General features: G+C 60.8%; 104 protein-coding genes and 1 pseudogene (2 of these 105 only partly in view). 66 read left to right on the top strand and 39 right to left on the bottom strand.

All coding sequences use genetic code 11. The features are described from left to right. From map to truA, 11 genes are all read left to right on the top strand, one after another. Positions 1-651, top strand: the 3' portion of a protein-coding gene (gene map, locus CS919_RS02640) for a type I methionyl aminopeptidase (protein WP_099297939.1). The gene continues 144 nt to the left of window position 1, outside the view; only the last 651 of its 795 coding nucleotides appear in the window; its start codon lies off the left edge, out of view; its stop codon occupies positions 649-651. Positions 652-847: 196 nt separating this feature from the next. Further along, a complete protein-coding gene (gene infA, locus CS919_RS02635; RefSeq protein ID WP_005519800.1) occupies positions 848-1,069 on the top strand; it encodes a translation initiation factor IF-1 in 222 nt (73 codons plus the stop codon). Between the two features lie 249 nt (positions 1,070-1,318). Then, complete coding sequence (gene rpsM / locus CS919_RS02630) at positions 1,319-1,687, top strand: 30S ribosomal protein S13 (RefSeq protein WP_099297938.1); 369 nt, start codon at positions 1,319-1,321, stop codon at positions 1,685-1,687. Next, positions 1,687-2,091 (top strand): 30S ribosomal protein S11, encoded by a 405-nt coding sequence (gene rpsK, locus CS919_RS02625; protein ID WP_099297937.1) that lies wholly within the window; start codon positions 1,687-1,689, stop codon positions 2,089-2,091. The genes rpsM and rpsK overlap by 1 nt, the downstream gene beginning before the upstream one ends. A gap of 29 nt (positions 2,092-2,120) precedes the next feature. Beyond that, complete coding sequence (gene rpsD / locus CS919_RS02620) at positions 2,121-2,726, top strand: 30S ribosomal protein S4 (protein WP_099297936.1); 606 nt, start codon at positions 2,121-2,123, stop codon at positions 2,724-2,726. Between the two features lie 114 nt (positions 2,727-2,840). Then, complete coding sequence (locus tag CS919_RS02615) at positions 2,841-3,854, top strand: DNA-directed RNA polymerase subunit alpha (protein ID WP_099297935.1); 1,014 nt, start codon at positions 2,841-2,843, stop codon at positions 3,852-3,854. 45 nt (positions 3,855-3,899) lie between these two features. After that, positions 3,900-4,451 (top strand): 50S ribosomal protein L17, encoded by a 552-nt coding sequence (rplQ, locus tag CS919_RS02610; RefSeq protein WP_099297934.1) that lies wholly within the window; start codon positions 3,900-3,902, stop codon positions 4,449-4,451. A gap of 146 nt (positions 4,452-4,597) precedes the next feature. Beyond that, positions 4,598-6,337 carry a circularly permuted type 2 ATP-grasp protein gene (locus tag CS919_RS02605; RefSeq protein WP_099297933.1) on the top strand — a complete coding sequence of 580 codons (1,740 nt, stop codon included), beginning with the start codon at positions 4,598-4,600 and terminating at the stop codon, positions 6,335-6,337. A gap of 149 nt (positions 6,338-6,486) precedes the next feature. Further along, the gene (locus CS919_RS02600) at positions 6,487-8,457 is read left to right on the top strand and encodes a S9 family peptidase (RefSeq protein ID WP_099297932.1); all 1,971 of its coding nucleotides are present in this window, start codon (positions 6,487-6,489) and stop codon (positions 8,455-8,457) included. Further along, the gene (locus CS919_RS02595) at positions 8,450-9,688 is read left to right on the top strand and encodes an amidohydrolase (protein WP_099297931.1); all 1,239 of its coding nucleotides are present in this window, start codon (positions 8,450-8,452) and stop codon (positions 9,686-9,688) included. Before CS919_RS02600 ends, CS919_RS02595 begins: the two co-directional genes overlap by 8 nt. Beyond that, entirely contained in the window at positions 9,685-10,560 is an 876-nt protein-coding gene (truA, locus tag CS919_RS02590; protein ID WP_099297930.1) for a tRNA pseudouridine(38-40) synthase TruA, read from the top strand. The genes CS919_RS02595 and truA overlap by 4 nt, the downstream gene beginning before the upstream one ends. On the opposite strand, the gene CS919_RS02585 is transcribed toward truA, so the two are convergent. Then, complete coding sequence (locus tag CS919_RS02585; RefSeq protein ID WP_099297929.1) at positions 10,557-11,405, bottom strand: hypothetical protein; 849 nt, start codon at positions 11,403-11,405, stop codon at positions 10,557-10,559. The two genes, truA and CS919_RS02585, sit on opposite strands and share 4 nt — an antisense overlap. A gap of 118 nt (positions 11,406-11,523) precedes the next feature. Between CS919_RS02585 and eccB the strand changes: the two genes are divergently transcribed. Beyond that, positions 11,524-12,810, top strand: coding sequence for a type VII secretion protein EccB (gene eccB / locus CS919_RS02580; protein ID WP_099297928.1), 1,287 nt, complete (start codon positions 11,524-11,526; stop codon positions 12,808-12,810). A 212-nt stretch (positions 12,811-13,022) separates the two neighbouring features. Here eccB and CS919_RS10815 read toward each other — a convergent pair. Next, positions 13,023-13,757 (bottom strand): annotated as a pseudogene (locus tag CS919_RS10815) (S8 family peptidase); the annotation flags it as partial. A 29-nt stretch (positions 13,758-13,786) separates the two neighbouring features. Beyond that, positions 13,787-14,959 carry an EsaB/YukD family protein gene (locus CS919_RS02570; RefSeq protein ID WP_099297926.1) on the bottom strand — a complete coding sequence of 391 codons (1,173 nt, stop codon included), beginning with the start codon at positions 14,957-14,959 and terminating at the stop codon, positions 13,787-13,789. A 191-nt stretch (positions 14,960-15,150) separates the two neighbouring features. On the opposite strand from CS919_RS02570, the gene CS919_RS02565 reads away from it, so the two are divergent. From CS919_RS02565 to CS919_RS02520, 10 genes are all read left to right on the top strand, one after another. Next, entirely contained in the window at positions 15,151-18,327 is a 3,177-nt protein-coding gene (locus CS919_RS02565; protein ID WP_099297925.1) for an FtsK/SpoIIIE domain-containing protein, read from the top strand. A gap of 50 nt (positions 18,328-18,377) precedes the next feature. Further along, positions 18,378-19,658: a type VII secretion-associated protein gene (locus CS919_RS02560; RefSeq protein ID WP_159460946.1), complete on the top strand. Its 1,281-nt coding sequence runs from the start codon at positions 18,378-18,380 to the stop codon at positions 19,656-19,658. Between the two features lie 209 nt (positions 19,659-19,867). After that, positions 19,868-20,155 carry a WXG100 family type VII secretion target gene (locus CS919_RS02555; RefSeq protein ID WP_099297923.1) on the top strand — a complete coding sequence of 96 codons (288 nt, stop codon included), beginning with the start codon at positions 19,868-19,870 and terminating at the stop codon, positions 20,153-20,155. A 122-nt stretch (positions 20,156-20,277) separates the two neighbouring features. Next, the gene (locus tag CS919_RS02550; protein WP_099297922.1) at positions 20,278-20,559 is read left to right on the top strand and encodes a WXG100 family type VII secretion target; all 282 of its coding nucleotides are present in this window, start codon (positions 20,278-20,280) and stop codon (positions 20,557-20,559) included. 273 nt (positions 20,560-20,832) lie between these two features. After that, positions 20,833-21,276, top strand: coding sequence for a 50S ribosomal protein L13 (gene rplM / locus CS919_RS02545; protein WP_099298039.1), 444 nt, complete (start codon positions 20,833-20,835; stop codon positions 21,274-21,276). Beyond that, entirely contained in the window at positions 21,276-21,827 is a 552-nt protein-coding gene (rpsI, locus tag CS919_RS02540; protein WP_099297921.1) for a 30S ribosomal protein S9, read from the top strand. The genes rplM and rpsI overlap by 1 nt, the downstream gene beginning before the upstream one ends. 199 nt (positions 21,828-22,026) lie before the next feature. Further along, positions 22,027-23,370: a phosphoglucosamine mutase gene (glmM, locus tag CS919_RS02535; RefSeq protein WP_099297920.1), complete on the top strand. Its 1,344-nt coding sequence runs from the start codon at positions 22,027-22,029 to the stop codon at positions 23,368-23,370. A 156-nt stretch (positions 23,371-23,526) separates the two neighbouring features. Continuing rightward, positions 23,527-23,829: a hypothetical protein gene (locus tag CS919_RS02530; protein WP_143341741.1), complete on the top strand. Its 303-nt coding sequence runs from the start codon at positions 23,527-23,529 to the stop codon at positions 23,827-23,829. Positions 23,830-23,831: 2 nt separating this feature from the next. Further along, positions 23,832-25,433: a hypothetical protein gene (locus CS919_RS02525; RefSeq protein WP_143341740.1), complete on the top strand. Its 1,602-nt coding sequence runs from the start codon at positions 23,832-23,834 to the stop codon at positions 25,431-25,433. Continuing rightward, positions 25,427-25,717 (top strand): hypothetical protein, encoded by a 291-nt coding sequence (locus tag CS919_RS02520; protein WP_099297917.1) that lies wholly within the window; start codon positions 25,427-25,429, stop codon positions 25,715-25,717. The genes CS919_RS02525 and CS919_RS02520 overlap by 7 nt, the downstream gene beginning before the upstream one ends. Positions 25,718-25,793: 76 nt before the next feature. On the opposite strand, the gene CS919_RS02515 is transcribed toward CS919_RS02520, so the two are convergent. Continuing rightward, a complete protein-coding gene (locus CS919_RS02515; RefSeq protein WP_234990764.1) occupies positions 25,794-26,690 on the bottom strand; it encodes a dienelactone hydrolase family protein in 897 nt (298 codons plus the stop codon). 129 nt (positions 26,691-26,819) lie between these two features. Here CS919_RS02515 and glmS point away from each other — a divergent pair, with 129 nt between their 5' ends. Both glmS and alr read left to right on the top strand, forming a co-directional pair. Beyond that, positions 26,820-28,682: a glutamine--fructose-6-phosphate transaminase (isomerizing) gene (glmS, locus tag CS919_RS02510; RefSeq protein WP_099297916.1), complete on the top strand. Its 1,863-nt coding sequence runs from the start codon at positions 26,820-26,822 to the stop codon at positions 28,680-28,682. A gap of 13 nt (positions 28,683-28,695) precedes the next feature. Continuing rightward, positions 28,696-30,366, top strand: a complete 1,671-nt coding sequence (gene alr, locus CS919_RS02505) for an alanine racemase (protein ID WP_234990784.1) — start codon at positions 28,696-28,698, stop codon at positions 30,364-30,366. A 24-nt stretch (positions 30,367-30,390) separates the two neighbouring features. Here alr and CS919_RS02500 read toward each other — a convergent pair whose 3' ends face one another. After that, positions 30,391-32,034 (bottom strand): glycerol-3-phosphate dehydrogenase/oxidase, encoded by a 1,644-nt coding sequence (locus tag CS919_RS02500; protein WP_099297914.1) that lies wholly within the window; start codon positions 32,032-32,034, stop codon positions 30,391-30,393. 58 nt (positions 32,035-32,092) lie between these two features. Between CS919_RS02500 and CS919_RS02495 the strand changes: the two genes are divergently transcribed. Continuing rightward, positions 32,093-33,724: an FAD-binding oxidoreductase gene (locus CS919_RS02495; RefSeq protein ID WP_234990762.1), complete on the top strand. Its 1,632-nt coding sequence runs from the start codon at positions 32,093-32,095 to the stop codon at positions 33,722-33,724. Positions 33,725-33,819: 95 nt separating this feature from the next. Continuing rightward, the gene (locus CS919_RS02490) at positions 33,820-34,818 is read left to right on the top strand and encodes a diacylglycerol kinase (protein WP_099297913.1); all 999 of its coding nucleotides are present in this window, start codon (positions 33,820-33,822) and stop codon (positions 34,816-34,818) included. A gap of 29 nt (positions 34,819-34,847) precedes the next feature. Here CS919_RS02490 and CS919_RS02485 read toward each other — a convergent pair whose 3' ends face one another. Further along, positions 34,848-35,153: a hypothetical protein gene (locus tag CS919_RS02485; protein WP_099297912.1), complete on the bottom strand. Its 306-nt coding sequence runs from the start codon at positions 35,151-35,153 to the stop codon at positions 34,848-34,850. Between the two features lie 137 nt (positions 35,154-35,290). Here CS919_RS02485 and tsaD point away from each other — a divergent pair, with 137 nt between their 5' ends. Together tsaD and CS919_RS02475 are read left to right on the top strand one after the other, a co-directional pair. Continuing rightward, positions 35,291-37,888: a tRNA (adenosine(37)-N6)-threonylcarbamoyltransferase complex transferase subunit TsaD gene (gene tsaD / locus CS919_RS02480; protein WP_099297911.1), complete on the top strand. Its 2,598-nt coding sequence runs from the start codon at positions 35,291-35,293 to the stop codon at positions 37,886-37,888. A gap of 126 nt (positions 37,889-38,014) precedes the next feature. Then, a complete protein-coding gene (locus CS919_RS02475) occupies positions 38,015-38,443 on the top strand; it encodes a hypothetical protein (protein WP_099297910.1) in 429 nt (142 codons plus the stop codon). A gap of 5 nt (positions 38,444-38,448) precedes the next feature. On the opposite strand, the gene nadC is transcribed toward CS919_RS02475, so the two are convergent. Beyond that, positions 38,449-39,336, bottom strand: a complete 888-nt coding sequence (nadC, locus tag CS919_RS02470) for a carboxylating nicotinate-nucleotide diphosphorylase (protein WP_099297909.1) — start codon at positions 39,334-39,336, stop codon at positions 38,449-38,451. A gap of 35 nt (positions 39,337-39,371) precedes the next feature. Continuing rightward, positions 39,372-40,325, bottom strand: a complete 954-nt coding sequence (nadA, locus tag CS919_RS02465; protein WP_234990783.1) for a quinolinate synthase NadA — start codon at positions 40,323-40,325, stop codon at positions 39,372-39,374. Positions 40,326-40,725: 400 nt separating this feature from the next. Here nadA and groES point away from each other — a divergent pair, with 400 nt between their 5' ends. After that, positions 40,726-41,022, top strand: a complete 297-nt coding sequence (gene groES / locus CS919_RS02460) for a co-chaperone GroES (protein ID WP_099298035.1) — start codon at positions 40,726-40,728, stop codon at positions 41,020-41,022. Positions 41,023-41,035: 13 nt separating this feature from the next. After that, positions 41,036-42,649 carry a chaperonin GroEL gene (groL, locus tag CS919_RS02455; RefSeq protein WP_099297908.1) on the top strand — a complete coding sequence of 538 codons (1,614 nt, stop codon included), beginning with the start codon at positions 41,036-41,038 and terminating at the stop codon, positions 42,647-42,649. Between the two features lie 230 nt (positions 42,650-42,879). Here groL and CS919_RS02450 read toward each other — a convergent pair whose 3' ends face one another. After that, the gene (locus CS919_RS02450) at positions 42,880-43,185 is read right to left on the bottom strand and encodes a WhiB family transcriptional regulator (protein ID WP_099297907.1); all 306 of its coding nucleotides are present in this window, start codon (positions 43,183-43,185) and stop codon (positions 42,880-42,882) included. Between the two features lie 419 nt (positions 43,186-43,604). Here CS919_RS02450 and shbA point away from each other — a divergent pair, with 419 nt between their 5' ends. After that, positions 43,605-44,192, top strand: a complete 588-nt coding sequence (shbA, locus tag CS919_RS02445; RefSeq protein ID WP_099297906.1) for an RNA polymerase sigma factor ShbA — start codon at positions 43,605-43,607, stop codon at positions 44,190-44,192. A gap of 22 nt (positions 44,193-44,214) precedes the next feature. Then, positions 44,215-45,174 (top strand): hypothetical protein, encoded by a 960-nt coding sequence (locus tag CS919_RS02440; RefSeq protein WP_099297905.1) that lies wholly within the window; start codon positions 44,215-44,217, stop codon positions 45,172-45,174. Between the two features lie 95 nt (positions 45,175-45,269). Here the strand turns inward: CS919_RS02440 and CS919_RS02435 are convergent, their stop codons facing one another. After that, positions 45,270-45,659, bottom strand: a complete 390-nt coding sequence (locus CS919_RS02435; RefSeq protein ID WP_099297904.1) for a DUF5319 domain-containing protein — start codon at positions 45,657-45,659, stop codon at positions 45,270-45,272. A 223-nt stretch (positions 45,660-45,882) separates the two neighbouring features. Here CS919_RS02435 and guaB point away from each other — a divergent pair, with 223 nt between their 5' ends. The 3 genes from guaB to guaA are packed head-to-tail and all read left to right on the top strand — an operon-like array spanning position 45,883 to position 50,234. After that, on the top strand, positions 45,883-47,415 hold the full coding sequence (gene guaB, locus CS919_RS02430) for an IMP dehydrogenase (protein WP_099297903.1): 1,533 nt from the start codon (positions 45,883-45,885) through the stop codon (positions 47,413-47,415). A 30-nt stretch (positions 47,416-47,445) separates the two neighbouring features. Further along, positions 47,446-48,624: a GuaB3 family IMP dehydrogenase-related protein gene (locus CS919_RS02425; protein ID WP_099297902.1), complete on the top strand. Its 1,179-nt coding sequence runs from the start codon at positions 47,446-47,448 to the stop codon at positions 48,622-48,624. 29 nt (positions 48,625-48,653) lie between these two features. Next, positions 48,654-50,234, top strand: coding sequence for a glutamine-hydrolyzing GMP synthase (guaA, locus tag CS919_RS02420; protein ID WP_099297901.1), 1,581 nt, complete (start codon positions 48,654-48,656; stop codon positions 50,232-50,234). A gap of 149 nt (positions 50,235-50,383) precedes the next feature. Here the strand turns inward: guaA and CS919_RS02415 are convergent, their stop codons facing one another. Further along, positions 50,384-50,797 (bottom strand): hypothetical protein, encoded by a 414-nt coding sequence (locus CS919_RS02415; RefSeq protein WP_099297900.1) that lies wholly within the window; start codon positions 50,795-50,797, stop codon positions 50,384-50,386. 244 nt (positions 50,798-51,041) lie between these two features. Here CS919_RS02415 and imuA' point away from each other — a divergent pair, with 244 nt between their 5' ends. The 3 genes from imuA' to CS919_RS02400 all read left to right on the top strand — a co-directional run bounded on the left by imuA' (position 51,042) and on the right by CS919_RS02400 (position 54,525). Further along, positions 51,042-51,746 (top strand): DnaE2-dependent mutagenesis accessory factor ImuA', encoded by a 705-nt coding sequence (gene imuA' / locus CS919_RS02410; RefSeq protein ID WP_099297899.1) that lies wholly within the window; start codon positions 51,042-51,044, stop codon positions 51,744-51,746. Then, positions 51,743-53,455 carry a Y-family DNA polymerase gene (locus CS919_RS02405; RefSeq protein WP_099297898.1) on the top strand — a complete coding sequence of 571 codons (1,713 nt, stop codon included), beginning with the start codon at positions 51,743-51,745 and terminating at the stop codon, positions 53,453-53,455. Before imuA' ends, CS919_RS02405 begins: the two co-directional genes overlap by 4 nt. 62 nt (positions 53,456-53,517) lie before the next feature. Further along, a complete protein-coding gene (locus CS919_RS02400; RefSeq protein WP_099297897.1) occupies positions 53,518-54,525 on the top strand; it encodes a ferredoxin family protein in 1,008 nt (335 codons plus the stop codon). A 51-nt stretch (positions 54,526-54,576) separates the two neighbouring features. Here CS919_RS02400 and CS919_RS02395 read toward each other — a convergent pair whose 3' ends face one another. Next, on the bottom strand, positions 54,577-54,948 hold the full coding sequence (locus CS919_RS02395; RefSeq protein ID WP_200818325.1) for a VOC family protein: 372 nt from the start codon (positions 54,946-54,948) through the stop codon (positions 54,577-54,579). A gap of 78 nt (positions 54,949-55,026) precedes the next feature. Between CS919_RS02395 and CS919_RS11020 the strand changes: the two genes are divergently transcribed. Both CS919_RS11020 and CS919_RS02385 read left to right on the top strand, forming a co-directional pair. Continuing rightward, positions 55,027-55,608, top strand: a complete 582-nt coding sequence (locus tag CS919_RS11020) for a TetR/AcrR family transcriptional regulator (protein WP_099297895.1) — start codon at positions 55,027-55,029, stop codon at positions 55,606-55,608. Between the two features lie 121 nt (positions 55,609-55,729). Further along, complete coding sequence (locus tag CS919_RS02385; protein ID WP_099297893.1) at positions 55,730-55,999, top strand: hypothetical protein; 270 nt, start codon at positions 55,730-55,732, stop codon at positions 55,997-55,999. Positions 56,000-56,103: 104 nt separating this feature from the next. Here the strand turns inward: CS919_RS02385 and CS919_RS02380 are convergent, their stop codons facing one another. From CS919_RS02380 to CS919_RS02370, 3 genes are read right to left on the bottom strand one after another with little or no spacing between them, the layout of a single operon-like run. Beyond that, positions 56,104-56,793, bottom strand: coding sequence for a methionine ABC transporter permease (locus CS919_RS02380; RefSeq protein ID WP_099297891.1), 690 nt, complete (start codon positions 56,791-56,793; stop codon positions 56,104-56,106). Continuing rightward, positions 56,790-57,839: a methionine ABC transporter ATP-binding protein gene (locus CS919_RS02375; RefSeq protein ID WP_099297889.1), complete on the bottom strand. Its 1,050-nt coding sequence runs from the start codon at positions 57,837-57,839 to the stop codon at positions 56,790-56,792. The genes CS919_RS02380 and CS919_RS02375 overlap by 4 nt, the downstream gene beginning before the upstream one ends. 49 nt (positions 57,840-57,888) lie before the next feature. Next, entirely contained in the window at positions 57,889-58,755 is an 867-nt protein-coding gene (locus tag CS919_RS02370; RefSeq protein ID WP_099297887.1) for a MetQ/NlpA family ABC transporter substrate-binding protein, read from the bottom strand. A 202-nt stretch (positions 58,756-58,957) separates the two neighbouring features. Between CS919_RS02370 and CS919_RS02365 the strand changes: the two genes are divergently transcribed. Both CS919_RS02365 and CS919_RS02360 read left to right on the top strand, forming a co-directional pair. Further along, complete coding sequence (locus CS919_RS02365) at positions 58,958-62,380, top strand: error-prone DNA polymerase (protein ID WP_099297885.1); 3,423 nt, start codon at positions 58,958-58,960, stop codon at positions 62,378-62,380. 97 nt (positions 62,381-62,477) lie between these two features. After that, the gene (locus tag CS919_RS02360; RefSeq protein WP_159460945.1) at positions 62,478-63,665 is read left to right on the top strand and encodes a CE1 family esterase; all 1,188 of its coding nucleotides are present in this window, start codon (positions 62,478-62,480) and stop codon (positions 63,663-63,665) included. Here the strand turns inward: CS919_RS02360 and CS919_RS02355 are convergent. Both CS919_RS02355 and CS919_RS02350 read right to left on the bottom strand, forming a co-directional pair. Then, positions 63,658-64,857: a DUF4272 domain-containing protein gene (locus CS919_RS02355; RefSeq protein WP_099297881.1), complete on the bottom strand. Its 1,200-nt coding sequence runs from the start codon at positions 64,855-64,857 to the stop codon at positions 63,658-63,660. The two genes, CS919_RS02360 and CS919_RS02355, sit on opposite strands and share 8 nt — an antisense overlap. Positions 64,858-64,930: 73 nt before the next feature. Beyond that, positions 64,931-66,190 carry a saccharopine dehydrogenase family protein gene (locus CS919_RS02350; protein WP_099297879.1) on the bottom strand — a complete coding sequence of 420 codons (1,260 nt, stop codon included), beginning with the start codon at positions 66,188-66,190 and terminating at the stop codon, positions 64,931-64,933. Between the two features lie 66 nt (positions 66,191-66,256). On the opposite strand from CS919_RS02350, the gene CS919_RS02345 reads away from it, so the two are divergent. Genes CS919_RS02345 through CS919_RS02335 form a run of 3 tightly spaced genes read left to right on the top strand, consistent with a single transcriptional unit; the run spans position 66,257 to position 68,056 of the window. Continuing rightward, complete coding sequence (locus CS919_RS02345) at positions 66,257-66,742, top strand: tRNA (cytidine(34)-2'-O)-methyltransferase (RefSeq protein WP_234990782.1); 486 nt, start codon at positions 66,257-66,259, stop codon at positions 66,740-66,742. A 19-nt stretch (positions 66,743-66,761) separates the two neighbouring features. Further along, positions 66,762-67,613 carry a bifunctional methylenetetrahydrofolate dehydrogenase/methenyltetrahydrofolate cyclohydrolase gene (locus CS919_RS02340; RefSeq protein ID WP_099297877.1) on the top strand — a complete coding sequence of 284 codons (852 nt, stop codon included), beginning with the start codon at positions 66,762-66,764 and terminating at the stop codon, positions 67,611-67,613. Positions 67,614-67,645: 32 nt separating this feature from the next. Next, positions 67,646-68,056 carry a DUF3017 domain-containing protein gene (locus CS919_RS02335; RefSeq protein WP_099297875.1) on the top strand — a complete coding sequence of 137 codons (411 nt, stop codon included), beginning with the start codon at positions 67,646-67,648 and terminating at the stop codon, positions 68,054-68,056. Positions 68,057-68,060: 4 nt separating this feature from the next. Here CS919_RS02335 and metX read toward each other — a convergent pair whose 3' ends face one another. From metX to CS919_RS02320, 3 genes are all read right to left on the bottom strand, one after another. Further along, the gene (gene metX / locus CS919_RS02330) at positions 68,061-69,227 is read right to left on the bottom strand and encodes a homoserine O-acetyltransferase MetX (protein ID WP_099298033.1); all 1,167 of its coding nucleotides are present in this window, start codon (positions 69,225-69,227) and stop codon (positions 68,061-68,063) included. Between the two features lie 82 nt (positions 69,228-69,309). Continuing rightward, a complete protein-coding gene (locus tag CS919_RS02325) occupies positions 69,310-70,641 on the bottom strand; it encodes an O-acetylhomoserine/O-acetylserine sulfhydrylase (RefSeq protein ID WP_099297873.1) in 1,332 nt (443 codons plus the stop codon). Between the two features lie 309 nt (positions 70,642-70,950). After that, a complete protein-coding gene (locus CS919_RS02320) occupies positions 70,951-73,173 on the bottom strand; it encodes an NADP-dependent isocitrate dehydrogenase (RefSeq protein ID WP_099297871.1) in 2,223 nt (740 codons plus the stop codon). Positions 73,174-73,439: 266 nt separating this feature from the next. Here CS919_RS02320 and CS919_RS02315 point away from each other — a divergent pair, with 266 nt between their 5' ends. From CS919_RS02315 to CS919_RS02270, 10 genes are all read left to right on the top strand, one after another. Further along, a complete protein-coding gene (locus CS919_RS02315) occupies positions 73,440-74,702 on the top strand; it encodes an MFS transporter (RefSeq protein ID WP_370737741.1) in 1,263 nt (420 codons plus the stop codon). A 59-nt stretch (positions 74,703-74,761) separates the two neighbouring features. Continuing rightward, a complete protein-coding gene (locus CS919_RS02310; protein WP_099297869.1) occupies positions 74,762-75,775 on the top strand; it encodes an exodeoxyribonuclease III in 1,014 nt (337 codons plus the stop codon). 71 nt (positions 75,776-75,846) lie between these two features. After that, on the top strand, positions 75,847-76,608 hold the full coding sequence (locus tag CS919_RS02305) for a trimeric intracellular cation channel family protein (protein WP_370737743.1): 762 nt from the start codon (positions 75,847-75,849) through the stop codon (positions 76,606-76,608). An 11-nt stretch (positions 76,609-76,619) separates the two neighbouring features. Beyond that, positions 76,620-77,696 carry a tryptophan--tRNA ligase gene (gene trpS, locus CS919_RS02300; protein WP_099297865.1) on the top strand — a complete coding sequence of 359 codons (1,077 nt, stop codon included), beginning with the start codon at positions 76,620-76,622 and terminating at the stop codon, positions 77,694-77,696. Between the two features lie 170 nt (positions 77,697-77,866). Beyond that, positions 77,867-78,946, top strand: coding sequence for a YhjD/YihY/BrkB family envelope integrity protein (locus CS919_RS02295; RefSeq protein ID WP_099297863.1), 1,080 nt, complete (start codon positions 77,867-77,869; stop codon positions 78,944-78,946). Between the two features lie 117 nt (positions 78,947-79,063). Then, positions 79,064-80,446 (top strand): adenosine deaminase, encoded by a 1,383-nt coding sequence (locus CS919_RS02290; protein ID WP_099297861.1) that lies wholly within the window; start codon positions 79,064-79,066, stop codon positions 80,444-80,446. A 177-nt stretch (positions 80,447-80,623) separates the two neighbouring features. Then, positions 80,624-81,628: a substrate-binding domain-containing protein gene (locus tag CS919_RS02285; RefSeq protein ID WP_099297859.1), complete on the top strand. Its 1,005-nt coding sequence runs from the start codon at positions 80,624-80,626 to the stop codon at positions 81,626-81,628. Between the two features lie 2 nt (positions 81,629-81,630). Further along, on the top strand, positions 81,631-82,629 hold the full coding sequence (locus CS919_RS02280) for an ABC transporter permease (RefSeq protein ID WP_099297857.1): 999 nt from the start codon (positions 81,631-81,633) through the stop codon (positions 82,627-82,629). Further along, entirely contained in the window at positions 82,626-83,408 is a 783-nt protein-coding gene (locus CS919_RS02275; protein ID WP_099297855.1) for an ATP-binding cassette domain-containing protein, read from the top strand. Before CS919_RS02280 ends, CS919_RS02275 begins: the two co-directional genes overlap by 4 nt. Positions 83,409-83,522: 114 nt before the next feature. Continuing rightward, complete coding sequence (locus tag CS919_RS02270; protein WP_099297853.1) at positions 83,523-84,704, top strand: hypothetical protein; 1,182 nt, start codon at positions 83,523-83,525, stop codon at positions 84,702-84,704. Positions 84,705-84,983: 279 nt separating this feature from the next. Here the strand turns inward: CS919_RS02270 and CS919_RS02265 are convergent, their stop codons facing one another. From CS919_RS02265 to CS919_RS02255, 3 genes are all read right to left on the bottom strand, one after another. Then, positions 84,984-86,234, bottom strand: a complete 1,251-nt coding sequence (locus tag CS919_RS02265) for a SatS C-terminal domain-containing protein (protein WP_099297851.1) — start codon at positions 86,232-86,234, stop codon at positions 84,984-84,986. Positions 86,235-86,516: 282 nt separating this feature from the next. Further along, positions 86,517-87,527 carry a C40 family peptidase gene (locus CS919_RS02260; RefSeq protein WP_099297849.1) on the bottom strand — a complete coding sequence of 337 codons (1,011 nt, stop codon included), beginning with the start codon at positions 87,525-87,527 and terminating at the stop codon, positions 86,517-86,519. Positions 87,528-87,529: 2 nt separating this feature from the next. Then, positions 87,530-87,814, bottom strand: a complete 285-nt coding sequence (locus CS919_RS02255; RefSeq protein WP_143341739.1) for a hypothetical protein — start codon at positions 87,812-87,814, stop codon at positions 87,530-87,532. A 159-nt stretch (positions 87,815-87,973) separates the two neighbouring features. Here CS919_RS02255 and upp point away from each other — a divergent pair, with 159 nt between their 5' ends. Next, positions 87,974-88,621 carry a uracil phosphoribosyltransferase gene (upp, locus tag CS919_RS02250; RefSeq protein WP_099297845.1) on the top strand — a complete coding sequence of 216 codons (648 nt, stop codon included), beginning with the start codon at positions 87,974-87,976 and terminating at the stop codon, positions 88,619-88,621. 28 nt (positions 88,622-88,649) lie between these two features. Here upp and CS919_RS02245 read toward each other — a convergent pair whose 3' ends face one another. Both CS919_RS02245 and CS919_RS02240 read right to left on the bottom strand, forming a co-directional pair. Further along, on the bottom strand, positions 88,650-90,218 hold the full coding sequence (locus tag CS919_RS02245) for a phospho-sugar mutase (RefSeq protein ID WP_099297843.1): 1,569 nt from the start codon (positions 90,216-90,218) through the stop codon (positions 88,650-88,652). Then, a complete protein-coding gene (locus CS919_RS02240) occupies positions 90,215-91,030 on the bottom strand; it encodes a purine-nucleoside phosphorylase (protein WP_099297841.1) in 816 nt (271 codons plus the stop codon). The genes CS919_RS02245 and CS919_RS02240 overlap by 4 nt, the downstream gene beginning before the upstream one ends. A gap of 180 nt (positions 91,031-91,210) precedes the next feature. On the opposite strand from CS919_RS02240, the gene CS919_RS02235 reads away from it, so the two are divergent. Continuing rightward, positions 91,211-92,425 carry an amidohydrolase gene (locus CS919_RS02235; RefSeq protein ID WP_234990758.1) on the top strand — a complete coding sequence of 405 codons (1,215 nt, stop codon included), beginning with the start codon at positions 91,211-91,213 and terminating at the stop codon, positions 92,423-92,425. On the opposite strand, the gene CS919_RS02230 is transcribed toward CS919_RS02235, so the two are convergent. From CS919_RS02230 to CS919_RS02210, 5 genes are all read right to left on the bottom strand, one after another. Further along, complete coding sequence (locus tag CS919_RS02230; RefSeq protein ID WP_159460944.1) at positions 92,422-93,021, bottom strand: DUF1707 SHOCT-like domain-containing protein; 600 nt, start codon at positions 93,019-93,021, stop codon at positions 92,422-92,424. The genes CS919_RS02235 and CS919_RS02230 overlap by 4 nt on opposite strands. 10 nt (positions 93,022-93,031) lie before the next feature. Beyond that, positions 93,032-94,630 carry a glycerol kinase GlpK gene (gene glpK / locus CS919_RS02225; protein WP_099297835.1) on the bottom strand — a complete coding sequence of 533 codons (1,599 nt, stop codon included), beginning with the start codon at positions 94,628-94,630 and terminating at the stop codon, positions 93,032-93,034. Continuing rightward, complete coding sequence (locus tag CS919_RS02220) at positions 94,614-95,210, bottom strand: hypothetical protein (protein WP_099297833.1); 597 nt, start codon at positions 95,208-95,210, stop codon at positions 94,614-94,616. Before CS919_RS02220 ends, glpK begins: the two co-directional genes overlap by 17 nt. A 76-nt stretch (positions 95,211-95,286) precedes the next feature. Then, entirely contained in the window at positions 95,287-97,089 is a 1,803-nt protein-coding gene (locus tag CS919_RS02215; RefSeq protein ID WP_234990755.1) for an acetyl/propionyl/methylcrotonyl-CoA carboxylase subunit alpha, read from the bottom strand. 161 nt (positions 97,090-97,250) lie between these two features. Then, positions 97,251-98,105, bottom strand: a complete 855-nt coding sequence (locus tag CS919_RS02210; protein WP_099297829.1) for a sulfurtransferase — start codon at positions 98,103-98,105, stop codon at positions 97,251-97,253. 154 nt (positions 98,106-98,259) lie between these two features. Between CS919_RS02210 and CS919_RS02205 the strand changes: the two genes are divergently transcribed. From CS919_RS02205 to CS919_RS02195, 3 genes are all read left to right on the top strand, one after another. Next, complete coding sequence (locus CS919_RS02205; protein WP_099297827.1) at positions 98,260-99,321, top strand: Cj0069 family protein; 1,062 nt, start codon at positions 98,260-98,262, stop codon at positions 99,319-99,321. A gap of 144 nt (positions 99,322-99,465) precedes the next feature. Further along, complete coding sequence (gene prpD, locus CS919_RS02200; protein ID WP_099297825.1) at positions 99,466-100,986, top strand: 2-methylcitrate dehydratase PrpD; 1,521 nt, start codon at positions 99,466-99,468, stop codon at positions 100,984-100,986. A gap of 65 nt (positions 100,987-101,051) precedes the next feature. Continuing rightward, positions 101,052-102,206 (top strand): bifunctional 2-methylcitrate synthase/citrate synthase, encoded by a 1,155-nt coding sequence (locus CS919_RS02195; protein WP_099297823.1) that lies wholly within the window; start codon positions 101,052-101,054, stop codon positions 102,204-102,206. Here CS919_RS02195 and CS919_RS02190 read toward each other — a convergent pair. The 3 genes from CS919_RS02190 to CS919_RS02180 are packed head-to-tail and all read right to left on the bottom strand — an operon-like array spanning position 102,203 to position 104,596. Continuing rightward, complete coding sequence (locus tag CS919_RS02190; RefSeq protein WP_099297821.1) at positions 102,203-102,835, bottom strand: Maf family protein; 633 nt, start codon at positions 102,833-102,835, stop codon at positions 102,203-102,205. The genes CS919_RS02195 and CS919_RS02190 overlap by 4 nt on opposite strands. Further along, positions 102,832-103,104 carry a hypothetical protein gene (locus tag CS919_RS02185; RefSeq protein ID WP_099297819.1) on the bottom strand — a complete coding sequence of 91 codons (273 nt, stop codon included), beginning with the start codon at positions 103,102-103,104 and terminating at the stop codon, positions 102,832-102,834. Before CS919_RS02185 ends, CS919_RS02190 begins: the two co-directional genes overlap by 4 nt. A 22-nt stretch (positions 103,105-103,126) precedes the next feature. Next, positions 103,127-104,596, bottom strand: a complete 1,470-nt coding sequence (locus CS919_RS02180) for an acyl-CoA carboxylase subunit beta (protein ID WP_099297817.1) — start codon at positions 104,594-104,596, stop codon at positions 103,127-103,129. Positions 104,597-104,695: 99 nt separating this feature from the next. On the opposite strand from CS919_RS02180, the gene CS919_RS02175 reads away from it, so the two are divergent. From CS919_RS02175 to CS919_RS02155, 5 genes are all read left to right on the top strand, one after another. Continuing rightward, complete coding sequence (locus CS919_RS02175; RefSeq protein ID WP_099297815.1) at positions 104,696-105,655, top strand: biotin--[acetyl-CoA-carboxylase] ligase; 960 nt, start codon at positions 104,696-104,698, stop codon at positions 105,653-105,655. Beyond that, positions 105,648-106,187, top strand: coding sequence for a hypothetical protein (locus CS919_RS02170; protein ID WP_099297813.1), 540 nt, complete (start codon positions 105,648-105,650; stop codon positions 106,185-106,187). Before CS919_RS02175 ends, CS919_RS02170 begins: the two co-directional genes overlap by 8 nt. A gap of 99 nt (positions 106,188-106,286) precedes the next feature. Further along, positions 106,287-107,504 (top strand): 5-(carboxyamino)imidazole ribonucleotide synthase, encoded by a 1,218-nt coding sequence (locus CS919_RS02165; protein ID WP_099298031.1) that lies wholly within the window; start codon positions 106,287-106,289, stop codon positions 107,502-107,504. Between the two features lie 60 nt (positions 107,505-107,564). Next, on the top strand, positions 107,565-108,098 hold the full coding sequence (gene purE, locus CS919_RS02160; protein WP_099297811.1) for a 5-(carboxyamino)imidazole ribonucleotide mutase: 534 nt from the start codon (positions 107,565-107,567) through the stop codon (positions 108,096-108,098). Between the two features lie 38 nt (positions 108,099-108,136). Next, the gene (locus tag CS919_RS02155) at positions 108,137-109,063 is read left to right on the top strand and encodes a YdcF family protein (RefSeq protein ID WP_159460943.1); all 927 of its coding nucleotides are present in this window, start codon (positions 108,137-108,139) and stop codon (positions 109,061-109,063) included. Between the two features lie 2 nt (positions 109,064-109,065). Here the strand turns inward: CS919_RS02155 and CS919_RS02150 are convergent, their stop codons facing one another. From CS919_RS02150 to CS919_RS02125, 6 genes are all read right to left on the bottom strand, one after another. Continuing rightward, positions 109,066-110,286, bottom strand: a complete 1,221-nt coding sequence (locus CS919_RS02150; protein ID WP_099297807.1) for a dicarboxylate/amino acid:cation symporter — start codon at positions 110,284-110,286, stop codon at positions 109,066-109,068. A 111-nt stretch (positions 110,287-110,397) separates the two neighbouring features. After that, the gene (locus tag CS919_RS02145) at positions 110,398-110,640 is read right to left on the bottom strand and encodes a hypothetical protein (protein WP_099297805.1); all 243 of its coding nucleotides are present in this window, start codon (positions 110,638-110,640) and stop codon (positions 110,398-110,400) included. A gap of 27 nt (positions 110,641-110,667) precedes the next feature. Continuing rightward, on the bottom strand, positions 110,668-111,486 hold the full coding sequence (locus CS919_RS02140; RefSeq protein WP_099297803.1) for a carbohydrate ABC transporter permease: 819 nt from the start codon (positions 111,484-111,486) through the stop codon (positions 110,668-110,670). 2 nt (positions 111,487-111,488) lie between these two features. Beyond that, the gene (locus tag CS919_RS02135; protein ID WP_099297801.1) at positions 111,489-112,475 is read right to left on the bottom strand and encodes a carbohydrate ABC transporter permease; all 987 of its coding nucleotides are present in this window, start codon (positions 112,473-112,475) and stop codon (positions 111,489-111,491) included. Positions 112,476-112,709: 234 nt separating this feature from the next. Beyond that, positions 112,710-113,957 carry an ABC transporter substrate-binding protein gene (locus CS919_RS02130; protein ID WP_099297799.1) on the bottom strand — a complete coding sequence of 416 codons (1,248 nt, stop codon included), beginning with the start codon at positions 113,955-113,957 and terminating at the stop codon, positions 112,710-112,712. A 147-nt stretch (positions 113,958-114,104) separates the two neighbouring features. Then, the gene (locus tag CS919_RS02125) at positions 114,105-115,160 is read right to left on the bottom strand and encodes an ABC transporter ATP-binding protein (RefSeq protein WP_099297797.1); all 1,056 of its coding nucleotides are present in this window, start codon (positions 115,158-115,160) and stop codon (positions 114,105-114,107) included. Positions 115,161-115,221: 61 nt separating this feature from the next. On the opposite strand from CS919_RS02125, the gene CS919_RS02120 reads away from it, so the two are divergent. Continuing rightward, positions 115,222-115,343, top strand: partial view of a sensor histidine kinase gene (locus CS919_RS02120; RefSeq protein ID WP_099297795.1) — the start only. The gene runs 1,069 nt beyond the window's last position; only the first 122 of its 1,191 coding nucleotides appear in the window; its start codon is at positions 115,222-115,224; its stop codon lies beyond the right edge, outside the window.

The raw sequence follows: 115,343 nt of genomic DNA, 5'->3' as shown, positions 1-115,343 counted from the left end.
GACAAGATCGCAGAGGACGTGATCCGTAGCGCAGGTGCCGTGCCGACGTTCAAGGGCTACCAGGGGTTTCCGGGCTCTATCTGCTCGTCGGTCAATGAGATGATCGTGCACGGCATTCCCTCCGATGACGTGGTGCTCAAAGACGGCGACCTGGTCAGTGTGGATTGCGGCGCCACACTCGGGGGATGGGTGGGTGATAGCGCCTGGTCATTCGGCGTGGGGGAGTTGGCCGAGGACGTGCGCTTGCTCAACGAGGCCACGGAGTGGGTCCTGATGGAAGGTCTGAAGGCGATGGTCCCCGGTAACCGACTCACGGATGTGTCCTGGGCATTGGAAAAGGCCACGTATGAGGCGGAGAAGAAGTTTGGCGTCGATCTATACATCGTCGATGGATACGGCGGGCACGGCATCGGGCACACCATGCACGAGGATCCGTTCTTGGCCAACGAGGGCAAGCCGGGGCGTGGACCGGTGATTCAGGAAGGTTCCGTGCTGGCTATCGAGCCGATGCTGACGCTGGGCACCGAGGATTCCGTGGTGCTGGAAGATGATTGGTCCGTGGTGACGGTCGATGGTTCGCACGCCGCGCACTGGGAGCACACCGTGGCGGCGACCGCTGGGGGACCGCGGATTCTCACGCCGCGCCGCTAGAGCCGCACCGGACGTGCGGGGGCCTAGGCCACAAGGTGAGCACACTTATTTGTCATGAGCAGGGAAAAGGGCGTAAAGTCTCCCTTTGTCTTGTGAGACAACGATCTTACTACGACAAACGCTCACATAAACGCGACTGAGATCGCGCAGACTGTGGCGGAAAATATACGTTTACCACCAGGTTGTTAGGAAGTTTATGGCTAAGAAGGAAGGCGCCATCGAGGTCGAGGGCCGCATTGTCGAGCCTTTGCCAAATGCGATGTTCCGCGTTGAGCTGGATAACGGGCACAAGGTGCTCGCACACATCTCCGGCAAGATGCGTCAGCACTACATCCGCATCCTCCCAGAGGATCGCGTAGTGGTTGAGCTTTCCCCATACGACCTGACCCGTGGGCGTATCGTTTACCGCTACAAGTAAACAACGTTGACCAGTTATTGCTGGCCAACGGGCTATGTGAGACTCATACTGTAAGCCTCCATACATCCATTCGGGGTCATTTCCTGCGTGCAATCGCCGTGTGCTTTTGTGCGTAAGCCAAGCCCCGATAACTACCTTTGGCCGCGGTGGCCAGAGCCCGTAAAACACTCATCGGCACCAAGTGCTGGTGGTTTTTGAACGGGACGAGTATGGAGAAAACCGCCGCAATTATCCGGAAGGAAATGCCCTATGGCACGCCTTGCTGGTGTGGACCTCCCACGCGATAAGCGCATGGAGGTTGCACTCACCTACATTTTCGGAATCGGCCCAGCCCGTTCCGCAGAGCTGCTGGAAAAGACCGGCATCTCTCCTGACCTTCGCTCCAAGGACCTCACCGACGAGCAGCTGTCCGCTCTGCGTGACGTGATTGAGAACACCTGGAAGGTGGAGGGTGACCTCCGCCGCGAGATTCAGGCCGATATCCGCCGCAAGATCGAGATTGGTTCCTACCAGGGCCTGCGCCACCGTCGTGGTTTGCCGGTTCGCGGTCAGCGCACCAAGACCAATGCCCGTACCCGTAAGGGTCCTAAGAAGACGATCGCAGGAAAGAAGAAGTAATGCCTCCTAAGACTCGTTCCGGCGCTCGCCGTACCGGCCGTCGCGTCGTCAAGAAGAACGTGGTTAATGGCCACGCCTACATCAAGTCCACCTTCAACAACACCATCGTGTCCATCACGGACCCGAAGGGCGCTGTGATTTCCTGGGCATCCTCCGGCCACGTCGGCTTCAAGGGATCCCGTAAGTCCACCCCATTCGCTGCCCAGATGGCTGCTGAGTCCGCTGCCCGCAAGGCAATGGAGCACGGCATGAAGAAGGTTGACGTTTTCGTTAAGGGCCCAGGCTCTGGCCGCGAGACCGCCATCCGTTCCCTGTCCACCGCTGGCCTCGAGGTCGGCACGATCGCAGACGTTACGCCGCAGCCACACAATGGCTGCCGCCCTCCAAAGCGTCGTCGCGTCTAAAGATCACACAGAAAGGATAGGGATAAACAATGGCTCGTTATACCGGACCCGCAACCCGTATCTCCCGTCGCCTCCGCGTCGACCTCATCGGCGGCGATAGCTCCTTCGAGCGCCGTCCGTACCCACCGGGACAGGCTGGACGCGCTCGCATCAAGGAGTCCGAGTACTTGCTGCAGCTTCAGGAGAAGCAGAAGGCTAAGTACACCTACGGCGTGCTGGAGAAGCAGTTCCGCCGTTACTACGCTGAGGCTAACCGCCAGGCTGGCAAGACCGGTGACAACCTGGTCATCATCCTAGAGTCTCGCTTGGACAACGTCGTGTACCGCGCAGGACTGGCTCGCACCCGCCGTCAGGCTCGTCAGCTGGTGTCCCACGGTCACTTCACCGTGAACGGAAAGAACATCAACGTTCCTTCTTTCAAGGTTTCTCAGTACGACATCATCGACGTGCGCGAAAAGTCTCGCTCGATGCTGTGGTTCGAAGAAGCTCAGGACCGTTTGGTTGATACTGTCGTACCGGCCTGGCTGCAGGTCGTTCCGGCAACTCTGCGCATCCTCGTGCACCAGCTGCCCGAGCGCGCTCAGATCGACGTGCCGCTGCAGGAGCAGCTCATCGTCGAGCTCTACTCCAAGTAGTAGACAACCCGGCTTTACTCCGTTGCCGTACTTTCGCTGCACACCGTGGGGTGAAAGGCGGTTCCCCCTCTACCGGCGTCAAATAGCGGTCGCCGACAAGGAGAATTTCAGACAATGCTTATCTCACAGCGCCCATCACTGACCGAGGAATACATCGATCAGTCCCGCTCCCGGTTCGTCATCGAGCCACTGGAGCCGGGCTTCGGTTACACCCTCGGCAACTCCCTGCGCCGTACCCTGCTGTCCTCCATCCCCGGAGCAGCAGTGACCTCCCTGCGTATCGACGGTGTGCTCCACGAGTTCACCACCATCCCTGGCGTGAAGGAAGATGTCTCTGACATCATCCTGAACATCAAGTCCCTGGTTCTGTCCAGCGATTCCGATGAGCCAGTCACGATGTACATCCGCAAGGAAGGCGCAGGTGCCGTCACCGGTGCCGATGTTGTTCCTCCCGCAGGAGTAGAGGTCCACAACCCGGACCTGCACATCGCTACCCTCAACGACCAGGGCAAGCTGGACATCGAGCTGATCGTAGAGCGTGGCCGTGGCTACGTTCCTGCAGCAGCCGCTTCCAGCGAGATCGGCCGCATCCCTGTGGACCAGATCTACTCCCCAGTGTTGAAGGTCAGCTACAAGGTCGAGGCAACCCGTGTGGAACAGCGCACGGACTTCGACAAGCTGATTCTGGATGTAGAGACCAAGAACTCCATCACCGCCCGCGATGCCATGGCATCTGCAGGTAAGACTCTGGTGGAGCTCTTCGGACTGGCACAGGAGCTGAACTACGAGGCTGAGGGCATCGAGATCGGTCCATCCCCACAGGAGACCGAGCACATCGCTGCCTATAACATGCCTATCGAGGACCTGAACTTCTCCGTTCGTTCTTACAACTGCCTCAAGCGTGAGGAAATCCACACTGTTGGTGAGCTGGCCACCCGCACGGAGTCCGATCTGCTGGACATCCGCAACTTTGGTCAGAAGTCCATCAACGAAGTGAAGATCAAGCTCGCCGGCCTTGGCCTGGGCTTGAAGGATGCCCCAGAGGGCTTCGATGTCACTGAGATCGAAGGCTACGACGCTGCAACGGGCGATTTCGTAGACACCGAGGGCGAAGACATCGCGGAGTAAGTCGCTTTTCGAAGCGCTCACTAAACACCCACACGAGGAGAACTAATGCCTACCCCAAAGAAGGGCGCCCGTTTCGGAGGTTCTGCTTCTCACCAGAAGAAGATCCTGTCCAACTTGGCAGCACAGCTGTTCGAGCACGGCGCCATCAAGACCACGGATGCAAAGGCTAAGCTGCTGCGTCCATACGCTGAGAAGCTGATCACCAAGGCTAAGCGCGGCACCCTGGCTGACCGTCGCAACGTCTTGAAGCTCATCCCGAACAAGGAAGTTGTTGCTTACCTGTTCAACGAGCTGGCTCCAAAGTTCGAAGGCCGTGACGGCGGATACACCCGCATCATCAAGCTGGAGAACCGCAAGGGCGACAACGCTCCAATCTCTCAGATTTCCCTGGTCACCGAGCCACTGGTTTCTACCGAGGCTGAGCGCGCAAACCGCGCCGCTGCTTCCAAGAAGGCAGACAAGGCTGAGGCCGCACAGGCTGAAGAGACCAAGGCTGAGGAGGCTCCTGAGGTTGAGGCTGACACCGCAACCGACGAGGCCGCTGAGGCTGAAGCAGTAGAGGCTGACAAGGCTGAGGACGCTGCTGAGGAGAAGTAAGCACTAGCTGCTGAAACTTCCTGCACACAAGCGGGGCATGACCTTTCGAGGTGGTGCCCCGCTTGTTTTGTTTTTGTTGGTCGAATCTGCACGAACAATGCCAGCTTTCATGCCGGTGCAGGAACAAGTCGCTAGCCTTGAAGGTTATGTGCCCTGCAAAAGATGACACGTTTACCTCGGCTGGAACCCCTCAGGAGCAGCCCAAAGATGCTCCCAGCCCGTTGGTGACCATGGAGTTCTCCGACGAGACCCTACCCACCTACGATCCCGATGCGGATGCCACCCCTTCGGAGGACGCGCAGCTGTTTTCTGCGTATGACCCGAATTCCCCCGCGGCCAAGTTGTGGGATGAGGCCCTTTTTGCCGACGGCACCCCGCGCCCTCGTTACGCGTTCGCCATGGAAAAGTTCGCCGAAATCGGGTTGCAGGAGCTAGACGAGCGCAACGCACGCGCAGAAGACTTGGAGCGCGAAGAAGGCATCACCTTCCGCGTCACGGGTGAGAACGAGCCGCAGGTGTTCCCGATGGACTTCATTCCTCGCATCATCAACGCGGAGACGTGGACGTTCCTATCCGAAGGTCTGGAGCAGCGCGCACGGGCGCTCAATGCCTTTTTGGACGATGTGTACGGACCGAAGAAGATCGTTGAAGCTGGCGTCGTGGACGAGTTCGACCTGCAGCGCGCACCCGGGTACGAGGACTCAGGCTTTCTGCAGCCCACGGGTTCCGTCCGCGCACAAGTGTGTGGCATGGACTTGGTATGCACGGACGAAGGACGTTGGTACGTGCTGGAGGATAACCTGCGCGTGCCGTCGGGAATCACATTTTCCCACTCCATGCGAAAGATCTCCCGCGAGCTCTTTGGAGAGGTCATGGAGGGCTACGACATGCACGACCCGGAAGAGGCGTTCCCCATGATCAGGGAGACAATGCGCGCCTCCGTGCCGCAGAATGCGAAGAACCCGCAGGATCCACAGCTGGCAGTCGTGTCCATTGGTGACACTGATTCAGCGTGGTTTGAACATCAACGTATCGCGGAGATGATCGGTGCCCCGGTGTGTACGCCGGACCAGTTGGCCGTGATCGATGGTTACCTGCACTACAGAGATGCCGAGGGGCAGGAGCGGCCCCTGGATGTGGTCTATATCCGCATCACCAAGGAGCAGCTGTTTGAAGCCACAGGTTTCAATGGAGAAAAGCTTGGCCCAGGCCTAGAGCAGGCCCTCAACGGTCACCGGGTGCTTTTTGCAAATGCCTTTGGCAATGGCGTGGGTGATGACAAGGCCATCTATGCCTATGTTCCGCAGATGATTCGCTTTTACCTCGATGAAGAGCCGCTATTGGATCAGGTTCCTACGTGCCTATGTCACAAGCCGGGTGAAGTTGACGCGGTGCTTAGTCGACTTGGTGAAGTGGTAGTCAAGCCAGTGGATGGATACGGTGGAAACGGCATCACAATTGGTCCAGAGTGTTCGGACGAGGTGCTGGCGCAGCGCGCTGAAGAACTGAAGGACAACCCAGAAGGCTATATTGCTCAGGACGTGGTTCGTCTGTCTACGTTGCCCACTTATGGTGAGGACACCACAGGTAATAAGGTTATTCATCCCCGCCACGTGGATTTGCGTGCGTTCGTTCATGTGCGACCTGCGCGAAGTGAGCAGGAAGCCTCCGATCAGCCAGTGAACGCCCATAGGCTCACTGCGCACACGGTGCCTGCCGGGTTAACTCGGACGGCTGCGGCGGGGTCGTTGATCGTTAACACTTCTCGCGGTGGCGGAGGCAAAGATACGTGGATCTTGCAGAATCCGGTGGAATGGGGAGAGAACATTCCTTCGGCAGGTGCATTAGTGGATGAAGACGAAGAAGGGCCTGTGGTGATGCAGTAGTGACAAATTCGGAATCATACGAACATCCGGAAGTGCACGGGGATAGGCAACCCGAGGATGCCAAGCAAGACCGTACGTTCCGTCAATTCAGGCGCTTTGCCTCCCGCCCCTTTCGAGGATCGCCTGCACAGCAATTAGGATTTAGAGCTGTGAATTATCGGGATGTAGTCAGCGACGAAGTGCCCGTGCATGGAGAAACTTCTGCGGGTGGTGGTGATCAGCCGAACTGCTTGTGGTCCGTCGACCGCTACGTCAAGGCTCCAGCTTTGTCCCCAGATGGGCGTTTGTTGGCGTGCGTGGTGGTGGAGCAGGAACGTTACCCGCTAGCCATCCAGATTCCTCTCGACGCCAAGGGTGATCCCGTTTCTGGCCAAGAGCGCGAGGTTGTGCTTCCGATTGAAGGCGCTGTGCGCAGGGTGTTGTACTCCCCGAATGGTGAGTGGTTGGCCTGCGAAGTAGCGCCCGATGGTGGTGACCATGAGCAGATCTGGTTTGTGACCACTAACCCGGAGGATCCAAATGCCTACATGGTGGACTTGGCCGCATACGCCACCGTGGAGTTGGTCAGCTGGGAAGACGAATACGTGGCCGTGAGTGCCTATGACCGGGATGGAACGGTGGAAGGCCGCCTGTTCAACCCTGTTACCGGTGAGTCCAAGTTGGTGGATCGGCGCACGGGCGGTGCGTTGATCCATTCTCGTGACCAGTACTCCTTGTTCCGAGTGGGGTCCCGCACCAACCGTGAGTTGCTTGCAGTGAGTCCGGAGGGCGAATGGATGCCCCTGTTGCCCGTGGACAAGGGGTCCACCACAGATCAGGGCTTCGTGTTGCCCACCGAAGACGGCGGTTATTGTTACATCGTGCGTAGTGATCATTCCGCTGAACGTTTCCGCCTGCTCAAGGTCACGCCAAGCACGCACGGCTACAAAAAGGACGTGTTGTTGGAGCGTGACGATGCCGAGGTAGAGGAGTTCACAATCTCTGCGGACGGTTCTACTGCTGTAGTGCTGTGGAACGACGAAGGTTGGTGCGATCTGGAAATCGTGGACCTTGCTAATGGCAACGCTGAGGTCATAGCGATACCGGAGTTGCCTTCCCTGATCGCGACGTCCCCTTCGTTGACGGCGGATGGAAAGTTGCTGGCAGTAACTGTTTCTGGTCCTGAGTTTCCGCCCAGCGTGGTGGTTTATGACGTGGCGCGCCAAAGCTGGGTGGGCGACGAGTTCCAGGTCACTGCTGCGGCGGTGGGAGATGTAGTGAGTGAGGCTCCGCCTGAGCTACTTTCTGAACAGCCGCAGGACCAGCGTGGCCGTGCAGTGCTGTCTGTGTGGGACGAGGCGGAGATCATCCCGGAGCTACACAATTACGAAACGCGGGATGGTCTGCGACTATCAGGCTGGTTGTATCGGGCCGTGGGGCAAGAGCCCACTGAGCCTGCGCCCATGGTGGTGTATTTCCACGGCGGTCCCGAGGGGCAGTCTCGTCCGGATTACAACAATGTGTTGCGGAAGTTGGCCTCGTCCGGATATTCGGTTTTCCAGCCCAACGTGCGTGGTTCGGCAGGACGTGGGCGCTGGTTCTCCCAAGCAGACGACCGTTATGGTCGCTTTGCCGCGATCGACGACGCCGAGGACACCCTGGACTACTTGATCTCTGCTGGTCTGACTGAAGAGGGCAAGGCTGTCATCATGGGACGCTCCTACGGCGGCTACCTAGTGCATGCTTCCCTGACCAGGCACGCGGGACGCTGGGCCGGCGGCATCGCCGCCTGTGGCATGTCTGATCTGGAGACGTTCTACCGCGATACAGATCCGTGGATTGCAGCTGCTGGTCAGCCGAAGTACGGCGATCAGAATCTTGACCAGCAACTACTGCAGCAGGCATCCCCACTGCGCCAGCTGTCCAAGGTAGACGTTCCAGTGCTTTTCATTCACGGTCAGCGTGATGCCAACGTGCCTGTGTCTGAGGCATATCAGGCCATGGGTGTGTTGACGGCCCACGGTGTGCATACCGAGCTACTGCTTTTCGACGATGAAGGCCATAACTTTGAACGCCTTCCCAACCGCGCTGAGATGGCACAGCGGATACTGAAATTCTGCGAGAGGATTTTTCATGAATAACGCACCTAGTGCCAACAAAAACAATCCCATTGGAACAACTCCGGCCGACGCATGGAGCGCAGCGAAGGGATATGCGGGTGTCGATGAGCAATTAGTAGAAAGTTTGACTGGTTGGCGTCGGCACATTCACCGCAACCCCGAGCTCAGCTACAAGGAGTTTCAGACCACCGATTACATTGAATCGGAGTTGAACAAACTGGGTTTTGAGGTGCGTCGCTTCGAATTTGGGAGCGGTTTGACCTGCGATATCCCGGCGGCGGACGGCTCGAGTGAGACGGATGTGGTGGCGCTGCGAGCAGATATCGACGCGCTGCCGATGGAGGAGACGACGGGCTACGATTTCTCCTCGACCAACGAGGGAGTGTGTCACTCTTGTGGTCACGACGCCCACGCCGCCATGCTTTTGGGTGCGGCCACCTTGCTGGCAAAGACCCCTCCACCACGCCCCGTGCGCCTGATCTTCCAGCCCGCTGAGGAGACCATGCCCGGTGGTGCGGTGGACTGTGTGCAGGAAGGTGCCGTGGAGGGTGTGGATCGCATCATCGCTCTGCACTGCGATCCGCACCGCGTGGTGGGAGACGTGGGCGTGCACGCTGGTGCGATTACGTCTTCGAACGCCAAGCTAGAGGTCACGCTGCAGGCCAGCGGTGGGCATACCGCCCGCCCACACGAGACGGGGGATATTGTCTACGCCCTGTCTACGGTGGCCACGGGTGTGGCGCAGGTGGTGGATCGTCGTATCGATCCGCGCTCCGGAACGGTGCTGACATGGGGTTCCATCATGGCTGGCGCGGGCGCTCCGAACGTGATCCCCGCCAAGGGCACGCTGGCCGGTACGGTGCGCTCCGCGAGCCGCGATACGTGGGTTGAACTGCCTGAAGTGATCCCGCCTGCCATCCGTGCGATCGCTGAACCCTATGGCGTGGAAGTGGATGTGAACTACGTGCAGGGCGTGCCTCCCGTGGTCAACGACGATGCCTGCGCGGAGATCGCTGGACGTGCTGTGACCGACGTGCTGGGCGAGCAGGGCGTGGGAGAGGCCGTGCAGTCCTCCGGCGGCGAGGACTTTGGCTGGTATACCGAGGAGATTCCGGGCGTCTACCTGCGCCTGGGCGTGTGGAACGGCGAGAGCCCGGAGACGGACCTGCACCACCCCGCGTTCGCCATGGATGAGCGTGCGCTGGTGATCGGTGCTGCCGTGTTTGACCGCTTTGCCCGTTTGGATCGATGAACCAGCACGAAGTGAACGCAGCACCTGCCAATTCTGAGCACGTCCGCGTGCGCTTGGATATCTCCTACGACGGCACCGATTTCCACGGTTGGGCCTCCCAGAAGGGAGACCTGCGCACCGTGCAGGGCGTGCTGGAGGACAAGCTTTCCTTGGTCACCCGCCACCCCATCACGCTGGTGGTGGCGGGGCGCACCGATGCGGGAGTGCACGCGGACGGGCAGGTTGCGCATGCGGACATCCCCGCGGAGGCCTTCGAGCAGCGCTCCCTGGCCCGCCCCGAAGATCTGGTGCGGCGCTTGTCCCGCATGCTCCCGCCGGACATTCGCCTCTCGGCTGCTACGTCTGCGCCGGAGGGTTTCGACGCGCGTTTTTCTGCCCTTAGGCGCCACTACGTTTATCGCGTGACCACCTCTGACGCGGGTCCCCGCCCGGTTCGCTCCCGTGACACCGCGGTGTGGCGCAAATCCGTGGAGCAGGACAAAGTACAGTCGGCGGCCGATGCACTGCTGGGCCTGAACAATTTCGCCGCCTACTGCAAGGCCCGCGAGGGCGCGACCACCATCCGCGAGCTGCAAAAGTTTGAGTGGCGAGACGTGTCCACCGCGTCCGAGCCGGAGACCTACGAGGCACACGTGGTGGCCGATGCCTTCTGCTGGTCCATGGTCCGCTCGTTGGTGGGAGCCTGCCTGACGGTGGGCGAGGGGCGCCGTGCACAGAGTTTCACCGCAGACCTGCTGGAGGAAACCGAGCGCAGCTCCGCTGTGCCCGTGGCACCCGCCAATGGGCTGAACTTAGTGCAGGTGGACTACCCGGTGGACGCAGACCTAGCCGAGCGTGCAATGGCCACGCGCGCGGTGCGCACGCAGGGCTAGAGCCTCCTGCGAATAGGCACCGGCACCTGCTTGATCCCGGTGAATAGCGGCCAGAAAGTCTGCCGGTATCCGGTGTTCCGGTGCACCACTTCTCCCACGACATCACCGTTGATCACCTGCACGGAAACCACAATGTCGTAGTAGATCCCTTCCAGCTGTGGATCGCCCGCATCTGAAATCCCCAGGACTTTCACCACTCGGCATACTCCTGGATCCCACGCCGCTTCCCATGCATCGGCCACGGTGTCCTCAGAATCCACATCGACGAGGCGAAACCAGTGATGTTGTGGCAGCGCAGCCGCGTTTCCTAGCACCAGAATGGTGGAACCGGGCACAGCCTGTACGCTCACGGATTCGCCGGAAATATCCATCCCCAGTAGCCAAGGACTCGGCCCGGTCACGGTGAAGTCTGACGTCGGAACTACAAGACCTGAACCACGCCCACCTGCTACCGAACTCGGCGCGACCAGAACCCCGCACGCGGCAGCTGCGATGAGCATGGACCCGGCCAACTCCGTGGGCACACCGACCGTGCTCAGTAGCTCCGTTCCCAACAACCCCGGAATGGGCCGTTCAGATACGTGCACACGGCGCCGTTCGCCCTGGGCACCCAAGGAATCAAGAAGCAGCTCCGGTGAAAACGCGATTGGACCTGGGGGCGAAAAGAAATGAGACGGCGCCGCAGCCACATCAAACCAGGTCAACGGAGTAATGCCCTCGACCTTGGCGCGTTCCCGCAGCCACCAGGCTCCCACCCCACAGCCAACGATCAACAGCACACACAACAGCGCCAACATGATCCCCATCATCTTTTCCCCCGCATCGTGCAAACCCCCGTTTGCCATCAATCTCTGGTCACACCTTAACCTGCGAGCCCACGGTCTGCCGTGCGGGCGCAGCGCATTCCTGCGATGATCAATGAGCTAGGTGAACAGAACTTCGGGGGAAGGGGAGTGCGCAGCCATGCGTACTACGGGAATTCAGGTTTCGGGATACAGTTTTTTGTTACGTCGATTGGAGTTGGCGCTGGTCATTGGGGATCCGCGCATGGCGCACGATCCACTGCGGTCTCAACGACGCGCCGTGATGGTGGGCGTGCTGATCAGCCTCCTGTTGGCTGGTGCAGCAGTGATGATGGGGCTGTTGCGCCCGCAGCCGAATATCGACGACGCCGCGTTAGTCTCCGACGAATCCGGAACCCTCTTTGTGCGCCTCGACGATGCTTTCCATCCCGTCACCAACGTGGCCAGCGCCCGGCTGATCCTGCGGGAACCGGTGCAATTCCAGCAGAGCACTGCGGAGCAGCTGGCCAAGTTTCCGCAGGCAGATCCGGTGGGCATACCGGTGGTGCCAGGCTTGGAGCAGGCACCTTCGCGCGAGCTGTTGCTGTGTGAACCCGGAGTGGTGCTGGCCTCTACGAACGTGAGGTGGCACGAGCACGCGCTGTTGCAAGCACCCAGTGGAACCTGGCTGGTGGTGGGCAAGGATCGTTTTCTTATCGACGCCCGAGCCCCGCGTGCCTTAGGTGTCACCGGAGTTCCTGCAAGTGACCAATTAGTAGGTCAGTTGGAGCGGAAACCGGATGTGGTCTTACCCCATGGACCTTCGGGTTTGCCTGCCCCGTTTGATGTGGCGGGGCGTGTGCTGCTGGCAGACGATCGCGCGTTCATGGCCACGCGCGGTGGAGTCGCTGAGCTCACAGGACCGCAACGAGCGCTGGCAGAAGCCTTGAGTACCGTTCCTCCGATACCCGTGAACGTGGCGGATGCAGTCGATCAACCCAGTGCTGAAGTACTGCAAGGCCTGCCGAAAGAAGATGTGCAGTGGTCTGCGCCGGAGATGCTCTGCGCAGGTCAAAACGGGTTGGGAACTCCTGCTGAATTGGAAGATAGTACGGGTAACGAGAAATCGGCAGGAGCAATTGAACAAGACAGTCTTAATGAGCTGGGCCTGGTTCGCGCAGTTGATCAAGCACCTTACGAGGGGCCACGGTATGTGGCGCCGCGAGGAACGATGCCCGTTGCCACAGAACGCGGAATCCTGCTGATCAGCGACGACGGAACCCGCTACAGCGTGGGATCCCAGGAGGATCTAACTTCGCTTGGTTTTACTGATCCCACTCACGCGCCGTGGCGGGTAGTCTCCGCGCTCCCTGACGGTGGTCTGCTTTCCGAGGACAACGCTCGGGCGATCAGCACCACTATCAACACCAACGAAACCACAGCAGATAGTGCGATGGGCACGCGATAGTCCACCGGAGGTTCAGTGAGCAGCGGGCTGGACACTGAACTTGTCTCGGGCAGCCACGGTTCAGCGGATAAGCCGTGTGCGTTGACCTCAGGAGTACGGCCATCGCGTACGTCGCGAATCTCCCAAGCCTTCTCAACCGCAGCCTGCGGATTAACCACTTGTAGGGCGGAGCTCCCACGCAAGGGTGATCCACCGGCAATGGCGGTGGAGGTGAGAATATCGGAGACCGCGGTGGCGTCGAGAAAAGGAGCGATCTCCCACACCAACGCCGCAGTTCCTGTGACCACAGGGGCGGCAAACGACGTTCCGAAAAATGGGTCCGGACCACCGACCACGGTCCTCGGACCAGACTCGGTTTCGAGGACCGCGCTGACAGGACCGCCCGGTGCGAACAAGTCCGCGTGGCTACCGCTTGCGTTGTACTCGGCGGCGGTCCTGCCTAAATCCAAAGAGCTTTCCTTGTTGGAAGAATCTCTGCTATCAACTGCCCCTACGGCGAGGACTCCCGTGTAGCTGGCCGGAAACGTCGGCACTGCTTCGTCGCACTGACCTCGATTACCAATCGAGGCGACAACGAGGGTGCCACTTCCTTGAACTGCGCGAATGGCATCGCGGAGGGAGGCAACGTCCTCGCAGGCGACCATCGAAATATTGACGATTTTCGCGTGCAACTCCTCGGCTGTATAGATTGCCTGCACCAGATCCTCCACGGTGCCTTCAGCTCGATCTTCCACGGGAGAATGACGCAGGGAGTGTATGGACGCGCCGGGAGCCACTTGCTTAATCACGCTGGCCACAGCGGTTCCGTGGAGAATGCACGAGCTCCTGTCGCCGGTAGTTCCGGGAGTGGCAGCGCCGGTATCGATCACCGTTGTTTGCACACCTCGTCCCGTGGCAATCCCGCTATCTACTGTCTGGATATCAACCGGAATGCTGGGGCCATACATCGGAACGGCGCAATTCAGTGGAGAGGTCATCAGCCGATCCCTCGAATGAGCTCAAAGATCCCCGTGCTGTGCAGAGCAAGAGGTATGGCGCAGGCGAAACTGAGGCTTTCCAGCCCATCAATGATCCGCCCAGCCAGGGGTGAGCGGACGTGGATGGCCGGCAGCACGAGGAGCGCGAATACCAGGGCTCCAAAAGAGACATGGAGAGCGAGCCACACCAAAATGACAGCGGACAAGACAACCACCGCGGTGGCGTGAACCGGGCGGGCGCCGCGCGAACTCAAACCAATCGTTGCCGTGCATACGGCCAGCGCGATGATCCACACACTAGGACGCGACCCCCACGGGATGAGTTGGTAGATGCTGGCGAAAATCACCGAGCATAGAGCGATAACCACCGTGGAATGAATGGTGATCACGTTGCCACTGGAAGCGTGGACAGGTTCCTGGAAGAGGCCAGTGGCAGGTACTCTCGGCAACTTGATCTGCGCGATTCCGATGGCTATCTGTCCGGAAAAAGTTAGGGTGAGCAGTGCCAAGACAAGGGTAAGGCCGGGGAAGAAATTGATGGCCGCAAAGACTGTGACTAACAGCGTGAATACGCGTGCTGGGCCCGGACGCCAGACCATCAGGGCTGCGCACACACAAGCGCACAAGACATTGATGTGCAGGCCAAGTCCAAACCCGAGAAGAGCAGCGATGTAGGTGTAGCGCCGATCGAACAGTGAACCGGCAGCAGCACACAGTGCCGCGATGCCCGTGACGGCGAGCAAGAGCAACGCTTGGTAGTCCATTGCAGAGGCGCCAGCGGCCAGGCCTAGTTGATGCCGTCCATGATGAGCCAGCGGATGAAACAGTGGCGCAGATTGCAGGCTGAATAGTGCTGCGATGCATGCCGCGAACCACGCAGCGTGATTACTCCCAATCTTTCCCGTGAGTTGATCAACTGCCTCTGCCTCTGGTTGCGGAACCATGGCGATATCCAGAGTTAGCAGCTCTCCGGGGCGTACCCCGGCCTCGCTCAGAGAATGCTCCGGTCGGATTGCGCTGATGCTTCGAGAAAGCACCCAGTGCTCGCCCGGCTTGAGCTCGGCTTCCTGCTGCACCAAGTGCGGAATTAACTCCGCAACAGGCACGTGATCCGCCACCGCCGCATTGATGGTCGATTCCGCTCTTGGCACGGAAATACTTACTGCAAGCATGGTCCCCCCATACGAGAATTGTCTCTGCCACCCCCACGGTGTCTTGCCACACTTTAGTATGAGTGCCAGACACGCGCTGGACTCGCCGAGAGAGCACAGCCGTGGCAGACTAAAGACACTTATGCGGCTCATGGGGATGGGTTGCGTCGTGAAGAAACATCACGGGGGAACAATGGGGGAGGAACCAATTCATGCAATCGCAAGCACCACCAACGCTGCCCAAAGATAAGCAGCCATTCGTCAAGATGCTGATGCCCGTGATCATGCTGGTGGCTGTCGCGGGGATGATCGGCGCAATGGTGCTATCCGGGGCGGGGCGTTCCCCGATGACGTTCATCTTTCCGCTGATGATGCTGGGCTCGATGGCCATGATGTTTTCCCCGGGCACGAATGTGGATGAGATGCGGCGTGCGTTTCATCGTCACTTAGACGCGCTCAAAGATTCGGTGCGCCGCTCGCGGGCGGAGCAACTGGAAAAGATGGCCGAATCCCATCCCAACCCGCACGCGCTGTGGACGCACCTAGTGACGGATACGCAGGTATCTTCCGCGCCGGGGGTGGTGCGGCTGGGAACCGCGGTGCAAACTCCGGAAGATCCACTGGAGATCCCCATTTCTGCACCTCCGGAGGACTTAGAGCCGGTATGCGCGATGAGCCTGCGTGACCTCGCCTTGGCAAACGCCACCATTGAAGCGCCTGTCGCGGTGGACCTCTCCAGCTTTCACTGCGTGGTGCTGACTGGCCCTGGTGCGCAACGGTTGGCTTACGCTATGCAGGCCCAAGTCGCGGTTCAAGACGTGGATGCATTGAGCATCGAGGGCCCATATGACGAGTGGCTGCCGCACGACGGGCCGCACAAGGTGCGCTTTTGTACTGGTGCACATCCGGTGACATCCGGCGCTGTTGTGGTGGATCCCTCGCCGGAATGGGTGGAGACTGCCAAAGGTCAAGGGCTGCTTCTGCATGTGGAAGAGGAAGCAGCGGGATGCGTTATGGCGGCGTGGACGATGGACGGGTGGGCTCCGTTCGGTGTGGCGGATCAACTATCTGACGTGGAACTGGCGCAGATATGCCGGTCGCGGTCCCGCGTGACTGGATCTTCGAGCTTGTTGGAATTGCCTGGTGGAGATCTGCGTGCGCCCATCGGCTATTCCGGCGCGCCGGTGTATCTGGACATCAAGGAATCTGCGCTGGGCGGCATTGGCCCGCATGGCTTGTGTGTGGGCGCGACGGGCTCCGGAAAATCAGAGCTCCTTAAGAGCATTGTCATTAGCTTCGCTCACAACCATTCGCACCTCAATCTCAATTTCATCCTGGTGGATTTCAAGGGCGGCGCGTCCTTTCTGGGCATGGAACGGCTTCCACACACCAGCGCCGTGATCACCAACCTTGCAGACGAGGCTGGGCTGGTCGATCGCATGCAGGACTCACTGCTGGGCGAAATGCACCGGCGCCAAGAACGGCTGCGAGCAGCCAATCTGACCACCGCACGTGAGTTCAACGCACAGTTCCCCGGGCAGATGCCCTCACTGTTTATCGTGGTAGATGAGTTTTCGGAACTTCTGCACGCACGCCCGGAGTTTGCCGAGGTGTTCGCGGCGATCGGACGCCTCGGGCGCAGTCTGGGTATGCATCTCCTGTTGGCCAGCCAGCGGCTGGAAGAGGGGCGGCTGCGCGGCTTGGAATCCCATCTTTCCTATCGCATAGCGCTACGGACGTTTTCTGCTGCGGAATCTCGCGCCCTCATTGGGTCACCCGCCGCGTTTGAACTTCCTGCCACGCCCGGTGCGGCCATTTTGTATGCGCATGACGCCACCCGTTTCCAATCCGCCTATGTATCCGGCCCGGAATTGCCCCGGGATCAGCGCCTGGTTCGTCGTCTCGGAACGGAAGTGGAATCCACCAGCACCACCTTGGATTTAGTGATCGACAGGCTTGCTGCACCGACGCACAACCAAGTTTGGCTCCCACCCTTGCCGAATCGGCTGCGTGCGTGGGATGTCAACGCTGAAGGCTCACCTATGCAGGCGTTTGTCGCTTTGGAAGATCTTCCATTTGAAGGTCAGCAGATTCCCTATGCGGTGGACATGTCACGGCGCCACTGGGCAGTGGTAGGGCAACCGCGGACTGGCAAGACGAGCTTCTTGCGCGCCCTAGTGCTGGGCACAGTGCTCTCGAGTCCAGGAGTACCGATCTACATTTTCGATCCCGGCGGTTCGCTACGGGACCTCACCCGCTTGCCACAGGTATCCGCCGTTGCAGGCGCCGACCAGCTCACTCGCTTGCTGGATGAAGTGGAGCTCATGGAAGGTCCCCGGCTGCTCGTGATCGATGGCGTGGATCAACTAGGCGAGGAAGATCAGCGTGTGATCCGCTTCGCCACCACCGGGCTGGAACACGGACTGCACCTGGTGGTCACCGCTTTGCGATGGAACTTCCGCCCTGCGCTGAGGGACATGTTGACCGGCATCGTCGAATTCAAGATGACCGCATTGGACGCTCACTTTCGTGACGCACAGCGCAGTCTGCCCGATGTGGCAGGCCGAGCAGTCTCCCATCACGGCAAACACATTCAGGTCGCAGAGGTAACAGCCCAGGACATCGAGCACGGGCGAATGGTCTCTGTCCAACGCGGCGAGCCGAACCTGGCAATGCGCATCCTTCCGGATGAGCTGAATCGTCAGGACGTCGATACCCACGCGTTCGCTATGGGTGGTCCGCGACTGGACTCTGTGGTGTGGGACCACGCGGCCTTTCCACACTTCGTGGCTGTGGGACAGTCCGGCGCCGGCGTGACTACCGCTTTGCGTGCGGTGATCGATGGGTTGAATGGCCAGGTTGGCGTCGAGAAAAAGATCCTAATCACCGACGCACGGCGAGGTTTGTTGGGCCACGATGGCTACGCCGTCCCAGAGGATTTCCGAAATCAGCTGCAGGAATGGGTTCACGTTCTGCGGGAGCGGATCCCACAGGCGGATGTGACTCCGGAGCAACTGGCACGGCGTACTTGGTGGCACGGGCCGGAAGTGTTTGTGGTGGTCGATGATGCGGATGCTGACCCTGGATTGGACTGTCTGATTCCCCTTCTGCCATATGCCGCGGATATCGGCTTGCACGTGATTTTAGGGCGGAAGTCCGGTGCTTTTGCTCGCGCTAGTTACCAGCCGTTGATGCAGTCGATGCGTGATCAAACAGCGTGGTTACTGTTGAGCGCGCCTCGAGAGGATGGCTCCATTGCAGGTCAGAAATTGTGTCGACGCCAGCCTGGCCGCGCCATCTACGTTCACCGTGAGCCGTGGCTCGTGCACGTGGCCGCAACTCCGATGCCGGGTGCCAACAAGGTGGAAAGAGTTGAGGCTGCGTCGTGAATACAAGCGCTGCGATGGAGCGGGGAAAGCACCGAAAGATGGATGAAACAATGACCGTTACCACGCGTTCGGAAAAAGCTGACATGGGGATTTTGGCTAAAGCTGTGGCGCTGCAGGAATCAGGCATCTTGGTACATGCACTGACTGTCACCGATTTATCTTCTGGCTTTACAGTGAGCGGAACAGGAGCCGTGGAAGCCGATCCTTTCCAGGTGGGGGAGGGAGAACCTCGATTCCGGACGAGCGCGCTGGGGCTGGCGCGACTGGAAATGTTGCGTGAATTGGTGGTGGATGTGGTGGAACAGAGGAAAGCCAATCCGGAATATTCGCAGGTTGACGCGCCAGGTGGCCGGACTCAGTTCCCGTGGGGAGTGGGAATGCGCGAGCCAGATGTGGTGGTGGCCGGAATGCACGCGAGCACTATTGCCGAGTACCTGAGGTGCACGGGGATGCGGGCCCGCACGCTAGATGTGGATAGTGTGCTGCGCATTGCTGCGGATTTGCGGGATGCGGAACACGAATGCGTGAGGGAGACTGAATCCGCACCGGGTGCCGCAGTTCCGAAAGAGCAGGTGCGGCAGGTGGTGACCGACGAACCACTGGCGAATCAAGAGCGTGCTGGCTCTGAAAAGTCTTGCATTGAGCCGTTGAATAGGGGCGCTAGGGACAAAAATCTGCTGCGCATCGCTGTGGCTGCTGCGGCGGTTGTTTTGTGTTTGGTGGGTGTGGGAACGATCGTCGCTGTCATGCACAGTGGCGCTGGCTCATCAGTGGAGGAAGCGCAAAATTCCCAAATGATTACAGAGCCAGAAGACGCGGCGACAGGTGGCGTGACGAGTTCAGAGAGGTCAGAACCGGCTGCCGCTCCGTCGGATTCCGCTAGTGCGCAACAGCCACAGCCGTGGAGAGAGCAGCGAGTGGCCGGAGACCAGGTGGTTACGGCATCCGCGGAACGAGCACAGATTCCGGTGAAGATGGATGCACCGGGATGGACGAGATCCGGTGCTACGGCACAGCGCGAGGAATTCATGTCCTCTGATCCGGACATGAGAGTGCTGGTTTCTGCAGTACCCACCCCCTTGACCACGCAACAGGAAATGGATAACGCTGTCCTGAATCAGCTGCAAGGAATGCAGGGAATTCGGATAGCGGGGCGGGCTCCCGTGAGCTATGAGGAGGTCTATCCGGAATCCACCACGTTGTGGCACGTTCGTCTCAAGGACGGTCATCAAATTTCCGTGGGATGCCAATTCCGGGAAGTGACAGGGGATAGGCTCCGGGCTTGCGATACAGCAGTTCAGTACGCGGGGATAGACCCTGAACGTCAGTAGCATCAGATCGTGGATGTGCTTAGAAAAATCCGCTAATCGTGAACCTTTTATTCTGGTGTGGAGTCTTATTGCCTTGTGGGGGACGCGTGGGAAGCCTTTGGAGCATTAAGAAATTCTCTAGATGGCGCTCAGGTGGGAATCACGGCAAAGGTCGGCATCGGAAGTTGCCGCAGAGAACATTCAAGATTGACCTTTAGGGGAGGCACATCGTGAGTTTTAAGACAGACATTCAGACGATGAACAATGCGGCCAGCAATGTGGACCGCGTGAATGAAGACGTCCAAGGCGAGCTCCGTCGCCTGCAGGGAGTGGTGGATGACGTGGCTGCGAGTTGGAAGGGTGACGCGCAGCACTCCTTCGCTGGACTGATGCAGCGGTGGAATGACGATGCTCGTCAGCTGCGTGAAGCACTGAACAGCATCGCGGAAAACCTCCGCGCCAATGCTGCTGGTTTCGACGAGACCGAAACGGAAAACGCGTCCGCATTTAACAGCTAGTCAGCTGAAAACGGGCATTACGAGCGACCGGTGGCCGGCATAGACAACGAGAGCTATCGGGCCAAAGGTGTCCGCAGAGTTTGCACAACTTCACATTCCACACTTCTCAAGGAGACAACATCATGATTCACTACAACTTCGCCAGCATCGGCCAGGCAGCAGACGATATCAACAGCACCTCACAACGCATCAACGGAATTTTGGAAGATCTCAAGAGTGACCTGCAGCCACTGGTTGCGGAGTGGGAAGGCGAATCCGCGACGTCCTACCAAGCAGCTCAGAAGAAGTGGGATAACAGCGCGCAGGATCTCAACGTGGTCCTCGGCGAGGTTTCCCGTGCGGTTCGTGAATCCAATGACCGTATGAGCCAGATCAACACCAACGCTGCAAACAGCTGGGCATAGAACACCTGCATTAGCGATCAGCGGTGCGGTTGATCAGCGAACTGCGCCATTTTTATCCCTCAAGCGTCCTGCTTGGGGGATTTTGTCTATCCCCCCAGCATGGGTAATATTTATCAGGTTGCGAGCTCACCACACGGTGAGATCCCCTGTCCGTGGGTCACAACCGGCCGCCACGGACAGACCGTGAAATCCATCACGTATTGCCTGATCAGATACTTTTTCTCACGGGAGCAGCGCCTGGCTGGCAGTTCCAACAAGACCAAGGAGTCCCACGTGACTACTTTCCACCCAAAGAGCGGTGACATTACCCGTAAGTGGTACGTCATCGACGCCACTGATGTGGTGCTGGGCCGTCTTGCCGTTACCGCAGCTGACCTGCTGCGCGGCAAGAAGAAGCCTTCCTACGCACCAAACGTTGACTGCGGTGACAACGTCATCATCATCAACGCTGACAAGGTTCACATCTCGTCCAACAAGCGCGAGCGCGAAATGCGCTACCGCCACTCCGGCTACCCCGGTGGCCTGAAGTCCATGACCCTCGGTCGCTCCCTGGAGCTGCACCCAGAGCGCGTCGTGGAAGAAGCAATCCGCGGCATGATGCCACACAACAAGCTGTCCCGCGCTTCCATCAAGAAGCTTCGCGTCTTCGCCGGTTCGGAGCACAACCTCCAGGCTCAGAAGCCTGAGACCTACGAGATCAAGCAGGTGGCACAGTAATGGCTGATTACAACGAGAACAACGAAACCGTCGAGAACACCGACAACTTCGAAGGCGAGTACACCGCCGCTGACGCAGTCAACGAAGAGTTCGTCGCTTCCATCGGCGATGCCGTAGCAACCGAATCCGCTGAGGAAGAAGTTCAGGCTGCTCCAGTTCTGTACGAGGGAACCATCCAGACCGTCGGCCGCCGTAAGGAAGCTGTCGTTCGCGTCCGCATGGTGCAGGGCTCCGGCCAGTTCATCTGCAACGGTCGCACCCTGGAGGATTACTTCCCTAACAAGCTGCACCAGCAGCTGATCAAGGCACCACTGGTGCTGCTTGATCGCGACAGCCAGTTCGACATCGTCGCAAACCTCAAGGGCGGTGGCCCATCCGGCCAGGCCGGCGCATTCCGCCTGGCAATCGCTCGCGCTCTGAACAAGTACAACCCAGAAGAGCGTGGCGCCCTGAAGAAGGCTGGCTTCCTGACTCGCGACGCACGTGCCGTCGAGCGTAAGAAGGCCGGTCTGCACAAGGCACGTCGTGCCCCGCAGTACTCCAAGCGCTGATTCACTTATCACGCTGGATTTCCGTCAGCATGGCGTCGAAACAAAGATGCCACCGCAGTCGGAAAGGAAACCGCTTCCACACTTCACAGCTGCATTGCTGCGAAGGTGGGGGCGGTTTCGCCGTTGCTAGGCCCAACACAGTCCCCGCATTGCCCACATTGCGCAAAACCACCCACCGTGGTGGGTATGCTGTGAGGCTATGGGAAGACTGTTCGGAACCGACGGAGTGCGCGGCCTAGCTAACGATAAACTCACCGCGCCACTGGCAATGAAGCTTGGCGCGGCCGCAGCGCGCGTGCTCGTAGACCACGAGGGCAAAGGCAACCGGCGACCGACCGCCGTGGTGGGACGCGACCCTCGAGTCTCCGGCGAAATGCTCACCGCAGCGCTGGCAGCGGGTATGTCCTCGCAGGGAGTGGACGTGCTCAACGTGGGCATTCTGCCCACCCCAGCCGTGGCTTATCTCACGGACGCCTTCGGCGCGGACATGGGCGTGATGATCTCCGCCTCGCACAACCCCATGCCAGATAACGGCATCAAGTTCTTCGCAGCCGGCGGGCACAAGTTGGAAGACTACGTGGAGGACGAGATCGAGTCCTTCATGCTGGAACTGCCGGAGCAAGGCCCCACGGGCGCGGGGATCGGACGCATCATCGACGAATCCGAAGACGCGTTGGAGCGCTACCTTTCCCACCTGCATAACGCCGTGCCGACCCCATTGGACGGAATTCGCGTGGTGGTGGACTGCGCCAATGGTGCTGCATACAAGGCCGCACCTTCGGCTTACCGGAACGCGGGCGCGGAGGTCATCGCCATCCACGACCGCCCCAACGCCTTCAACATCAACGAGGGCGTGGGCTCCACGCACATCGAGGTAGTGCAGCAGGCGGTTCAGGAGCACGGCGCTGATATCGGCCTGGCTCACGATGGCGATGCGGACCGCTGCCTAGCTGTCGATTCCGAGGGCAACGTGGTGGACGGCGACCAGATCATGGCCATCCTCGCCATGGCCATGAAGGAAGATGGCGAGCTAAAGAAGAACACGCTCGTGGCCACCGTGATGTCCAACCTGGGGCTGAAGCTGGCGATGAAGGAGCAAGGCATCGTGCTGCGCGAGACCTCAGTGGGCGATCGCTACGTGCTGGCTGACCTGCGCGCTGGTGATTTCTCCTTGGGTGGCGAGCAGTCCGGCCACATCGTCATTCCTGAGCACGGCACCACCGGCGACGGTACCCTGACCGGTCTGTCTCTGATGGCGCGCATGGCATCGACCGGCAAGTCCCTCGGCGAGCTGGCCAGCGTGATGTCCGTGCTGCCGCAGACCCTGATCAACGTGCCGGTGGCGGACAAGTCCATGATCGCTGATTCTCCGCAGGTTAAGGAAGCGATTGCCGCTGCTGAGGAGGAGCTCGGCGAGACCGGCCGTGTGTTGCTGCGACCCTCCGGCACCGAGGAGTTGTTCCGCGTGATGGTGGAGGCCTCCGATTCCACGACCGCTCGCCGCATCGCCGGCCAGTTGTCCGCCGTGGTTGCGCAGGTCTAGCACTCTTTTTCTCGACGCCAAACATCGGCCCTTTCAACTCGTGACACTGCATTGCCAGTGACCAGTTGAAAGGGCCGATGAACTTTTTCTGTCTGGTGGTAGTCAGATGTGACCAAAGGTTTGGTAATCATTGGGCGGTTCAAAGGGGATGAGCTGGTGGGGAACGGAATTACTACTGATCCGACAGTGGTGCGCGAGGGCGCAGAGAAGCTGCGTGCGCAGCAAGAGCAGTGGGCGAGTGTCTTGGCGGCGCATCGTCCGCATGTACCTCTTGCCGCATTCGGCGTGGGCTTGCAGGGGGCTGGTGCGCGGCTCAAAGAGCTGGTGGATAAGGGGCACGATGTACGTGTGGCACACGCTGGAAGGTTGGCTGCAGCGGGACGCGATGCTCACCGGCTGGCGGATGTAGTGGACGCTGCCGATGCAACGAACGCTGTGGCTTTGGGAGGTGGGCGATGATGATGGCTGCACCCACAAATAGTGCTCACGTCTCGGAAAGTTTGACTCAGCTGGAGGCTGCGGGTGGTGCCACGGTGGCGTGCCGAGTGGCTGCGAGCTTCACCCACGGTTTGGATATTCCGGCTATCCGTCAGTGCCTGGGCGAAGCCTCTCGTCAGGTACTCGAGACCGATGTAACCAACGTGGTGGATGGCTTTCTCAATGGCATCGGACAGGATCGCCCGCAGCAGGCGGTGACCAAGGCGGTCCAGGAGCAATGCGGACATGAGGACCAGGTGGCCAGTAGCTGCCAAGCAGTAGAAATCGCTACTGATGGGTTGCAAAGGATTGACGACCAGTGTGCCCAGACGGTCGCCCAGATGTGCACGGCAACTGCGCGCGCAGTGGATGCAGCCAAGGCCTTCGCCGGACCGGTGCAGGGAGCGTTGCTTTCCCAGCCTCTGGTGCAGATGGCAACCGGGGTAGTGGAGCGGTTGTTGAGCTCTCGAAATATCTCGCTGGAGGGCATGCTCGATGTGTTGATTAACGATCATGCACCGGCGGCGCAATGTGGATCAGCACAGACTCCAGTCTGCGTGAGCTCTGCACCCGACCCTGCGCCAGCTCCCACGCCCGTGGATGACCGCGACTGCGGTTGCGATGGACAACAAAGCGTGGAACCAGCTGCTACGGATTGCGCGAAGCCCACACCCGTGGTGGAAGAGCCGCCGGCTGCCACACCGGAGTGTGAGGAGGGCGTCACATTAGCATCCACTCCGACCGCTGATCCCGCGCCGTGTCCGAGCACTACTTCTAGTTCAGACTTGTCCGACAGGCCACCGGTGAATTCTCATCCCGCTTCGTCGACTTCGGCGCCTGCGCCGGCCGTTGTCGATACTTCGTGCGCGGGATCGGCTCAGACTGTTGTGGCACCAGCTCAGGCCTGTGAGGTTGCGCAAAATCTCAACGCGAATGTCAATGCCAACTTCAACGCCAGCCTCAATGTGGCCGCGAGTGTGGCGGGCAGCGCCGTCGGAGAGTTCATCAGCTCAATGGACGCTGCACTGTGCCCGCCGGAGAGTCCTTCGACGGTAGAGTACCCGACCCTTGAACCGGTGAACAACTCTCAACCTGAGTGTCCTGAACAGCCAGTCTGTGATGAACCGGAACCAAAGACAGAGCCGGAACCTTGTGCCGAGCCCGTGGGCCCTGAACCCGAATGCGCGGACAACACAGAGCCTGCCATCGCAAAACGTCCAGAGGATGTCACCGGTGAAGACGTTCCTCCAGAAGGGTTCGATAAGAGTAAGCAGCCGTCCGTGCCTGAGGGTGCCGTGACGGTACCGGATCCCATTGAGCCAGACAGTGTGGACAACACTGGCCAGGCACCTGCGGTTGATGAGTCGGTAAATGATGAACCAGTCAATCAAGTAACAGAGGTTCCACAGCAAGAAGTGCAGCAGCCAGCGGAGGCAGCGCCAGAACCGGTCACACCGGAAACTGCGCCCGCATCAGAAACGTGGACTCCAGACATCTGGGTCAGCGCGGGAGTTGATGTGGACATGGAAGTGGAGTTGGCAACTAGTGCGAACGCGGTTCCTATCGCAAGGAGTGGGCAATGGTGAACCATCAGCACTATCAATCCATCCTGGATGAGTACTTCTCACAGGTCGCTGAAATGACCAAAGAATTTGAAGATGTTCTAAAAGAACAAACGGAACTATTACGCACTTTGGCGGAAAAGTCTGGACATTCTTTAGAAGAAGCCACGCCCAAACAAAGCGAGCAAGCCGAAGCTACTCCGCGTCCAAATCAGAGCACGCACAACCCCACCCCAGATATGAATTACCGGCCGCCTCATACCGGTGGTGGCTCGCACCGTATGAGACAGCCGGACATCTTCACTTAAAAGTGGCCCGAACCGGAGATGCAGTCCAGACGCTCAAAGCCCGAGATCCAACCAGGGGTGTTGCACACCCCGCGAACTAGATCAGCTTTTGCAGACCCTGCAGGCTATCCAAAGCGTCAGCGTTCTCCGGAAGGTGACGCGCCAGCTCCAGCTGGCCGGGAGCCTCGGTGTCATCGAGCTTTTCGTCGTGACTACGGAACGCCTTGTACTTGCTTTGCTCGCCAGCCAAGATGAAGCCCGTCATCAAACCACGGATTTCCTCCTGATTAGCGAATTCCGGGCCACCCTGACCCAAGAGGAACTTGCGTGCCAGCTTCTCGTGGAAACCAGTGGAGCTTGCCTTCTTCAGCTTGCGGTAGAAGACCTCACCCTTCCAGTTAGCGGCCATGCGCTCCGGACTACCAGCAGGAACATCAGCCAACGCTCCCGCAGCCAGAATCAGGCCAGGAACGTCCACATGCTTGGCAGCTTCGTAGGCGTTAGGAGAAGTGTCCGATGGGAATACAGACACCACACCAGCCAGGGGAGGAGCATCGCCGGTGCGAATCGAATCCGTGCGGTTGGCGCGATTAGTCGCAGCCAACACAGCAGTGGAAGCACCCATTCCATGGCCAGCCAAGTAGAGATTGAAAGGCTGCACGGTCACATTGCCCTGACCCAAACGCACTCCAGCCAGAATCTGCAGAGCAGTTTCCAAATCCGCAGCGAAACCACGGTGGTTAGGGACAAAGCCCTTCTCCGTATCCGGAGCTGCTACAGCGATACCCCAGCTAGCCAAGTGGCGCAGAGTCGCATGGTAGCCATCCACTCCCACGCGCCAATCGTGACCAAAGGCCACACCGGGGATGCTCTTGCCCTCTTCAGGGACATACACGCGGCCAGGGATGCCCGCGAAAGAGAGATCGCCAGTGAGCACTCGGTGCGGGCCGCGCTTGCCGAGCGAAGGAACGAGGTTTTTCAGTTTATCTGCCACGATGTATAAGCCTAACCGACGATGCAGCACGAGCGCAGAAGCATCCGAACTTTCCAGCCGACCAGCCGCCCAACCCACAAATAGACAAGTCTTCGAATTCAATAATCCACAGCGTGTATCGTTTCCCCTATGTGTGCAATTGTTGGCTACGTCGGAAATTCAGATGCGTTGCAGATCGGCCTCGATGCCCTCAAACGAATGGAATACCGAGGGTACGATTCTGCAGGAATTGCAGTCATCGAACCCGGAGAGCTGCACCTCGAGAAGAAAGAGGGCAAGCTCGATAACCTCCTGAACCGTCTCGACGAAGTCGGCAAGGATACTTTCCAGGGCTCTACCTGCATCGGCCACACGCGTTGGGCCACGCACGGCCGACCCAACGATGCCAACGCGCACCCTCATCGTTCGTTCGACGGCAAGGCAGCCATCGTCCACAACGGCATCATCGAAAACTTCGCCGCCCTCCGTGACGAAATCGAAGCAGCCGGCGTGGAAATGGAATCCGAAACGGACTCCGAGGTGGCAGCACACCTCCTCGCGCTTGCCTACAACGAGGGTCCCACCCAGGGCGACTTTGAAGCCTCCGCCCTCAGCGTGCTCTCCCGCCTGGAAGGTGCGTTCACCGTCCTGTTCACTCACGCCGACGCGCCAGATCGCATCGTCGCTGGCCGTCACTCCACCCCACTGATCGTGGGTGTGGGCGAAGGCGAAAACTTCATTAGTTCTGACGTCGCCGCCTTCATCGACCGCACCAAGAATGCTGTGGAACTGGGGCAGGACAACGCCGTCATCATCACCCCCGATTCCTACAAGATCTGCGATTTCTCAGGTAACGAGGTCGAGGGGCGTCCATTCACCATCGATTGGGATCTGGAAGCTGCGGAAAAGGGTGGCTTTGATTCCTTCATGATGAAGGAGATCTTCGAGCAGCCTGCCGCCGTGCGCGACACTCTCGCTGGTCACTTCCTTGACGGTCGCGTGGTTCTGGACGAGCAGCGTTTGTCCGATGACGAGCTGCGCCAGGTGGGAAAGGTCTTCGTGGTGGCCTGTGGCTCCGCCTACCACTCCGGACTGCTGGCCAAGTACGCCATCGAGCACTGGGTGCGTGTGCCCGTGGAAATCGAGGTGGCCTCTGAGTTCCGCTACCGCGACCCAGTACTGGATAAGCAAACGCTGGTGGTCGCCGTGTCCCAGTCCGGTGAGACCGCGGACACGCTGGAGGCCGTCCGTCACGCCAAGAGCCAGGGCGCTCGCGTGCTGGCCGTGTGTAACACCAACGGTTCCCAGATTCCGCGCGAGGCAGATGCGGTACTCTACACCCACGCTGGTCCGGAGATCGGTGTGGCTTCCACCAAGGCGTTCCTCGCACAGGTTGCAGCCAACTACGTGGTGGGCCTGGCATTAGCGCAGGCACGTGGTACTAAGTACTCCGATGAGATCGCCGCGATCTTCCGCGAGCTGGAGAGCCTGACCCCGAAGATCGAAAAGACGCTGGAGCTGCGCGAGCAGATCCTGGAGCTGGCAGAAGAGCTCGGCCCTGTGCGCACCATGCTCTTCCTCGGCCGCCACGTGGGCTTCCCCGTTGCTCTCGAGGGCGCACTGAAGCTCAAGGAGCTGGCCTACATCCACGCCGAGGGCTTCGCCGCAGGCGAGCTCAAGCATGGTCCGATCGCCCTGATCGAGGATGACCTGCCCGTGGTGGTTGTGGTGCCGAGCCCACAAGGTCGCCCGGTGTTGCACTCCAAGATTGTCTCCAACATTCAGGAGATCCGCGCCCGCGGTGCGAAGACGATCGTGGTGGCCGAAGAGGGCGATGAGGCTGTTAAGCCTTTCGCTAACTACCTGCTGGAAATCCCACAGACCTCCACTTTGGTCCAGCCGATCTTGTCCACCATCCCGCTGCAGTTCTTGGCCGCGGACATCGCCCGCCAGTGTGGCAACGATGACATCGACAAGCCGCGCAACCTGGCCAAGTCCGTCACAGTGGAGTAGAAGCTTGAACCCAGTGTCGCAGCATGCGCTGGCTGAGGTCGTTATTGATCTCGACGCCATTGCGCACAACGTGCGGACGTTCGTGCGGGCCGCAGCGCCGGCGCAGGTCATGGTCATCATCAAGGCGGATGCATACAACCACGGCATGCTGCCGGTGGCGCGCACGGCGATCGCTGCGGGCGCTGCTCAGTTGGGTGTCGCGACCGTGGGCGAGGCCCTGAGCTTGCGCGAGCTCGGCGTGAACGAGCCGGTCACAGCATGGATGTGGTATCCGGGGGAAGAGCTCGAAAGCGCATTGAGCCAGGGAGTCACCATCGGGATTCCTTCGCTGGCGCACGCAGAAGATGTGGTGCGGCAGATCGATGCACTACCTGCCGAGCTGAATGTTCAGCCGCAGGTGACGCTGATGTTCGATTCTGGGCTGTCCAGAAGTGGCGTCGGACCGAAGGAATGGACCCGGACCGTTGACCTGCTGGCCGAGGCTGAGCGCTCGGGAACACTCCAGGTCACGGGACTGATGACCCACCTGGCCAGCGCGGACATGACCGCCGAGGCGCACGTCACGGACCTGCAAGTCGCCCGGTTCAACGAGGCCATCGAGCTGTGCCGTGCCCAGGGGATCCGTGCGCCGATCAACCACATGGCCAACACCCCGGCCACGCTGTCCCGGCCGGATACGCATCACCAAATGGTGCGACCCGGGGTGGGCGTCTATGGTGTGGACCCGGTGGATCCACCGGTACAAGCCGGACTGCGCCCGGCGATGACGCTGCGCGCTCGTGTTCTCACGACGCGCGTGGTGCCCGCCGGGGAAGGGGTGAGCTACGGCCTGACGTGGCGGGCGGAGAAGGATACCCGCACCGCAGTGATCGGCATCGGCTACGCGGACGGAATTCCGCGCAGCCTCTCCGGAAATTTCGAGGTCAGCATCAATGGCACGCGGTATCCGCAGATCGGCCGCGTATGTATGGATCAGTTCGTGGTGAACCTCGGCGACGTTGATGCAGAGCCCGCCCCGCATGTCGCTCCCGGCGATTGGGCAGTGATCTTCGGCGACAGCGGCCCGACTGTGGAAGAAGTAGCGGAGCGAGCCGACACAATTGCCTACGAGATCCTCACGATGCCTCGCGGCCGCGTGCAGCGTCGCTACGTGGAAGCTCCGGGCGTTGACTTCTCTGGCGCGTCCTCCGCGGTGGCCAATACGGCCGAGGAGATGCGGGCCCTCGGCGAGCAACTGGGCAAGACGCTCAAGGCGGGCACCGTGGTGGTGCTCACGGGTGCATTGGGCGCCGGGAAAACTACACTCACCCAGGGCATTGCCCAGGGGTTGGGCGTGCGCGGGCGCGTGCAGTCGCCGACGTTTACCATCGTGCGCACCCACAAGCCGGGCGAGCCTGGCGCACCCGGTCTGCTGCACATGGACGCCTACCGGTTGCTCGGAGAGGACGTTGCCGAGAGCATCGAGCCCGGCACGTATGCAGATCCCGATGCGGTTCTTGATGCGTTAGAGTCCCTTGATCTCGACGCCGACCTGCAGGACACCGTGGTGGTGGCCGAATGGGGTCGCGGAATGGTGGAACAGCTCAGCGACACGGTGCTCGATATCACCCTGACCCGTGGCGATGGCGAGGATGAAGCGCGCACGCTGGCGTGGGAATGGGTCCGCGGAGGCCCGCAGAGTTAGTCCCGAGCGGTTAGCCCTGCGCGTCTAAACCTGCGCTGCTGCTAGCGCTTCCTCCGCCACGGATTCGGCGGCGCGGCGATCCTCCGGAACCAGCCCGATGCGCGTGCGGCGATCCAGAATGTCTCCCACTGTCACCGCGCCCTCGTGGGTTACGGCATAGGAGATTTCCGCGCGCGTGATGTCTAGGCCCCCCACCTGCTGTTCGCCATCTGGGATCCGGCACTCCGCGAGCACATTGCGAGCCTCCGCGCCGAAACGCGAGACCAGCGATGCCGGTAGCCCACTGGTCAACGCGTGTGCGGCGGCGATCTGGGAGGCACCCCGTGGCGAACGCGCTGCAGTGGCGCCCACCAACGCGATCTCCTTCGTCGCGCAGTCTTTTGCTGAGCCTTCGATACGTCGGCGAATTTCCTGCTCTTTGAGTGCACGATCCACGGCCTGCTGCGCCATCAATCGGTACTCGGTGAGCTTGCCGCCGGTCACGGTCACCACACCGTCCTTGTGCACAATCAAGTGCTCCCGTGAAAGGTCGGCTGTGGAATCCGAGGCGGCCTTCGCCACGGCACCGCGCAGTTGTACCAGCGGTCGTAGCCCAGCGAACGCTCCCAGCACATCGTCTGCAGTCAGCTGGGTTTTCAGCCCGTGGTTGACCACGGTCAAGATCCATTCGATATCGGATTCCGGGGCGTGCGGAATGTCTTCGAATTCGGCTGTCTCATCGGTCAGGCCGATGTAGCAACGCCCCAGCTGCGTGGGCAGGATGAAGCAAAAGCGATTCACTGACCCCTGCACCGCCACCGTCAGCGCACCCTGTGGATTTCCCAGTTTTTCTGCATCCACCACGAGGTGGGTGCCGCGGCTCGGCGTCACGGAGACATCGTCTTCGATGTCTCCTGCCCACACGCCCGTGGCGTTGATAACCCCGGCGGCCGTTACCTGGATGCCCTCGGCTGGCCACTCCGGTTCGCCTTCCGCCGCGTGGGTGCGCGTGAGGGTCACGGACTTGAGGCCATCGTCGCGCCCAGGGGCGATATCTGCCTTGGTATGAGTCAGCACGTCCGCACCGTAGCCGGCCGCGGTGCGGGCGAGAGCTGTGACGAGGCGGGCGTCGTCGATTAACTGCCCGTCATAATTAACGAAACCGAACTTCACCGCATCGGAGACCCCAGGACACAACTGCTTAACCTTTTTGGCGCTCACCGTCCGCGAACGAGGCAGCGTGCGCGAGGACGTGCCCGCGGCAATGCGCAGGATGTCCCCGGCGAAAAAGCCCAGACGGGGAACGAAGCTCAGCGGTGAAAAGTTACCCGCCGCCACTACCTGCGGGAGAGCACGCGTGAGGTGCGGGGCGATGGTCTCCATCAGGGCGCCGCGCTCCACCGCGCTGCGCTGCGCGATGCCGACGTTGCCGGAGGCCAGGTAGCGCAACCCGCCGTGCGCCAACTTGGACGACCACCGCGAGGTACCGAAAGCGAGATCCTGCGCCTCGACGATCAGCACCGACAAGCCACGGCTAGCGGCATCCAAGGCGACTCCCGAGCCCGTCACTCCGGCGCCAATGACCACCAGATCGTAGTGCGCACCGGCTGCCAACGAGCCCAGTAATTCGGCCCGGTACTGCGGAGACAGGACGGTGCGCTGTGGGGTGAATGAATCAAGACCAGTCATGATTTCCAGACTAGCCGTTATATAAAAAGCCCTCGCGTACCCTGTGACTATGAAAAAGATGCCAATGCCACCAATGGTCTACAACAAGTGGGGAACCCTTGATGAGGCGAAGGAGCTTTCGCCATCTATTCAGAAGATGCTGGGCAGCATGCTGGGCGTGACCAAGCCCGCGCCGGTGCAGGAGCCGAAGCTGGTTGCCTCTCGGGCAACGGAGGGTGACCTTGCCGCGCTGGGACGCATCGTGGGCGAGGCGTTCGTCTCCACAGCCGTTGAGCACCGCCGCCCTCGTGCCCGCGGGAAAAGCTACCTGGACCTGCTGGATTGGCGGATGGGGGAGGAGATCTCCGCCCCGGATGCGGTGGTCACTCCTGAGACCGAGGAACAGATCCTGGAGATTCTGCAGTACTGCTCCGCCGAGGGCATCGCCGTGGTTCCTTTTGGTGGCGGCACCTCGGTGGTCGGCGGGATCAACCCCGTGCAGGGCGAGGGCCACCGTGCGGTGATCAGCGTGGACCTGGCCCGTTTTGATGCGTTGGAGGATGTCGACGCTGAATCTGGGCTGGCCACACTCGGAGCCGGTTTGATGGGGCCGCATGCCGAGCTGAAGCTGGCGGAATACGGCCTGCAGTTGGGGCACTTCCCCCAGTCCTTCCCGTACGCAACTATCGGCGGCTTTGCGGCGACCCGCTCCAGCGGGCAGAACTCCGCTGGCTACGGACGCTTTGATGACATGGTGCGAGAGCTGACGGTGGTGACTCCGCAAGGAATCATCCGCCCGGGCCAGGCCTCACCAGCGACCGCGGCGGGACCTTCGCTGAAGCAGTTGTTCTTGGGCTCCGAAGGGTTGTTCGGCATCATCACCCGCGTGCGCGTGCATGTGCACCCCATCCCAGAAGCAAAGCTCTACGAGGCCTTTACTTTCCCTACGTTCGACAAGGGTGTGGCCGCGTTGCGTGCGGTGGAGCAGTCCGGCGCCAACCCAGCGGTGTTGCGCTTGTCCGACGAGATTGAGTCCTCCGTGAACCTGACCAGTACCGACAAGATCGGCGAATCGGAATCCGAGGACAATAAGGGCTGTCGAGCCATCGCCATGTTCGAAGGCAGCGAGGAGCACGCGCGGCGCACCCACCAAGAGACGCGTTCGGTGATGCTGGCACACGGTGGCACCTCTGTGGGCGAAGGCCCGGCCCGGCAGTGGGAAAAGGGACGCTTCGGCGCGCCCGTTCTACGGGACACGCTAATGGACGCCGGTGCGCTGTGCGAAACCCTAGAGACGGCTACAGATTGGTCCAACGTCCCCCGCCTGAAGAAGGCAGTGGGAACAGCGCTGGCCTCCCAGCTGGTCGGGGAGTCTGCGGCGCTGATCATGTGCCATGTCAGCCACGTCTACGCCACCGGGTGTTCTCTGTACTTCACTATCGTCGCCGGTGCCAGCGAGGACAATGAGTCCACGGCGCGTAAGTGGCGGGCAGCCAAGTCTGCAGCCACGGAGGCCATGACGAAAAACGGCGGTACCGTCACCCACCACCATGCCGTGGGAACCGACCACTTGCCGTGGATGAGCGAGGAGATCAGCCCGCTGGGCATCAACATCCTCAAGGCCGTCAAGCGCGAGCTGGACCCCGCGGGAATCCTCAACCCGGGTAAGACCTTCGAACTGCCGGACAACGCGGAGCGCACGCTCATTTAAGGAACGTGCGTTAAGGGTGCGCGTTAAGCGACCAAAGGGAAATGACCCAGCGGGACAGAGCTGCAGCCAGAGCCAGGATGACAAGGAGAAATGCCATGAGCAGGGCGTCGGAAATACACGAAGATCCCAGTGGATCCTTCCAGGTTGGAACGTGCGATGTGCAACGCATCGCCATGATCACCAACCCAGCCGCCGGCAAAGGTGCGGCACAACACGCTGCGCACGCGGCCCGGGAGAGGTTTTCCGAACTGGGCATCGACGTGGTCTCGCTGCAGGGAGCCAGTGCGGAGTCCTCGTTGGAACTGGCGCAGGCGGCAGTGGCAGACGAACGTCTCGACGCGCTGGTGGTGTGCGGCGGAGACGGTCTGATCAACCTGGCGCTGCAGGCGCAAGCGCAGACCAACATTCCGCTGGGCATCATCCCCGCTGGTACGGGTAATGATCACGGCAGGGAGTACAACATTCCCACCAATCCTGCCAAGGCTGCGGACGTTATTGCGGACGGCTTTTTCACCACCACGGATCTGGGGCGTATCACTGAGGTGGGCCACGGCAAGGATGATGGGCGCGGTGGTGAAAGCAGCGAGCTGAAGACCCGCTGGTTCGGAACGATCGCCTGCGCTGGTTTCGATTCACTGGTCACGGACCGCACCAACCGCATGACCTGGCCACACGGCAAGAATCGCTACAACCTGGCGATCATCATGGAAGTGATGAACTGGCGAACCATCCCCACACGTATCGTGTTGGACCACGAGCACGTCATCGAGCAGGACATCAAACTGTGCAGCATTGGTAACACCCGCACTTACGGTGGTGGAATGCAGATCTGCCCCGATGCCAACCACCACGATGGGATTTTGAACCTGACCGTGATGGAGGACATCAGCCGGGTCAAGGCCATCACCAAGTTCGCCAAGATTCTTCAGGGGAACCTGGAGCACGGCGAAGGCATCAGCCTGTACACCGCCAAGCACGTGCGCATCGAGATGCCCTCGATGAATTGCTACGCCGATGGTGACTTAATGGCCACGCTGCCCATCGAGATCGAGGTGGTTCCCGGCGCGGGACGCTACCTCGTGCCCCGGCCGTAGGTTTTACAGGTGTTTACGCTGCTCGGTGTTTAGGATGCTCGGTGCTCGCGCGGCGGGGGAGCGGCGGCGGCCTGAGCAGCCACGATGCCGTTGGTGCGGTCATTGAGCGGCGGGTTGTACCGGCCTTCTGGTTCAGCCACGGCAAGCTCGGCGGACCCATGACCGGCACGATCTTGCTTGCCCGACGAGCTCTTGCTGGTCAGCGAGTGCACAATCTTGCCCGCCAGCACCGGGTAGTAGACCTGCCCGTACGTCATCGCCTTGTTCCTGAGCGTGGCGAAAAAGCGCTTGAGGGACCAGCGGCGGAGCTTGCGAGCTGAAGAAGTAGCTGACATAACGAGTCCTGTCTGTATGTCGGAATGACTGCTTGCCTACTTTAGGGCATGACCGGTGCACTTCTTCCTCGCGGTGAGGCGCGTGGCTGACTGTTGGGATAGGGGCTTTTGGTTTTCCATTCGTTAGGATCTGCACCATGTACGTCTTGACCGTCGACACGTCGACTTCCTATGTTGTGGCCGGAATCGTAGAGGTCTCCGATAGTGCTGCGGAGGTGACTTCCGGGGAGCAATCCCAGGTATCCGTGCTGGCCGAACGCGTGGTGGATAATCCGCGCGGGCACATGGAGTTGTTGACGCCCAATATCGTCGATTGCCTCGCCGAGGCTGGTCTTTCCCCCGAGCAGTTGGGCGCGGTGGTCGTGGGCGTGGGGCCTGGTCCGTTCACCGGATTGCGGGTGGGCATGGCCACCGCGCAGGCTTTCGCCGATGCGCTGTCCATCCCAGTTCACGGTGTGGAATCCACCGCGGCGATGGCCGTGCGCAGCATCCTCGAGCAGCGCCGGAACGGTGTGAGTAACTTGGACGAGAGCGCCGAGCTCCACGTCCTCGCCGACGCCCGCCGTCGCGAGTGGTACTGGGCCAGCTACGCCCTGCGCGCCGGGGACAATTCCACCGACTTGTCGCAGTGCACCCTCGAAACACTTCGGGAACCTGCAGTGGATAAGCCCGCTGCGATTGTGCCCCAGCTGCCTGCCGGGTCCCCCGTGGTGATGGGCAAGACCATCGCGGATGATTCGGTGGATTGTGTTTCCGACGCCGATGCTCAGCCTTCTTCAGCCAGTCTCGTGATAGCCGCACTCTTGGCCCGCGGGGGAGTCAACCAACGGGCGGTGCGCTCTTTGCGCGGAACGGGCGAGCCCCTACGGGCGCTGTATCTGCGCCGCCCCGATGCGATTGAGCCGAAGCCTAAGCCCGTGCCCACCTCGGTGGACTTCGGTGCCGTGTCCGGGGAACAAGACGGCGATAAGCAAGACAGGGAGCGCGAGGCTGCAGGCGCCGAGCTACTCGAGCCCCGTGTGGTGATGCTGGATCGCTCCCACGCCGAGGCGATGGAGAAGATCGAGCACCAGCTTTTCGTAGGGGATTCGCCCTGGTCGCTGGCTGGAATCCAGCACGAGCTGGACGCGATGAATACGCAGTACTTCGGGCTCATCGCAGGCGATCAACTGGTGGGGTATTTGGGACTCGCCAAGAATGGCCCCAGCGCTGAACCGGAGTGGGAGATCCACACCGTGGCGATCGCAGAGCAGCAGCAGGGTCGGGGATACGCGCATCGATTGCTTCGCGCTGCCCTGGATGCGGTGGACGCGGCCGGTGGGCCTGTATTCCTTGAGGTGAGGACGGATAACGATCCCGCCGTGGGACTGTACGAACGCTATGGTTTCTACATCACCGGCACCCGGAAGAACTACTATCAGCCCAGCGGCGCCGATGCGTTCACGATGATGCGCCCCGCCTCAGGGGAAGACGTGGATGCCTCCCAGTTCCACGGCGCGGATCCGCGGAATAAGGCAGCGCGAGAGAACGGACAGAACTCCTTCCAGCCGGTATTCGCTTCGCAGAGTGCAGAGGACAGCAGTAAGGATGAGGCGGTCAGCTCCAGCCGGGTGATCCTTGGCGTCGAAAGTTCCTGCGATGAGACAGGGGTCGGCATTGTCGAACTGACCACCGAAACCACTGGCCCACAGGTGCGCATGATCAGCAACCGGGTGGCCAGCTCCATGGAACAGCACGCGCGGTTCGGCGGAGTGGTGCCGGAGATCGCGAGCCGGGCGCACCTCGAGGCGATGGGGCCGACGATGCGCGAGGCTCTGCGGGATCTGCGCAAGGACCGTGCCGCACGCGGGATGAGCACGTCATACATGGAAAAGCCCGACGCGGTGGCGGCCACCATCGGCCCTGGCTTGGCAGGCGCATTGCTGGTGGGTGCAGCTGCTGCGAAGGCCTACGCGGCGGCGTGGCAAGTGCCGTTCTATGCCGTCAACCACCTGGGCGGGCACGTGGCGGTGGACCTCCTGGCAGAACAGTCAGGGCAGACAGAGCGTGCCGAGGCACCAGCTGAGCAAACGGATGGGCCGGGCTTGGACAACGTCATCGCGCTGCTCGTATCCGGCGGGCACACCCAGATTCTGCACGTGCAAGGCGTGGGTAAGCCCATGCAGGAGCTGGGCAGCACGCTGGATGACGCAGCTGGTGAGGCCTATGACAAGGTCGCGCGCTTACTGGGACTGGGCTACCCAGGAGGCCCCATCATCGACCGCCTGGCTCAACAGGGAAACCGCAAGGCTATCGCGTTTCCGCGCGGCATGATGCGTCAGCAGGATTCTCGCTATGACTTCAGTTTTTCTGGACTCAAGACCGCGGTAGCGAGGCACGTGGAAAAGGCAGAAAAGGATGGCATTAGCATCCTCGTGGAAGATGTGTGCGCATCCTTCCAAGAAGCAGTGTGCGACGTACTGACCTTCAAGGCCGTGCGAGCAGCTCAGGATGTGGGGGCGACCACGATGCTGTTGGGTGGGGGAGTTTCCGCCAACTCGCGACTGCGCGGATTGCTGGCAGACCGGTGCTCCTCTGCAGGTATTCAGTTGCACGTTCCGCCGATGTCCTTGTGCACGGATAACGGAGTGATGATCGCCGCATTGGCTGCGCAGCTGATCGCCGCCGGGGCAGAAGCTAGTGAATTGACAGTGGGAACAGACCCCGGACTGGAAGTGGAAGTACCACTGGTCTAGTGACCTGCAGTGTTCTTGCGCTGCAGGAAAGTAGTACTGCTGGCAAAATAGCTGTGAATTACTTACTGTGACCCTCATCAATTTTTTAGCTGGGTCAAAATGAGCGTTGAAATTGAAGGAGAAAACATGGCACGCAGCCTCTTGGTCACCCCAGACCTCAAGGTAGAAGAGCACGATATCGAGCTGTCTCAGGCCGCGGAGATGCTGGGTGGAAGCGCTGACGATCGCCTCCACGTGGCCTTCGTTGAGTCTGGCCTGACCATTCCGGCTATTTACTCCTCCGAGGCTGCCAAGGCTGAGACTCCTGAGCCAAACCCACTGGCTTCCATGGGTCGCAACGAGTCCGAGATCGGAAACGCACGTTTCCTCTCTGACCCCACTCGCGCCATCCTGGGTCCCGTCCTCTTCGTGGGCGAAAACGGTGCGGATCTCACCGATGAAGAGGTCGAGTCCGTACACAATGGTATTCGCGCCGTAGAGAACTACCGTGCTGACCAGCCAGAAGAGTTCAACCTCTGGCACGATGCCGTGGTGAACCTCACCCGCGGCATCTAGCCCAACTACTGGAAATCGAGACCGAGATCCAGCACTGCGGCGGAGTGCGTGAGCGCGCCGACCGCGATGTAATCCACGCCCGTTGCTGCGTATTCCGCAGCATTGCGGAGGGTCAGCCCGCCGCTGGCTTCTGTTTTGACCCCCGCCGGCTCGGTGATTGTCACAGCCTCACGGGTGGTTGCTGCGTCCATGTTGTCCAGCAAAATGAGGTTTGCACCCACCTGCACAGCTTCCTTCACCTGCTCTAGGGTGTCGCATTCCACCTCGATGGAGATATCGGTTGCCTGAGCCTTGACCCGGTTGAAGGCTTCTTGCAACCCACCCACGGCGGCGATGTGGTTGTCCTTGATCAGTGCGGCATCGCCTAATCCCATGCGGTGATTGGTTCCGCCGCCGTGCACCACCGCAGCCTTTTGCAGAACTCGTAGACCGGGGATGGTTTTCCGGGTATCGCGGACTTGCGTGTGCGCCTCGGGCACAGTGGCGAGTGCATCCGCCCACTCTGCAGTCGCGGTGGCCACTCCAGACAGGTGGCACAGCAGATTGAGCAGAGTGCGCTCGGCCGTGAGAACCACTCGGGTGGGTCCGGTGATCTCCAAGATGGCGTCCCCCGGCTGGACCCGGTGACCGTCGGAAATCAGGATTTCTACGGTGACCTTCGAGATTGTTTCGACCGTAAGCTCAGCTGCGATGAACGGAGCCAGGGCGGCAACGAGAGTGCCGGAGAGTGCCCCGTGCCCGCGGCTGACCACCAGCGCGCGACAGTGCGCGGCCTCCTCGATGGTGGAATTGGTGGTGACATCAGGACCCCATTGCAGGTCTTCTTCCAAGGTGGAACGAACCAACGCATAGGCATCGTTGACCTGCTTCTGAGTCCATCCAGCCTCCTGCATAGAGGAGCGAAGATGGGGTGGGATGTTCGGTTCTGTCATTCCCCACCGCCTGGGGTGCCGATGGCGATCATGGCCTCGACACTACGACGCGCAGCATCGGCAACATCGGTAGGAACATCTACTTCATCGCGGCCTTCCTCCAGGCTGCGCAGCAATTTATCTGGCGTGATCATCTGCATGAAGGGGCAGGCTGCCTCAGGATTCACGGCTAAGAACTCCGTGTCCGGACGTGCCTTACGGAGTTGATGGAGCATGCCTACTTCCGTAGCCACCAGTACGGTGTTGCGCGAATTCTTCTTCGCCTGATCCAGCATGGCTCCGGTGGACAGAATGTGGGTGCGATCGCGCGGGAATTCACCCGAATCCGCCATCCACAACGCGGAGGTAGTGCAACCACACTCTGGGTGGACATAAAGATCGGCCTCGGGATGAGAGCGCACGGTGTCCGTGAGATCCGTCGGGGAGATATCCGCGTGCACGTGGCATTCGCCCATCCAAATGTGTATGTTCTCCCGCCCTGTGCTGCGCTGAACGTGCGCGCCTAAGAACTGATCCGGACAGAACAGTACCTCTTGATCAGCAGGGATGGACTCCACCACGTCCACCGCATTGGACGAGGTGCAGCAAATATCGGTCAATGCCTTTACCTCGGCGGTGGTGTTCACATAGCTGACCACTACCGCGCCGGGGTGCTCGTCCTTCCACGCGCGTAGATCCTCGGCGGTAATGGTGTCCGCCAGGGAACAGCCTGCCGCAGCATCAGGAATGAGCACTCGCTTATCTGGAGACAGGATCTTGGCGGTCTCCGCCATGAAATGCACGCCGCAAAAAATCACCTCATCGGCATCCGTGTCCGCAGCAATGCGGGATAGGCCAAGGGAATCTCCCACGTGGTGAGCCGCATCTTGGATCTCTGGCAGTTGGTAGTTGTGCGCCAAGATCACCGCGTTGCGCTCTGTGGCCAGGCGATGCACTTGGTTGCGCCACAGTTCCCACTGCTCGTTGCTCCACTCGCGCCACGGAGTATTCCGTAGTTCGTCGAGGGCGGAAGCATCGACGGCGGGGGAGTTGGCGTCGGAAATTGAAGGAGAGGAAGGAGGTGCCACTGTGAGATCCTTTGCACACACGGGAGCCAGAGGACGCCAGCGAACTGCACGAACGCCGACGTCCGAGGAACAAAAACTTCCAAAAACATTATCATGTGACCCGGACAACACCGGGACGTTGATATGGGCAAACTCAAGTGTTGAGCGCTAGCACTCACAGGGGTAGAGTGCCAGTAGGTTGTTTGACACACAGTTGTTCACCCGCGACGACGGCTGTGCGCGGAAACCAACCGGCACAATCGACAACACTCGATAACACTACGAATACATGGAGGTATTCATCGTGGCTAACGTGAACATCAAGCCGCTGGAGGACCGCGTACTGGTCCAGATCGTCGAAGCAGAGACCACCACCGCATCCGGCCTGGTTATCCCTGATTCTGCGAAGGAAAAGCCACAGGAAGCTACCGTCATCGCCGTCGGCCCAGGCCGCGTATCCGGCGAAGACCGCATCCCAATGGACGTGAAGGAAGGCGACACCGTTGTCTTCTCCAAGTTCGGCGGAACCGAGCTGAAGTACAACGGCGAGGAGTTTTTGCTTCTGAGCCAGCGCGACATCCTCGCAGTCATCGAAAAGTAAGCGGGTAACTTCCATGTCAAAGCTCATTGCATTCGACCAAGAAGCACGCGAAGGCCTGCAAAAGGGAGTCGACGCACTGGCTGACGCGGTGAAGGTAACCCTCGGCCCGCGTGGCCGCAACGTGGTGCTGGACAAGGCCTTCGGTGGCCCCACCGTCACGAACGACGGTGTCACCATCGCCCGCGACATCGACCTCGAAGATCCCTTCGAGAACCTAGGCGCACAGCTGGTGAAGTCCGTGGCCGTTAAGACCAACGACATCGCTGGCGACGGCACCACCACCGCAACCCTGCTGGCACAGGCCCTCATTAATGAAGGTCTGCGCACCGTTGCTGCGGGTGCAAACCCGATCGCCGTGAACCGCGGCATCGAGATCGGCACCCAAAAGGTCATGGAGCTGCTGCGTGAACTCGCGCAGCCCGTGGCTGATTCTGCAGCGATCGCCAACGTGGCCACCGTCTCCTCCCGCGACGAGAAGATCGGCGCAATGGTTGCCGATGCTTTCGACAAGGTGGGCAAGGACGGTGTGGTCACCGTGGAAGAATCTCAGTCCATCGAGGATGAGTCCACGGTCACCGAAGGTATTTCCTTCGACAAGGGCTACCTGTCCCCGTACTTCGTCACCGAAGAAGAGACCGGACACGCAGTGCTGGATGATGCACTCATCCTGTTGGTGCGCGACAAGATCAGCTCACTGCCAGACTTCCTGCCCCTGCTGGAGCAGATCGCGAAGTCCGGCAAGCAGGTGCTCATCGTTGCCGAGGACGTGGAAGGCGAGCCACTGCAGATGCTGGTGCTCAACGCCATCCGCAAGTCCCTGAAGGTGGTTGCCGTCAAGGCTCCATACTTCGGTGATCGCCGTAAGGCCTTCATGGATGACCTTGCCATCGTTACCGGTGGTGTAGTGGTGGACAAGGAGCTCGGCCAGTCCCTGTCCGAGACCACCCTGGAGCAGCTAGGATCTGCACGCCGCGTCACCGTGACCAAGGAAGACACGGTCATCGTTGACGGTGGCGGAGCTGCCGAGGCCGTAGAAGAGCGACGCAACCAGCTGCGCACCGAGATCGAGCGCACCGATTCCACGTGGGATCAGGAAAAGCTGGAAGAGCGCCTGGCCAAGCTGTCCGGCGGTGTCGCAGTGCTTCGCGCTGGCGGTGCTACCGAGACCGAGGTTAACGAGCGCAAGCTGCGCGTCGAAGATGCCATTAACGCTGCGCGTGCCGCAGCGCAAGAGGGCGTTATCGCCGGCGGTGGCTCCGTGCTGGTGCAGATCGCAGAGCAAGTCAACGCGCTGGCTGCGGACTACGACGGCGACGAGGCCATCGGTCTGCGGGCGCTGGCACGTGCACTGCGCCGCCCTGCCTTCTGGATCGCGGACAACGCTGGTCTGGATGGCGCTGTGGTGGTCGCACGCGTGGCCGAGCAGCCTAATGGTTCCGGCTTCAACGCCGCCACTCTGGAGTACGACAATCTGCTGGAGAAGGGCATCATTGACCCAGTCAAGGTGACCCACTCCGCAGTTATCAACGCGACCTCCGTGGCACGCATGGTGCTCACCACCGAAACTGCTGTGGTGGATAAGCCAGCCCAGCCAGCAGCAGCTGGGCACGCACATCACCACCACTAAAGGTGCATGAACACCCCTTGGGGTGAGACCGTGCGCTAGAGCAGCGCTTTCAAGCGTTGTCTAGCGCACTTCAAGAACAAAAGGCGCCCTCGCTGAGTTTGGTCTCGAAAGAGACGATAAACCACGGCGAGGGCGCCTTTGTATGCGACAACTGAACCACGGCTTGAGAGGGACGGTGCTGGGTGGCGCGAACTAATTCAGCATTGTTGTTACTTCAGAGCGACAGTTAATTAAGCAGAGAAGCGACGGTGACGATTCCGAGAGGTGGGGCGCAGGATTGCATCGCGTTCAGACTCGGACATGCCACCCCAGATGCCGTAGGGCTCGCCCACGGACAGTGCATGGTCTCGGCACTGCTGCATGACGGGGCACTCTGCGCAGATCGCCTTGGCGCGTTGTTCACGCATTGCGCGAGCGCGACCGCGCTCGCCGTCCGGGTGGAAAAACACGGAGGAGTCTGCACCACGGCATGCGCCGTGCAGCTGCCATTCCCAGATGGAAGAGTTTGGTCCCGGAAGCTGGCTTGGCTGAGGCATCGGTTGAATCTCCTTGAAAGTCATGGTGTCGCGTTCGACGTGTAGAGATTCTCGGGGGCATATGAACGAAAGGTAACGAGTGGATGCTGTATAGGTAACGCAGACAAAAAGCCTATGGAAACCGGGGGTACTTGCCCCGTGCCACCTGCACTTATCGACCATTATTAACGGAAGATGAAATGTGTTGGCCGAACCTGTGCGTCCCCTTAATGGGGGAACCAGCTACCCCCATGGTGTCCCTACTTTGCTCGACTTTCGCCATTGTTGCCAGTGTGAAAAACTTTTGATGTGGAATGTAAATGTCTGTGCACAAGTGCAATCAGGCTGACTTTGAGGTAATTGAACTGTGATATTTTGTTGTGAAGCTGCGCGGTGAATTTCATCGGTAGGCAACCGCTTTGCATAGAAACTATGGATTAATGACTACAACAGTGGATACAGACGCGGCCATCGCCGCCGCAGTGCCTGGTGCTGTTGAAGGCGATCCGAAACGGCTGCAGAAGCTCATTAACCTCATTCATCCCCAAGTGGTTCGCTACTGCCGTGCCCGTGTCGGTTCGAACAGGTATCCCACCGCGGACGATGTGGCCCAAGAGGTATGTCTTGCCGTGGCCCGCGCCATGCCGAAGTTTGACGAAAAAGGCGTGCCGTTCATGGCGTTCGTTTTTCGTATCGCCGCGAACAAGATTGTCGATGCTCGCAGGATGCACTCGAGGGATCTCGCACAGCCTACTGACGAGATGCCGGACGAGGAAGAAGTCAGCCAGACACCCGAGTCCGAAATTCTTTTGCTTGACTCGTGTAACGAGGTCTCCGGCCTGCTCGATTTGTTAAGTGACAAGGCGCGAGAAATCATCACACTCCGCGTTTTCGGAGGCTATTCGGCCGAAGAAACTGCTCAAATTCTCGGTACGTCAGCTGGTGCCGTGCGAGTGGCACAGTTCCGAGCCCTCGCCAAGCTGCGGGCTTATGTGGAACAACAACGAAACAATCCAACTGCGGACTGACAAGAATCAGGAAACCAGGACAATGAACAACAAAGAATCCTCCCAAGCCTTCGGATCATTTTCCGAGGTCATGGCGGAGGATCGTGCGCTCGATTTAATCGGGCAAGGTCAGAGTTTTGAGAATAACCTGGAAGACTCTGACCAGCTGTACGCGCTGTTTTCGGCCGCTAAGGCGGAAGCAGACGCGGACATTCCTGCGCCTCCGCTGCTTGCAGATCTGATGGGCGAACCTGCCCTGACCGGTTCGGATAATGCTGAAGATGTGCACCCAGACGTCATCCCACTGCGGAAGAAGCGCGGCGGCTTGCTAGGCCGCCGTGCCGGAGCCGCCGTGGCTGCCGGTGGAACCTCGATTACCTCCATGCTGGTTGCCGGTGGCGTGGCGGCGGCCTTGGCTGTGGGTGGCTTGGGATACGCCGCGTACACCACTACGCAGTCGAACGTGAACGAGTCTGACACCGCTCAGCAGCAAGAGTCCACGCAGTCGGTCACTGATGGAACCAGCAGCGTAGGTACCTCAACCGTCTCTACGGGCCAAGGAGATGCACAGCCATCCGCCGAAGATGCCCCCGACCGACCTGGACGGGGAATGGGTGCTGCGGAGCCAAGCTCAGACAACCCAGAGCCAAGCGAGGAGAAGCAGGAACTACCAGTTCCAGATGCGCAGAACCTCGCCGATGGTGAGCAAAACATCACGAACCCCGCGCTTGAAGGCCTAGAGGGACTAGAAACTCAAGAATTAGCCCCCACCATGACCGAGATGACTGGCCAGGACCAGGCAGCTCCAACAGTTCCTGCGAATCCAGGTGCAGGTGCACTCCGCCCACAGCTGGCAGCACCGCCAAAGCCTTTTGAGACTGAGGAAACCACCGGCACCACGGAGTCCGAATCCACCACGGCAAACCAGGGACAGGGCCAGCTGCAACAGCAGCAGGAACGCCCGAGTCAGCAATCGCCGGCGGGAAGCACGGATACTCGCTAATTAGCCCGTAATCGCGCAACGCAAACAATGAGCCCGCGAGCACCGAAAGGTGCTCGCGGGCTCATTGCGTCGGGAAAAAGAAAGAAGAAGAAAAATCAACGCTGCCAGGGGAAACGAGGCCGCAGCCCGTTGAACGCGAAATCCATCGCATCGGCATAACCCAAGCAATAATCCCACGTCACGTAGTGCTCAGGATTCGGCTGCGCGCCTGGCTCGTGGACAGGGACGATCTGCTGATCCAACAGCGTCTTGATGTTGGACTCGATGATGCCCCAATCATAAAAGTGCATCTCCTCGCAGTCCTCGCACAGCATGGAAACTCCGCGAATGCCACGCGGCTCCAGCAAACGCTTGAAATCGCGGACGTTGACCAGATCAGATTCCAGCGCTTCCCGTTCCTCAGCGGAAACGGGTGGGTAATCTTCGTCTGGCTCCAGCAGAGATGCCGGATCGTTTGGGTCGTCCGCAAAAGGATCCAGAGGCATGTCATGATTACCGTAACTCACAGATCACATACTACCTGCTAGATAGCCCCAGAGAACAACAATCCACGGTGAGCGCGGTATTGTTGAGACATTCATGCGTGGCATGCCCCAGCCACGTACCAGCGTGGCAATTTTGCAAAAATTGTGAATCTCCAAAAGATCCACCCCAGTGATCCAGAACGATGCACAGATTCAAGATCGATAGATTGAGGAAGGAAACGGCGTGACAAACCCGCAGACCGTATCCACCGGCGGCGACGACCCACAAAAGGTCTCACTCGTAGGACTTACTTTTGACGATGTTCTCCTGCTCCCAGACGCATCGGAGGTCATTCCTTCCAAGGTCAACACTTCCACGCAGCTGACCCGCAACATCAGCATCAACGTGCCCATCCTGTCCGCCGCTATGGACACGGTGACCGAAGCCCGCATGGCCGTGGCAATGGCTCGCCAGGGTGGCGTGGGCGTTTTGCACCGCAACCTGTCCATCGAGGACCAGGCGCAGCAGGTGGAGATCGTCAAGCGCTCCGAGGCTGGCATGGTCACGGATCCCGTGACTGCCTCCCCAGACATGAGCATTCAGGAAGTGGATGACCTGTGCGCCCGGTACCGCATCTCCGGCCTGCCCGTTACCGATGAGGCTGGCCTGCTGGTGGGCATCATCACCAATCGCGACATGCGTTTCCAAGAGGACTTCAGCAGCAAGGTTGCAGACGTGATGACCAAGATGCCGCTGATCGTGGCACAGGAAGGTGTATCTGCCGAAGCTGCGCTGCGCTTGCTCAGCGAGCACAAGGTGGAGAAGCTGCCCATCGTCGATGGTGCTGGCAAGCTCACCGGCCTGATCACCGTCAAGGACTTCGCCAAGCGCGAGAAGTACCCAGATTCCGCCAAGGATTCCTCTGGCCGCCTGCTGGTGGCTGCCGGAATCGGCACCGGTGAGGATTCCTGGAAGCGCGCCACCGCCCTGGTGGACGCTGGCGTGGATGCCCTGGTGGTGGACACCGCGCACGCGCACAACCGTGGCGTGCTGGACATGGTTGCTCGCGTGAAGAAGGAGTTCGGCGATCGCGTGGATGTCATCGGCGGCAACCTCGCTACTCGCGGTGCGGCGCAGGCTATGATCGACGCTGGCGCGGATGCCATCAAGGTGGGCATCGGCCCAGGCTCCATCTGCACCACCCGCGTGGTGGCAGGTGTTGGCGCCCCACAGATCACCGCCATCATGGAGGCCGCTGTGCCTGCCCACAAGGCTGGCGTGCCCATCATCGCCGATGGCGGCATGCAGTACTCCGGTGATATCGCCAAGGCGCTGGCAGCCGGTGCTTCCTCCGTCATGCTGGGCTCCATGCTCGCCGGAACGGACGAGACCCCAGGCGAGACCGTCACCATCGCGGGCAAGCAGTACAAGCGCTACCGCGGCATGGGTTCCATGGGCGCGATGCAGGGTCGCGGCCTGACCGGCGAGAAGCGCTCCTACTCCAAGGACCGCTACTTCCAGGCGGACGTCAAGTCCGAGGACAAGCTGGTTCCGGAAGGCATCGAAGGTCGCGTGCCCGTGCGCGGTTCCATCGAGACCTTGCTGCACCAGCACGTGGGTGGCCTGCGTGCCGCTATGGGCTACACCGGTGCCGCTACCGTCGCTGACTTGCACAAGGCTCGTTTCGTGCAGATCACCGGCGCTGGCTTGCGCGAGTCTCATCCCCACGATGTCCAGGGCATCGTCGAGGCTCCGAATTACAACCCCGCTCGCTAGCTTTCAAGCGCTTTAGGACAGGTTAGATTCATGCAGGAATTTGTGGATATTGGACGCGGCCGGGTGGCTCGCCGGGTGTACGGCCTGGATCAGGTGGACATCGTCCCTTCGCGCCGTACGCGCAGCTCACATGACGTGGACACCACGTGGAAGATCGATGCTTATGACTTCGACATTCCCGTGATGGCGCATCCCACCGATGCCGTGGTGACCCCGGAGTTCGCCATCGAGTTCGGCAAGCTGGGTGGTCTGCCTGTCATCAACGCCGAGGGTCTGTGGGGCCGCGCTGCGGATCTGGATGCCGCGCTGCGCGAGGTGGCCGAGGCCGCCCGCCGTTCGTTGTTCGGTGAGGTTTCTTCGTCCGACGCCAACTCCGCCGCCACCGCACCCTTCACCGTGGACAGCGGGGAGGCGAACCAGGTGCTCCAGCGTCTGCATGCGCAGCCGCTGGACCAAGATCTGCTGCTGGAGCGCTTGAGCCTGGTGCGGGATTCCGGCGTGCGCTTTGCGGTGCGCGTGTCTCCGCAGCACGCTGCTGACCTGGCGCCCGTGTTGATTAAGTCCGGCTTGGACATGCTGGTGATCCAGGGAACTCTGGTTTCTGCTGAGCACGTTCATCGGGATGGCGAGCCGCTGAACTTGAAGGAGTTCATCGGTTCTCTCGATGTGCCGGTTATTGCTGGTGGCGTGGTGGATTACACCACGGCTATGCACATGATGCGCACCGGCGCTGCCGGGGTGATCGTGGGCTCTGGCGATACCACCAACACTGCATCGCTGGGTATCGACGTTCCAATGGCCACGGCCATCGCGGATGCCGCAGCTGCCCGCCGGGACTACCTGGATGAGACCGGTGGCCGCTACGTCCACGTCATCGCGGATTCTGAGCTGCTGACTTCTGGCCAGGTGGCCAAGGCCATCGCCTGTGGCGCGGATGCCGTAGCGTTGGGAGCTCCTTTGTCTGCGGCGGAGTCCGCAGGTGCACCGGAGTGGTACTGGCCAGCTGTGGCGGGCCACCCGAAGGCTCCACGTGGCGAGGTGAGCTACACCGGTGATTACGGCACACTTCCGCTGGAAGAGCTGCTGTTTGGCCCTACTGCAAACCCTTATGGCGTGCAGAATATTGTGGGAGCTTTGCGTCGATCCATGGCCAAGTGCGGTTACACGGATCTGAAGAGCTTCCAGAAGGTTGACCTGGTAGTTCGCTAGCGCGGTTCGTGCAGGTAGACTCTGTACCTGTGACTGAGACAGACCACATTCAGCCCCCGCGCCCAGTTCTCGTCGTTGACTTTGGCGCGCAGTACGCCCAGCTCATTGCACGTCGCGTGCGTGAGGCAAATTTGTACTCCGAGGTCATCCCTCACTCGATGCCTGCCGATGAGGTGGCTGCGAAGAACCCCGCAGCTCTGATCTTGTCCGGCGGCCCGTCCTCCGTGTACGTCGATGGCGCCCCAGCCCTGCAGGAAGAACTCCTGAACCTGGGCGTGCCTGTGTTTGGCATTTGCTACGGATTCCAGGCCATGACCAACGCCCTGGGTGGCACGGTCGCAGAGACCGGCCTGCGTGAGTACGGACGCACCGCGCTGCAGGTCACCGGTGGCGAGCTGCACTCCGGCTTGGCGGCCGAGCACCAGGTGTGGATGAGCCACGGAGATTCCGTATCTGAGGCCCCCGAGGGTTTCCAGGTGACGGCCACCTCCGAGGGTGCTCCGGTTGCCGCTTTCGAGTGCCCCGAGCGCCGCATGGCCGGTGTGCAGTACCACCCAGAGGTTCTGCATTCACCGCATGGGCAGGAAGTTTTGCGTCGATTCCTCACCGAAACGGCCGGCCTGGAGCCCACCTGGACGGCGGGCAACATTGCCGAGCAGCTGATCGAGCAGGTCCAGGAGCGGGTGGGACCTGAGGGTCGCGCCATCTGTGGCCTGTCCGGCGGCGTGGATTCCGCCGTGGCGGCGGCTCTGGTGCAGCAAGCGATCGGCGATCGTCTGACCTGTGTGTTCGTGGATCACGGACTGCTGCGCGAAGGCGAGCGCGAGCAGGTGGAACGCGACTTCGTGGCCGCCACCGGAGCAAACCTGGTGACGGTGGATGAGCGCGCTGCCTTCTTGGACAAGCTGGCTGGCGTGTCCGATCCGGAAGCCAAGCGCAAGGCTATTGGCGCAGAGTTCATCCGCTCCTTCGAGCGTGCCGTGGCGGGTGTGTTGGACTCCGCTCCGGAAGGTTCCTCCGTGGACTTCCTGGTGCAGGGAACGCTGTACCCAGACGTGGTGGAATCCGGCGGCGGCTCCGGCACCGCGAACATCAAGAGCCACCACAACGTGGGCGGGCTGCCTGATGACGTGGAGTTCCAGCTGGTCGAGCCACTGCGCCTGCTGTTCAAGGACGAGGTACGCGCGGTGGGCCGCGAGCTGGGTCTTCCCGAGGTCATTGTGGGACGCCAGCCGTTCCCTGGTCCTGGCTTGGGCATCCGCATCATCGGCGAGGTCAACGAAGAGCGCCTGACCATCCTGCGCAAGGCAGATGCAATTGCGCGCGAGGAGCTGACCATCGCGGGGCTGGATGACACGATCTGGCAGTGCCCAGTGGTTCTGCTGGCCGACGTACGCTCCGTGGGCGTGCAGGGCGATGGACGCACGTACGGACATCCGATCGTGCTGCGCCCCGTGTCCAGCGAGGATGCGATGACCGCGGACTGGACGCGCGTCCCATACGACGTGCTGGAGAAGATCTCCACCCGCATCACCAACGAGGTGGAGGACGTTAACCGCGTGGTGCTGGACATTACGTCCAAGCCACCGGGAACCATCGAGTGGGAGTAGGTCTCCTGCGCGGGCTCTGTGGAGCCTGTCAGTGACCTACATGAGAAAGCCGGCCGCTTTTTCCGAGAAGGTATTTCTTGGAAGAGCGGCCGGCTTTCTGTGTGGGCTGAGCTTTGTGCCGGGCTTTGTGCCGGGCTTTGTGCCGGGCTTTATGCGCGGCGGTTATCGTCCGCGAGGGGGCGGATATGGGCAGTGCCGTCCAGCTGTGGGTGGACGAACCACGCGTACGCAGCGGCGATGACCCACACGATGACCGCTAGAACCCAGCTTCCTGTGACGATGGGCAGTACCATCAGGGCCAGCCAGAGCGGGAACAGAGGAAGTACCTGGCTGATTGTGGTGGTGTATTTTTCATTGCGCTCTTCCACGGCGGCGCGGACGCGACGTCGATAAGGATGGCTGAAAGTCACCATCAACCCGGCGGCCACACAGACAACCAGGCCGATCACCTTGAAGCCGTTGGGGATGGGCATCGCCATGACGGCAACGGCCAAGCCCAGCAGGATTGAGGTGGCGGCGCGCACGGGGGTGGGGGCGGCAACGATGAGGGTGCGGTTAGTCATGGTGTTCCAGTGTAGAAGCAGTGGTGGATAGGGTGCGCAGTTGACGTAGGGGATGGGGAGTTTTACGCTAACTATAGCGAACATGTGTTCTAATTTAATTCTCGATGCGCGGGTTGGTTGTCTCGGCTGTGTAGTACATATGTTCGTAGTGAACAGGGCGGTGAAAGTATGCACTTTGCCGCATGGCGTGACGGTTAATCTGCACGTTAAACCATTAATTGAGACTTAAGAGGAGGTGTTCACCATGGCTAGTTCTACGCAGCAAGAGTTAGATCATACTATCTATGACCTACGTAAGAAGATGGCTCGGATTTCCGGGAAGACGTCCACGCCGGAGAGTTTTCAATCGCGCGTGGTGGACACACTTCCGAGCCCGCCGTGGTTGGAGCAGGCGATCGATACGGGCGGCATTCCACGGGCGATGGTGACGGCCGTGGCGGATTGTCCCGCAGTGCACGTGGATCTGTTGGTGGCGGCCACGCAGGCCGGCAGTTGTGTGGCCATCGTGGGATATCCGCAGTTGGCGTTGGCTGCTATCGATGCCGCTGGGGGAGACCTCGAGCGGGTGGTGGTGATCCCGGACCCGGCTCCGCACGCGGCCGCGGTGTTGGGCACGTTGGTGGAGGGCGTGGACATGGTCTTTTATCGTCCTGCCGCCAATGCCTCGCCCACGTTCGCGCGTCCCGTTGAGGCGCGGTTGCATAAGAGCCGCTGCGCGCTGGTGGTTTCTGGCCATGCGTGGCCGAAGGTGCAGCTGAACATTGATGCGCACGTGGTGGGCATTCGCGGGTTGGGCCGCGGATATGGCCGCGTGCGCGGGGTGGAAGTCGACGGCCGCGTGTGGGGTAAATCCCAACCTCCGCGCCGCTTCCACGCCGTGGTGGGGGAGCGGATGGATGTGGTTTCTTTGTCCGACGCCACTTCTGAGCTTCAGGAGATGGCCCGATGAGTCAGCGCGTGACGGTTCTATGGTTTCCGGATTGGCCTGTCTATGCCATCGGGAGAGCACATGGATGGGATTTGCTGCAACCCGCGGCGGTGATCGCGGAACACCGGATTTACGCGTGCAATGCGGCGGCGCGGAAAGCGGGCGTGAAGAAAGGGATGAAGCAGCGCCATGCGCTGTCCGTGTGTCCGCAGTTGGCGGTGGCTGATGACGATCCCGCGCGCCAGCTCGCGGTGCACGATGATGTGCTGACTGCGCTCGAGCAGGTGGCGGCCGGAGTGGAGACGCTGCGCCCGGGGTTGCTGGCCTTCCCTGCTGATTCTTTGGCGCGGTACTACGGCGGGGAAGACTGTGCGGTGGAGCTGCTGTTGGATGCAGCGGTCCGTCAGCAGGCGGACTGTTTGGCAGGCACGGCAGATGATGTCGTCACGGCGGTGTGGGCGGCGCGTCGAGGTAAGAACATTGCGCCTGGTAGCGGGCCGCAGTTTGTGCAGAGTCTGCCCGTGGGAGAGATGGTCAGCGAACCCGCTTTGGCTGGCTCGCAGGAGGTCGTTCACGTGCTGCGACAGCTGGGTGTGCGCACGATGGGAGACTTCGCGAACTTGCCGCGAACGGACGTCTCTGCGCGGTTTGGGGCGGTCGGGGCTCAGTGGCACCGGATTGCCTGCGGGGATATCGATCGCGCGGTGGCGCCGCGACGGGATATTCCTGCTATTGCTGTTCGGCAGGATATGGATGAGCCCATCGCCAATACGGAAACGGCAGCCTTTGTGGCCAGAAAGGTGGCAGCGCGGCTGCACGCGGAGCTCTTCGCAGCGGGAGATGCCTGTTTGCGGTTGGCGGTGCGGGCCTACCTTTCGGCTCCGGCAGGTTATGCGGGCGCCACGATGATTGAGCGCGTGTGGCGCTGCCGGGAACCTCTGACGGAGGAGGACACCGCCCAGCGCGTGCGGTGGCAGCTGGAGGGATGGATTACCCGGCTGCGCCAGCAGGCGCCGACAGGCGCGGCGAGCACCACGAGCACGGCGGATGGTGCTGGTCAGGGCGGTGATAGCCATGTTGAGACGGAGCATTTCGGCGAGCCCGTGGGTGTGGCCGCCTTGGAACTCGTGCCCGTGGAGACAGTCCCCGCGGGCAAAGTAGAGTCCGCGCTCTGGGGCGGCCCCGATGAAGGAATGCGCGCCATCCGCGCTGCCGCCGGACGCGCGCAAGCGCTCATCGGGGTGCACAACGTGTTGCGGCCCGTGCATCGTGGAGGCCGAGCTGTGGCCAGCAGAGTGGTGACAGTGCCCTACGGTGACGAAGACCCAGAGTCGGTCAGTGCTTTGCCTACGCGCCAGTGGCAAGGAGAGCTTCTGCACCCGCTGCCTTCGGTCATTGGGGCGAAGGCAGCAGGGAAGGCTGCCGGGATGGACTCGGGAATGACATACCCTTCGGCTGCCCACCCCGCCGCAAAAGTAGAGGTGCGCACTGGAGATGATCAGCCCATTCACGTCTCCGGACGCGGGCTGCTCAGTGGTGAACCTGCCTACCTGCAGTGGGGTGGACGGCGCGTGGAGGTCACCGGATGGGCAGGGCCATGGCCCGTGGATGAGCAATGGTGGGCGCGCGGCAAACGCTACGCCCGAATGCAGGTAGCCACCGCAGATCCTCCCGGAGCGTTCCTACTGGTCAGCCGTGATACCGCCTGGAGGATCGAGGCCTCGTACTGAGAGATAAGGAGCACGGGGAGAAGGTGGCGTCGGGGAAAAACCCCACTGGTAACCTGAAACCTATGTCCACGAGGAGAAACCCACTGGCCGGCATCGCCATGAGCGGTCCGGATGATGAGGAGAAGTGGAAGGAATCTGTCTGCTCCACGCTGACCGGGGAACAGCTGGCGGGGACGGCACGCGGGGGCAATGTCATCCTCGCGCTGGAGCATCCGCGCGGGTGGGGGCGTGACATCCTCGACGGGGAAGCCCTGGGCGCGGAGCTATCGCAGCAGATCAAGAAGTTCATCAAGAGCCATCGCGCGCAGCTGCAGTTCATCCGGCAGCCGGGGCGCGCCGGACAGCACCACGAAGCCGATGACCTACGGCCCTTGCTCTACATCAGCTGGTCGGCAGGAGTGGGCGATCCAGCGCAGCCGGTGCTCGAGCGTATGCGTGTCGACGGGCCGGAATCGATCCTGGAACTGGACCTTTCGCAGCCAGGAAATACGCCGGGGGCGGAGCGAGTGGAGCATCCCGTGCTGCTGGTGTGCACACATGGCCGGCGTGATCTGTGCTGTGCGGTGTGGGGCAGGCCTTTGGCGTCTGACCTCTCGGAAAAGTGGCCTAGGGACTACGTCTGGGAAACCTCCCACACCAAGGGACACCGCTTTGCGCCAGCAACGATGCTGCTGCCGGGAAACTACTCCTACGGGCGCAACGCGGTGAACTCCGCCAGCGAAATCCTGGAGTACGCGCAGCGAGGGGAACTCTGGCTGCAGGGAAACCGCGGACGCGGAGTGTGGGACGGGCCGGGGCAGGTGGCGGAACTGGCCGCGGGCCGGATGCTGCACGATGCGGGGGAGACCGTTCCGCTGGCCGGGTTGCAGATCAGCGCTCTTGAGAGCCAGCCGGGCGATAAGCGACGGGCAACGCGCGAAGTGCAGGACGGTGCGACTGGGCGCCGGTGGCTCGTGGAGCTAGAAAGCCGACCGTCGGTGATGGCCAAGGGGTCCTGCGGCGACAAGCCGAAGCGCGCGAGCTCCTGGGTGGTGCTGGATGTGCAGGAAGTCCTAGAGAGCGGCCGCTAGGTAGCCGGCAAACTCTTAAGGGCTCTGTAAAAAGTACAACTATCGAAAATTCTAGGACGAATAATTTTCGATGAAGGTGGAGGAGGGGGCAATGTTCTGGATCACATCGATGAGTATTCCTTCTGGGCCTTCAAGGATGAAATGTCGTTGGCCGAAATCCTCGTCCTTGAGAGGAAGCTTCACAACACAGTGTTCATTATGGACAAGACGGCTGAACTCCAGTTCTGCATCCTCTACCTCAAAGTTGAGGATTAGCCCAGTGGTGTGGTTCCGAAAATTATCTGGAATAGTTTCGTGATTGTGAGAAAGAAGTGCCAGTTCGGAGCCATCGTTTTCGAGACTCATGTACCACTGTGATGTGAAGGTCGATGAGAAGCCGAAGTGTTGAATGAAAAATTGTGCGCAAGCAGAGGTATCTTTCACGAGAATGACTGGATAAAAGCTGGAGAAATACAAGACAGTTCCTTCCTTTACGTACAGGGTGTATGTAAAGGAAGTTGAGTGCCTAGAAGAACGGCAGAAGATGCGCGGAGAACGGCTCAGCGGCTGGTGGAAGTTGCAACGGAAGTTTTCATAGAGCGAGGTTTCGCGGCAACTTCAATGACTGAAGTTTGCCGACGGGCGGGAGTAACGCGGGGGGCGATGTACCACCATTTCGGTGATAAGACTTCGTTATTCCGTGGAGTAGTTCGGACAGAGCATGAGAGAATCCGCCTGGCAATCGAACAGGCAGTGCAAAATGAAAATTCAGATCTGTCACGAATCAAGAAGGGAAGCAGAGCTTTCCTGGTTGAGGCCTCGGGATCGCGATCAACGAGGATGCTCCTAGTGGAAGCTCCAAACATTTTGGGGTGGAACGAATGGCGCCAGATGGATCAGGGGGCCTCAGTTGAAGCGCTTCGCGAAGGGTTGAGTGGGATGGTTTCGCTTTCTGAACTAGAACCATTGGCATTGGCCCTGTCCGGTGCAATGAACGAGCTTGCAGTCTGGGTCGCCAGGCATGGGGATTCCGAGTTTGCTCTCAATTCAGCAACTTCGACAGTAGACCGGATGATCGAAGCTATCTTCGTCAACGAGGGATGATTTGATGCGAAAACGTGCGAAGTTGTGAAGGCGCGAGAATCCCACCGATTCAACATCTGGATGAGCACTCGCTTCCGAAATCTCAATACCCGTGCAATTTTCTACTGGTACCCTAGATTGCATGAGCAATGAAAATTCAAGCACGGGCGCTGGCGAGGCTAGCGACATCGGACCATCAAGCGCACGAGCAGACGACCTCTACAACCACATCGGTAAGCACATCAGCTTCCAGGTGGAAGGCAAGTCCGTGGAAGGAACCTTCGAAGGCTACGAAGAGTCCGAAGGCATCGAGACCAAGACCCTTCGCGTGAAGACGGATGGCGCCGAGGACGACGTGGTCATCGTCGGTGTGAACAGCGATGCTGTGATTCTGATTGACGACGACAAGTAACAGCACGCCCGCTTCGACACAACAACCCCACCCGGGAAACCAGGTGGGTTTGTTATCGAGAGTAGCGGCCCGGCGAGAGGAAGGCGCCGACCAGCCAGCGGAAACTACCGGCGCATGATCTTGCGCGCCGCCCAGTTGCCCAGAAGCTGAGCGATCTGGACAATCACGATGATCACCAGCACTGTGATCCACGTGACCTGGTCGTTGAAGGAGCGGTAGCCGTAGACAATGGCGAAGTCTCCCAAACCACCAGCGCCGATGTATCCGGCCATCGCGGACATATCCACAATCGCGATGAACACGAAAGTGAAGCCCAAAATCAGAGGGCCGAGGGCCTCGGGGATGATCACCGAGGTGATGATCTTCAGCGGAGAAGCGCCCATGGACTTCGCAGCTTCCACCACACCTGGGTCAATGGACACCAAATTCTGCTCCACGATGCGCGCAGCACCGAAGGTGGCGGCCACCACCATGCCCACGATCGCAGCCTCGGTACCAATACGCGTGCCCACCAGCACATCCGTCAGTGGACCAATGGCGGTCAGCAAGATGATGAACGGGATGGGGCGGAAGAAGTTCACCAGGAAGTTCAGCAAGAAGTACACCGGGCGGTTCTCTAGGATGCCGCCGCTGCGAGTCGTGTACAGCAGCAATCCGAGCAACAGTCCCAAGATGCCGGAAAGCAGCAGCGTCACGGAGACCATGTAGAGGGTGTCCCAGATGGCGTCCTGGAAGAATCCACCCAGGCGATCCCAGTCCATCTGAGCCAGAATCATCGTGTTGTCTGTGCTCATCGGATCTCCTCAATCTCGGTGTTGGCCTGCATGGTCTGGTAGAACTCTTCGATTGCGGATTCCGCCTGTGGGGTGGAGGCGGACATGCGCATCGTCAGCTTGCCGAAGCTGTGCTGCTGCAGCGTGGTGATTCCACCGTGGACGATATTGACTGTCACACCTGCGTGGGAAGCTTTGGAGATGGCGTCGAAAAATCCGATGCCCTCCGCCATGGTCACGGTGAACAGGCGACCGGACTTGGACTGCAACGCCTCGGATTCCACCATGTCCGGCGTATTGCGCAGGGAGGTAGCCACAAAGTTGGAGGCCACAGCGGTGCGGGGGTTGGAGAAGACATCGTAGACCGTGCCTTCTTCCACGACCTCGCCGCCTTGCATGACCACCACGCGGTCGGCGATGCTGCGCACCACTTCCATCTCGTGAGTGATCACCACGATGGTGATACCCAGCTCGCGGTTGACCTTGCGCAGCAGTTCCAGCACGTCGTGCGTAGTGGAGGGGTCCAGGGCGGAGGTGGCCTCATCGGCCAGCAACAGCTCTGGGTTGGTGGCCAGCGCTCGGGCGATGCCCACGCGCTGCTTCTGTCCACCGGAGAGTTGCTCGGGGTAGGCCTTGCCCTTATCGGACAGGCCCACAAACTCCAGCAGCTCCTGCACGCGCGCCTTGCGCTCGGCTGCGCCCATACCCTGCAGCTTCAGTGGGTAGGCGATGTTGCCTTCCACGTTGCGCGACGTCATGAGGTTGAACTGCTGGAAGATCATGCCGATGTTGGAACGCAGCTTGCGCATCTGCGATTCCTTCAGGGGGACGATGTCCTTGCCATCCAACAGGATCTCGCCGGAGCTGGGGCGATCCAGGCCGTTGATCTGGCGAACCAGGGTGGACTTGCCGGCACCGGAGTAACCGATGATGCCCACGATGGAGCCGGACGGGATGGAAATGCTGACGTTCTTGAGCGCCGTGACTTCCTTCCGGCCTTGTTTGAAGACCTTGGTGACGTTGCGGAACTCGACGCTGGTGCCGGTGTGTGTGGCCGTTTCAGCCATGGGAATCCTTGGTGTGTAGAGGTTATCGAGGCCGATTCGTGCGCTGTGGTTACTTGCTTTCGTGAATCTTCTGTTCGACGTCAGCGAGGATGCCTTCCAGCTCCTCGCCATCCTTCTTCACCTCAACAGAGGTGCCCTTGGACTGACGCTCGATGGCTTCCTGAACCTTCTGGGAGTGCCACACGTCAACGAGCTTGAGCAGCTGCTCATCGTTCTTGTGCTCCTGAGTGGTCACAAAAGCGTTGATGTACGGCTGGGCCTCGGGAGCCTCTGGGTTATCGCCGAAGATGGCGCTCTGTGGATCGATGCCGCCGCGCTCCAGGAAGGAGTTGTTGATGATGGAAGGGGTGCCGCTCATGTACGAGGTGACGGTCTGGGCTGCGTCCACTGGGGTGACCTTGACCTTGGACTTGTCCTGGTCGATGTCAGCTGGGGTGGGCGCCAGCAGGCCTTCTTCGCGGAGGGTGACCAGCTTGGCCTGGACCAGCACGTTGATGGCGCGTCCCTGGTTGGTTGGGTCATTCGGGATGGCGACTTCGCCGGCTTCCTCGATGTCCTTCAGCTCGCTGTGATCCTTGTAGTAGATGGCCAGCGGGATGATTTCGGTGGCGCCGATGGGGGTCAGGTCTGCATCGCTGTTGACGTTGTAGTCTGCGAGGAACATGAGGTGCTGGAAGTTGCTGACGTCGATTTCGCCGTCTTCCAGCGCGCGGTTGGGCAGGGAGTAATCGCCGTAGTTGACGAGTTCCACGTTCAGGCCCTGTGCCTTGGCTTCTTGTTCGAAGACCTGCCACTGCTCTTGGCCTTGGTCGGTAGTGCCGACCTTGATGGTGTCTGCATCGTCACCGCAGGCTGCCAGGGAGAATGCTGCGGCTGCTGCAACGATGGTGGCTGCTGCTTTTTTGCGAAGGGACATGTGGGTCCTCTTTCTTTCGTCGAGTTGGCCGGTGAGGCGGCCTAAGGGTTGGGGGAAAATTTAGCACCCAGCCCACAAAATGAACAACTCGGTCTAGTTTGCCATTTTTCTCGTGCGGGAACTAGGGGTTTCGAGGAAAGAGTTGAAAGAGAGCATTATATAGAACATATGAACCAATATGCGCTAAGCTGCAAGCGTGTCTATGAACGCTGCATCGCTGAGCTGGTCGCGGTTGGAGAGGATCCTCTCCAGCAAGTCGGCCGGTACTTTGCATGCGGTGGGCATCGGTGAAGGTAAGCGGGTCGAGTTCTTCGATGACGCGGGTTCTGGTGAGCAGGAAGATCGACGCCAACGCCGCGCCGCCCGGGCTGCCCAGGCAGTGCCTTTTGCGGAACTTCATGCTTGCAGTGCCTATAACTTTTTGCGCGGAGCCAGCGAACCGGAAGACCTCGTAGAGCAAGCTGCCGAACTTGAGATTAGTGCTCTGGCCTGCCTGGATAGGGATGGGTTTTATGGTGCCGCGCGTTTCGCCGCCGCTGCGGCGGAACGCGGAGTAGCTACGGTATTCGGTGCGGAGCTGTCCACAAGTGGGGCGCAGGCAGAGCCGCTGGCGGTGCTGTGCCGAGGCGAGGAAGGGTATCGCCGGCTCTCGCGGGCGATGACAGACGCGCACATGGCGGACCGGGACAAAAATGTGGTGGTCTACCCGCCGATGGAGGAGCTCGCCCGCTATGCCTTCGATGAACAAGGCGGCTGCCATTGGATAGTGGTGGTGGGGTGGAGTATGGCGTCGAAAATAAAAGAAATCGTGCGTGCATTCGGTAAAGAAAACTGTGCAGTGGAGCTGCAACAGACGATGCAGCCCATTGACGCAGACCGCAACGAACAGCTGCATGCCCTGGCAAAACGATGGGGGCTGCGGGAGTTTGTGAGCAGCGTGCCCACCTGCGCGGTGCCACACCAAGCACGGCTGGCCGGGGTTAAGCGTGCGCTGCACGAGCATAAAGACGTGGGCGCGGCCGAGGCCACGACACATCCGCTGGGCGGGGCGTGGCTGCGCACGGGAGAGGAGATGCTCCAGCTGGCGGGCGATAACGCGTGGCTCAGGGAGGCCGTGGCGAACACGGTGGAGATCGCGCAGGAATGCGCCTTCACGCTCAACCTCATTGCGCCGAACCTGCCCAATTTTCCCGTGCCACCGGGGCACACAGAGATGAGTTGGCTGCGGGAGGAGACCTATCGCGGAGCCACGGTGCGCTATGGGGCGCGGCCGGACACAGCGGGAGAGGCAGACACTGCCAACTCCGCCACCGCGAAGGCCTGGGCGATGATCGATAGAGAGCTAGACGTCATCGACAAGCTCGGGTTTCCGGGATACTTTTTGATCGTTCATGACATCGTCAGCTTCTGCCACTCCGCCAACATCCTGTGCCAAGGGCGCGGGTCGGCAGCTAACTCCGCGGTGTGCTTTGCCCTAGGGATCACCAACGTGGACGCAGTGGCCGCGGGTCTGCTGTTTGAGCGCTTCCTGTCCCCAGAGCGCGACGGGCCGCCGGATATCGACGTAGACATCGAATCCGGACGCAGAGAAGAAGCCATCCAGTACGTCTACTCCCGCTACGGCCGGGATAACGCTGCGCAGGTGGCCAACGTCATCACCTACCGCCGCAAGGGAGCGCTGCGCGATGCCGCCCGAGCGCTGGGCTACGCCCCCGGCCTCGTGGATGCGTGGTCCCGGGGGACGGAAGAACCACCGGAGATCGTCAGCAGTGTTGCGGAACAGCTGAAGAATCAGCCCCGCCACCTGGGCATTCACTCCGGCGGCATGGTGATCTGCGACCGGCCAATCGCCCACGTGGTGCCCACAGAATGGGCGCGCATGGAAAACCGCAGCGTGGTGCAGTGGGACAAGGACGACTGCGCCACCGTGGGCCTTGTGAAGTTCGACCTGCTGGGCCTGGGCATGCTGGAGGCCATCCATCACGGCCTGGACCAAGTCCGCACCCACCGCGGCGGGCGCAACATCGAGCTGTGGCGGCTAGACCCCGTGGAAAAAGAGGTCTATGACATGCTCAGCCGCGCCGATGCCATCGGCGTGTTCCAGGTGGAATCCCGCGCGCAGCTCAACACGCTGCCCCGCCTACGCCCGCGGACGTTCTACGACCTCGTGGTGGAAGTCGCGCTGATCCGGCCGGGCCCTATCCAAGGCGGATCCGTGCACCCGTACATCCGCCGACGCAACGGCGAGGAGCCCGTCACCTTCGACCACCCCTGCCTAGAGCCCGCCCTGACGAAAACCCTGGGCATCCCGCTGTTTCAGGAGCAGCTCATGCAGGTGGTGGTGGATGCCGCCGGGTTTAGCGGGGCAGAGGCCGATACCCTGCGCCGCGCGATGGGCTCCAAGCGCTCGCCGGAGAAGATGGAGCAGATGCGCACCCGTTTCTACGAGGGCCTGCGGGACACCAACGGCATCACCGGCGAGGTGGCAGACCGGTTGTGGGACAAGATCGTGGCGTTCGCCTCCTACGGTTTTCCTGAATCCCACGCGCAGTCATTCGCCTCGCTGGTTTACTATTCTGCCTGGTTAAAGCACCATTACCCGGCCGAGTTCTGCGTGGCTTTGCTGCGCGCCCAGCCGATGGGTTTCTACTCGCCGCAGTCCTTGATTGCCGATGCCCGGCGCCACGGCGTGCGCATCCTCCCCGTCCACATCAACGAATCCGGTGTGGAAGCGGACACCGTGGTGGATTGTCCGGATCTTAATTGTCCGACGCCGGACTCACCCCACAACCAACCCCGCGGCATTCACGGGCTGGGCCGCGGCACCGCGGAACCGGTGGGCTCCATCCGGCTGGGACTGGCCTCCATCACCGGCATCGGCACGGCCGTAGCCGAGCGGATCGTCGATGTCCGCGAGCGGCTTGGCGAATACCACAGCATCAGCGACCTCTCCCGCGAGGCGGACCTGACGGTGGCACAAGTGGAACACCTGGCCCGAGCCGGAGCCCTAGAGCCGCTGGGAATGTCCCGCAGGCAGGCCGTATGGGCAGCCGGTATCGCAGCGACCGAACGTGCAGGGATGCTGCCTGGAACGTCACACCTGGACGCGCCCGCCCTGCCCGGCATGAGCTCGTTTGAATTGGCCGCTGCGGATCTGGCCAGCACCGGGGTCACCCCGGAGGGACACCCCGTGGAATTGCTGCGGGGCTACCTCAACTCGTGGCACGAACAGCCCATACGGACAGGAGCGAAGGCGGGGCAGATTCGCGGAGGGGCGGCCGTGGTGGCGTCGGAAAGATTACTGACGGCACCCAACGGAACACGCGTGCGGGTGGCAGGGGTGGTCACGCACAGACAACGTCCCATGACAGCAGGTGGCGCCGTGTTTTTCGGCATTGAGGACGAAACCGGGATGGCCAACGTGATGGTGACCAAGGGACTGTGGAGCAAGCAGCGCGTGGAGGCGCTGAGCACGCGCCTGGTGGTGATCCGCGGGATTGTGTACAACTCCACGGGCGCGGCATCCGTGACGGCGGATCTGATCGAGCCGGTGGAAGCGGAGCTGGTGGCCGCGGGGATGGGGCAGGCGGCGCAACTGGGAAGCCGATCGCGAGACTTCCAGTGAGCGTGCACCAACCCCATTGCCGTGACCCTGGCCATAAACCCCCAGCTGGCGGCGCGGTGCTTTGACACTGATGAGACCGATTACCAAAATCAACGATGTGACTCACCGACCCACCCCGCAGCAATACAAGCGCCGCCGCATCGCCGCGGCGTGCCTTGCTGCGCTGCTCGTGGTGGTAGCGATCTCCATAGGAGTGACTGCACAACGGACAACCGGCTGGTCAACAGCCGATCTGGAAAAGCAACTGGTGGCGGCAGAGCCAGAGAGCAATACCAAGTCCAACGAGGCCGTCCCGCGCATGCCGGAGGGCGAAAAGCCCGATATCGCTCCCGTGGCGCGAACCTCGCACGGCCAGGGCACCATCCTCGATGCCCCTGCTCCGGGCCACTCCGCGCGCATTTGGGTGACCACGGGAGGCGAACGTCGCGCTGCCTACGTCCAAGTGCCGAAAGCAGCAGCGGACGGGGAGCCCACTCCGCTGGTCATGGCATTCCACGGATACGAGGAAACGCCCACCAGCATGGCCGAATACTCCGGCCTCGGCGCCGCATGGGGCAAAGACGGGGGCGACGGAGCCATCGTGGTCTACCCCGAAGGCAAAGGCAAAGCGTGGGAAGGCGCGCCCTATTCCAAGACCTCCAATGGGCAGGATCAGCAGTTCGTCCGCGATCTGCTGGACCGCTTGAGCGCAACGTACTCCGTGGACGCCACCCGCATCTACGCGGCGGGCATGTCCAACGGCGGTGGGCTGGGGCTGAAGCTGGCGTGCGACATGCCGCACCAGTTCTCAGCCATCGCCAGCGTGGCTGGTGCCTACTACCCAGGGACATGGAAGGGTTGTGCCACACGGCAATCTGATCCAGCGAAGCCAGACAGCGTGCGCTTTGTCAAAGCTCCCACCACGCCGTTCTTGGAGATTCACGGGCGCGAAGACGAGACCATTGAATACCGCGGAGGTACCCGGCACGGCAGCCCTTACCTGGCCCCGATGCGAGTAGCCAGCCTGTACGCCGGACGCTCCGGCTGCTTCGGCGCTCCGCGCGTGGTGACCGTGACCAGCAAGGTCAACCGAGTGGAATGGCCCAGCTGCGCGAATAACTCCGAGGTCATGCACATCTCCATCGCCGATGCGGCGCACACCTGGCCGGGCGAGATGAAGGGATCCTCAGGTGTCGGAGAAGTCAGGCGTGGCGAAGGCGGAGAATCCAACCGCACGAATGACACCATCACGGCAACTAACGAGGTCCTAGCGTTCTTCGAACGCCATCGCGGCTTGACTATGTAGACAGATCCACGTCTTCGTAGTCTGTGGTGGGGTTGACCAGCCATGCCAGCGCGCGGTGGCGCTCCAGCAGGATCGATTCCTGGGCAGGCTCCAGCTGGAACGGAGCCCCAGCTCCGGCAGAACCAGCACCGGCCTCATCTTGAGCAGCCTTGAGCGCCTGATCCACCGCAAACCAGCGCAGAGAAAACGTGTACTCCAGCGCATCGCAGATTAAGGACAGCGGCTGCGGGGGCACGTGGGACGCGGCACCGGAATCCAACAACTGCGTGGCCAGCTTCTCTGGATCCGGGGCGTTGAGCTCAAACGGATCCGTCTGCGTCACTCCAATGGCCCATCCCAGCATCTCTGAGGCCACAAAACCCCACTGGACCTGGAACGCTTGCTCGGTCAGTTCGGTGGGATACACCGGGGAATCGACAGAACCGATGGTATTGAACCGGCGCACGGCGTCGAGAAAACTACGCTCGCTTCCCGTCACCGAAGAACCACCGCTGCGATCCGCACCAACGCGATCATCACGAACACCGATGCGGCCCAGCTGGCTGTCCACGTCCACGGACTGCCCGGCCACCACGTCCACCGCGATGCGCGCCAGCGTCACCAAAGTCTGCGCACGCTCCAGAATCTCGGACGGGCGGCGCACCACAACCTCCGTCTCACCAATGACCGGTGGCAAGAACGGGCTGATGCGGATGCCTTCCTCCCACAGCCTGCCGCGAATCCGATCCCTGCGGGCCGTGGCTAGCTCGGTGTGGGGAGCGGAAAGAATCTCCTGACCGGAGGAATTCTGCGGGTCCAGCAGGTCTGCGCCATCGGCATTGCGGACGGTGCCGTCTGGCAGAAGGAAGATCGCATTGGCTTCCTTGGCCCACGCGGAAAATTCTGTCAAGGAGAAATCTTCTGGGCGCTCGAAGACATAGTGCCGGCGCACCTGGAAGATGTGTTGAAACACGGAGTGAATGGTGGGGTTGTACTCCCCGGCGCGCTCGATTCCCTGGTCGCGGGCGTATCCGGCGAAGCCGTTGAGGTGCTCCTGCAGGTCCAGCGCCTCGCTGCCAGCAGCCAATTCTGCGACGAAAGGGCCAACCTCCTCCGGCTCCACCAGCGAGCGAACGTACGTCGGACCGGCACCCGAGCCCGTCCAGGCAACGTCATCCCGGACGGTGGAGTACGCATTCACAAAGATTCCCATGAGGAACAAGGATAGGGAATGATCTGCATTAATGCGCAGTAAACGCAGGGTTTGTGCGTAGTGGTTACGCCCGTTAGGCCCGTTCTGCGGTGATCGTCAGGCCTGCGGCGCGCAGACGATCGGCATAAGCGGTTCCCAATGCGGTGGCTGGGGTGAGGATTCCTCCTGCACGTTCCGGCAGCTTGTCCTGATCCAGTGCCAATGCCAGTGCAGCTTCGCTGAGCATGACGGTAGTGGCCTTGTAACCGGGGTCGCCCTGCGCAGATACCGTCGAGATGTAGCGCTTGCCAGACTCGGTGGTGCCGTAGTGCGTGGTCTTGAAGAAGCCATTTTCGCGCTCTTCCTTGGATGGGCCTTCGCCTGGTTCTGGCACCCAGCGGGACAGCAGTGGGCGCAGTTTGTCCACGTTGAGCAGGGTGAATCCTAGCCCCAGCGCGCCGGCCATGGTGAATGCGCGCAACCGGCCCTTGATGCCGGTGCCGGTGGGGAGGTACTCGCCGTAGCGCAGGCGTGGGCCGTAGGCGTGGTCCAGGAGGGAATTGGAACGACGCACAACTCGCGTATTGCTTCCAGCCATCAAGAACGGCCCTGCCCATCCCTGTGGGCCACCGTGCTCTGCGGTGTTGATGATGCCGATGTCTGGCTGGGATCCCAGCTCAGAATCGTCCTGGGCGGGGTCAGCGGCGCGGTCTGCGCTGATGCCGTAGGGGTCACCGATGGCGCGGGCGCCTTCGGGATCCTTCTTGGCTTCTGCAGTCTGCACGCGCATGGAATCGATAGTTCCTCCGGACAGGCCACCCTTCATCTTGACCAGCATGGTGGCCTCGGTGAGAGGTTCGCCGGATTCCTTGGCGGCCTCATGCAGCATCAGCATGCCGATATCGCTGGGAACGGAATCGAAGCCACAGGCGTGCACGATCCGGGCACCGGACTTCTCGGCGGTGGAGTGGAACTTGGAGATCGTGCGGTGCATGAACAGCACCTCACCGCACAGGTCCACGTAGTGGGTGCCGGCTTCAGCACATGCGCGCACCAGCTCCTCGCCGTAGCGGGTGTAAGGACCCACGGTGGAGATGATGGCGGTGGACTGCTCGGCCAGGTTGTGCAGGGAGGGGGCATCAAAAGAATCGGCGACAATGATTGGCCACTCGCGTACGGTCTCCACGCCGGAGTCCTGAGCGATCTCGCTGCGTACCTTCTCCAGCTTGGATTGGTTACGCCCGGCCAAGGCGATGGTCGCGCCCTGGGGAGCATGGTTGGCCAGGTACTCTGCAGTGAGGCGACCCACAAAACCAGTGGCGCCAAAGAGGGTTACATCAATGCTCTTAGTCATATATTCGTTTCTACAGGTAGATGGTTTCTCGTGGTTCAAGACCCAACAACGCGCAGCTCAGATGAGGTGACGCCACCACGCGCCGGGCTGATCAACGTCATTTTTGACCGCCCGGTCATCCCTCCGAATACGGGCAACGCGATCCGCATGTGCGCCGGTGCTGGCGCATCGTTGCATCTTGCGGGTCCGTTGGGTTTCAATTTCGACGAAAAGAACGTCAAGCGCGCGGGCTTGGATTACCACGATCTGGCGGATGTCACCCAGCACGCGAATTTTCACGAGGCCTTCATGGCACTTCCTAAATCCCGCATCTTTGCGTTTTCCGCCCACGCGGACGTGTGGCATACGGATATTGAGTACCAGCCGGGGGACGTGCTGCTGTTTGGTCCGGAGCCCACTGGTTTGGCAGAGGAGGTGCTGACCCATCCACGCATCACCCAGCAGGTGCGCATCCCCATGCTTCCCGGGCGGCGCAGCATGAATCTGTCTAATGCGGCTGCTGTAGCCACGTATGAGGCGTGGCGCCAGTTCGGATTCCCCGGCGGAGAATGAGCGTGGAATAATGGGGCGCATGGCTGCTACCAAACTGGATGGAAATATGTACCGCGATGAGATCTTTGCGGATCTCAAGACCCGCGTGGATGCGCTTCGTGACAAGGGTGTTACCCCGGGACTGGCCACCGTGTTGGTCGGTGAGGATCCAGCCAGCCAGTCCTATGTCCGCATGAAGCACCGCGATTGCGAACAGGTGGGCATCAACTCCATCCGCAAGGATCTACCGGCGGATGTTTCCCAAGAAGAGCTGAACGCCACGATTGACGAGCTCAACGAGGATCCAGCCTGCACCGGCTACATCGTGCAGCTGCCTTTGCCGAAGCACCTCGATGAGAACGCCGTGCTGGAGCGCATCGATCCCGCCAAGGATGCCGATGGCCTGCACCCGGTGAACCTTGGCAAGCTCGTGCTCAACGAGCCAGCGCCGCTGCCGTGCACCCCGAACGGCGCAATCTCCCTGCTCCGCCGCTTCGACGTGGAGCTCAACGGAGCCAAGGTAGTGGTGATTGGCCGCGGAGTGACCGTGGGTCGCCCCATTGGCTTGATGCTGACCCGCCGGTCAGAAAATTCCACCGTCACCCTGTGCCATACCGGTACCAAGGATCTGGCTGCAGAGACGAAGAACGCGGATGTCATCGTGGCCGCTGCTGGCGTGCCACACATGCTCACCACGGACATGATCAAGCCCGGCGCAGCAGTGCTGGACGTGGGTGTCTCCCGCAAGGACGGCAAACTGTTGGGTGATGTGCACCCAGACGTGTGGGACGTCGCTGGTTTCGTTTCCCCCAACCCCGGCGGTGTGGGCCCATTGACCCGCGCATTCCTGGTGCGCAACGTGGTCGAGCGCGCTGAAAAGCTCAACAAGTAACCCGCTAGCGTAACTACGCCCAAGGTTTCTGCATGTCCCACCCCGTACAGTCGCCGAACGAGCGCCAGCCTCTGATCGATAAGGGCCACGAGGTGTCCAAGCCTGCCCAAGTGGGCGACGCCCGCGCCCGGCTGTTGGACAATCCTCATGACCGCGCCGTCCCCGCTTCGCCGCTCCCTGCCGTGGCGCAGCGAGTGTTGGTGGGCTTGTTCGCGGTGATGGTTGTGTTTGCTCTGCTGTGGATCGCGCAGGAGCACTGGCGCCGCGGAGCGTCCGTGCTGGGCGGGGCACTGGTGTACCTCGCGGTGATCCGCTGGCTGGTGGATTCCCGCATCATGGGCGTGCTGGCGGTGCGGAGCAGGAAGTTCGATTCCCTTTTCACCGCCCTGCTGGGTTTCGCGATGCTGTGGATCGCCGTCAGCGTGGATCCCCTGGGAAGCTAGCCGCTTACTCCCGCACGTCCTGGCAGATGTGCTCGGCCTTGAGTAGGAACTTCTGCAGAATCAATCCCATCTGACGGCCTTCGATCAAGAATCCATCGTGGCCGGTCGGGGATGTGATTTGAGATAGCCCGATGAAGTCTCCCAAGTTGCGCGACAGGTGCTCCTGCTGGTGCCACGGGTACAGAATGTCCGTGTCCACACCAGCGATCATCGTCGGCACTTGCGATTTCGCCAAGGCCGCATTCATTCCGCCGCGCCCACGCCCCACATCGTGCCGGTTGAGGGCATCAGTGAGGGCAACATAGCTGCCTGCGTCGAAACGTTCCTTTAACTTTTCAGCCTGCCGGTCCAGGTAGCTCTCCACGGCGAACCGCTGGTCAGCCCGGCGATACGCGCCGTAGGGGTTTTCGTTTCTTTGTGGGTCGACGCCAAACCGCTCGTCAATCTCCAGCTCACCGCGATAGGTCAAGTGAGCGATCCTCCGGGCTTGGCCCATGCCTTCCGCAGGGGTGTGGCCGGTTTCGTAGTAGTCACCGCCGTGCCAGTGCGGATCGTTTTCGATGAAGCGGATCTGGCTGGATTGCAGACCGATCTGCCACGCGGAGGCGCGGGCGCTGACGGCGATGGGGAGCGCGGCCCCCACGTAATCGGGGAACATCAGTGTCCATTCGAGCGTGCGCGCGCCACCCATCGAGGCGCCGATCACGGCTTGAATGTGGGAGATGCCGAGTGCATCAATCAGTGCCTTTTCGGCGGTGACCATGTCCCGGATGGAGATACCGGGGAAGCGCGAACCCCACGCTTTGCCGTCCGGGTGTGGCGAACAGGGTCCCGTGGATCCCATGCATCCGCCCAGGACGTTGCTGCACAAGATCAGGTAGCGCGTAGTGTCTAACGGCTTGTGCGGACCGACCATCTCGAACCACCAGTCGGCCAGGTTTCCATCGCCAGTGAGCGCGTGCTCGATCAGAAGTATGGGCCGCTGGTCTACATCCAGCCCGGGCTCGGGACCTTCGGAGAAATCGGCGTAGTTCGGATCGGCAGAGGTGGCGTCGTAGAAGGCGAAGAAGGAGATCTGCACATCCGGAATGGTGACGCCGGCCTCGGTGACCACATCGCCCACGGAAATCGTGGTGGACTGCCCTGATGCGGGTAGGAGGTCAACGTTCACCATGGGGTTTCCTTCGGAGCGCGTGGAAAAGGGTCACAAAGTGTGGCGTGATGTGCGCCACACACATGCAGTGAACCTTAGACTAAATGGCCTCGAAGCCGCGCTTCAAATCGGCCAGAATGTCATCGATGTCCTCGATACCCACGGACAGGCGCACGGTGGCCTTCGTGATACCACCGCGAGCCAAACCAGCCTCATCGGACTGAGAGTGCGTGGTGGTGGCGGGGTGAACCACCAGGGAGCGCACGTCGCCCACGTTGGCGAGGTTGGAGTGCAGCTTCAGGGCATCGATGAACTTCCATGCCAGGTCGCGGGCGGCATCGCTGTTGGCATCCTCGATCTTCAGATCGAACGCGAGCACGGAACCGGTGTAATCCAAGCCCAGTTCCTGCTTGACGGAGTACCACGGGGAAGACTCAAGACCCGCGTAGTTCACGGTGCCGACCTTGTCATTGGCAGCCAGGAACTCGGCAACCGCGCGGGCGTTCTCATTGTGCTTGTTCACGCGGAGAGACAGGGTGTCCAGACCCTGCGCGATGACCCATGCGTTGAGGGCGGACAGCGTAGCGCCGGTATCGCGGAGCAGACCCACGCGTGCCTTGAGGCCGAAAGCGGCTGGGGCCAGGTCAGCGTACTTCAGTCCGTGGTAGGCAGGATCTGGGGTGACGAAGCCGGGGAAGACTGGCTTACCGTTGCGCTCTACGGTCCAGTCAAACTTGCCACCATCGATGAGGATGCCGCCCAGAGCGGAACCGTTGCCCGTGTAGAACTTGGTCAGGGATGCCACCACGACGTCCGCGCCCAGTTCCAGCGGGCGAACCAGTGCGGCGGTAGCCAAGGTGTTGTCCACGATCAGCGGTACCTGGTTCTTGTGGGCCAGCTCTGCGATCACGGGGATATTGAGCACGTCCGCCTGCGGGTTGGCAAAGGTCTCGCCGTAGAAGGCCACGGTGTTGTCCTGAACCGCTGCCTGCCAAGACTCTGGATCGTCAGGGTTTTCCACGAACGTCACGTCGATTCCCAGACGCTTCAGGGTGACCTGGAAGAGGGTCTCGGTACCTCCGTAGAGGCGAGGGGAGGTCACGATGTGGTCGCCTGCGCCAGCGAGGTTCAGAATCGCGGCCGTTTCCGCAGCCTGACCGGAAGCAAACGCGACGCCATGCACGCCACCTTCCAGCGAGGTCACCCGGTTTTCCACTGCTTCCACCGTGGGGTTGGTCAGGCGGGAGTAAACGGGACCCAGGTCCTCCAGCGCGAAGCGCTGCTTGGCGTGCTCAGCGGAATCGAACACGAAAGAAGTGGAGAAGTGGATGGGGAGGTTGCGGGCTCCGGTGGAATCCACTTCCTGTCCGGCGTGGATCTGGCGGGTGGCGAATCCCCAGTTGGCTACGTCTGAGTTGTCGTACTTAGTCATGGTGAGTGCTTCCTGTTCTGCTATCGGTGAGGTGTCTAGTTCACTGTATTTGTTGCTTGAGCGTTTGATGCTTAATGAGAATTCATTAAAGACTTGACTGCCGACTATAGCGGGGAAGCGGGACGAAACAAACCGCTCTGTCTATTTTTCTTAGACCGTGGCGGAAAATTGCAGGTGGAATGCGGTGTGTTGTGCGGACTGCTTGGTCTGTTTTAACGGTTGAGAGGCAAAAAGTGGGGAAGTCGGCGATTTCCGACCTCCCCACTTAATTGTTAAGGCCCTCAGTTCTGAGGGGCCTTACGCAAGAAGTTACTTGTTCTTGTTCAGCCCATCGATGATCTCGTTGAAAGCCTTGGATGGGCGCATGACCTGGTTGGTCTTGTCCTCGTCCACCCAGTAGTAGCCGCCGAGATCCACTGGCGAGCCTTGGATATCCAGCAACTCCTTGGAGATCTCCGCTTCCTTTTCTTCCAGCTGCTCTGCCACGGGCTTGAAGATCTCCGCCATCTCGGAATCCTTCGTCTGCTTGGCAAGCTCCTGTGCCCAGTACAGGGTCAGGTAGAAGTGAGAGCCACGGTTATCGATCTCGCCAACCTCGCGGGAAGGGGACTTGTCCTCGTCCAGCAGGCGCTCGGTAGCGATGTCCAGAGCGTCGCCCAGGATTGGGGTGTGAGGGTTGTTGTCGATCTCAGCCAGCTTGCGCAGAGACTCTGCAAGAGCCAAGAACTCGCCCAGGGAATCCCAACGCAGGTGGTTTTCTTCCTGCAGCTGCTGCACGTGCTTTGGAGCGGAGCCGCCAGCACCGGTTTCGAACAGACCGCCACCAGCGATCAGTGGAACCACAGAGAGCATCTTTGCGGAAGTTCCCAGCTCCATGATGGGAAAGAGGTCTGTCAGGTAGTCACGGAGCACGTTGCCCGTCACAGAGATGGTGTCCTCACCCTTGCGGATGCGGTCCAGGGAGACCTGGCATGCCTCTTCAGGAGGCAGGATGCGGATATCGAGTCCCTCGGTATCGTGATCCTTCAGGTACTTCTCCACCTGAGTGGTCATGTTGCGATCGTGAGCACGCTTCGGATCCAGCCAGAAGATCGCTGGCATGCCGCTCTCGCTCGCACGCTTGACGGCCAGCTTAACCCAGTCTTGGATGGGGACATCCTTAGCCTGGCATGCGCGCCAGATATCGCCAGGCTGCACGTTGTGCTCCACCAGCACCTCGCCGGCCTGATTGACTACCTGCACCTTGCCTTCAGCAGGGATCTTGAAGGTTTTATCGTGAGAGCCGTACTCTTCTGCCTTCTGCGCCATCAGACCAACGTTGGGGACCGTGCCCATCGTGGTGGGATCGAAGGCGCCGTTCTTGCGGCAGTCATCGATGACCACCTGGTAGATGCCCGCGTAGGAAGAATCTGGCAACACGGCCAAAGTGTCCTGCAGCTCGTTGTTCTCATTCCACATCTTGCCGGAGCTGCGGATCATCGCTGGCATGGACGCATCGACGATCACATCGGAAGGCACGTGCAGGTTCGTGATGCCCTTGTCGGAATTCACTTGAGCCAGCGCCGGGCCGTCCTTGAGTTCCTTGTCAAAGGCAGCCTTGATTTCCTCGCCATTTTCCAGATCGCGGAGACCGTCGTAGATCGACGCCAAGCCGTTCTCGCCGTTCAGGCCAGCTTCCATGAGCTCGTCGCCGTATTCGGCGAAGACGTCGGAAAAGAAGGCGCGCACCGCGTGACCAAAGATGATTGGGTCAGAAACCTTCATCATGGTGGCCTTAAGGTGAACAGAGAACAGCACGTCCTCGGCCTTGGCGCGGGCTACCTGAGCGCGCAGGAAGGAATCGAGGGCTTCCGCGGACAGCACGGAGGCATCCACGATCTCGTTTTCCAATACGGGCAGGGATTCGCGCAGCACGGTGGTAGAGCCGTTGGCCTCCACCAGCTGGATCCGCAGATCATCGTCCGCAGGCATGATCACGGACTGCTCGTTGTGGCGGAAATCGTCCGCTTCCATCGTCGCCACATTGGACTCATTGTCCGCAGACCATTCACCCATGGAGTGAGGGTGCTTGCGGGCGAAGTTCTTCACGGCCTTCGGCGCGCGGCGGTCGGAGTTGCCCTCGCGCAGCACGGGGTTGACGGCGGATCCCTTCACGCTGTCGTAGCGCTCGCGAGCATCCTTCTCTTCCTCGGTGGAAGGCTCGTCAGGGAAATCGGGGAGATCGTAGCCCGCGTCCTGCAACTCCTTGATGGCCGCCTTCATCTGCGGCACGGAAGCGGAGATGTTCGGCAGCTTCACGATGTTGGCATCGGGAGTTTTCGCCAGCTCGCCTAGCTCGGCCAGCGCGTCAGAGATCTGTTGATCTTCTGGCAGCTCGTCGTTGAAGGCGGCGATAATGCGGGCAGCTAAAGAAATGTCTCGGGTTTCCACATCAACGCCCGACGTAGAAGCAAACGCTTCCACGATTGGCTTCAGCGAGTAAGTGGCCAGAAGTGGCGCTTCGTCTGTGCGGGTGTAGATGATCTTTGCCATGAGGCTTTCTGTCTCCCTGCTTGGTGGGTGGGGTATCTTCTATTACTTCGGCTGTGCTCCGAGTGGGCGATCGTGTAGCGTTCGCCATCGGTTTTCAGCCGGTCTAGTGTTCAAGACTACGTGAAGTAACATGCCTGTGGCACGGCTGGGGCGCGGAGCAATAACCGTCCCCAAAGGCATAAATAACTTTAGAAATTTTTTCATTTGCGCCACTGGCGCCCACCTCAATAGACCTGCACTCAAAGATCAAGGTTTGATGCATTCCTGTGACTGAAAATAGCTCCACCCCCCGCACCCGCCCGAGCCTCCGCGCACCCCTGAAGCGTCATCCGTTGCCGCGACAGACCGAAATTTCGCATCGTCGCGTCATCATCACGATGGTCGCTATGGCGCTAGGTGGGTTCGGAATTGGCACCACCGAGTTCGTGGCCATGGGCCTGCTGAATCTGATAGCTTCGGATTTCCAAATCTCAGAGGACCAGGCTGGTCACGTCATCTCCGCCTACGCTCTGGGTGTGGTGGTGGGTGCGCCACTGATCACCACGTTGACGGGCCGGGTTCCGCGCCGTCGTTTGGCGCTGATCCTGATGATCGCATTCACTGTGGGCAACGGCCTGTCCGTGTTCGCCACTTCCTACGAGATGCTGCTGGTCTCCCGCTTCATCGCTGGCTTCCCCCACGGCGCGTACTTCTCCGTGGTGGCGCTGATCTCTGCGTCCTTGGCACCGACAGGCAAGCGCGGTAAGTACGTGGCTCTGTCTGGACTGGGTCTTTCGGTGGCCACGGTCATCGGCGTGCCCGCTGCACAGTGGATGGGCGCCACATTCGGATGGAACACCGCGTTCCTCGCTGTGGCCATTATCGGCGCGGTGACGTTTGTGGCCCTCTGGTTCGCTGTCCCGCACATGACTCAGATGCCGTCCACTAATCCCATGACGGAACTGGGTGCGCTCATCAACTCGCAGGTGCTGTTCACTTTGGGTATCGGCACCGTGGGCTTTGGAGGCATGTTCGCGGTCTACACCTACATCACGTTCAGCCTTACGGAGAACGCGGGATTTAGTGCCCATCTCATTTGGATTCCATTGATGGTCTACGGCATCGGCATGATCATCGGTACCTATGTGGGCGGCATGCTGGCGGATAAGAACTTGGAGTTCACCATCGTCGGTGTGCTGATCACTTTGATCTTCGTCCTCAGCGCTTTCTACTTCACCTCGCACGTCGCGTGGCTGGGCATCTTCAACTTCGGGCTCATTGGCACGATGGGTTCCATGCTGGTGCCCAGCCTCCAGACTCGCCTGATGGACGTGGCGGGCGAGGCACAGACTCTGGCCGCCGCGCTCAATCACTCCGCGTTGAATATGGCCAACGCTGCCGGCGCCGCCGTGGGTGGTGCAGTGATCGGTGCTGGTTATGGGTACTCCGCGCCGGCGCTCGCAGGTGCGATCATGGCCGCGTGCGGTGCGTTGTTGTGGATTCCGGCCTTCTTTCTTCGCCGACACCACACTCGCGCTACCACAAACTAATCCCCGCCCACCCAGCTGGTGGACTGTATTGTCTTGCCCACTCGCTAGGATGTGGTGCCATGAGTAGCTTTACCGTCGCCACTGTCAACGTCAACGGAATCCGCGCTGCCGCCAAACAGCGCAGCGAGGAAAACCGTGGCTTTCTCCTCTGGTTGGAGGAGTCTGGGGCGGATGTCGTCCTCATGCAGGAGGTTCGCGCTGATGAGAAGCAAACTCAGCAGGCGCTCGAGCCCGCCCTGGAAGCTGGGTGGCATCTCGCCCAAGCACCTGCAGCGGCCAAGGGGCGAGCGGGCGTAGGAATCCTGTCTCGCACGGAGCTCAAAGATGTGACCGTGGGATTCGGCCACGCTGACCTGGGAGAAGAGATCCCCGAGGCCAGGGAGTTTGATGAATCTGGTCGCTACGTTGAGGCCACGGTGGCGTCGGGCATGGAAAGGGTCGGGGACGTCACGGTGGCCAGCCTGTACCTGCCCTCTGGTTCCGCGAACACGGCAAAGCAAGACGAAAAGTACCGCTTCCTGGATGCTTTCGCGCCGTTCATGCACGCCCGCGCTGCGCAGGACACCCCGACCGTCATCGGTGGCGACTGGAACATTTGCCATCGCCGGGCGGACCTGAAGAACTGGAAGACCAATCGCACCAAGTCCGGCTACCTGCCGGACGAGCGCGCGTTCCTCGACCACGTCCTCGGCGTGTGGCCGGACGAAGCGACCCAGGTGGGCGATGCAGAAGATTCCGGCCGTAACGGCAACCCCGCCGGAGATGCCGGAGATTTCTACGGAGCGGTGGACTACGCCGCCGCCGAGCGCGCCCTGCAGCGCCTGCGCGATGGTGCTGCCACCCAACCGCAGTGGTTCGACGTCATGCGTCGCCTGGACCCAGAGTCCATGGACGTGTTCAGCTGGTGGACGTACCGCGGGCAGGCGTTTGATACCAACGCAGGGTGGCGCATCGACCTCCAAGTGGCCACCGAACAGCTGATGCAGCGCGCGCAGAAGGCGTGGGTGGACAAGGCTGCAGCGTATGACCTGCGGTGGAGCGACCACTCGCCTGTGTTCGTGGAATACGCATAAGCAACAGCCAGAGGGCGAAAGGGGGAGGAGTGCTGACAGTCTTGTACGTCATCGGTATCACGGCCGAGGCGATGACCGCAGCTTTGGCCGCAGGACGGCAACGCATGGACTTGTTCGGCGTGAGCATGATTGCCTGCGTCACCGCGCTGGGAGGGGGCACCGTGCGTGATCTGCTGCTGGGACACTATCCGCTGCGTTGGGTGGCGGAGCCGATATTCCTTTTGATCGTGGTGGGTGCGGCATTGGTGACAGTCTTCGCCAGTTTCCTCATGGCCTACTTCCGCACCATCTTCCTGATTCTGGATGCCATAGGCCTGGCTGCCTTTTCGGTACTTGGTACCCAGGTAGCGCTGTCCGGAGGTCACGGCCTGGTTATCGCCTGCATGGCCGCCGTAGTCACCGGCGTTTCCGGTGGCGTGATGCGCGATATTCTCTGCGACCGCGTCCCGCTGGTGTTCTCCGATGAGCTCTACGCCAGCATCGCGCTGATCGCGGGCCTGTCCTACAGCGCGATGCACCTGGCAGACGTACCGGAAAACTTGGCGGTGATCATCACGCTGAGCTCCGCGTTCATCCTGCGCATCCTGGCTATCTACTACTCCATCTCGCTGCCGGTCTTCGAATACCAAGAACGGGAGATCTCCCGCGACCCCGCAGGCAGACTCACCATGTGGATGCTGAATAAGGCGGGAGTGCGGCGTCGAGAAATGAGAAAACGAACCGTAGGTAACACCCAACAACGCAGGCGCGCACGGACTAACCGCACCGAAGGTGCTGCCACCGAGGCAGACAGCCCACGTCCCTACACAGAAGGCCCAGAGCAGCCGGAGTAAACTGCACACCCATGACCACGTCTGAAAACACCGAGACCGCGTCCACCAACGGCCCCACCAGCGGGGTGGGCGAAAAGAAGCAGCGAGTGGTGTCCGGACTGCAACCCACCAGCGATAGTTACCACCTCGGCAACTACCTGGGAGCAGTCAAGCAGTTCATTGAGCTGCAGAAGACGTATGACACCTTCTACTTCATCCCCGATCAGCACGCCATCACCGTGCCGGGATACAACCCCAAGGAGCTGCGTCAGCGCACCCTCGCGGGCGTGGCGCAATTGCTGGCCCTGGGCATCGACCCAGAACAATCCACCCTCTTTGTGCAATCGCACGTGCCGGAGCACAACCAGCTGGCGTGGATCCTCATGTGCATCACCGGCGACGGTGAAGCGCGCCGAATGACACAGTTCAAGGACAAGTCCGCCAAGCAGGGAAGTGATAACACCACCGCTGGGCTGTACGCCTACCCCATGCTCATGGCCGCGGATATCCTGCTCTACCGCCCGCACCTCGTGCCGGTGGGCGAGGACCAGCGCCAGCACCTGGAGCTGACCCGCAACCTCGCGGAACGCTTCAACTCCCGCTACAAGAAGACCTTCGTGGTGCCGGAAGGCTTCATCCCTCAGGGCGCGTCCAAGATCTACGACCTGCAGAACCCCAGGGCGAAGATGAGTAAGTCCACGGACAACCCCAAGGGCCTGATCAACTTGTTGGATGATCCCAAGGTCTCCGCGAAGCGCATCCGCAGCGCTGTCACGGATAACGATGGCGAGATCTGCTACGACAAGGAAAACAAGCCCGGCGTATCTAACTTACTGGTCATTCAGTCTTCTCTGACAGGCGAGTCTGTAGACAATATCGTGGAGGGTTACCAAAACTCCGGCGCCGGATACGGCGACCTGAAGAAGGACACAGCCGAGGCTCTGGAGGCGTTCACCACCCCGCTGCGCGCCACCTTCGACGAGTATATGAACGACCGCGCCCAGCTGGAACAGGTGCTGGCCGAAGGCGCCGACCGCGCACGCGAGATCGCCGCCCGCACCATTTCCCAGGTTTACGAGAATGTCGGTTTCCTCGCCCCTCCGCGTTAGACCATCTCCGCGCCGCACCCGCCCGCAGCGCATCAAAAACCCCCTTGCCACCAAGCAAGGGGGTTTTGTCCATTACAGTGTGCAGCAAGACGTTTTAAGAACAGCACGCGCGCAGCGGTTATCTGCCAACAAGCCGCCGTAGCGCGCCTGCGCGACAAGGATGGCGGACAATGGTCACCCAAGTGAACTCGGACAACCTCGACGAATACGGAGTGGAGCGCTCGCGAGACGACGAGCTCGGCTTCATCGATAAGTACCGCGACAAGTGGCCATGGTTTGACCACATCATGCGCATGCATGAGCGCTACACGGATCAGGATGGCAACCAGTACGCCGCAGCCATCACGTACTTCTCCGTGTTGTCCCTGTTCCCACTGCTGATGCTGACTTTCGCCATCGGGGCGATGATGCTGGCCGGCAACCAAGAGCTGTTGGACGAAGTCACGAAGAGCGTGACCGATAGTGCCGGCGGCGAGCTGGGCAACACCTTGAACACGGTCATCGAAGATGCGATCGCCCAACGTAATTCCGTGTTCTCCATTGGTCTGCTCTTGGCGCTGTGGACCGGGCTTGGCTGGGTGGGTAAGTTGCGCATGGGTGCGTCCGCCATGTGGAAGGTGGATGGTGCCCCAGCCAACTTCATCATGGGCAAGCTCAAGGACCTGTTGGCACTGATCGGCCTGTTGATCTCCTTGATCGTTGCTTTTGCCATCACCGCCATCGGTAACTCCGGCTTCACGAGCACTTTGATCGAGATGGTGGGTCTGCAGGACGTGCCGGGTATCCGCTTCCTCACGTTCGCTGTTGCGCTGGTCATCGGCGTGATTGCCAACTGGATGGTCTTTGTCTGGATGATTGGCGCGCTGCCTCGCGCCAAGACGCACCGCAAGTCCGTGGCCAAGGCTGCGGTCATCGGCGCGGTGATTTTCGAGATCTTCAAGCAGTTCGCGACGCTGTTCTTCTCCAACGCGCTGAGCAGCCCGGCCGCTGCCACCTTCGGTCCGATCATCGGCATCATGGTGACGATGTATCTCATCTGGCGCATCCTGCTGTACTGCTCCGCATGGGCTGCGACCACCCCTGAGTCCCTCGCTGAGCTGCGCCCAGAGGCTCCTCCAGCCGCCATCATCCGCGTTCGCCAGGAGGTTCGCACCGGCTCTTCCGAGGCTGGCAAGGCTGGTCTGGTGGGAACCGGCGCGGCAGTTGGCGTGCTGGTCGGTGGCTTGGTGTCTTCTCTTTTCCGACGCTAAACTCCCCGCTTTTTTTACAGGCCCCCCTGCCGCTTTCTCACCTAATCTTTTCCGCTAGCTCGTGCTGGCGCACAGGGTGGGAGGCGGCAGGGGGCTTTACGAGTAGAATGCGTAGCCATGATCGAATCACACGTGCTTGCCTCTTTGCCCAAGGTAGAACTCCACGATCACCTCGATGGAGGTCTGCGCCCCGCGACCATCGTGGAGCTCGCGGAGAAGATTGGCCACCAGCTGCCCACCACAGATCCGGCGGAGCTGGAGCAGTGGTTCTATGACGCAGCGAACTCGGGTGATCTCCCTACCTATCTGACCACCTTTGATCACACCACGGCCGTCATGCAGACCAAGGATGCCCTGATTCGAGTGACGCGGGAAGCAGTGGAGGACTTGGCTGCGGACAACGTGGTCTATGCGGAACTGCGCTACGCACCGGAGCAGCACCTGCAGGATGGCTTGAGCCTGCAAGAAGTGGTGGAAGCCACCGTTCAGGGCGTCAAGGAAGGCGAGCGCGCTGTCTCCGAGCAGGGCAAGCGCATTCACGTTCGCCTGCTGCTGTGCGCTATGCGCCATGCGGATCGAGCAACGGAAATCGCGCATCTGACGGTAGACAACTTCGGCGAACGCACCCCCGGTGAGGGATATGTGGTGGGCTTCGACATCGCTGGAGCTGAGGACGGGTTCCCGGCGTCGAATCACAAGGAAGCCTTCGACCTGCTGCGCGCCAACTTGGTGCCCTTCACCATCCACGCCGGTGAGGCTGCCGGACCGGAGTCCATCAAGGACGCGCTGGCGCAGGGTTCCCGACGCATCGGCCACGGCGTGCGGATCTTTGAAGACTTCGAGGCGACGATGAGTGGCGTGGAGCTGGGGCCGATTGCTCTTGCCGTGCGCGATCAGCGGATTCCGCTGGAAGTGTGCCCCACGTCCAATACCCAGACTGGCATCGCCGATGAGATTGCTGATCACCCGTTCAACTTGCTCTACGAGATGGGCTTTGTGTGCACCATCAACACGGACAACCGCCTGGTCTCTGGCACCACAATGACTCGTGAATTTGAAGTGCTGGCCGAGGCCTTCGATCTGGAGTACTGGCAGCTGCTGGAGATGACCACCAACGCTCTGGACTACGCGTTCTGCTCTGCGCCGCTGCGGGAGGACTTGGAGCGCAACGTGATTTACCCCGCTTATGCGGCACTCGGCGAGCACTTTGGAGCGAATACCGAGGGGTTCGCGGACGAGGGGGACCTCTCCGGTGGGCTCGGCGGGCTGCACGATGGCGGGCACGATCACGCCGGTCATGCGCACGCTGGTCATAGTCATCGGGGACCCGGTGGCGATGGCTTCGGTGGGCAGGAGCAGATGGAGCTGTCCATGGAAAACCTCAAGGCAGAGCTGGAACAGCTGGGTCTGAGCTTGGATGATGACGAGGATGCTGATGGCTCCGCGGAAGACAGCGACGGCATCATCGACGCCGAGATTGTGGACGAAGACGACAAGTAGCGGCTCGTCTGCTCCGAGGGTTGCTTCCGTTCAGAAGCAGGCAACCCCGGAGTATGCATCGTTGCTGTTCCATCCCTCTTTATTGATTCAGAAGAGGCCGAGCAGGTTTGACTACTGTCTCTGACCTGCGCACAATCGGCCATTGTGTTAACTAGTTCACGTCACTCCGTGCAGGCCATGAGCCCTGCTGCCATCCTGCGCACAGTCGTCGCGCTGACGATCCTGCTTGCGCTCGTTACTTTGACCGCCTGCTCTTCCACCGGAGGCCGCCCACGCGATACCGCGGGCGACGGATCCGGCGGGGGAGGCGTGGATACTCCGCGCTACACCGTCGCGATGGTCAGCCACGGAGCCCCCGGCGATACCTTCTGGGATCTCGTTCGCGCAGGCGCGGAGGACGCGGCGAAGAAGAACAACATTGAGTTGCGCTACAGCTCCTCCCCGCAGGCCTCTGAGCAGGCCAATCTGGTGCAGAACGCGATTGATTCCAACGTGGACGGAATTGCTCTGACCATGCCCACCGCCGAGGCCATCGGTCCGGTGGCCAAGCGTTCCAGCGATGCCGGCATCCCCGTGGTGGGACTGAATGCGGGCATGTCCGATTATCAGAAGTACGGACTATCTGCGTTCTTCGGCCAGGATGAATCCATCGCCGGTGAGCGCGCGGGTGAGCGCCTGGGTGAAGACGGCGCGAAGCACGTGCTCTGTGTGATCCACGAGCAAGGCAACACCTCCCAGGAATCTCGCTGCTCCGGCATCGAGAAGGGCGCGGACAGTGCCAAGGTGGAGACCATCTACGTCAACGGCATGGATCTGACCAGCGTGCAGTCCACCATCCAGGCCAAGCTGGCTCAGGACAAGTCCATCGATTACGTGATGGGACTAGTCGCTCCCGTGGCCCTGGTTGCTGCCAAGGCCAAGGACGCCGCTGGCTCCGATGCCAAGATCGCCACCTTCGATACCAACGCGGAGCTGGTCACCGCCATCCGCGATGGCGACGTGGAATTCGCCGTGGACCAGCAACCATACCTGCAGGGCTACATGGCTGTGGACGCCCTGTGGCTGGCCAAGCGCAACGGTTCCACCGTGGGCGGCGGACAAGCAGTGCTCACCGGACCGAGCTTTGTGGATTCCAACAACGTGGACACCATCGCTGAGGCCGCGCAGAAGGGACTGCGTTAACCATGGCGCCCAGCATTAAGAACATCATCCGCCGCCCGGAACTAACCAGTGCGTTGGGCGCGATTCTCATCTTCACCCTGTTCCTGGTGGTCGCGCCCGCATTCCGCAGCTTGGATGCATTCGCCACTGTGCTGTACGCCAGCTCCACGATCGGCATCATCGCGCTCGCCGTGGGCCTGCTGATGATCGGTGACGAGTTCGATCTCTCCTCCGGCGTGGCCGTCACCACCGCAGCGCTGGCCGCCACGATGCTCAACTACAACCTGTGGCTCAACAGCTGGGCGGGCGTGTTCATCTCGCTGTTCATCTCATTGGCTATCGGTGCCTTCAACGGCTTCATGGTGATGCGCACGGGCATCCCCAGCTTTCTGATTACGCTGGCCACCTTCTTGATGCTGCAGGGCATCAACCTCGCGGTCACCAAGATGGTCACCGGGCAGGTGGCCACGCCGAGCATCTCGGACATGGAAGGCTTCGGATCCGCGGAAGCAGTGTTCGCCAGTTCCGTGAACATCTTCGGCGTGGACGTTCGTGTCACCGTTTTCTGGTGGCTGTTATTCGTGGCCTTGGGTAGCTGGCTGTTGTACAAAACCCGTTTCGGCAACTGGATCTTCGCGGTGGGCGGCGACGCCGAAGCCGCGCGAGCCGTCGGCGTTCCCGTGCGCCGGGTGAAGATCATCCTGTTCATGTTCGTGGCCTTCGCCGCCTGGTTTGTTGGCATGCACAATCTCTTCGCATTCGATTCGATCCAGGCCGGGCAGGGCGTCGGAAATGAATTCCTCTACATCATCGCTGCGGTGATCGGCGGTTGTGCCTTGACCGGCGGCCGAGGTACCGCGATCGGCACCGCGATCGGCGCATTGATCTTCGGCATGACCAACCAGGGCATCGTCTACGCCGGGTGGAACCCCGATTGGTTCAAGTTCTTTCTCGGTGTCATGTTGCTGTTCGCCGTGATCAGCAACAATTCCTTCTCGCGGTTGATGGGGGCTCGCTCATGATTTCTTCTTCCGACGCAAACACTGCGCTGATCCAGCTGGAATCCATTGGCAAGAGCTATGGCGAGATCCGCGTGCTCCAGGACATCGACATGCAGGTGCAGCCTGGCACGGTGACCTGCGTGTTGGGTGACAATGGCGCGGGCAAATCCACTTTGATCAAGATCCTGGCGGGGCGTCACGAGCCCACGGAGGGCACCCTGCTGGTGGAGGGCGAGGAAGTCCGCTTCCGCACCCCGAAGGATGCGCTGAACCGGGGAATCGCCACGGTGTACCAGGACCTGGCTGTTGTGGACCAGATGAGTGTGTGGCGCAATTTCTTCCTGGGGCAGGAGCAGACCGGAGTCTTGGGGCGCTTGAAGGAGCCCGAGATGAAGGCGATTACCGCGGAAGAGCTCAAAAAGATGGGCGTGGATATTCCAGCAGTGGACGTGCCCATCAGCACGCTCTCCGGTGGACAGCGCCAGGTGGTGGCGATTGCTCGCGCGCTGCACTTTGGTGCAAAGGTACTTATCTTGGATGAACCTACGGCCGCATTGGGCGTGAAGCAGTCCGGGATGGTGCTGCGCTTTGTGCGGATGGCCGCGGAAAGGGGAGTGGGGGTCATCTTGATTACTCACAACCCACATCACGCGCACTTGGTGGGCGATCACTTTCTGTTGCTGAACATGGGCAAGCAGGTGTTGGATGCCTCGCGTGACGAGGTGACGCTGGAGCAGCTGACCCAGGAGATGGCTGGCGGCGGCGAGCTGGAGGCCCTGAGCCACGAGCTTCGTCAGTAGTCCCCCGATTGACTGTGCTTTGTCTGCCTAGACCTTAGACTGGCGGTTGACCTTCTGTGAGGCGACCCGTTGCCAGGCGCGCCTTACTCACCAAAGATGACGAGGAAGCGTTTCATGACTAATCAGAATCCTTATGGATCTGCTGGGCAGAACCCCGAAGGCCAAGGCTTCGAGCAAAATCCAGGCGGACAGCCGCAGGGTCAGAACTTTGACCCTAATTACAGCCAGCCAGCTGACGTGCAGAACAACGCCGGGCAGTGGCAGGCTAACGGAGCTGCAGCCGGAGCCGACAACGGACAGGGCGGTGCAGCTGGATTCGTGAACAACGTAAAGGCACGCCCGATGAACCAGCTGGTGGCTGGCGCAGGGATCGTTGCTGCTTTGCTGTTTTTGCTCTTCTACACCTTGACGTGGCGCACGTTCGCGATGAGTTTCTTCGGCTCCACGATCGAGGGGCACATGAATGGTTGGGGTGCCAGCGAGCTGGACGGAACCGGCTTCGGCGCTGGCGCGAACTCTTCTGATCTAGATGCAGTTCAGCTGGTTATCGCGCTGATTTCCTTTGGCCTGTTGGCTGCCGCGTCTGTGATGTTCTACCTGCACAAGGAGAAGTTCATCGCGTGTGCGATGGCAATCGGTTCGAGTGTGCTCGGCCTGCTTCTGCTGGTGCTTTCTGCGGTGAACTCCAATGGTTCTTCGGATGACATTGAAGAGCTGGAATCCTTGGGCGGCTCCGTTGATTTTGGTTATGGAGCAGGCTTCTGGTTGGCACTGCTGCTGCATCTTGCGGTTACCGCGGGTGCGGTGTGGCTGTTCATGTCACAGCGCGCGCTGTTGATGGAAGGCTCTAAAGTCACCTTCGGTATGAACCGTCAGGGACAGATGAACCAGCAGGCTTTCGGTGCTCAGGCACCAGGTCAGCAGCATTACGGTCAGCAGGGATTCGGTGCGCCGGCTCAGGGGCAGCAGCCATACGGTGCTCAGCCACAGGGTCAGCCGGGAAATGGCCAGCAAGGATTCGGTGCGCCGGCTCAGGGGCAGCAGGGTTACGGCCAGCCAGAAGGTCAGCAGAACTTCGGCCAGCCGGGCCAGAATCCACAGAACTTTGGCAATCAGTACGGTGCGCAGTCGGCATCGCAGGGCTACGGCCAGCCAGATCAGGCAGGCCAGCAAGGTCCAACGGATCAGTCGGCTCAGGCTCCTCAGCCACAGCGGCCGCAGAGCTACGGTCAGCAGCCGCAGAACCCGAATCCAGATGCGGACTCCCCGCAGAGCGACAACCCTTACCAGCAGTAGAAACCTGGTCTGTGGAAAGCCTCTAGCAAAGCTTTGCTAGAGGCTTTCTTCGCGGGCGCAGTGTAAAAAAATATGTGCCAGAATCAGCACATCTTTTTGACACGTCGCTATAGTTGCAGGTCAGAGCCTGGGTGCTTATGTGCTGATTCTTGAGGGGCGAACTGAGACACATATTTTCGACACGGTTGCTCGCCAAAGCGACTCAACACAGCTCAACACAGCAGCACAAAGCTGGGGCACTCCACATCACGTGGCGCGCCCCGGCTTTGCCTTAGCGGATCAGAACTTGGAGAAGCGCTTGATCAGGCCATCCTCCAGGACCTTCCAACCCTTGGCTTCCTCATCGAAAGGAGCTGATGGGGTGTTGTCACTAGGGGAGCCCATCTGGTAAGCCAAGTAGTTCTGCAGGCGAGGGTAGGCCAGCAGAGTCTTGTTTACGCCATCGTCTTCAGCCCAGTCCGCTGCGTCTGCCAGCAGCTCGTAGGCCTGGGACAGCTGAGCGATGTCCACAGCATCAAGACCTGCAGCGATGTCTTCGCGCAGCCCGTTGAAGGAATACTGGTTGGACTCGTGCACCTGGACTTCTAGTTCACCGGCGTTTGCAGCGGTGACGATGTCGCCCCAGGTGGCCAGCTTATCTAGGTCGTGCTTCGGCGCGTCCACGAGCCAGCGCACCAGCGAGCGAGAATTGCTGAACGTGAAAATCTCGCCCTGGTGGCCGAGGAACACTGGCTTCTTATCCACGTAGCAGCGCAGCGTGTAAACGTATTGGCCGTTGAGGCTGATGCGGATTGGGTCGATGCCCGAGGTACCCCACACGGAAGAGTCGTACGGGTCAGTATCTTCCTCAGCCGGCTTTTCTTCCTTCTTTTGCATCGCGGCAACTCGCTCGGCGCGCTGTTCCTCGGCCTCTTCGATGCGCTTTTGTGCGTCCTCGGTGGCCTTCGTGTCCACGTCAGGGCGCTTGAGGCCCTTTTCGAGGTCGTCGGTGAGCTCCGCCCATTTGTCGACGACAGTGCGTCCCACTCCGGACCATTCCTCCATGCCATTTTGGGTGGCGTAGTGGTCCGCTCCGCGACGCGTGTTGTGGAGGATGGAGTAGCTCTTGAACCACGTGTTGATGCTGGCGATGTTCAACACGGAGCCGAAAGACTGCAGGAGGTCGAACCCGCGAGTGACGGCCAGCGTGGAATCATAACCAGGGCGTTCCGCCAGCTTGTTGGGGAGTTCCACCAAGCTGATCTTGCCGCTGGAGGTGGGCACCACGCGGATCTCTTTGTCCTTCATGAATGCGCCCCACTTGGGATGCTCGGTGAGGTCGTGAGACTTGGTGGATTCGATAAAGGCAAGGACCTCGGCGGGGGATTCGAAGATGAAGACGTTCTTGTCATCACCGAGGAATGCTTGCCACTGTTCTCCGCGAACAATCCAGTTGGGAGCCCAGAGCGTGTACCACGTGCCGCTGGTCAGTTCCATTTCCAGGGCGACGATGCCGTTGCCGAAAGTGCGTGCGCCTTTTTCTGATGCCATAGGTGGAGATTCTAGCGTGTCTGCCTAGGGCTTTTCGATGTGGCTTCTGTGTGTTTGTTGAGAGTGTGGCGAAGATCAGAGGTGAGAACGGGAGGGACGGTGGGCGGTTCCTCGCCGAGGAATTGAGCGACGTTATATTCCCGTGCTTGGGGTTGGCTGACGATGCGGGCTAAACCAGAGTTCCTCATGAGTGCGTCGTTTCTGTGTATCGATAGCTGTGGAGGGGTGAGAGAAGGCTTTAAAGAAGATTGAAAGGGCGGCGGTTAAGGAAGGTTGAAGGAGTTAGCCGGTGGGTCGGTAGAAGCCCAGGAAGTTCATGCCGACGTTTTCCGTGCGTATCGGGCTTAGCTGTACTGGATCGCCCGCTTCGATCATCTGACCGTCCTCTGCGACCATGGCCACGTGGCCGTCCCACACCACCAAGTCGCCTGGAAGAAGCTGTTCCTGAGATACCGGTGTACCCACAGCCTGTTCCTGAGCGGTTCGTGGAATATCGACCCCGGCCTGTGCATAAGCCCATTGGGTCAGGCCGCTGCAATCGAAGCCGGATCCGGGAGCAGTCCCTCCCCACTGATACGGCGTACCCATCGCGCTGCGGGCGGCTTGAACAGCGGCTGCCGCTTGCGGTGAGGGAGCGCCGGCTACATCCTCGCTGTTGGTCTCAGCGCTTTCTCCGGAAAATTCCGCAACAGAGTCAGCGCTAGGAGAAGCTAGAGCTTCAGGGGCAACCGACTGTGGAGCCTCTGCGGAAGAGGGAACCCCAGTGTTCCCTGGAGCAGCTGCCGACGCGTCACTCGGAGATCGCGGAGCTTCAGGTACCTGGACAGCCGCAATATCAGCGGTGAGCAGCTGCAGCTCACGTCCAAGCTCGATCAGACGGTCATGAGCCTGGATCTTGCGCTCCTCCACAATCAACGCCACCTGCGGACCACTCAGCATGCCGAGCGGTCCGCCCAGGAGAGAAGACGAAGTAACTGCCCCGACAACGTCCTGCAGACACTCCTGTGCGATCACGGTGATATCAGCGATGGCTTCCTGCACTGCATGCTCACCTTGGCGGGCAATCTCGTCGATGCTCTGTCCAGCGGCTATGGCCTGGTGAACGCGACCAGCACCAGCCCCTAGAGACTGGCTGATCGCATCGCCCGCAATGCCTTCCACGGCGTGCGCCACACTGGGCGCTAATCCATCAACGAGCTGCAGATCCAGATCAGGCACAGACTCCGAGTGACCGGCCAGGAAAGGGGAGGGCGCCAACTGAAGCAGAGGATTGATGAGTGTTGTGAGGTTCATTGCTACCACCGATTCCAGCCCGCGGCCGTGGATTGTTCATGAGTGTCCAAGGACTGTCTGAACTGGGAGAGGGAGGTGTTGGCGTCGTGAAAAAACACCGAAAGGCCCTGCAACGATGCCGATTGCGCTCGGCGAGCTTGCGACAACGCACGGAGAAAATCGCTGGCCTCGGGAACCAGAGGCACGGGCCACTGCGCCTCCGCCGAAGACACGGGGCGGCCAAGCGTGCGCCCCACATCGGACAAAGCGCTCGCGACCAAGGCGATGTCAGATGACCTCGCGCTCAAGAACGAGTGCGCTCCCTGAGGCTGCGCCCCTGACTGCTGCATCCAGTTATTCACCTGCGATCCCCACTGCTCTTCCAACCAACCGACCTTCGTACACACCCCTTAGACTCCGCGCGTGCCTCAAAGGTTCATCCAAGCGGATGCGTAGAATCGGAAAACATGGAAATTCAGGTGGTACAGCACCCATTGATGGCCTCGCGGATGACAATCATGCGAGACGCACGCAGTAACAACGCAGCCTTCCGGGCAGCTCTTGCTGACCTCGGAGCGATGCTGGTCTACGAAGCCTCCGCCGACTTGCAGCTGGAGACGTTTGATGTGCAGACTCCAGTGGCGGTGGCGGACGGCTACCGGCTGCAAAAGCCGCCGATCATCGTGCCAGTGATCCGCGCCGGGCTGGGCATGATCGACCCAGCGCTGTCGATGATCCCGGACGCGCAGGTGGGCTTCATTGGCCTGGCTCGCGACGAAGAGACGCACGAACCTGTCCCTTACCTGGAGGCGCTGCCGGATGATCTATCTGGTCAGCCCGTATTTCTGGTGGATCCCATGCTGGCCACCGGCGGATCCCTCCTGCACGCCATCCGGCTGCTAGAGGCCCGTGGCGCGGATGACATCACCTGCATCTGCATGATTTCCGCCAAGCCGGGAGTCGATGCGCTGGTGCAGGCGGAAACCTCGGTGAAGAAGCTGGTCACCGCCACAATCGACCCGGAACTCAACGAGGATGCCTACATCATTCCGGGGCTAGGCGATGCAGGCGACCGTTTGTACGGCCCGCGCAACATCGACCTCAACGAGCTCTAACTCATACGAGCACTAACGCCCGCGAGCTCTAAAACAGCTCCTTGACGGCCTGCTCCAGCTCGCCGTACACGTCTTCCACCGCGTCGCGAGATCCCGCAGGCCCGGTGACCTCTAGGTAAAACTTGGCCTTCGGCTCCGTGCCGGACGGCCGGGCGATGACCCGGATTGCCGTCTCCTCGCGCTGACCAGCCAACTTCACGCCGTCGGTCGTTCGGCCCGCAGAATCCTCGATGGGCGAGGAGCCCACAGTGATCCCCGCCAGCTCTGCGGGAGGGGTTTGCAACACCGTAGCCACCATCTCCGCAGCCTGTTCCGGAGTCTCAAAACGCATGCTGACCTGCCCGGTGCGGAATACACCGTAGGTCTGCTCCAGCTCGGCCAGCTCGTCCAGCAGGGTGCGGCCTTGCTCTTTGAGATCCGCCACCCATTGCGCGGCGATCAGTGCTGTGGCAATGCCGTCCTTATCCGCCACCACCTGCGGCGCCGGGCAGGTGCCGATGGCCTCTTCGTAGGCGAAAGCCAACTCGCCGGGCTGATCGTCGGCCGCGCGTGCCAGGTGCTTGAACCCGGTGAGCGTCTCCACGTAATTCCACCTGTTGCGCCGGGCCATGTGGCCCAGTAGCTGGCTGGAAACCACGGTGGTTGCCACCACGGGCGCGGGTGGTTGTTTGTTTCTTTCCGACGCCACCACGCGCCTACTCACCACGTGCCCCGCCAGCAGTGGACCGGTCTCGTCCCCACGCAGCATGCGGTATCCATACGTGGGCTCGGAAGGATCTGGCACTCCGAGCATGCATCGGTCCGCGTCCGGGTCCAACGCGATCAGCAGATCCGGCTGTAGCTCGCGCGCCTGTTCCAGCAGCAGGTCTGTGGCACCTGGCTCCTCCGGGTTGGGGAAGGCCACGGTAGGGAAGTCCGGGTCCGGCCACCGTTGGGAGGGGACAAAGTGGATGTCGCCAAAACCATTGCTGCGCAGCGCCGATTCCAGTGCCTCGCCGCCCACGCCGTGCATCGGGGTGTAGAGGATTTTCAACGTCCTGCGCTTGCACAGCTCGGATTGCTCGCCGGTGGCGACCACGCTGGAGATTGCCGTGACATAGCCATTCTGCGCTGCCAGATCCATAGATTTCGCCTCAGAGCGAGGGATCTTGTCGGCGGTCGGTTGCCGGGAGATGGCTTCCTCAATCTGGGCATCGGCGGGGCTGAGCAATTGGCGTCCACCGTCGAGGTAGAGCTTGTAACCGTTATCCGCGCCCGGGTTGTGGCTGGCTGTGATCTGCACGCCCGCATCGAAATTCCGAGCCTTGACCAGCCACGCCAGAATTGGGGTGGCACCAGGCTCTGCAATGAGCGTGACTTCGAAACCTGCTCCGGAAAACGTCTCCGCGGTGGCACGAGCAAGAGGGTGGGATCCGTAGCGCGCGTCATAGCCCACGGCCACGTGAAAGCGACCGTCCGAACGGGTGGGCTTCACCGACTCTTTCATCCACGCCGCAACTCCGGCGGTGGTCCGAGTCACGGTGGGGACGTTGAGCAGATCAGGGCCGGGGCCTACCGGTGCGCGCAGCCCCGCGGTGCCGAAGCGCAACCCGCTCATAGGGTGCCCACCAGCTCGCGGAGCAGCTCACCCATGTCCTGGGCGGCGTTCTTGCCTGCTTCCAGAACCTCCTCGTGGTTCAGCGCCTCGCCCGTCATTCCCGCAGCCAGGTTCGTCACCAGAGAAATGCCCAGCACATCCATGTTGGCCTCGCGGGCAGCGATGGTTTCGTACACCGTGGACATGCCTACCAGGCCAGCGCCTAGGGTGCGCAGCATGTGGATCTCTGCGGGAGTTTCGTACTGCGGTCCGGGCATCATCGCGTACACCGCCTCGCGGATTCCGGGGCGCAGGTTCTCCGCGCGTCGGCGCAGCTCCGGGGAGTAAGCATCCACCAGATTGACGAAGTTCGCCCCGCTCAACGGGGTCTTCACGGTGAAGTTGATGTGATCGTTGATCAGTACCGGTTCGCCCACTTGCATGCCCTCGATCAAGCCACCGGCGGCGTTGGTCAGTACCACCGTGGAGACGCCAGCGGCTGCGGCCGTGCGCACCGCGTGTGCCGTGCGCCACAGCTCGTGGCCTTCATAAGCGTGCGTGCGTCCTAACAAAACCAGCACGCGCTGACCAGCGATAACTCCGCTGCGCACCGTGCCACCGTGGCCCTGCGCCGTCGGCGGCAAAAAGCCCGGCAGGTCAGACATAGGGAACTCCTGCAAGTCCTCTGCATTCTCCGTCAGCACGTCAGCCGCGGGGCGCCACCCCGAGCCGAGAACCACTGCCACATCGAATCCATCCTGGGAAGTCTTTTCCAGAAGTACTTCTGCGGCCTGCTGAGCCAGTTGTTGCGGGGACGTCGTCGCTTCATTCATGCACACCAAGTTACCGTTCACGCCCCTGGCATGCAGTTGCCTACGCCACGTGGGACTAGACTGAAGTGGTTGAACAAAGTCACCCGTATGAGGTGGCGGTGGTGGCGTCGAGAAATAAGGAACATTCACCACAGCGCACAACGAGGGCAACAGGAAGGGCGAGGACTGACCGTGGATCACGTGAGCATCTCCAGTTTTGTGAGTGCATGGGTTCAGAACAACCGCGAGACCATCCGCGGATGGCGGCGTCACCTGCACCGCAACCCCGAGTTGTCCCACATGGAAACCGCAACCACGGAATTTATCCTGACCACCCTGCGCGAGGCCGGTCTGGACCCGCGCGCGCTGCCATCCACGGGTGCCACGGTGGACATCGGGCCGAAGGATGCCCCGATGATTGCCTTCCGCGGCGATATCGATGCCCTCCCCTTAGAAGAGGCCACTGGCCTGGACTTTTCCTCGCAGAACCCGGGCGTGATGCACGCCTGCGGGCACGATATCCACACCGTGATCGTGTTGGCCCTGGCGTGTGGGCTGGCAGCCTTCGTGGAAGAACATGGTGCCGACGCCATGCCCGTGCAAGTTCGGTGCATCTATCAGCCTGCAGAAGAGGTCATGGACGGTGGTGCAGTAGAGGTCATCGAGGCCGGAGCCCTGCGCGACGTGCAGTCCATCTACGCGGTGCACTGCGAACCGAAGCTGCGGACCGGGGAAATCGGTGTGCGGACCGGCCCCATCACCAGCGCCTCTGACGTGGTGGAAATCATTCTGCGTGGTCACGGCGGGCACACCTCTAGGCCGCACCTGACCAGCGATCTGGTGTATGCCGCGGGCCTGATCATCACGCAATTGCCTGGTCTGCTGACTCGTCGGCTGGATCCACGTTCCGGCACGGTGGTGGTCTTTGGCGCGGTAAATGGGGGATCAGCGTTTAACGCCATCCCACAGGAAGTGCGCCTGCTGGGCACTTTCCGCACTGCGCAGGTGGGCGTGTGGCGGCAGGGGCAGCAGATCCTCACCGAGCTGCTAGAGCAGATTGTGGCTCCGACCGGCGCGGACATGGAGATTCGCTACACTAAGGGCGTGCCGCCAGTGACCAACGATGACGTGGCCACGGCCATGATTGCCCAGGCAGTTAAGGACCGCGATCCATACGCGCTGCGGGAAGCTCCGCAGTCCACCGGCGGCGAGGATTTCAGCTGGTACCTGGAGCACGTGCCGGGATCCATGGCCCGCTTGGGAGCGTGGGACGGCAAGGGGGAGAAGCCGGACCTGCACCAGCCGGATATCGTTTTCGACGAGCGCGCCATCGGCGTGGGCATCCGCATGTTTGCCGGAGTGATTGACCAGTTCCACGGCAAGGCGGAAGAAGGCGGGCGCGGCGGCGAGCTCTAGCGCTGGTCGCCGAGCTTCTTGTTGATGGAATTGGTGGCGAACTTCATTGCCGAGTCCGTCAGCTGCGCACGCTGGGTGCGACGCTGAGCCTTGCGCTGTTCGATCTCCAGTCGCTGCTCCACCCGGATCGCCTTGAGTCGGCGGCGCTCCATGCTGTGTTGGGACGGTGTGTGCCAGTGGTCCGGGCCGACTTTGGCCACGTAGAGCAGGATGGCGATGGCGGGAATCATCAGCAACAACGCAAAAGAGGCATCCCAAATCGGGTTCAACACGATCGCAGCGGCCGTGGCACCCACCGCTGTCATTCCCAAGATCGAGGCTTTCGGACGCGCGCCATCGCGCCGGGCACGTTCAATCTCCGCAGCCGAGTAGTGCGGCATGAGGTGAGCTCCCGGGGACAGTGGCGGGAGATCCTTAAACAGCGTGTCCAACTCGCTCTTCGTCACGGCGTTGGCGGCCTGCGTGGAGCGCTGCTCGAACTCATCTAGGCTCAACCGGCCTTCGGCGAAGTGGCTACCGAGGATGTTGATGGCATCGTGGCGCTCAGGATCGCTGACGCGCAGGTGCGGAAGATCGGGGTGGTGTGGCCTATCCATGATGTTTAGCCTACCGCTGACCCGGACTGTCTTTTTCAGCCCAGTCATAGGTCCGTTCCACAGCACGGTTCCACTGGCGGAAAGCCTCATTGCGTTCCTGATCAGAGACACCGGGCTTGTACGTCACGCGCTCGCGCCAGAGTCGGCGGATCTCCTCGATTCCGCTGAAGAATCCCACGGACAACCCGGCCGCGTACGCCGCGCCCAATGCGGTGGTCTCGGCGATCTGGGAGACAGTCACCGGCACGCCCAGCTGATCCGCCTGGAACTGCATCAGCAAGGTATTGGGAACCATGCCGCCGTCCACCTTCAGCGCCTTGAGCAGAACACCGGAATCCTTATTCATGGCCTCCACCACCTCGCGGGTCTGAAACGCGGTGGATTCCAAGGCAGCCCGGGCGATGTGCGCCTTGGTGACGTACCTGGTGAGCCCCACAATCGCGCCACGAGCTTCCGGCCGCCACCGTGGTGCCAGAAGCCCAGAGAATGCGGGCACCACGTAGCAACCGCCGTTGTCCTCCACGCTGCGCGCCAACGCCTCGATATCGTCCGCACTGTGGAAGAAACCGAGGTTGTCGCGCAGCCACTGCACCAGTGAACCAGTCACCGCGATGGATCCTTCCAGCGCGAAAACGGCGGGTTGATTGCCCAAGCGATACGCCACGGTGGTGATCAGACCGTGCTCCGAGGTCTGCGGCTCCGCGCCCGTATTGAGCAGCAGGAAGTTGCCGGTGCCGTAGGTGTTCTTCGCCTCGCCCGGTCGCAAGCACGCCTGGCCGAACGTCGCCGCCTGCTGATCGCCCATAATACCGCTGATCAGCACACCATATGCTGGGCCGGAACGTCGCACGGCGCCCACAACTTCAGAGGAGCTGACGATCTCCGGAAGCAAACTCATGGGGATACCCAGAGCTTCACATAGCTCCGGATCCCACTTCTGCGTGCGCAGATCCATCAGCATGGTGCGTGAAGCGTTGGTGACATCGGTGACGTGCTTGGCACCCTTGTTGATGCTTCCGTGTTGGCGTCGGGAACGACGAGTCAACTCCCACACCAACCAGGAATCAATCGTGCCCACCGCAAGTTCCCCGCGCTCGGCACGCTCGCGCACGCCGTCCACGTGATCGAGGATCCAGCGAATCTTCGGGCCGGAGAAATACGTCGACGCGGGCAAACCCGTGCGCTCCTGGAAGAGGTTCTTCGTCTCCTCGTCCAGCGAATTCACGATCTTGTCCGTGCGCGTGTCCTGCCACACGATGGCGTTGTAGACCGGCTTTCCCGTGGTCCGATCCCACATCACCGTGGTTTCGCGCTGGTTGGTGATGCCCAGGCAGGCGATTTCGTCCGACGACAAATCCGCCACCGCAATCGCATCAGCCATCACTCTGCGGGTGTGCCGCAGGATCTCCTCAGGATCGTGTTCCACCCATCCGGGCTGAGGGAAGATCTGCTGGTGTTCCAGTTGACTGGTGCTGACCACCTGGCCGCGGGCGTCGAAAATCATGGCGCGGGTGGAGGTAGTGCCCTGATCGATCGATAGGACGAAGCCACGGTGGGGCTTGGTGAATTTGGCCAGGTGGCCGGCCAATTGATTAGCCATTTTGTCCATGCTCAGGATCACTCCGGGTCGTCGATGTAGCGGGCGAGGCAGCGGACGTGCTGGAATCCCTGCCGGGGAGGTAACGCAGCGCCAAGGCTGCTAGGAGCGCAGCGATGCCGAACAGCAGAGTCAGCAGCGAGACCCAGCGCAGCGCCTGCAACGTGGTCTCGCTGAAGCTGGAGATATAGGTCTGACCGGTATCGCAGACAAAGCGGAGATTGTCCGCATCTTCAGAAAACTGCACGCGGGCGTATACGCCTTTGGCTTCGATGACGGGCAACGAGACGTCCTGGACCTGCATGGATTCGTCCACCAAGGGCTCTACGTTGCTCAGCAGGGAGTTGGCATCGCTGCCGTCCGCGAGTTCCAGATTGCATTCGGTCACGCCCAATGCATCCCGGTTGGCCAGCAGGTAGTAGCTCTTGTTGGCGGAAACGCTCACGCCATCTTCGGCGCCGAAATTATTTACGCCCAACAAGGCGGTGATGCCGGTAGCCAGGCCAATGATCAGCAGCATCGAGCCAGCGACAAGCCACCATGTGCGGCGCATGAATGCCCGTGGCTGCTGAGGCTGATCTGAATCTTGCATCGTCACGCTACTTTAATTGGCTGTGCTGCAGTTTTCAGCGTATTTTCGGTTAAGGTTTCGCGCTGAGTGCGTCCAACTACTCAGCGGAACTGTCTTCTGGATCCACGATCTCCAGCATCGGCTCGTTCTTGGTGACACCTTGACCAGCGTGCACAGACAATCCCTTGACCACGCCGGACTTGTGAGCCTTCACAGCGTTTTCCATCTTCATGGCCTCGAGAACCAGCAGAGCATCGCCCTCGGAAACCTCTTGGCCCTCGGACACGTCGACCTTGATCACGGTTCCCTGCATAGGGGAGGCTACCGTGTCGCCGGTGATGGCGACCTGTCCGCTGGCACCACGGCGACGCCGTGCGCGACGCTGGCTGCTGCCTGCCGCCATCAGCTCGCCGGGAACGGTGATTTCCACGCGCTGTCCATCAATTTCGACGACAACATTCTCGCGCGGAAGCTCCACCACATCTCCGGACGACTGGCGGGCATCTAGGGGTTCTTCGTATGCGGGGAGCTGGTTGTCCCAATCCTCTTCGATCCAGCGCGTGTAGACGGTAAAATTACCGTCGGCAGCAGCGAATTCTGGGTGCGTGACCATTTCCTGATGGAACGGGATCACGGTGGGAAGACCTTCCACCACATATTCTTCCAGCGCGCGGGCGGAGCGCTGCAGAGCCTGCTCGCGAGACTCGCCGGTTACGATGAGCTTGGCGAGCATGGAATCGAATTGTCCGCCGATCGTCGCACCTTCTTCGATGCCGGAGTCCATGCGTACGCCAGGGCCGGATGGCTCCGAGTATGCCGTCACGCGTCCGGGTGCGGGCATGAAGTTGTTGGCCGGATCTTCACCATTGATGCGGAATTCAAAGGCGTGGCCGTTGATCTCCGGATCTTCGGAGCGGCTCAGTGGCAGACCGTTGGCGATGCGGAACTGTTCGCGCACCAGGTCCCATCCCGTGACCTGCTCTGTCACTGGGTGCTCCACCTGCAGGCGGGTGTTGACCTCGAGGAAGCTGATGAGGCCATCGCTGCTGACCAAGTACTCCACGGTGCCCGCGCCTTGGTAGCCTGCGGCACGGCAGATGGCCTTGGCGGACTCGTAGATGCGCGCGTTTTGCTCGTCGGAGAGGAAAGGCGCCGGTGCCTCTTCCACGAGCTTCTGGAAGCGGCGCTGCAAGGAGCAGTCGCGAGTGGAGGCGACAACCACGTTTCCGTGGGAATCTGCAAGAACCTGAGCCTCCACGTGGCGGGCGCGGTCAAGGTAGCGCTCCACGAAGCACTCGCCGCGCCCGAAGGCTGCGATGGCCTCGCGAGTGGCGGATTCGAAGAGCTCAGGGATCTCTTCCATGGTGTGGGCGACCTTCATGCCGCGACCGCCACCACCAAAAGCTGCCTTTACCGCAACGGGCAGACCGTGCTGTTCCGCAAACGCCTTGATCTCCTCGGCATCCTTGACTGGCTCTTTGGTGCCAGGGGCCAGTGGTGCATCAACCTCGGTGGCGATGTTGCGCGCAGTGACCTTATCGCCGAGCTGGCGAATAGCCTCGGGGGAGGGGCCGATCCAAGTCAGCCCAGCGTTGATGACGGCTTCTGCGAAGTCACCGTTTTCGGAGAGGAATCCGTAACCGGGGTGCACGGCATCTGCGCCGGACTTCGTGGCCGCTTCGAGGATCTTGTCCACGTTGAGGTAGGACTCGGCGGAGGTCTGTCCGCCCAGAGCGAAGGCTTCATCAGCCATGCGCACGAAGGGGGCGTGGGCATCAGGCTCTGCGTACACAGCGACGGAGGTCAGCCCCTCGTCGCGAGCTGCGCGGATCACCCTCACGGCAATTTCGCCGCGGTTGGCGATAAGCACCTTGGTGATAGCCCGAGCAGTCTCAGTCACGTCATGTCCTCCACGATTGTTTTGAGAGATTCCCATTGACGCTACTACGTCGTGTGGAATTTATTCCATAATGTAGAAGCGTGTGTTCTCCCGCACATGTTACTCCAGCGGGAATTGTTTTCCTTGCGCATTTTATGGGCGCGCACGGTGCGGGATTGTAGTTAGTGCGCGATAGGGGCACGAACCTTATTGCCCCATTCGGTCCACGAACCGTCGTAGACACGGACGTTTTCCCACCCGAGGAGGTAGGTCAGCGTGAACCACTCGTGCGCGGCGCTGGCACCGGAGGAACAGTAGACCACGGTAGGGGCTGAAGAATCGAGCTGCTGGTGTGCGGCAGCAAGCTCCGCGTGGCTGCGGAAACGAGAGTTGGGGTAGAGGTTGTTCGCCGTCGCGAGATTGTGTGCGCCGGGAACGTGACCCGCCCTGCTGACGCTCGGGTGTTCCTCCTCGTTGGTCCTGCCAGAGAATTCCTCGGGAGAACGAAGATCGAGAATCTGCAGAGAATCCAAGTGAGCTTGCAGTTCATCAGCAAAGACGCGATGAGTGACGTCGTCCCGATTAATGACGGGATAGCTATCCGTGGTGCGGTTGGGTACCTCGTAGGAAGTTTCCTTTTCTTCCTGCATCCACGCATCACGGCCACCATCTAAAAGGCGCACGTCGGGGTGGCCGAACAATTCGAAGACCCACAGCGTGTAGACGGCCCACAGGTTGGACTGATCGCCGTAGATAACCACCGTGTCCTCGCGGGAAATGCCCCGAGAGTTCATGAGCTGAGCGAAGGCCTCACCGTCGACGAAATCCCGACACACAGAGTCATTGAGATCCGCAGACCAATTCACACGATGAGCAGTGGGAATGTGCCCAATGTCATAGAGCAGCGAGTCTTCGTCGCTCTCCAGCACTTTCAAGTCCGGGGAACCCAGCTTCGCGCCAAGCCAAGCGCTGGTCACGAGCTTTTCTGGGTGCGCGTACTGAGCTAACTGCGGGCTCGGATCGAATTCAATTCCCATGGGTCCACCTTCCTAACCCAGAAAGTCTAACTGTTTGACCCCTTTAAGGGTCACTTCTGGGTCATGCTCACCCTGCGAATGGGCTGGTAGCTGCATAAAATTAGCAGTGTATTTTCAACTGCTCAGACCGGGCACACTCAGAGAGGTATCTGCATTGAAGAAGAGCATTGTTGTATTTGAAGTTGAGGGTGGCAACGACAAGGGGGACGACGGACACCGTAGGGATACGATGCCCATCGTCAACGCGATTCGAGACAAGGGATGGAACGCCGAGGTTGTGTACTTCCACCCCGACCGCGCAGAAGAGATCTTCCAGGACGTTTCTGAAAATTACGATGCCTACATCTCCCGCGTGAATCCGGGCAACATTCCAGGTGGAGAAAAGGGCTACTTTGAGCTGCTGACCAAGCTGTCCCACGAGGCCGACTTGGTGGGTATGTCTACTCCTGAGGAAATGATGGCCTACGGTGCCAAGGATGCGCTGGTCAAGCTCAATGACACTGACCTGGTGCCGGATGACACGGCTGCTTACTACGACGTGGAGTCTTTCCACGAGACCTTCCCGAAGACCCTGTCCTACGACGAGCGCGTGCTCAAGCAGAACCGCGGATCCACTGGTTCCGGCATCTGGCGCGTGCAGCTGAAGGATCGCGAGCTGGCGCAGTCCGTGGAGCCAGGCACCGAGTTGCCACTGGACACCATGCTTAAGTGCACCGAGGCTGTGGACAACCACACCGAGGTTCGCGAGCTGGGCGATTTCATGGATTTCTGTGACCAGTACATCATCGGCGATAACGGCATGCTGGTGGACATGCGTTTCTGCCCACGCATCGTCGAAGGCGAGGTGCGCATCCTGCTGGTTGGCCCACACCCAGTGTTCGTGGTGCACAAGAAGCCAGCAGAGGGCGGAGACAACTTCTCTGCGACCCTGTTCTCTGGCGCGAAGTACACCTATGACAAGCCAGAGGCATGGCAGGACCTGATCGACATGTTCGCTGATGCTCGTCCGGTCATCGCGGAGAAGCTCGGTGGAGACAACATTCCTCTGATCTGGACCGCAGACTTCATGCTGGCCGATGCGGAAGACGGCACCGATACGTACGTGCTGGGCGAAATAAACTGCTCTTGTGTTGGTTTTACCTCCGAGCTGGACATGGGCATCCAGCAGCTGGTGGCAGAAGAGGCCATCAAGCGCGTGGAGGAAAAGCACGCGTAACTTCGCTTCGCGCCGAACCCTGTAGCGCCCTCCCCGTGATGGGGTGGGGAGGCTGCAGGGTTTTGTTTTTTAAAAGAAATTAATCACTCTTCTCGCTAATGTGATCTGCAACACTTTCATATTTATAGGAGAGGTTTTATCGCGATGATCGATCACACCGTGCGGGTATGGAAGTCCGCCGAGGATTTTCCGCAGGATCAGCACTTGGCTTGGAAAGTGGCGGGGGTGGCCACAGATCCCGTCGCTGTCGCCGAGGAGACCGCGGAGATGGTGGTCAACCGAATCATCGACAATGCGTCTGTTGCGGTGGCTTCCGTTCTTCGACGCCCGGTCTCCGCAGCTCGGGCGCAAGCTTTAGCGCATGCGGCTCCCCGTTCTGGCGGGTCAGCAGTATTCGGTGTCCAGGATGTCGTCAGCCCAGAGTGGGCTGCCTGGGCTAACGGGGTGGCGGTGCGCGAGCTGGACTTCCATGACACGTTCTTGGCCGCGGAATACTCCCATCCCGGCGATAACATCCCGTCCATCCTCGCCGTGGCGCAGCACCGCGCCGAGGCCAACGGATTGACGGGACAAGACCTTATCCGTGGCATCGCCACCGGCTACGAGATCCAGGTGAATCTGGTGAAGGGCATCAGCCTGCACAAGCACAAGATCGACCATGTCGCACACCTAGGCCCCAGCGCCGCAGCCGGAATCGGCACGCTGCTGGGCTTGGATCAGGAGACGATCTATCAGGCGGTAGGCCAGGCTCTGCACACCACCACGGCCACGAGGCAGTCCCGTAAGGGACTGATCTCCAGCTGGAAGGCCCACGCCCCAGCATTCGCCGGAAAAATGGCGGTAGAGGCCGTGGATCGCGCCATGCGCGGAGAAGGTGCTCCCGCTCCGATTTGGGAAGGCGAAGACGGAGTTATCGCGTGGATGCTGGATGGTCCCGAGGCCAGCTACACGGTTCCGCTGCCCGAAGCGGGCGAGGAAAAGCGCGCGATCCTGGATACCTACACTAAGGAGCACTCCGCCGAGTACCAGTCGCAGGCCCCTATCGACTTGGCCCGGGCAATGCGGGAGAAGATCTCCAACCTGGATGACATCGAATCGGTCGTGCTGTACACCAGCCACCACACGCACTACGTGATCGGCACGGGTTCGGGCGATCCGCAGAAGTTCGACCCTTCCGCTTCCCGCGAGACGCTGGACCACTCGGTGATGTACATCTTTGCCGTCGCGTTGGAAGACGGCGAGTGGCACCACGAGCGCAGTTACGCCCCAGAGCGAGCAAACCGCCCGTCCACGATCGAGCTGTGGAACAAGATCAGCACCGTTGAGGATCCGGAGTGGACGCGTCGCTACCACTCCGAGGATCCAAACGAGAAGGCCTTTGGCGCTCGTGCGGTGATCACGTTGAAGGACGGCACAGTCATCGAGGAAGAACTCGCTGTGGCCGATGCACACCCGCTGGGCGCACGTCCGTTCCAGCGCGAGGATTACATCGCGAAGTTCCGCACGCTTGCGGAGGGAATTGTGTCCGACGCCGAGCAGGACCGCTTCCTCAGCGTCGCAGAAAACACCGCTGACTTGGGTGCCGTGGATCTGGGGCAGCTCAACGTGGTCTTCGACGATGACGTGTTGGCCCGCGCTCCACATATTCCGCAGGGACTTTTCTAACTCTCCATCCCGTCTTCACTAGATTTCACCTTCACCTCGTCTCATCCGTTTCAAGGAGAACAACCATGAGCACCACCACACCAGCATCCGAAGTCCGTAAGGGCCTGTATGGAGTCATCGCGGATTACACTTCCGTGTCCAAGGTCATGCCAGAAACCAATTCCCTGACCTACCGCGGATACGCGGTGCAGGATCTTGTGGAAAACTGCAGTTTTGAGGAAGTCTTCTACCTACTGTGGAACGGCGAGCTGCCCACTCAAGACCAGCTCACGAAGTTCAACAAGCGCGGCCGTTCTTACCGCAAGTTGGATCCAGGCCTGATCTCCCTGATCCACTCGCTGCCCACGGACTGCCATCCCATGGACGTGATGCGCACGGCCGTGTCCTACATGGGCACTAAGGATCCGGAGCACTTCACACCGGATAAGGAGCACATCACCCACGTAGGCCACAATCTGCTGGCGCAGCTGCCCATGGCGATGGCCATGGACATCCGCAGGCGCCAGGGCAAGGACATCGTGGCCCCTGATCCGAATAAGGGCGTAGCGGAGAACCTGCTGTCCATGGTTTTTGGCAACGAGGAGGATTCGCCCGCCTCGAACCCAGAGGACGTCCGGGACTTCGAGAAGTCTCTCATCCTCTACGCGGAGCACTCCTTCAACGCCTCTACGTTCACCAGCCGCGTGATCACGTCCACACGCTCGGACGTCTACTCCGCCATCACCGGTGCTATCGGCGCGCTCAAGGGACCCCTGCACGGCGGTGCCAACGAATTCGTCATGCACACCATGTTGGAAATCGATGATCCCAATCAAGCGGAAGCGTGGGTCAACGATGCCTTGGACAACAAGAAGCTCATCATGGGCTTTGGCCACCGCGTGTACAAGAAAGGCGATAGCCGCGTGCCGTCCATGGAGCGTTCCTTCCGCGCTCTTGCCGAGCGGCATGACGGTGCCAAGTGGGTAGCAATGTATGAGAACATGCAGGGCGCGATGGATGCCCGCAACGGTATCCAGCCGAATCTCGATTTCCCTGCCGGTCCGGCCTACTACCTGCTGGGATTCCCCGTGGACTTCTTCACTCCGCTGTTCGTCATCGCCCGCGTGGCCGGTTGGACGGCGCACATCGTGGAGCAGTATGAGAACAACTCGCTGATTCGCCCGCTGTCCGAGTACAACGGTCCGGAGCAGCGCCACGTGGTGCCGATGGATCAGCGCTAGAGGTTCCAGAAATCGCTGACGCGCAGGCCGAAGTGCTCCATGGACCTGCGCACCACGGGTAGCGAGAGCCCGATCACCGAAGAGGGATCCCCCTCGATCTTGTCGATGAACCAGCCGCCCATCGCCTCCAAGGTGAATGCCCCAGCGCACAAAAGCGGTTCGTTGGTTTCCGCGTAGGCGCGGATGTCGGCGTCGGATACATCGCCGAAATGCACGGCGGTGGTGGCAGCTTCCGTGACCACCTCGCCCCGATACATCACGCAATGCCCCGTGACTAGGTGCGCGACCTTGCCCCGCTGTGCCTGCCACCTGTGCACCGTTTCCTCGACGGTGTACGGCTTGCCTTGAAGCTCGCCGTCGAGCAGCAGCATGCTGTCCCCGCCAATGATTACGTCACTTGCGGTTGCGGTGTTTTCTTTTTCTCGACGCCAACTCACCGCCCGCGCCTTGGCTTGAGCCAAGTGTTGGACGAATTCCTCCGGGGACGGTTCCGTCAGCTCGGCGGCTGCGGCGTCCTCGTCCACGTCGGAGGGTTCCACAATCGGCTCGATCCCCGCTGAGCGAAGAATGCTCAGGCGTGACGGAGACGTGGAGGCCAGGACAATCCGGCCCGTGTGGGGCGCGCTCACGGCAGCGGCGCAGTGCGAAATCCGGTGGGATTCGCTGTGTTGGTGGCGCGCTGGCGCAGGGGCGTCCCGTAGTGCCCGCGCGGATTGGGCTTGACGTTTTTCTCGCGCTCCACGGCCTCGGCAACGGAGTTCACGACCTGCTCCAAGGCTGCGCGTTGCGTGTCCGTCACGTTGCCCTTGATGATCTCCACATTGGTGGCAGGAGAGGAGACGTTATCTTCTGGTGCCTCCGCGGGAGAGGTGGCGCTGGTGGGAGGAGTATGTGACATATCTAGTGATCCCTAACTTCTCTTACAGCGGCATGTTGTTGTGCTTGCGGTGGTATCCGTCCTCCACCTTGCGCTCGAGCAGACGCAATCCATCGATGAGCTGCTGGCGCGTGGCGGAAGGGCTGATCACTGCGTCCACCAAACCGCGCTCTGCGGCGGCATAAGGATTGACCAGCTTCTGCTCCATCTTTTGGGCATCTTCGCCGGTGACCTCGGATAGAGCCTCAGCGTCGTCGGTGGAGATCTGGGCGGTAGGCCAGGCGAAGACCAGGTCCGTGCCCATCCGCTTGGCGCCCATGGCCAAGTATGCGGAGCCAAACGCGCGACGAACGATCACCGTGATCTTGCCCACCGACGCGTCCGCGGACGCAGACAGGAGCTTCGCGGTGCGGCGAGCGGCGCCGAGGGAGGTGGCGTCGGAAATAAAACCGGGAGCATCCACGAACGTCACCAAAGGAAGATTGAAGGTGTTGCAGAAACGAATGAAACGAGCAATCTTCTCCGCGGAATCAGTATCCAACCAGGCATCATTCTGAGTCGGCTGGTTGGCCACGATACCCACCGCGTTGCCGTTGATCCGGGCCACGGCGGTCAGCGCATTACGGGCGAAGACGGGCTGCAACTCCAGCAGGGAGGAATCGTCGACCACGCCGGAGATGATGTCCACCATGTTGAACTCGGCGCCGTCAGCATCGGGGATCGCGGAATCCAGCGCGATGGAATCGCCGGCCGGCTTGGCATCCGCCGACGGAGTCACAGCGCGGTTGTTGGACGGCAGGTAGCTCAGCATGTCCGCAGCCAGATCCAGTGCCGCGTGCTCATCGCGGGCGGTCAGATGTGTCAGACCCTCCTCGGCATCAGACACAGAGCTGGAGGAATCCTGCAGGTTCAAACGCACGCTGCCCTGGCCAGCGACCTCGATGACCACATCAGACAGCGCCACACCGTGGGCCTGAGAACCGGCAACCTCGCCGGCGACGATGGCAATCTGCGGGATCACACCGGAGGCCAGCGCCTGCAGACGGTAGATCTTGGAGTACATCTCCAGCGTCACGATGCCCTCCTTGGCGCGTGCGCCGAGGCCATCGTAGAAACCGATCAGGGGAGTACCGGACTTCACGGCCAGCTCCACAACCTTGACGATCTTCTCGCCGGTGACCTCGCCCAGCTGACCGTCGAAGATGCTGGAATCCTGCGAAAACACGCACACAGGGCGACCATCGATGGTGCCGTGACCGGAGACCACACCATCAGTGACCGGGCGAGACTTATCCAACTTAAACGCCGTGGAGCGGTGGCGAGCCAGGGCGTCGATCTCCACGAAACTACCTTCATCGAGCAAAGACTCCACGCGCTCACGCGCGGTGAGGCGGCCCGCATCGTGCGTGGCGCGCACCGCATCCTCGCCCCCCGGGGTGCGGGTCTCAGCGAGGCGCTGCTGGAGATCCCCGATCTTCCCAGCGGTTGTCGATGTATCCGTGGTAGCAGTCATGCGCCATAGTTTACGGACTAATTTTTGGCACACAACAATAAAGGGGCGCATTGCGCGAGTAATAGGAGCTGTCCCGCACGCACGCTAAGCTGAACCACCATGAGCAACGGACAGTACACCCCGGAGAGCGCGGCGGCCACCCCTGCCCGCGCGCCGCTGGATGCTGCGAGGTTGACTGCGCGCCTGCGGACGTTGGGGTACGCAGACGTAGACGTGGTGCGAGTCACGGGCTCGACGAACTCGGATCTCTGCAACCGCACTGAGACGCCCAACGGGACCGTGCTGATTGCCGAAGAGCAATCGCAGGGCCGCGGCCGCCTCAACCGAGCGTGGAGCGCACCGGCTTTCAGCCAGGTCATCGTGTCTGCATCCTTCTTGCTCCCGGGTGTTCCTTCGAATCGCTTGGGTTTGGTTTCCTTGCTTGCAGGGGTGTCCATTGCCGAGGGCTTGCGGAAGTCTGCTGGCGTGGAGGCCATATTGAAGTGGCCGAATGATGTGCTGGTGGACGCGCGCAAGCTGGTGGGGATTCTGGTGGAAGCTCCGCACGTGGGCGATGTGTCGCGCGTGGTGGTGGGCTTCGGCGTGAACTATGACCTGACAACCAGTGAGCTACCCGTGCCGCACGCCACGTCTGTAGCGCTCGAGACGACGAGGTCGCAGGCGGCAGGGGTTAACTCTGAAGAGCCAGCGCCCGAGTTGGCCTCCCGCGAGGACATCATCGTGGCGATCTTGCTGCGCCTGCAAGAGGACATGGAGCGTTTTCGCACCATGGGTGGGGCACCCCAGACGTTCCTTTCGCGGTACAAAAAGCTCTCCACCACGCTAGGAACCACGGTGAAGGTGATGCTTCCCGGCGATAGCGTGATGGAAGGTACCGCCGTGGATATTGCCGAGGACGGCCAGCTGATCGTGGACACCGGCGGTTCACGCACCAGCGTGTCTGCGGGAGACGTGGTGCACCTGCGCCCGGGCGGAGCAACAAGCGACAACCACTACGCTAATTCACCAGAAAACTCTGCAAACACGAATGAAACACAGGGGGAGGCAGGCCGTGACTAAATTAACCATTGACCCGCAGGAACACCTGCTGGCGGACTTAAGCCCACAGCGTCGCTCTGTGATCTTCCCCGTGCTGGAACTCATCATCATTACTGGTCTGGCGTGGTTGCTCGTCGGATTGATCGATGCCCACTTCGATTCCGTCGCCCGCTCCACCTTTGGTGCGGTGTACAGCCCGCCGAGCCAGATCGTGGCAATGCTCCCAGAAGACCAAACGCTGATGGTGTTGCTCTGGTTGCGCCGCGCCGTCCTGCTGGCATGGGTGGTGCTCTCCTGGACCCGCTGCATCCGTCACCTGGTGTTCCGCTCTCGCTCGCGCATGATGCTTACCGACGAAAGGCTCATCACCGCCACCGGGCATTGGCGCAGCGAGATCGCTCAGATCCCTTTGGCTCACATTGTTGATGCCCGTCACCGCGGGTCCGACGTTGCGCTGTACACCATGGGAGCTCGTATGCCCGTGGTGCTGCACAACGTGCCCAAGGCCAAGAAGTTCGTGCGCCTTCTAAAGAGCGAGATCCGGCCACTATAGTTAATAGCCGTGCCACAACAGACGAGCTCTTCTGCAGATAACAACCCAACGAACCAGACCCCTGCGGCCCAACTCGCGGAAACTGTCGCCGATTGGAGCCTGTCCCGCGCCTCTGCCCACGCGCTGGGTGCACCATTGGTGACCATCATCGGCGATGGCCAGCTGGCCAGGATGATGCACCAAGCGGGAATCGAGCTGGGCCTGACCACGCGCGTGCTCGCGGGTGCTGCCGATTCCTCTACCGCGCAGGTCACGCCGGACGTGGTGCTGGGGGATTACACCAACCGCGACCATGTGGAAGAGGTTTCTCGCGGATCCGACGCCGTGACGTTTGATCACGAGCACGTCCCCAACGAGTTCCTAGAAGCCCTCATCGCTGAGGGAATTAATGTGCAACCCCAGCCCAAGGCTCTGGTTAATGCCCAGGACAAGCTGGTCATGCGCAAGCGCATGCGGGAAATCGGTGCCCCAGTTCCACCGTTCATGGAAATTACCTCGGTGGATGAGATCCGCGAGTTCTTTGACATCACTGGCGGAAACGTCTGCCTGAAGACGCGCCGCGGCGGTTATGACGGCAAGGGCGTGTGGTTCCCAGCTACCGCAGACGACGCTGCCGAACTGGTAGCGGATCTGCTGGAGCAAGGACTGCCACTGATGGCGGAGAAGAAGGTGCAGCTGGTGCGCGAGCTCTCCGCGATGGTGGCCCGGACTCCCTCAGGCGAAGTCCGCACCTGGCCCGTGGTGGAATCCGTCCAAGAAGACGGCATCTGTGTGGAGGCAGTTGCACCCGCACCGGATACCAGCGCATCTATCCTCACCGCCGCCGAGGAACTCGCCCGCGTTGTGGTTTCTGAACTCGAGGTCACGGGAGTTCTCGCCGTGGAACTCTTCGAGACCGTGGACGAAGCAGGCCAGCCAGAGATCATCGTCAACGAACTCGCCATGCGCCCACACAACACCGGCCACTGGACTCAAGATGGCTGCGTGACCAGCCAGTTCGAACAACACCTGCGGGCCGTGCTGGACCGTCCGCTGGGCGATACCTCTCCGATCGGCCCCACGACAGTCATGGCCAACGTGCTCGGAGCAGACAATGACCCAAACATGGCGATGCACCGCAGGATGGATGAAGTGTGGCGTCGATACCCGAACGCCAAGATCCACATGTACGGCAAGGAATGGCGACCGCGCCGCAAGATGGGCCACGTGAATATGGTGCGCACGGAAGGCCAGAGCGTCGATGAACTGCGAACCGCAGCGCGTGAAGCCGCAAACTATCTGGTCACGGCGCAGTGGACGGATGGCTACACGGGCTAAAGTGGGAAAGCGTTAAGCCACCCGTTTGCATCAGTAACGAGAAGAAGTAAAGGCACTCCCATGACCTCCCCGGAAAACACGCAGAACACTCCACAGCCTTTGGTGGGCATCGTGATGGGATCGGATTCGGACTGGCCAACGGTCCAGCCAGCCGCCGAAGTACTCGCGGAGTTCGGCATCCCCATGGAGATTGGCGTGGTATCCGCACACCGCACCCCGGAGCGGATGCTGGACTATGCGCGCAACGCGCACACCAGCGGCATCAAGGTCATCATCGCGTGTGCTGGTGGCGCTGCTCACTTGCCGGGTATGATCGCCGCGGCCACTCCGCTGCCGGTCATTGGCATTCCACGGGCGCTGGGCAACCTGGACGGCTTGGATTCTCTGCTGTCTATCGTGCAGATGCCAGCGGGCGTGCCCACGGCCACGGTGTCCATCGACGGTGCGAAGAACGCCGGTTTGCTGGCCGTGCGGACCCTCGCCGTGGGTAGCGAGCAGCTGATGGAGCAGATGGTGCGCTACCAAGAGGCCATGCGAGATCAGGTCTTTGAGAAGGATCGGGCGCTGAAGTACAAGCTGATGGGCGGGGAGTAATTCCTGTTCCGCAGTCTCCGGGCAGCGGCCCGCTGAGTGTGGCGCTAAACCGATTCAAGCGCTCTGCATGGGTGGGCGTGGTGGCTCTAGCTGGCGCCGAGCTGGGATGGGTGGCTCTGTGGCTGCTGGTTAGCTCGGCGCATTCTGAACTGCTCAGCGCGGCGTTTGAGGTGGCCTACGGCGCCCATCTGCTGCCGTTGATCGCAGGTGCCGCAGTATCGGCGCCATTGGTGCGCTCGGGGGATCGGCGCGGGTGGGTGCACTTGTTGACGGTGGTGGCCGCTGCGGATTTCGCTTCACTGGTGCTGGGACTGTGCGTGGCCGTGTGGGTTCCCGGTTGGTTGTGGCGCTCTGCGGTGCTACTTGCGCTGTGCGCCTGGCTGGCGGTGGCCGCGTGGAGTGTGATCTTTGTGCGTCGGATTTCGGCGAGCCGCACTGCGCTTCCCAGCCGCCCGGTCGATGCGGTGGTGGTGCTGGGCTGTGGCCTGGTGGGTCGGTGGCCAGGCCCCATGTTGTGTCGACGCCTAGACCGTGCCATTCAGCTGTCCTCCCCAGATGTGCCCGTGGTGGTTTCCGGTGGGCAGGGAGCTGACGAGCTCACGTCTGAAGGCCAGGCAATGGCCGATTACCTGCACTCCACTCACGGCGGGCATCTACGGCGACACCGCAACCAAGTGTTGGTGGAGGATCGAGCCACCAACACGCGCGAGAACTTGCGACACAGCCTAGAGATTCTGCGTGAGCACGGCCTGGCTATCCGAGAAGTGGCCGTGGTCACCAGTGACTTTCACGTGCAGCGCACAGAGATGACCACCGATGTGGTGGCAGGCCTAGATAGAGAAAACGGCGGTAACGTGCGCTTTTCCGTGTTCGGTGCGTATACACCGCCGGTGGCATGTCCCGCCGCTTACGTTCGCGAATTCGTCGCGTACGTGCTGTGGACTCTCCGTGGTCTTAAATCTTGAGGTTAGCGAGCCAGGAGTTCGTAGTCGCTCAATTCTTCGGGCTCTTCCCGGTCCAGCTTGCCCTTGGTGAAACGGTTCACGATCAGGGCGATGGCGCCATCGCCGGTGACGTTTGCTGCGGTACCGAAGGAATCGATGGCGATGTAGGCGGCGATCATCAGGGCCACCTGCTCATCGGTGAAGCCCAGCATGGAGGACAGCAGGCCAACTGCAGCCATGATGGCTCCGCCTGGCACGCCTGGGGCCGCAATCATGGTGACACCCAGCATCATCACGAAGCCCAGCGCCTGACCGAAGCTGACCGTATCGCCGGAGATGAACAGCACGGCGAAGGCGAACAGCGTGATCTTCATGGTGGAACCCGCGAGGTGGATGGTGGCGCACAGCGGAACGACGAAACCGGCGACGGATTCGGAAACTCCGTTCTTCTGCGCGCACTTGTACGTCACTGGGATGGTCGCAGCTGAGGACGAGGTGCCCAGAGCAGTGGCGTACGCAGGGAGCATGTTCTTGAACGCGGTCAACGGGTTCTTGCCCGCAATCGCACCAGCGAGGGCAAATTGGATGACCAGCAGAACCAGGGTGCCCACCACGGCAACTACCAGCACGATCAGCAGCATGCTGATGGTGTGGGTGAGGTTTCCGTTCATTCCCATGGTGAGGAATACGCCGAAAATGTAGATCGGCAGCAGCGGGATGATGAAGGATTCGATGATCTTCATAACCACGTCGCGCAGCTGATTGCTGCCGCGTCGCAGGATCTCCGAAGGTACGGCGGTCATGGCCAGCCCCATGCTGAAAGCCAGCAACAGGGCCGTCATCACGGCGAACGGTGGATCCATCTCCACGGTGAAGTAGGAAGCCAGCTGGCCCTCTTCGATATCCGCGACAGTGTCCACGCTGAGGCCATCCAGCAAGGAGGGGTACAGCGTCTGGGAAGCCACAAACGCCAGCAGGCCGGAGAAGATGGTGGAGCCGTAGGCGATGGCGGTAGTCAGCGCGAGCCACTTGCCTGCGCCACGCCCTGAGTTGGCGATGGCCGGTGTGATCAGAGCAAAGATCAGGACGGGGACGAAGAATCCCAGGAAGTTGCCGAACAGGCCATTGACGGTGGCAAAGAACCGCCCCAGCCATTCGGGGGCGAAGAAGCTGACAATGATGCCAAGGATGATCGCGATGACGATCTTAAACAGCAGCGACTGCGTGACGCGACTAGCTTTCATAAAGGTTTCCATCACTAATAATTGGAGAGACACAACGAACTACAAGGAGCGTAACCTGTATGCAGCCTGTGTAGTTAAAACTTGCGGGGAATTAGTGGGGGAGTTTTGCAGCTAGCGGTAGCGGCTATATCCGCGCCATGCCAGCCATAGGAAGACAAGCAGCACGACCAGCATGATTGAGGGGGCCAAGCTGGGCTCCGGTTGGAACAGATTCCACACGCCTTGAATCAGGGCCAGAACGGTGAAGAATCCCAGGAATCCCAATAGTGATTCCCATATCAGCTTCTTACGTTGATCGTCCGCGGAGCCGCCGTTGATATCGGATGCTCCGCCGCGCTGCTGATCCTCGTGCATCGGGTCTGGCCTCTCACTTCTCAAGCTTTACTTCACGCCACCGGCGGTCAGGCCAGAGACGATACGGCGCTGGAAGATCAGCACCATGATCACCAGTGGGATGGTCACCAGTGCGCCCGCGGCCATGGTGGCCGCATAGGGGAATTCAAAGGAATTGGTGCCGGAGAAGCGGGCGATGGCCACCGTCACCGGCTCGGTACGAGTGGTGGACAGCTGCTTGGCCAGCATGAACTCGTTCCATGTTGCGATGAACGCCAGGATGGCCGTGGTGAACAGCGCGGGAGCAGCCAGCGGCAGGATGACCTTGCGGAAAGCCAGGGACCGAGACGCCCCGTCCACGCGGGCGGCTTCTTCCAGCTTCCACGGCAGCTCGCGGAAGAAACTGGTCAGAGTGTAAACAGTCAGTGGCAGCACAAAGGAGATGTTCGGGATGATCAGCGCTTGGTACGTGCCGATCCACTCGATGGAGCGGAACAGCTGGAATAGCGGGGTGACCAGCGCGATTCCCGGGAACATAGAGGCCGCCAAGATGATGCCGGTCACCGCACCCTTGCCGCGGAAGTTCACGCGAGCCAGCGCATACGCCGTAAACACGCCCACGGCCAGGGCGATCAGAGTGGTGGCAAAGCTGACCAGCAGCGAGTTGCCGATCGCGCGCAGGAAGTTGTTGCCCGCGTCCGTGGCTAGCGCATCCGCGAAATTATCCAGCGTCAGGTGGCTGGGCAGGGGGTTGGTGGAGAAGGTGTAGGCCTTGTCCCGCAGTGCGGTGATGACCATCCAATAAAACGGTGCCAGGCCCCACACCAGGATCAACAGCACGCCGAGGTAGTTGCGGAAAGTCTTCATGTTTAGACCCCTTTCTTGGCGCCGTGGGTCGCGCTGTTCTTTGCGTTCGCGTCCGTGGTGTTTTTCTTTGTCCGACGCCAAATCGGTGTATTCTTAGACTTCGGCAAGTTCTGGGTACCGCTGACATCGGCGCCGAGGAACTTCACCATGATGAAGGCGATGGCGAAGATGAGCAGGAAGATCAGCGTGGACATTGCGGAGGCGGAGTTGTACTTACCCTGTTGAGTTGCTCCGATGACCAGCTGGGAGATGACAGCGGTGGGGGAGCTGGTGGCCTCACTGATCATGATGACCGGCAGGTCGTACATGCGCAGGGCATCGAGGGTGCGGAATAGTACCGCGACCATCAGTGCGGGCTTGATCAGCGGCAAGGTGATCTGCGTGAACTGCTGCCACTTGGATGCGCCGTCCACGCGGGCGGCTTCGTAGACTCCCTGTGGAACCATTTGCAGGCCAGCAAGAATCAGCAGTGCCATGAATGGGGCGGTCTTCCACACGTCGGCGATGATCACTGCGGACCGGGCTGCCCATGGGTCGGTTGTCCAGTGCACGGTGGTGCCCAACAGTGAGTTGACGATTCCCTTATCCGCGAAGATGAATTGCCAGAGCTTGGCGGTCACGGCGGTGGGGATAGCCCAGGGGACCAGCACTGCTGCGCGCAAGAATCCGCGGCCGATGAAGCTGCGGTTCATCACCAGGGCCATCCACAACCCGAGGAGAGTTTCCAGAGAGACGGTGACCACCACGAAGAACAGCGTGATCTTCAGGGCCGGCCAGAAGTCGGTGGACAGCTGTCCGTTGGCGCACTCCATGACTTGCCCGGAGGGGCTCATGCATCGGTTGGATAGCCAGTACAGATAGTGCTGTAGGCCGGCGAATCCGCCGGTGACAAAGCGTCCCGTTTCTGGATTGATGTGCTTATCTGCGAGGAAGGACAGATAAATCGCACGGAGAACCGGATATCCGATCACCACTGCGAGTAAGGCCATCGAGGGTCCGACGAGCCACAGCGGGCGCCAATCTCTTTTCTTTTTCGGCGCCGGGGGCGCACTTGAGGTGAGGGGCGTGGACACGCGGTCTCCTGTCCGTCAAAAGCACTGTGAACTTAAGTAGAGCATCCCACATTGTGCGGGATGCTCCGAAGTTGTCACAGCACGGGCGTTAGTTGGTGCGTCCAGCATTACTTATGCCGGGCGCAAAGTGCCTAGGCGGCGTGCGGGGATTTAACCCTGCGTGTTCTGGATTGCCTTTTCCATTTCGGTGGTGGCATCGTCCACAGACATACCTGCAGTCAGCGCGGCGTAGGCGTTGTCCTGCACAGCCTTCGACAGTGCATCGTAGGTAGGGGATGCCGGGCGAGGCCGCGCGTTTTCCAGGGAGATCTTCAGCGCCTCCATGTACGGGAACTGCTCCTGGATGGCGGCCTCATCGTAGATGGGAGCCAGCACCGGCGGGAAGGATGCCTCAGCGAAGGAACGCTGGTTTTCCTCATTGATGATGAACTTCATGAAGTCCAAGGCAGTGGCCTTGTGCTCAGAGTTGACGTTGATGCCGTTGTTGTAACCGCCGAGGGTGGACACGCCCACGCCGTCCTTGCCCACCAGTGGGGAGACCTCGACCTTGCCCTTGACCGCGGAGCCCTCCTCCTCGGAAGTGGCGTACATGTATGGCCAGTTGATGGCCATCGCGGTATCACCCTGGGTGAACGCGAGGTTGGTCTCTTCCTCGCTGGCGCCGGTGGATGCAGAGCTGATGGTGCCGTCCTTGTATGCGTCCACCAGTGCCTGCAGACCCTCGCGGGACTCCTTGGAAGTGACGGTTGGCTGCAGCTTGTCGTCGGTCAGACCTCCACCCCAACCAGCCATGAAGCCGGCGGTGTTCACAGTCAGGCCCTCGTACTGCTTGAGCTGGGTGGTCAGGCAGTCCTGGTTTTCCACCTTCTTGCAGGCCTCAACCACGTCATCCCACTTCTGTGGCTCTTCCTTGACCATGTCAGTGTTCCGGTAGAGCAGTTGGCCGTTGGTGTTCTGCGGCAACGCGTAGAGGGTGTCATTGTAGGTCGCGGACTTCACGGTGGCAGGCAGCAGCGCCTCAGTGTCCACCTGCATGTCGCCGGTCAAAGGAGTCAGCCAGCCGTTGGCGGCGAACTGAGCGGTCCAGACGACGTCGAGCGCCATGACATCGATGTCAGAAGATCCTGCCTGGAGGGACTGCACGAGGGTGTCACGCTGAGCGTCCGCCTCACCAGCCAACTCCTGCAGGTTGACCTTCTCGTCTGGGTGCTCTTCGTTCCACTTGTCGATGATCGGGCGGAGCTTGTCTGTATCGTTCTTGCCCATGGCGAAAGTGATTTCGCCGCGGCCGTCAGTGTTCTGTGCGGCCTGGCCGCCCTCTTCGGTCTCGGAGCAGGCAGCGAGCGTCAAACCCGATACCGCCAAGACAGCCAGCAGCTTCTTGTGTTGCAGAGCCATCGTGAGCCTTTCTATCGTCCTCGAGAAACAGTCAAGATTTCCAAACGGAAACTCTTTGTCGGCTCATCATAATGGCTGCGCGGGTTCTGCCCTAGAGATTCGAGATAACTGCTGGTGCAGCCGTACCCCCAGGGCAACCGAGCGGGATTAGTTTTCCACTCTCAGCTCGGTTTCTGCATCAAAGTAATGCACCTTGGCGTCGGAACGAATAACAACCTGAGCACGTGATCCCACGGACGGCAGCTGGCGAGAGTCCCCACCACGGGCGATCAGCTGCCCATGTTCGGTATCCACATATACATATGAATCTGCGCCTAGTTCCTCCACCATCTCCACGGTGCCGGAGATTCCCTCGTCGGGATCTTCGGGGCGAACCTCCAGGCCCTCCGGACGCACGCCGACGATCAACGGCTTGTTCTCATGACCCGCGGGTGCGGTGTAGTTCCACCCGGCAATCGGGCCATCGGTGGTCACCAAGTTCATCGACGGGGAACCGATGAAACCGGCCACGAAGGCATTCACGGGACGGTCGTAGAGTTCCTTGGGGCTATCCACCTGCTGCAGTTCGCCAAAGTTCAGCACAGCCACACGATCGCCCATGGTCATGGCCTCTACCTGGTCGTGAGTCACGTACACGGTGGTCACACCCAGGGAGGACTGCAGCTTCACGATCTGCGCGCGGGTCTGCACGCGGAGTTTGGCATCCAGGTTGGACAGCGGCTCGTCCATCAGGAACACCTGCGGCTCGCGCACAATTGCGCGACCCATAGCCACGCGCTGACGCTGACCACCGGAGAGATCCTTCGGCTTGCGTGCCAGGAACTCCTCCAGGCCCAGGGTCTCGGCAGCTGCGCGCACGCGCTTTCTGATCTCCTCTTTGGGAGTCTTGGCTACCTTGAGAGCGAAGCCCATGTTCTCCTCTACCGTCATGTGCGGGTAGAGGGCGTAATCCTGGAAAACCATCGCGATATCGCGCTCCTTGGGTTCAGTGCCCGTGACGTCCTTGCCGCCGATGGTGATGCGCCCGCCAGTCGTTCCTTCCAGGCCCGCCAGCGCGCGCAGGGTGGTGGACTTGCCGCAGCCAGATGGCCCGACCAGCACCAAAAACTCTCCATCGGAAATCTGGAGATCAAGATCCTTCACCGTGGGGCGTTCAGCTCCCGGGTATTGGATGTACACATGATCGAAGTTCACGTCAGCCATGGGCGCTAATCATACTGCAGCAGGACGCGGGCACGGGGCGAAATGCCTATGCTCTACGTTTATGCCGAATACATATCCCTTGGCGGCTGACGGCCCGTGGTACCGCGATGTGACCTTATGGATCCAGATCGTGATGCAAGCCGTGACGTTCACGCTAACGGGGCTGATCTTTGGACTTCCTCC

The organism is Corynebacterium dentalis (assembly GCF_900232865.1).
In the GTDB taxonomy this organism is placed as follows: Bacteria; Actinomycetota; Actinomycetes; order Mycobacteriales; family Mycobacteriaceae; genus Corynebacterium; species Corynebacterium dentalis.
The sequence above is the reverse complement of the archived record's forward strand: the minus strand, read 5'-3'. Positions and strand labels throughout refer to the sequence as shown.

Bases quoted from the DNA above. Each gene is read 5' to 3' on its own strand.
- infA (WP_005519800.1), top strand. From the start codon at position 848: ATGGCTAAGAAGGAAGGCGCCATCGAGGTCGAGGGCCGCATTGTCGAG.
- rpsM (WP_099297938.1), top strand. From the start codon at position 1,319: ATGGCACGCCTTGCTGGTGTGGACCTCCCACGCGATAAGCGCATGGAG.
- rpsK (WP_099297937.1), top strand. From the start codon at position 1,687: ATGCCTCCTAAGACTCGTTCCGGCGCTCGCCGTACCGGCCGTCGCGTC.
- rpsD (WP_099297936.1), top strand. From the start codon at position 2,121: ATGGCTCGTTATACCGGACCCGCAACCCGTATCTCCCGTCGCCTCCGC.
- CS919_RS02615 (WP_099297935.1), top strand. From the start codon at position 2,841: ATGCTTATCTCACAGCGCCCATCACTGACCGAGGAATACATCGATCAG.
- rplQ (WP_099297934.1), top strand. From the start codon at position 3,900: ATGCCTACCCCAAAGAAGGGCGCCCGTTTCGGAGGTTCTGCTTCTCAC.
- CS919_RS02605 (WP_099297933.1), top strand. From the start codon at position 4,598: ATGTGCCCTGCAAAAGATGACACGTTTACCTCGGCTGGAACCCCTCAG.
- CS919_RS02595 (WP_099297931.1), top strand. From the start codon at position 8,450: ATGAATAACGCACCTAGTGCCAACAAAAACAATCCCATTGGAACAACT.
- truA (WP_099297930.1), top strand. From the start codon at position 9,685: ATGAACCAGCACGAAGTGAACGCAGCACCTGCCAATTCTGAGCACGTC.
- CS919_RS02585 (WP_099297929.1), bottom strand. From the start codon at position 11,405: ATGGCAAACGGGGGTTTGCACGATGCGGGGGAAAAGATGATGGGGATC.
- eccB (WP_099297928.1), top strand. From the start codon at position 11,524: ATGCGTACTACGGGAATTCAGGTTTCGGGATACAGTTTTTTGTTACGT.
- CS919_RS02570 (WP_099297926.1), bottom strand. From the start codon at position 14,959: ATGCTTGCAGTAAGTATTTCCGTGCCAAGAGCGGAATCGACCATCAAT.
- CS919_RS02565 (WP_099297925.1), top strand. From the start codon at position 15,151: ATGCAATCGCAAGCACCACCAACGCTGCCCAAAGATAAGCAGCCATTC.
- CS919_RS02560 (WP_159460946.1), top strand. From the start codon at position 18,378: ATGACCGTTACCACGCGTTCGGAAAAAGCTGACATGGGGATTTTGGCT.
- CS919_RS02550 (WP_099297922.1), top strand. From the start codon at position 20,278: ATGATTCACTACAACTTCGCCAGCATCGGCCAGGCAGCAGACGATATC.
- rpsI (WP_099297921.1), top strand. From the start codon at position 21,276: ATGGCTGATTACAACGAGAACAACGAAACCGTCGAGAACACCGACAAC.
- glmM (WP_099297920.1), top strand. From the start codon at position 22,027: ATGGGAAGACTGTTCGGAACCGACGGAGTGCGCGGCCTAGCTAACGAT.
- CS919_RS02525 (WP_143341740.1), top strand. From the start codon at position 23,832: ATGGCTGCACCCACAAATAGTGCTCACGTCTCGGAAAGTTTGACTCAG.
- CS919_RS02520 (WP_099297917.1), top strand. From the start codon at position 25,427: ATGGTGAACCATCAGCACTATCAATCCATCCTGGATGAGTACTTCTCA.
- glmS (WP_099297916.1), top strand. From the start codon at position 26,820: ATGTGTGCAATTGTTGGCTACGTCGGAAATTCAGATGCGTTGCAGATC.
- CS919_RS02500 (WP_099297914.1), bottom strand. From the start codon at position 32,034: ATGACTGGTCTTGATTCATTCACCCCACAGCGCACCGTCCTGTCTCCG.
- CS919_RS02495 (WP_234990762.1), top strand. From the start codon at position 32,093: ATGCCAATGCCACCAATGGTCTACAACAAGTGGGGAACCCTTGATGAG.
- CS919_RS02490 (WP_099297913.1), top strand. From the start codon at position 33,820: ATGAGCAGGGCGTCGGAAATACACGAAGATCCCAGTGGATCCTTCCAG.
- CS919_RS02485 (WP_099297912.1), bottom strand. From the start codon at position 35,153: ATGTCAGCTACTTCTTCAGCTCGCAAGCTCCGCCGCTGGTCCCTCAAG.
- tsaD (WP_099297911.1), top strand. From the start codon at position 35,291: ATGTACGTCTTGACCGTCGACACGTCGACTTCCTATGTTGTGGCCGGA.
- CS919_RS02475 (WP_099297910.1), top strand. From the start codon at position 38,015: ATGGCACGCAGCCTCTTGGTCACCCCAGACCTCAAGGTAGAAGAGCAC.
- nadC (WP_099297909.1), bottom strand. From the start codon at position 39,336: ATGCAGGAGGCTGGATGGACTCAGAAGCAGGTCAACGATGCCTATGCG.
- groL (WP_099297908.1), top strand. From the start codon at position 41,036: ATGTCAAAGCTCATTGCATTCGACCAAGAAGCACGCGAAGGCCTGCAA.
- CS919_RS02450 (WP_099297907.1), bottom strand. From the start codon at position 43,185: ATGCCTCAGCCAAGCCAGCTTCCGGGACCAAACTCTTCCATCTGGGAA.
- shbA (WP_099297906.1), top strand. From the start codon at position 43,605: ATGACTACAACAGTGGATACAGACGCGGCCATCGCCGCCGCAGTGCCT.
- CS919_RS02440 (WP_099297905.1), top strand. From the start codon at position 44,215: ATGAACAACAAAGAATCCTCCCAAGCCTTCGGATCATTTTCCGAGGTC.
- CS919_RS02435 (WP_099297904.1), bottom strand. From the start codon at position 45,659: ATGCCTCTGGATCCTTTTGCGGACGACCCAAACGATCCGGCATCTCTG.
- CS919_RS02425 (WP_099297902.1), top strand. From the start codon at position 47,446: ATGCAGGAATTTGTGGATATTGGACGCGGCCGGGTGGCTCGCCGGGTG.
- CS919_RS02415 (WP_099297900.1), bottom strand. From the start codon at position 50,797: ATGACTAACCGCACCCTCATCGTTGCCGCCCCCACCCCCGTGCGCGCC.
- imuA' (WP_099297899.1), top strand. From the start codon at position 51,042: ATGGCTAGTTCTACGCAGCAAGAGTTAGATCATACTATCTATGACCTA.
- CS919_RS02405 (WP_099297898.1), top strand. From the start codon at position 51,743: ATGAGTCAGCGCGTGACGGTTCTATGGTTTCCGGATTGGCCTGTCTAT.
- CS919_RS02400 (WP_099297897.1), top strand. From the start codon at position 53,518: ATGTCCACGAGGAGAAACCCACTGGCCGGCATCGCCATGAGCGGTCCG.
- CS919_RS02385 (WP_099297893.1), top strand. From the start codon at position 55,730: ATGAGCAATGAAAATTCAAGCACGGGCGCTGGCGAGGCTAGCGACATC.
- CS919_RS02380 (WP_099297891.1), bottom strand. From the start codon at position 56,793: ATGAGCACAGACAACACGATGATTCTGGCTCAGATGGACTGGGATCGC.
- CS919_RS02375 (WP_099297889.1), bottom strand. From the start codon at position 57,839: ATGGCTGAAACGGCCACACACACCGGCACCAGCGTCGAGTTCCGCAAC.
- CS919_RS02370 (WP_099297887.1), bottom strand. From the start codon at position 58,755: ATGTCCCTTCGCAAAAAAGCAGCAGCCACCATCGTTGCAGCAGCCGCA.
- CS919_RS02365 (WP_099297885.1), top strand. From the start codon at position 58,958: ATGAACGCTGCATCGCTGAGCTGGTCGCGGTTGGAGAGGATCCTCTCC.
- CS919_RS02355 (WP_099297881.1), bottom strand. From the start codon at position 64,857: ATGGGAATCTTTGTGAATGCGTACTCCACCGTCCGGGATGACGTTGCC.
- CS919_RS02350 (WP_099297879.1), bottom strand. From the start codon at position 66,190: ATGACTAAGAGCATTGATGTAACCCTCTTTGGCGCCACTGGTTTTGTG.
- CS919_RS02340 (WP_099297877.1), top strand. From the start codon at position 66,762: ATGGCTGCTACCAAACTGGATGGAAATATGTACCGCGATGAGATCTTT.
- CS919_RS02335 (WP_099297875.1), top strand. From the start codon at position 67,646: ATGTCCCACCCCGTACAGTCGCCGAACGAGCGCCAGCCTCTGATCGAT.
- CS919_RS02325 (WP_099297873.1), bottom strand. From the start codon at position 70,641: ATGACTAAGTACGACAACTCAGACGTAGCCAACTGGGGATTCGCCACC.
- CS919_RS02320 (WP_099297871.1), bottom strand. From the start codon at position 73,173: ATGGCAAAGATCATCTACACCCGCACAGACGAAGCGCCACTTCTGGCC.
- CS919_RS02310 (WP_099297869.1), top strand. From the start codon at position 74,762: ATGAGTAGCTTTACCGTCGCCACTGTCAACGTCAACGGAATCCGCGCT.
- CS919_RS02305 (WP_370737743.1), top strand. From the start codon at position 75,847: ATGACCGCAGCTTTGGCCGCAGGACGGCAACGCATGGACTTGTTCGGC.
- trpS (WP_099297865.1), top strand. From the start codon at position 76,620: ATGACCACGTCTGAAAACACCGAGACCGCGTCCACCAACGGCCCCACC.
- CS919_RS02295 (WP_099297863.1), top strand. From the start codon at position 77,867: ATGGTCACCCAAGTGAACTCGGACAACCTCGACGAATACGGAGTGGAG.
- CS919_RS02290 (WP_099297861.1), top strand. From the start codon at position 79,064: ATGATCGAATCACACGTGCTTGCCTCTTTGCCCAAGGTAGAACTCCAC.
- CS919_RS02285 (WP_099297859.1), top strand. From the start codon at position 80,624: ATGAGCCCTGCTGCCATCCTGCGCACAGTCGTCGCGCTGACGATCCTG.
- CS919_RS02280 (WP_099297857.1), top strand. From the start codon at position 81,631: ATGGCGCCCAGCATTAAGAACATCATCCGCCGCCCGGAACTAACCAGT.
- CS919_RS02275 (WP_099297855.1), top strand. From the start codon at position 82,626: ATGATTTCTTCTTCCGACGCAAACACTGCGCTGATCCAGCTGGAATCC.
- CS919_RS02270 (WP_099297853.1), top strand. From the start codon at position 83,523: ATGACTAATCAGAATCCTTATGGATCTGCTGGGCAGAACCCCGAAGGC.
- CS919_RS02265 (WP_099297851.1), bottom strand. From the start codon at position 86,234: ATGGCATCAGAAAAAGGCGCACGCACTTTCGGCAACGGCATCGTCGCC.
- CS919_RS02260 (WP_099297849.1), bottom strand. From the start codon at position 87,527: ATGAACCTCACAACACTCATCAATCCTCTGCTTCAGTTGGCGCCCTCC.
- upp (WP_099297845.1), top strand. From the start codon at position 87,974: ATGGAAATTCAGGTGGTACAGCACCCATTGATGGCCTCGCGGATGACA.
- CS919_RS02245 (WP_099297843.1), bottom strand. From the start codon at position 90,218: ATGAGCGGGTTGCGCTTCGGCACCGCGGGGCTGCGCGCACCGGTAGGC.
- CS919_RS02240 (WP_099297841.1), bottom strand. From the start codon at position 91,030: ATGAATGAAGCGACGACGTCCCCGCAACAACTGGCTCAGCAGGCCGCA.
- CS919_RS02230 (WP_159460944.1), bottom strand. From the start codon at position 93,021: ATGGATAGGCCACACCACCCCGATCTTCCGCACCTGCGCGTCAGCGAT.
- glpK (WP_099297835.1), bottom strand. From the start codon at position 94,630: ATGGACAAAATGGCTAATCAATTGGCCGGCCACCTGGCCAAATTCACC.
- CS919_RS02220 (WP_099297833.1), bottom strand. From the start codon at position 95,210: ATGCAAGATTCAGATCAGCCTCAGCAGCCACGGGCATTCATGCGCCGC.
- CS919_RS02210 (WP_099297829.1), bottom strand. From the start codon at position 98,105: ATGGGAATTGAATTCGATCCGAGCCCGCAGTTAGCTCAGTACGCGCAC.
- prpD (WP_099297825.1), top strand. From the start codon at position 99,466: ATGATCGATCACACCGTGCGGGTATGGAAGTCCGCCGAGGATTTTCCG.
- CS919_RS02195 (WP_099297823.1), top strand. From the start codon at position 101,052: ATGAGCACCACCACACCAGCATCCGAAGTCCGTAAGGGCCTGTATGGA.
- CS919_RS02185 (WP_099297819.1), bottom strand. From the start codon at position 103,104: ATGTCACATACTCCTCCCACCAGCGCCACCTCTCCCGCGGAGGCACCA.
- CS919_RS02180 (WP_099297817.1), bottom strand. From the start codon at position 104,596: ATGACTGCTACCACGGATACATCGACAACCGCTGGGAAGATCGGGGAT.
- CS919_RS02175 (WP_099297815.1), top strand. From the start codon at position 104,696: ATGAGCAACGGACAGTACACCCCGGAGAGCGCGGCGGCCACCCCTGCC.
- purE (WP_099297811.1), top strand. From the start codon at position 107,565: ATGACCTCCCCGGAAAACACGCAGAACACTCCACAGCCTTTGGTGGGC.
- CS919_RS02150 (WP_099297807.1), bottom strand. From the start codon at position 110,286: ATGAAAGCTAGTCGCGTCACGCAGTCGCTGCTGTTTAAGATCGTCATC.
- CS919_RS02145 (WP_099297805.1), bottom strand. From the start codon at position 110,640: ATGCACGAGGATCAGCAGCGCGGCGGAGCATCCGATATCAACGGCGGC.
- CS919_RS02140 (WP_099297803.1), bottom strand. From the start codon at position 111,486: ATGAAGACTTTCCGCAACTACCTCGGCGTGCTGTTGATCCTGGTGTGG.
- CS919_RS02135 (WP_099297801.1), bottom strand. From the start codon at position 112,475: ATGGCCTTACTCGCAGTGGTGATCGGATATCCGGTTCTCCGTGCGATT.
- CS919_RS02130 (WP_099297799.1), bottom strand. From the start codon at position 113,957: ATGGCTCTGCAACACAAGAAGCTGCTGGCTGTCTTGGCGGTATCGGGT.
- CS919_RS02125 (WP_099297797.1), bottom strand. From the start codon at position 115,160: ATGGCTGACGTGAACTTCGATCATGTGTACATCCAATACCCGGGAGCT.